84 protein-coding genes (3 of these 84 running past the window's edge) are annotated in these 115,343 nt (G+C 71.6%); 47 read left to right on the top strand and 37 right to left on the bottom strand.

The features are described from left to right. On the bottom strand, positions 1-3 hold the start of the coding sequence (locus OV090_RS45515; RefSeq protein WP_267711262.1) for a hypothetical protein. 504 nt of this gene lie to the left of the window's left edge; only the first 3 of its 507 coding nucleotides appear in the window; it begins with the start codon at positions 1-3; its stop codon lies off the left edge, out of view. Continuing rightward, positions 1-199, bottom strand: the 5' portion of a protein-coding gene (locus OV090_RS45520; protein WP_267711263.1) for a hypothetical protein. Its footprint begins 14 nt before the window's first position; only the first 199 of its 213 coding nucleotides appear in the window; its start codon is at positions 197-199; its stop codon lies beyond the left edge, outside the window. Before OV090_RS45520 ends, OV090_RS45515 begins: the two co-directional genes overlap by 17 nt. 21 nt (positions 200-220) lie before the next feature. Continuing rightward, a complete protein-coding gene (gene pdxH, locus OV090_RS45525; RefSeq protein ID WP_267711264.1) occupies positions 221-823 on the bottom strand; it encodes a pyridoxamine 5'-phosphate oxidase in 603 nt (200 codons plus the stop codon). Positions 824-886: 63 nt separating this feature from the next. Then, positions 887-2,221 carry a trypsin-like serine protease gene (locus OV090_RS45530; protein ID WP_267711265.1) on the bottom strand — a complete coding sequence of 445 codons (1,335 nt, stop codon included), beginning with the start codon at positions 2,219-2,221 and terminating at the stop codon, positions 887-889. Positions 2,222-2,356: 135 nt separating this feature from the next. Between OV090_RS45530 and OV090_RS45535 the strand changes: the two genes are divergently transcribed. Continuing rightward, positions 2,357-3,955, top strand: a complete 1,599-nt coding sequence (locus OV090_RS45535) for a PEGA domain-containing protein (protein ID WP_267711266.1) — start codon at positions 2,357-2,359, stop codon at positions 3,953-3,955. A gap of 74 nt (positions 3,956-4,029) precedes the next feature. Further along, positions 4,030-5,349 carry a pectin acetylesterase-family hydrolase gene (locus OV090_RS45540; RefSeq protein WP_267711267.1) on the top strand — a complete coding sequence of 440 codons (1,320 nt, stop codon included), beginning with the start codon at positions 4,030-4,032 and terminating at the stop codon, positions 5,347-5,349. An 88-nt stretch (positions 5,350-5,437) separates the two neighbouring features. Here the strand turns inward: OV090_RS45540 and OV090_RS45545 are convergent, their stop codons facing one another. Next, positions 5,438-6,937, bottom strand: coding sequence for a carboxylesterase family protein (locus OV090_RS45545; protein WP_267711268.1), 1,500 nt, complete (start codon positions 6,935-6,937; stop codon positions 5,438-5,440). Between the two features lie 941 nt (positions 6,938-7,878). Here OV090_RS45545 and OV090_RS45550 point away from each other — a divergent pair. Continuing rightward, a complete protein-coding gene (locus OV090_RS45550; protein ID WP_267711269.1) occupies positions 7,879-8,889 on the top strand; it encodes a hypothetical protein in 1,011 nt (336 codons plus the stop codon). A gap of 89 nt (positions 8,890-8,978) precedes the next feature. On the opposite strand, the gene OV090_RS45555 is transcribed toward OV090_RS45550, so the two are convergent. Then, the gene (locus OV090_RS45555; RefSeq protein ID WP_267711270.1) at positions 8,979-9,443 is read right to left on the bottom strand and encodes a hypothetical protein; all 465 of its coding nucleotides are present in this window, start codon (positions 9,441-9,443) and stop codon (positions 8,979-8,981) included. Positions 9,444-9,518: 75 nt separating this feature from the next. Here OV090_RS45555 and OV090_RS45560 point away from each other — a divergent pair, with 75 nt between their 5' ends. Then, positions 9,519-10,439, top strand: coding sequence for an alpha/beta hydrolase (locus OV090_RS45560; protein ID WP_267711271.1), 921 nt, complete (start codon positions 9,519-9,521; stop codon positions 10,437-10,439). A 237-nt stretch (positions 10,440-10,676) separates the two neighbouring features. After that, on the top strand, positions 10,677-10,976 hold the full coding sequence (locus tag OV090_RS45565) for a DUF3892 domain-containing protein (RefSeq protein WP_267711273.1): 300 nt from the start codon (positions 10,677-10,679) through the stop codon (positions 10,974-10,976). Between the two features lie 61 nt (positions 10,977-11,037). On the opposite strand, the gene OV090_RS45570 is transcribed toward OV090_RS45565, so the two are convergent. Both OV090_RS45570 and OV090_RS45575 read right to left on the bottom strand, forming a co-directional pair. Beyond that, complete coding sequence (locus OV090_RS45570) at positions 11,038-11,475, bottom strand: hypothetical protein (protein WP_267711276.1); 438 nt, start codon at positions 11,473-11,475, stop codon at positions 11,038-11,040. Positions 11,476-11,647: 172 nt separating this feature from the next. Continuing rightward, complete coding sequence (locus tag OV090_RS45575; RefSeq protein ID WP_267711278.1) at positions 11,648-14,467, bottom strand: tetratricopeptide repeat protein; 2,820 nt, start codon at positions 14,465-14,467, stop codon at positions 11,648-11,650. Positions 14,468-14,519: 52 nt separating this feature from the next. Here OV090_RS45575 and OV090_RS45580 point away from each other — a divergent pair, with 52 nt between their 5' ends. Together OV090_RS45580 and OV090_RS45585 are read left to right on the top strand one after the other, a co-directional pair. Next, a complete protein-coding gene (locus tag OV090_RS45580) occupies positions 14,520-15,404 on the top strand; it encodes a transcriptional regulator (RefSeq protein WP_267711280.1) in 885 nt (294 codons plus the stop codon). Between the two features lie 253 nt (positions 15,405-15,657). Then, positions 15,658-16,371: a hypothetical protein gene (locus OV090_RS45585; protein ID WP_267711282.1), complete on the top strand. Its 714-nt coding sequence runs from the start codon at positions 15,658-15,660 to the stop codon at positions 16,369-16,371. Between the two features lie 138 nt (positions 16,372-16,509). Here the strand turns inward: OV090_RS45585 and OV090_RS45590 are convergent, their stop codons facing one another. Together OV090_RS45590 and OV090_RS51335 are read right to left on the bottom strand one after the other, a co-directional pair. Next, positions 16,510-17,670 (bottom strand): dienelactone hydrolase family protein, encoded by a 1,161-nt coding sequence (locus OV090_RS45590; protein WP_267711283.1) that lies wholly within the window; start codon positions 17,668-17,670, stop codon positions 16,510-16,512. A gap of 641 nt (positions 17,671-18,311) precedes the next feature. After that, positions 18,312-18,578 carry a YdeI/OmpD-associated family protein gene (locus tag OV090_RS51335; RefSeq protein ID WP_346660419.1) on the bottom strand — a complete coding sequence of 89 codons (267 nt, stop codon included), beginning with the start codon at positions 18,576-18,578 and terminating at the stop codon, positions 18,312-18,314. Positions 18,579-18,672: 94 nt separating this feature from the next. Between OV090_RS51335 and OV090_RS45595 the strand changes: the two genes are divergently transcribed. Continuing rightward, positions 18,673-20,043, top strand: a complete 1,371-nt coding sequence (locus OV090_RS45595; RefSeq protein WP_267711284.1) for a hypothetical protein — start codon at positions 18,673-18,675, stop codon at positions 20,041-20,043. 215 nt (positions 20,044-20,258) lie between these two features. Continuing rightward, entirely contained in the window at positions 20,259-22,019 is a 1,761-nt protein-coding gene (locus OV090_RS45600) for an FG-GAP-like repeat-containing protein (RefSeq protein WP_267711286.1), read from the top strand. Between the two features lie 176 nt (positions 22,020-22,195). On the opposite strand, the gene OV090_RS45605 is transcribed toward OV090_RS45600, so the two are convergent. The 5 genes from OV090_RS45605 to OV090_RS45625 form a co-directional block, all read right to left on the bottom strand. Next, complete coding sequence (locus OV090_RS45605) at positions 22,196-22,561, bottom strand: hypothetical protein (RefSeq protein WP_267711288.1); 366 nt, start codon at positions 22,559-22,561, stop codon at positions 22,196-22,198. A 319-nt stretch (positions 22,562-22,880) separates the two neighbouring features. Beyond that, positions 22,881-23,903 (bottom strand): hypothetical protein, encoded by a 1,023-nt coding sequence (locus OV090_RS45610; RefSeq protein ID WP_267711289.1) that lies wholly within the window; start codon positions 23,901-23,903, stop codon positions 22,881-22,883. 458 nt (positions 23,904-24,361) lie between these two features. Then, a complete protein-coding gene (locus OV090_RS45615; RefSeq protein ID WP_267711290.1) occupies positions 24,362-25,699 on the bottom strand; it encodes a DUF1501 domain-containing protein in 1,338 nt (445 codons plus the stop codon). A gap of 31 nt (positions 25,700-25,730) precedes the next feature. Next, positions 25,731-28,115, bottom strand: coding sequence for a DUF1588 domain-containing protein (locus OV090_RS45620; protein ID WP_267711292.1), 2,385 nt, complete (start codon positions 28,113-28,115; stop codon positions 25,731-25,733). Between the two features lie 454 nt (positions 28,116-28,569). Then, positions 28,570-29,580, bottom strand: coding sequence for an AraC family transcriptional regulator (locus OV090_RS45625; protein WP_267711293.1), 1,011 nt, complete (start codon positions 29,578-29,580; stop codon positions 28,570-28,572). 48 nt (positions 29,581-29,628) lie between these two features. Here OV090_RS45625 and OV090_RS45630 point away from each other — a divergent pair, with 48 nt between their 5' ends. The 3 genes from OV090_RS45630 to OV090_RS45640 all read left to right on the top strand — a co-directional run bounded on the left by OV090_RS45630 (position 29,629) and on the right by OV090_RS45640 (position 33,439). Then, positions 29,629-30,516, top strand: coding sequence for an NmrA/HSCARG family protein (locus OV090_RS45630; protein ID WP_267711294.1), 888 nt, complete (start codon positions 29,629-29,631; stop codon positions 30,514-30,516). Positions 30,517-30,702: 186 nt separating this feature from the next. Beyond that, positions 30,703-32,061 carry a hypothetical protein gene (locus OV090_RS45635; protein WP_267711296.1) on the top strand — a complete coding sequence of 453 codons (1,359 nt, stop codon included), beginning with the start codon at positions 30,703-30,705 and terminating at the stop codon, positions 32,059-32,061. A 43-nt stretch (positions 32,062-32,104) separates the two neighbouring features. Beyond that, a complete protein-coding gene (locus OV090_RS45640; protein WP_267711297.1) occupies positions 32,105-33,439 on the top strand; it encodes a PQQ-binding-like beta-propeller repeat protein in 1,335 nt (444 codons plus the stop codon). Between the two features lie 315 nt (positions 33,440-33,754). Here the strand turns inward: OV090_RS45640 and OV090_RS45645 are convergent, their stop codons facing one another. Continuing rightward, on the bottom strand, positions 33,755-34,045 hold the full coding sequence (locus OV090_RS45645; RefSeq protein WP_267711298.1) for a hypothetical protein: 291 nt from the start codon (positions 34,043-34,045) through the stop codon (positions 33,755-33,757). A 56-nt stretch (positions 34,046-34,101) separates the two neighbouring features. Next, complete coding sequence (locus tag OV090_RS45650) at positions 34,102-34,884, bottom strand: DNA alkylation repair protein (RefSeq protein WP_267711300.1); 783 nt, start codon at positions 34,882-34,884, stop codon at positions 34,102-34,104. A gap of 57 nt (positions 34,885-34,941) precedes the next feature. Between OV090_RS45650 and OV090_RS45655 the strand changes: the two genes are divergently transcribed. The 6 genes from OV090_RS45655 (at position 34,942) to OV090_RS45680 (ending at position 44,597) form a co-directional block, all read left to right on the top strand. Continuing rightward, positions 34,942-36,309, top strand: a complete 1,368-nt coding sequence (locus tag OV090_RS45655; RefSeq protein ID WP_267711301.1) for a hypothetical protein — start codon at positions 34,942-34,944, stop codon at positions 36,307-36,309. Between the two features lie 343 nt (positions 36,310-36,652). Beyond that, a complete protein-coding gene (locus OV090_RS45660) occupies positions 36,653-37,984 on the top strand; it encodes a sigma-70 family RNA polymerase sigma factor (protein WP_267711302.1) in 1,332 nt (443 codons plus the stop codon). 232 nt (positions 37,985-38,216) lie between these two features. Beyond that, positions 38,217-40,247, top strand: a complete 2,031-nt coding sequence (locus OV090_RS45665) for an HAD-IC family P-type ATPase (RefSeq protein ID WP_267711304.1) — start codon at positions 38,217-38,219, stop codon at positions 40,245-40,247. Positions 40,248-40,276: 29 nt separating this feature from the next. Continuing rightward, positions 40,277-42,988: a sensor histidine kinase KdpD gene (locus OV090_RS45670; protein ID WP_267711305.1), complete on the top strand. Its 2,712-nt coding sequence runs from the start codon at positions 40,277-40,279 to the stop codon at positions 42,986-42,988. Further along, a complete protein-coding gene (locus OV090_RS45675; protein ID WP_096329922.1) occupies positions 42,985-43,704 on the top strand; it encodes a response regulator in 720 nt (239 codons plus the stop codon). The genes OV090_RS45670 and OV090_RS45675 overlap by 4 nt, the downstream gene beginning before the upstream one ends. Further along, positions 43,701-44,597 (top strand): CHASE3 domain-containing protein, encoded by an 897-nt coding sequence (locus tag OV090_RS45680; RefSeq protein WP_267711306.1) that lies wholly within the window; start codon positions 43,701-43,703, stop codon positions 44,595-44,597. Before OV090_RS45675 ends, OV090_RS45680 begins: the two co-directional genes overlap by 4 nt. Before the next feature lie 430 nt (positions 44,598-45,027). On the opposite strand, the gene OV090_RS45685 is transcribed toward OV090_RS45680, so the two are convergent. Both OV090_RS45685 and OV090_RS45690 read right to left on the bottom strand, forming a co-directional pair. After that, entirely contained in the window at positions 45,028-45,507 is a 480-nt protein-coding gene (locus OV090_RS45685) for a hypothetical protein (RefSeq protein WP_267711307.1), read from the bottom strand. A 295-nt stretch (positions 45,508-45,802) separates the two neighbouring features. Further along, positions 45,803-46,177, bottom strand: a complete 375-nt coding sequence (locus tag OV090_RS45690; RefSeq protein WP_267711308.1) for a hypothetical protein — start codon at positions 46,175-46,177, stop codon at positions 45,803-45,805. Positions 46,178-46,421: 244 nt separating this feature from the next. Between OV090_RS45690 and OV090_RS45695 the strand changes: the two genes are divergently transcribed. From OV090_RS45695 to OV090_RS45705, 3 genes are all read left to right on the top strand, one after another. Beyond that, on the top strand, positions 46,422-48,227 hold the full coding sequence (locus tag OV090_RS45695; RefSeq protein WP_267711309.1) for a hypothetical protein: 1,806 nt from the start codon (positions 46,422-46,424) through the stop codon (positions 48,225-48,227). A 225-nt stretch (positions 48,228-48,452) separates the two neighbouring features. After that, the gene (locus OV090_RS45700; protein WP_267711310.1) at positions 48,453-49,610 is read left to right on the top strand and encodes a PepSY-associated TM helix domain-containing protein; all 1,158 of its coding nucleotides are present in this window, start codon (positions 48,453-48,455) and stop codon (positions 49,608-49,610) included. Continuing rightward, on the top strand, positions 49,597-49,755 hold the full coding sequence (locus OV090_RS45705) for a hypothetical protein (protein WP_267711311.1): 159 nt from the start codon (positions 49,597-49,599) through the stop codon (positions 49,753-49,755). Before OV090_RS45700 ends, OV090_RS45705 begins: the two co-directional genes overlap by 14 nt. Positions 49,756-49,919: 164 nt before the next feature. On the opposite strand, the gene OV090_RS45710 is transcribed toward OV090_RS45705, so the two are convergent. The 3 genes from OV090_RS45710 to OV090_RS45720 are packed head-to-tail and all read right to left on the bottom strand — an operon-like array spanning position 49,920 to position 54,993. Further along, entirely contained in the window at positions 49,920-51,338 is a 1,419-nt protein-coding gene (locus tag OV090_RS45710; protein WP_267711312.1) for a phosphotransferase, read from the bottom strand. Further along, positions 51,335-53,002, bottom strand: coding sequence for a maltose alpha-D-glucosyltransferase (gene treS / locus OV090_RS45715; RefSeq protein ID WP_267711316.1), 1,668 nt, complete (start codon positions 53,000-53,002; stop codon positions 51,335-51,337). Before treS ends, OV090_RS45710 begins: the two co-directional genes overlap by 4 nt. Then, a complete protein-coding gene (locus OV090_RS45720; RefSeq protein WP_267711317.1) occupies positions 52,999-54,993 on the bottom strand; it encodes an alpha-1,4-glucan--maltose-1-phosphate maltosyltransferase in 1,995 nt (664 codons plus the stop codon). The genes treS and OV090_RS45720 overlap by 4 nt, the downstream gene beginning before the upstream one ends. Before the next feature lie 55 nt (positions 54,994-55,048). Between OV090_RS45720 and OV090_RS45725 the strand changes: the two genes are divergently transcribed. The 3 genes from OV090_RS45725 (at position 55,049) to OV090_RS45735 (ending at position 60,864) form a co-directional block, all read left to right on the top strand. Beyond that, a complete protein-coding gene (locus OV090_RS45725; protein WP_267711318.1) occupies positions 55,049-57,208 on the top strand; it encodes a bifunctional alpha,alpha-trehalose-phosphate synthase (UDP-forming)/trehalose-phosphatase in 2,160 nt (719 codons plus the stop codon). Between the two features lie 685 nt (positions 57,209-57,893). After that, positions 57,894-60,338: a tetratricopeptide repeat protein gene (locus tag OV090_RS51340; RefSeq protein WP_267711319.1), complete on the top strand. Its 2,445-nt coding sequence runs from the start codon at positions 57,894-57,896 to the stop codon at positions 60,336-60,338. Between the two features lie 61 nt (positions 60,339-60,399). Beyond that, the gene (locus OV090_RS45735) at positions 60,400-60,864 is read left to right on the top strand and encodes a barstar family protein (protein WP_267711320.1); all 465 of its coding nucleotides are present in this window, start codon (positions 60,400-60,402) and stop codon (positions 60,862-60,864) included. Between the two features lie 270 nt (positions 60,865-61,134). Here OV090_RS45735 and OV090_RS45740 read toward each other — a convergent pair whose 3' ends face one another. Together OV090_RS45740 and OV090_RS45745 are read right to left on the bottom strand one after the other, a co-directional pair. Continuing rightward, positions 61,135-63,060, bottom strand: coding sequence for a hypothetical protein (locus tag OV090_RS45740; RefSeq protein WP_267711321.1), 1,926 nt, complete (start codon positions 63,058-63,060; stop codon positions 61,135-61,137). A 195-nt stretch (positions 63,061-63,255) separates the two neighbouring features. Continuing rightward, positions 63,256-64,077, bottom strand: a complete 822-nt coding sequence (locus OV090_RS45745; RefSeq protein ID WP_267711322.1) for an NmrA family NAD(P)-binding protein — start codon at positions 64,075-64,077, stop codon at positions 63,256-63,258. 163 nt (positions 64,078-64,240) lie between these two features. Between OV090_RS45745 and OV090_RS45750 the strand changes: the two genes are divergently transcribed. The 7 genes from OV090_RS45750 (at position 64,241) to OV090_RS45780 (ending at position 76,337) form a co-directional block, all read left to right on the top strand. After that, the gene (locus tag OV090_RS45750; protein WP_267711323.1) at positions 64,241-65,008 is read left to right on the top strand and encodes a TetR/AcrR family transcriptional regulator C-terminal domain-containing protein; all 768 of its coding nucleotides are present in this window, start codon (positions 64,241-64,243) and stop codon (positions 65,006-65,008) included. Between the two features lie 316 nt (positions 65,009-65,324). Next, entirely contained in the window at positions 65,325-66,434 is a 1,110-nt protein-coding gene (locus OV090_RS45755; RefSeq protein ID WP_267711324.1) for an amidohydrolase family protein, read from the top strand. Positions 66,435-66,820: 386 nt separating this feature from the next. Further along, positions 66,821-69,286 carry a VCBS repeat-containing protein gene (locus OV090_RS45760; RefSeq protein WP_267711325.1) on the top strand — a complete coding sequence of 822 codons (2,466 nt, stop codon included), beginning with the start codon at positions 66,821-66,823 and terminating at the stop codon, positions 69,284-69,286. Between the two features lie 401 nt (positions 69,287-69,687). Continuing rightward, positions 69,688-70,725, top strand: coding sequence for a hypothetical protein (locus tag OV090_RS45765; RefSeq protein ID WP_267711326.1), 1,038 nt, complete (start codon positions 69,688-69,690; stop codon positions 70,723-70,725). Positions 70,726-71,934: 1,209 nt separating this feature from the next. Next, the gene (locus tag OV090_RS45770) at positions 71,935-72,804 is read left to right on the top strand and encodes a hypothetical protein (protein ID WP_346660420.1); all 870 of its coding nucleotides are present in this window, start codon (positions 71,935-71,937) and stop codon (positions 72,802-72,804) included. Between the two features lie 177 nt (positions 72,805-72,981). Then, on the top strand, positions 72,982-74,007 hold the full coding sequence (locus OV090_RS45775) for a hypothetical protein (RefSeq protein ID WP_267711329.1): 1,026 nt from the start codon (positions 72,982-72,984) through the stop codon (positions 74,005-74,007). Further along, complete coding sequence (locus OV090_RS45780) at positions 74,004-76,337, top strand: TonB-dependent receptor (RefSeq protein WP_267711330.1); 2,334 nt, start codon at positions 74,004-74,006, stop codon at positions 76,335-76,337. The genes OV090_RS45775 and OV090_RS45780 overlap by 4 nt, the downstream gene beginning before the upstream one ends. Before the next feature lie 10 nt (positions 76,338-76,347). On the opposite strand, the gene OV090_RS45785 is transcribed toward OV090_RS45780, so the two are convergent. Together OV090_RS45785 and OV090_RS45790 are read right to left on the bottom strand one after the other, a co-directional pair. Further along, entirely contained in the window at positions 76,348-76,599 is a 252-nt protein-coding gene (locus tag OV090_RS45785) for a hypothetical protein (RefSeq protein ID WP_267711331.1), read from the bottom strand. Between the two features lie 94 nt (positions 76,600-76,693). Continuing rightward, a complete protein-coding gene (locus OV090_RS45790) occupies positions 76,694-77,086 on the bottom strand; it encodes a hypothetical protein (RefSeq protein WP_267711332.1) in 393 nt (130 codons plus the stop codon). Between the two features lie 317 nt (positions 77,087-77,403). Between OV090_RS45790 and OV090_RS45795 the strand changes: the two genes are divergently transcribed. The 4 genes from OV090_RS45795 (at position 77,404) to OV090_RS45810 (ending at position 81,755) form a co-directional block, all read left to right on the top strand. Further along, positions 77,404-78,636, top strand: a complete 1,233-nt coding sequence (locus tag OV090_RS45795; protein ID WP_267711333.1) for a serine/threonine-protein kinase — start codon at positions 77,404-77,406, stop codon at positions 78,634-78,636. 241 nt (positions 78,637-78,877) lie between these two features. Beyond that, the gene (locus OV090_RS45800) at positions 78,878-80,068 is read left to right on the top strand and encodes a site-2 protease family protein (RefSeq protein WP_267711334.1); all 1,191 of its coding nucleotides are present in this window, start codon (positions 78,878-78,880) and stop codon (positions 80,066-80,068) included. 147 nt (positions 80,069-80,215) lie between these two features. Then, the gene (locus tag OV090_RS45805; RefSeq protein WP_267711335.1) at positions 80,216-80,878 is read left to right on the top strand and encodes a DUF4142 domain-containing protein; all 663 of its coding nucleotides are present in this window, start codon (positions 80,216-80,218) and stop codon (positions 80,876-80,878) included. Positions 80,879-80,885: 7 nt separating this feature from the next. Next, complete coding sequence (locus OV090_RS45810; protein WP_267711336.1) at positions 80,886-81,755, top strand: DUF6600 domain-containing protein; 870 nt, start codon at positions 80,886-80,888, stop codon at positions 81,753-81,755. A 209-nt stretch (positions 81,756-81,964) separates the two neighbouring features. Here the strand turns inward: OV090_RS45810 and OV090_RS45815 are convergent, their stop codons facing one another. From OV090_RS45815 to OV090_RS45825, 3 genes are read right to left on the bottom strand one after another with little or no spacing between them, the layout of a single operon-like run. Then, on the bottom strand, positions 81,965-82,456 hold the full coding sequence (locus tag OV090_RS45815) for a hypothetical protein (RefSeq protein WP_267711337.1): 492 nt from the start codon (positions 82,454-82,456) through the stop codon (positions 81,965-81,967). Between the two features lie 3 nt (positions 82,457-82,459). Continuing rightward, positions 82,460-85,003, bottom strand: a complete 2,544-nt coding sequence (locus OV090_RS45820; RefSeq protein WP_267711338.1) for a cation:proton antiporter — start codon at positions 85,001-85,003, stop codon at positions 82,460-82,462. A 45-nt stretch (positions 85,004-85,048) separates the two neighbouring features. Continuing rightward, positions 85,049-85,606 carry an NUDIX hydrolase gene (locus tag OV090_RS45825; protein WP_267711340.1) on the bottom strand — a complete coding sequence of 186 codons (558 nt, stop codon included), beginning with the start codon at positions 85,604-85,606 and terminating at the stop codon, positions 85,049-85,051. 102 nt (positions 85,607-85,708) lie between these two features. Here OV090_RS45825 and OV090_RS45830 point away from each other — a divergent pair, with 102 nt between their 5' ends. The 3 genes from OV090_RS45830 (at position 85,709) to OV090_RS45840 (ending at position 89,188) form a co-directional block, all read left to right on the top strand. Further along, the gene (locus OV090_RS45830; RefSeq protein ID WP_267711341.1) at positions 85,709-86,776 is read left to right on the top strand and encodes a DUF418 domain-containing transporter; all 1,068 of its coding nucleotides are present in this window, start codon (positions 85,709-85,711) and stop codon (positions 86,774-86,776) included. 40 nt (positions 86,777-86,816) lie between these two features. Then, complete coding sequence (locus tag OV090_RS45835; protein ID WP_267711342.1) at positions 86,817-88,325, top strand: ATP-binding protein; 1,509 nt, start codon at positions 86,817-86,819, stop codon at positions 88,323-88,325. Positions 88,326-88,510: 185 nt separating this feature from the next. Next, the gene (locus OV090_RS45840; RefSeq protein ID WP_267711343.1) at positions 88,511-89,188 is read left to right on the top strand and encodes a Coq4 family protein; all 678 of its coding nucleotides are present in this window, start codon (positions 88,511-88,513) and stop codon (positions 89,186-89,188) included. 81 nt (positions 89,189-89,269) lie between these two features. Here the strand turns inward: OV090_RS45840 and OV090_RS45845 are convergent, their stop codons facing one another. Beyond that, the gene (locus OV090_RS45845) at positions 89,270-93,928 is read right to left on the bottom strand and encodes a hypothetical protein (RefSeq protein ID WP_267711344.1); all 4,659 of its coding nucleotides are present in this window, start codon (positions 93,926-93,928) and stop codon (positions 89,270-89,272) included. A 107-nt stretch (positions 93,929-94,035) separates the two neighbouring features. On the opposite strand from OV090_RS45845, the gene OV090_RS45850 reads away from it, so the two are divergent. Beyond that, positions 94,036-94,476, top strand: coding sequence for a CoA-binding protein (locus OV090_RS45850; protein WP_267711345.1), 441 nt, complete (start codon positions 94,036-94,038; stop codon positions 94,474-94,476). Between the two features lie 76 nt (positions 94,477-94,552). Beyond that, positions 94,553-94,921, top strand: coding sequence for a carboxypeptidase-like regulatory domain-containing protein (locus tag OV090_RS45855; protein ID WP_267711347.1), 369 nt, complete (start codon positions 94,553-94,555; stop codon positions 94,919-94,921). 113 nt (positions 94,922-95,034) lie between these two features. Here the strand turns inward: OV090_RS45855 and OV090_RS45860 are convergent, their stop codons facing one another. From OV090_RS45860 to OV090_RS45870, 3 genes are all read right to left on the bottom strand, one after another. Continuing rightward, complete coding sequence (locus OV090_RS45860) at positions 95,035-96,423, bottom strand: DUF1552 domain-containing protein (protein ID WP_267711348.1); 1,389 nt, start codon at positions 96,421-96,423, stop codon at positions 95,035-95,037. 3 nt (positions 96,424-96,426) lie between these two features. Continuing rightward, positions 96,427-98,121 (bottom strand): DUF1592 domain-containing protein, encoded by a 1,695-nt coding sequence (locus tag OV090_RS45865; RefSeq protein WP_267711349.1) that lies wholly within the window; start codon positions 98,119-98,121, stop codon positions 96,427-96,429. A gap of 233 nt (positions 98,122-98,354) precedes the next feature. Beyond that, entirely contained in the window at positions 98,355-98,729 is a 375-nt protein-coding gene (locus OV090_RS45870; RefSeq protein WP_267711351.1) for a glutaredoxin, read from the bottom strand. Positions 98,730-98,988: 259 nt separating this feature from the next. On the opposite strand from OV090_RS45870, the gene OV090_RS45875 reads away from it, so the two are divergent. The 6 genes from OV090_RS45875 to OV090_RS45900 all read left to right on the top strand — a co-directional run bounded on the left by OV090_RS45875 (position 98,989) and on the right by OV090_RS45900 (position 109,795). After that, positions 98,989-102,411, top strand: a complete 3,423-nt coding sequence (locus OV090_RS45875; protein WP_267711352.1) for a VIT domain-containing protein — start codon at positions 98,989-98,991, stop codon at positions 102,409-102,411. A 207-nt stretch (positions 102,412-102,618) separates the two neighbouring features. Continuing rightward, entirely contained in the window at positions 102,619-104,967 is a 2,349-nt protein-coding gene (locus OV090_RS45880; RefSeq protein WP_267711353.1) for a DUF4215 domain-containing protein, read from the top strand. Between the two features lie 475 nt (positions 104,968-105,442). After that, entirely contained in the window at positions 105,443-106,072 is a 630-nt protein-coding gene (locus OV090_RS45885) for a peptidoglycan-binding protein (protein ID WP_267711355.1), read from the top strand. Between the two features lies 1 nt (position 106,073). Next, positions 106,074-108,044 carry a hypothetical protein gene (locus OV090_RS45890; RefSeq protein ID WP_267711356.1) on the top strand — a complete coding sequence of 657 codons (1,971 nt, stop codon included), beginning with the start codon at positions 106,074-106,076 and terminating at the stop codon, positions 108,042-108,044. A gap of 103 nt (positions 108,045-108,147) precedes the next feature. Next, positions 108,148-109,023, top strand: a complete 876-nt coding sequence (locus OV090_RS45895) for a hypothetical protein (protein ID WP_267711357.1) — start codon at positions 108,148-108,150, stop codon at positions 109,021-109,023. A gap of 85 nt (positions 109,024-109,108) precedes the next feature. Next, positions 109,109-109,795 carry an SMI1/KNR4 family protein gene (locus OV090_RS45900; protein WP_267711358.1) on the top strand — a complete coding sequence of 229 codons (687 nt, stop codon included), beginning with the start codon at positions 109,109-109,111 and terminating at the stop codon, positions 109,793-109,795. Positions 109,796-109,948: 153 nt separating this feature from the next. Here the strand turns inward: OV090_RS45900 and OV090_RS45905 are convergent, their stop codons facing one another. The 4 genes from OV090_RS45905 to OV090_RS45920 form a co-directional block, all read right to left on the bottom strand. Next, entirely contained in the window at positions 109,949-110,074 is a 126-nt protein-coding gene (locus OV090_RS45905; protein ID WP_267711360.1) for a hypothetical protein, read from the bottom strand. 177 nt (positions 110,075-110,251) lie between these two features. Further along, complete coding sequence (locus tag OV090_RS51345; protein WP_267711361.1) at positions 110,252-111,457, bottom strand: adenylate/guanylate cyclase domain-containing protein; 1,206 nt, start codon at positions 111,455-111,457, stop codon at positions 110,252-110,254. After that, entirely contained in the window at positions 111,454-112,692 is a 1,239-nt protein-coding gene (locus tag OV090_RS51350; protein ID WP_267711362.1) for an adenylate/guanylate cyclase domain-containing protein, read from the bottom strand. Before OV090_RS51350 ends, OV090_RS51345 begins: the two co-directional genes overlap by 4 nt. A gap of 184 nt (positions 112,693-112,876) precedes the next feature. Beyond that, positions 112,877-114,457 carry a cellulase family glycosylhydrolase gene (locus tag OV090_RS45920; protein WP_267711363.1) on the bottom strand — a complete coding sequence of 527 codons (1,581 nt, stop codon included), beginning with the start codon at positions 114,455-114,457 and terminating at the stop codon, positions 112,877-112,879. A gap of 478 nt (positions 114,458-114,935) precedes the next feature. Between OV090_RS45920 and OV090_RS45925 the strand changes: the two genes are divergently transcribed. Then, positions 114,936-115,343 carry the start of a hypothetical protein gene (locus tag OV090_RS45925; protein ID WP_267711364.1) on the top strand. 1,254 nt of this gene lie beyond the right edge of the window, so only the first 408 of its 1,662 coding nucleotides appear in the window; its start codon is at positions 114,936-114,938; the stop codon falls past the right edge of the window.

A 115,343-nucleotide genomic window follows, 5' to 3' on the forward strand; every position in this document is an offset into this window, starting at 1 on the left:
CACGGCTCAGTCCTGCGCGCAGCAGCGCGATCGCTTGCTGCGTGCGGTGCTTTTGCAAGATCCGCTGCTCCGGCGTCAGCGCCAGGTTGCGCTCGAGCTCTGCCACGTCGATCCCCAGCTCGATCGCGCGGTCCCAGTCTGGCCCGTAGCTGGGCCAGTGCGCGCGGAAGACCGGGCGGAGGTCGATCGGTGCGTCCACTGCGCCAGAGTAGCACGGCGCTCAGGGCGCCAGCAGGGTGAAGCTCCAGCCCTTGTCGGTGCGGCGGTAGACGAAGCGCTCGTGCAGGCGGCCGTCGTGGCCGACCCAGAACTCCCACGCGTCGGGCTCGACCGCGTAGCCGCCCCAGTGGGCCGGGCGCGGCACCGGGGTGTCGCCGAGCTCGTGGGCGAGGTGCGACACCCCGTCGAGCACCGACTGGAAGTCCTCGATCGGGCGGCTCTGCGGCGAGATGATCGCGCCGAGCTGGCTCAGGCGCGGGCGCGTGGCGAAGTAGGCGTCGGACTCTTCGCCGGGCAGGCGGGAGACCGTCCCCTCGACGCGGACCTGCACGTAGAGCGCCGGCCACCAGAACAGCAGCGCCGCGCGCTGGGTGCGGTCGAGCTCGCCGGCCTTGCGGCTGTCGTAGTTGGTGAAGAAGCGCAGGCGCCCGGCCGGGTCGAAGCCCTTGAGCAGGACCATGCGGGCCGACGGCCGGCCGTGCTCGTCGGCGGTGGCCAGCGTCATCGCCTCGGGCATCGCCATCCCGGTCTTGGCCGCCGCGGCGAACCACTCCTGGAACAGGTCGAGGGGCTGGAGCTCGGGCTCGGGCTTGCGCACGGTCATCGCGCGAGGTTTAGCGCGAAACGCCGGGCCCGGCGGCCGCCCCGGCGGTGAGTCAGCGCTCGTTCATCCGCGCGCGCGTCTTGCTCTTCGGACATGGCCCATCCACCATGTCCCGAAGACCAGCCACAGAAGCCCGCCGCGGCCGTCGCTGCTGCGGCATCCGCAGCCCTCGCCGCCCTCGCCCGCGCCGCCGCCCGAGGCGCTGTCGCCCTCGACCTCGAGCACCACCGGCTCGGAGCGGGTGACGTGGCCGGCCGCGTCCTCGGCGATCGCCACCAGGGTGTGGCTGCCCGGCGCGAACTCGGCGGCGCCGAAGCGCCACTGCGGCTCCTCGTCGCGGGCCTGGACCTCGCCGTCGATCTCGAGCGCGACCTCGGCGACGCCCCAGCCGACGTCCTCGGCCGCGACCACCACCTCGACGACCGCGGTCGGCCCCGGCTGCGGGCCGGGCTCGGGGCTCGTGATCGCCACCGTCGGCGGGGTGTCGTCGGGGCTGGCGTCGAACGCGGGGCCGCAGCTGGTGCCGGCGGGCCCGGCCGGGGCGGCGGCGCAGGAGTCGGTCCAGGCGCCGACGCCCGCGCTGTTCGCCCGCGCGAAATGGTCGCAGCGGAAGTCGGGCCGCCAGCTGCCGTCGCTCGCGTGGCAGGGCGTGAGGTCGAGCTCGGCCTGTTCTTCGAGCCAGGGTATGGCCCGCTCGGCGTAGGCGTAGTGGCCGATCCCGCCGCAGCCGGCCGCGTGGACCGAGGCGACGCCGAACACCCGCCAGGTGTCGTCGACGGCCCTGAGCAGCGCGGGGCCGCCGGAGTCGCCGGCGCACACGCCCGGCTCGCCGAGGCCGCCGACCTCGAAGTAATCGGCGAGCACCAGCCGCACCGGCGCGGCCGCCCAGCGCTTGGGGCCGTCGCCGGTGCCCGACTCGGTCTCGCCGTAGCCGACGATCACCGCCGCGGCCTTGGGCGCCAGCAGCCCCGCCTCGCAGCCGAACGCGATCGGCAGCACCGGCACCGGCGCGGGGTCGGCGAGGCGGCAGAAGGCGAAGTCGACGGCCTCGCTGCCGAGCCCGCCGTAGTCGGGGTGGACGCGGCAGAATTCGGGCTCGACGACCTGCGCGGGGGCCGTGGCCGACTCACCGAAGCCGACCTTCATGCCGGTCGCGCCGCAGTGCGCGGCGTACAGCACGAGGCGCGGATGCACGAGCGCGCCGGTGCAGCGGGTGCTGCCGTCGCTCAGCGAGACCACCCCCGGGAAGGCGCAGATCTCGACCTCCTCGCCGCCGAAGATCGGGCTCGGGGGCGTCGGCGTGGAGGCCCGCGCGCCCGCCGCTCGGGCCTCGCCGGCGAGCGCCACGGCCACGCTCGCCGCCGCCGAACACACCCAGCCTCGTCCCCATCGCAGCATCGCGCGCGAGGATGACACATGAGCTTACCGGGGGGCAGCGCGGCGCGACAATTGCTGACGCTGCGCGACGAGCGAGCGTATCATCGCGCCCCGGCCAGCCGCGGCCGGACGACCCCCCGCCGCTCGGAGATGTCGATGCCCGTCAGCCTCTCGTGGCTCCTCCTGACCCTCGCGACCGCCGCGGCCGCCGAGCCCGCGGCCACGCCCCCGACCTCCGAACCCGCGCCCGCCGCCACGCCCGCGCCCGCCTCCACGCCCGCCCAGGCGCCCGCGACCGCCGTCGAGGCCGACGCGCGCGCCGAGCAGGCGGCGGCGCTGTACGGCCAGAAGAAGTACCTCGAGGCCGCGCAGCTGCTCGAGGACCTGTGGGCCAGCGTGCACGAGCCGCGCGACCTGTTCAACGCCGGTCTGGCCCGCCTCGCCCTGGGTCACCGCGCGCACGCGATCCGCTACTGGGAGATCTACCTCCAGCAGACCGGGATCCCCGAAGACGGCCGCGAGCAGGCCGAGAGCCGCAGCAAGAAGGCCCAGGCGGCGGCGACCGGGGTGCTCGTCCGCATCGCCCCGTCGGCGGTCGCCGAGCTCGGCGCCACGCTGACGCTCACCCGCGTCGACGAGGACAAGGACAAGCGCCCGCCGCTGGTCTTCGAGCTGCCGCCGCGAGCCCCCGAGTTCACCGCCGGCGGCAAGACGCTCTACGTCGACCCCGGCAAGTGGCAGCTCAAGATCAGCGCGCCGACCTACGCCGCGTCGACGCGCGACCTGACCATCAAGCCAGGTGCGCCCGGCTTCGTGCTCGACGTGGCGCTGGCCAGCGACCCGGCGTTCCGCGCCGCGACGTTCCAGGTCGGTCCGAACGAGGCGATCGCGGCCGGGGCGACGGTGTCGCTGAAGAAGATGCAGCTGAACGCCGAGCCGGTGCCCTGCCCGCTCGACGGCCAGGGCCGGTGCGCCGTCCGCATCGAGCCCGGCGACTGGGAGGTCACGGTGCAGGCCCCCGGCTATCAGCGCTACGTCGAGAAGGTCACCCTCGGCGCCCAGCCGACGGCCACCTTCGCGGTCGCCCTGGCGCCCTCGCTGACGCCCGCGCCGGCCCCCACGCCCGCGCCCGCCGAGGCCGCCGCGACGCCCACGCCCGCGCCCGAGGCCGCCCCCGCGCCGCCGCCGGTGCCCGAGCGCGTGCCGAAGAAGACGCGCATGCGCCTGTCGACCGGCCTCATCGTCTCGGGCGTGCCGGTGTTCATCACCGGCCTCGCGCTCGCGGTCCACGGCAGCAACGTCTACGACGAGAAGAAGCTGACGAAGGTCGCCAACGGCGAGCTGTTGCCGGCGATCCGCCTGCGCTCGGCGGGCTCGGGGCTGATGGGCGTGGCGGTGGGCCTGTGGGCCACCGGCCTGACGGCCGAGTACGACGTGAAGCCGTGGGTGTGGTGGACCGAGCTCGGCGTCGGCGCGGTCGCGCTGCTCGCCGGCGGGGTGTGGGGCGGCGTCTCGACCGGGCACTGGAACGCCAACGACACCGCGTCGCTGGTGTGCACCAACAACGAGGGCATCGACTGCTTCACCGCCCATCGCCTCGCCAGCGGCTTCTTCCTCGGCCTCGGCGCCGGCGCGGTCGCAGGCGCGACCACGGGTCTGCTCGTGCAGCGGTTCAGCCTGAAGAAGCAGCGCGTCAGCTTCGCGCCGACCTTCGGCGCCGGCCAGACCGGCTTCGTCCTCCAGGGGCGGTTTTGAACGCTCGCAACGTGTGAGTCTAGGCCGGCGCGAGCAGGCGGTGGTGCGACCCGCCGCTCGGTTAGCATGACGCGATGCTGACTCCCGTTCGTCGCCTCGCCGTTGCACCCCTGTGGATCTGCGCGCTCCTGCCTGCCTGCGGCGACAGCGGCGGAGTCGCCGGCAGCGACAGCGAGACCGCGGGCACCAGCGAGACCACGACCGACGGCGGCACCGACGGCACCGCGACCGACGACCCGACGACCAGCGCCGGCCCGACCACCATCGACGAGCCGAACCCGACCACCGGCGACCCGACCACACCCGGCACCTCGGAGGGCACCACCGACGGCACCACCGCGGGCACCACCGACGGGGCCACCGACGGCACCACCGGCGACCCGCCGCCGCCCTCGCCGTGGGACGGTGAGCCGCTGCCTGACGCGCCGCCCGGCGAGTGGAACTGGATCGACTTCCCCGAGGCCCTGTGCCGCGACGGCAGCAGCACCGGCATCGGCGTCCGCTACGGCACCGGCGACGGCCTCGTGATCTACTTCCAGGGCGGCGGCGCCTGCTTCAACGCCCTCACCTGCGCCCAGAACCCGTCCAGCTTCGACGGCGGCGACTTCGACGGCAGCAACAACGGCATCTTCGACCCCGGCCCGCAGAACCCGGTCGGCGACTGGACCCACATCTTCGTGCCGTACTGCACCGGCGACGTGCACGCCGGCAACCGCCCCGATCAGGACTCGGAGGCCGGCGTGCAGCAGTTCGTCGGCTTCCGCAACGTCGCCGCCTACCTCGAGCGCGTCGTCCCGACCTTCACCGACGTCGGCCACGTGCTCGTCACCGGCGAGAGCGCCGGCGGCTTCGGGGCCGCCTTCAACTACGACCGGATCGCCGACGCCTTCCCCGAGGCCCGCGTCACCCTGCTCGACGACTCCGGCCCGCCGCTCGGCTTCGAGGTCGCGCCGCTGTGCCTGCAGCAGAAGTGGAGCGACCTGTGGGGCTTCGACGACACGATCCCCGCCGGCTGCCAGGACTGCTTCCCCAGCCAGGGCGGCGGCATCATCAACATCGGCGCCTACATCGCCGGGAAGCACGCCGACCAGCGTCTCGCCCTGATCTCGTCGACCGGCGACTCGGTCATCCGCTTCTTCTTCGGCTTCGGCGGCAACGACTGCACCGCCCTGCTGCCCAACACCCCGCAGGCCGCGTTCGAGGCGGCCCTCATCGACGCCCGCGACAATTATTACAACGAGCCCGCCGGCGTGTGGGGCACCTTCTTCGTCGACAACAGCGAGCAGCACACCTTCCTCGGCAGCAGCCTGTACTCGGCGAAGGTCGGCGACACGCCGCTGGTCGACTGGGTCGCCGACCTGATCGCCGGCCAGGCCGTCCACGTCGGGCCGTAATTATTAATGGCTCTCAGGGCATGTCGCTCGCGACATGCCCTCATGGACATTCTTCAAGGGACATGTCGATTTCGACATGTCCCTTTGTTCATGGCGTCAACCCGAGCGCCGCCAGCTCGGCGCAGCGGCCGGCGTCGACGTCGGCGGTCGCCGCCGGGCTCGTCGAGACCTGCATCACCGCGCCGCCGCTCGCGTGGGCCGGCCAGTCGTCGCCTGGCGAGCCCTCGCGGGCGAACCGGCCCCACGCGTCGCGCATGAAGGCCGACACCTGCTCGTCGGCCGCGGTCGGGGCGACGCCCTCGGGCAGCGCGTCGAGGTTGCCGAACACGTAGGGCACCTCGAGCGCGTGGAACGAGCCGAAGGCCCCGGCCTCGCCGGCGAGGGTGTGCGCGAACAGGTACGACCAGCTCGGCTGCGGCGCGGCGGCGGCGAGGGCCAGGGCCGGGCAGACGAAGGTGCGCTCGCCGAGGAGGGCCGCCAGGGCCGGCCCCGGCCCGCCGAAGCTCGCTGGCGGGTAGAGCTCGAGCAAGGCCTCGGCCAGCTCGCCGAACATCAGGCCGAGGATCGCCTTCAGGGCGGCCTCGTCGGCGACCGGCAGCACCGCGGGCAAGGGCCCGAACTCCTGCGCGTTGGCACCGACGAGCAGCGGGACCTCCGGCGCGTCGCCTGCGGCGATCCGCGTCAGCGGCTGCTCGGGCAACAGCGCGTCGCCGACCACGGGGCCGATGCTGACCGGCTCGAGCAGGTCGAACTCGCCGACCGCGGCGACCAGCGCGTCGGCCGGGACCGCGCGCAGGCAGGCGAGCGGATCGGCCTCGCCGGCGCAGCCGACCGCGGCGACGATCTCCGCGCCCGCGGCCGCGGGGTCCCGGTCCGGATCGCCGAGCATCGGCAGGCTGCTCGGGTCGCCGCCGCTCTGCACGATCGCCGCGTGGTAGAGGCCGTCGGCCGCCGGCGAGCCAAGCAGGCAGGTCACCGAGGAGCCGCCCGCCGACTCGCCGAACAGCGTGACGCGCCCCGGATCGCCGCCGAAGCCGGCGATGTTGGCCTTCACCCATCCGAGCGCGGCGATTTGGTCGCGCAGGCCGAAGTTGCCGCTGGCGCCCGCGTCCGCCAGCTCCGGCGCCGCCAGCCAGCCGAGCGCGCCGAGGCGGTAGTTCAGGCTGACGACCACGACCCCCTGCTCGCGCGCCAGGGTCGCGCCGGCGTACAGCGGCTCGCTGGCGGCTCCGCCCACGAAGCCGCCGCCGTGGATCCACACCATCACCGGATGCGCGGCGCCGTCGTCGTCGGGCGCCCAGACGTTGAGGGTGAGGCAGTCCTCCTCGCCGCTCGCCACGCCGTCGACGATCTGCGGGCAGCCGGGGCCGAACTCTAGTGCCTCGCGCGGCCCGTCCCAGCCCGGATGCGGCGCCGGCGGCTCGAACCGCAGCGGCCCCACCGGCGGCGCGGCGTAGGGGATCCCCAAAAAGCTGCGCACGCCGTCCTGGACGCGCCCCTGCACCGCGCCGGCCTCGGTGTCCACCAGCGACGGATCGCCGGCCGGCTCCTCGCCGCCGCCACACCCGACGAGCGCAAAGCCCAACATGAGTCCGCCGATTCGGCGCGCGGTCGCGACATTCGAGGTCGTCATCGCCGCTGAGCCTGCAGCGTCGCCCCGCGTCGCGCAATGTTGCAATCTGCCTCACGGGGTTTTTCCCAAGCACGACGTGGGGGAACTTCTAGGAACTTCTAAAAAGATTTCTCGATACCTGGCCGATCGTTCAGGTCAGAGTGACACCGGCGAGCGCGACCGTGCTCGAGCGGGCCGACGACGCCTCGGACGGCTCGTCGTCTGCACGCGAGTTCGCCGCCATCGTTCACGCCGCGAACCACGCCCTCGATGATTTTTGTCGAGAGTGCACCGAGGCCCGCCGTCGCCGGCTCGGCGAGTCGACCGCTCCGCGCCACTCCCATGATTGCCCAGAGCGCACCGAGGTCGAGCTGTTCGTCCGCGTCCGACCCTGTCGTTCGCGTCGCGACCCGCGGCCGAATCGGCCATGATCATGATTTTTCCAAAGAGTGCACCGAGGCCGCTGTTCGCGGCGCGTCCGGGTCCGTCGTTCCATCGCGAGCCGCTGCCTGCTAGGCGAGCCGACCGCTCCGCGCCACCTTCCATGATTGCCGGAAGCGCACCGAGGTCGAGCTGTTCGTCCGCGTCCTCACGCGGCAGACGAGGTCGCGCCTCTTCGATCGCGGCTCCCGGCGAGCGAATCCGCCGACGAGCTTGCGACCCTCCAGACCGAGGGCCGTCGCGCGCTTCGGACCCCGCTCGGACCTGACCGCGTCTCCGTGCCCGCGCGGCCCGGTTCTTCGCGCAACCCACGGGCAGGAGGGCCAGCGCCTGTCAGCGCCGGCGTCGGCGCGGGCAAGCCCGATTCGAAGGGGACACCTCCGTCCCCGCGCCGCGGCGCTCGACATGCCTCTTCGGGCATGCCCGAAGGGCCATGTGCTCACCGCGGCGCCTGCACTGCCACGAAGGAATCACCCATGCTCCGCGCCCTCCTCGTCCTCCCGCTCCTCAGCCTGCTCGCCTGCCCCGCCGCCGAGAACGACACGACCGCGAGCGACGGCAGCAGCGGCTCCGACCCCTCTCCCGCCAGCGGCGCCGACCCGACCGCGGCCATGTTCGACAGCTCCGGCCCCACCAGCACCACCAGCACCACCAGCACCGCGAGCACCACCAGCACCAGCGAAACCTCGGCGAGCGCGACCTCCGAGGACGGCCCCGAAGCGACCGGCGAAGCGAGCGGGACGAACCCCGACTCGCTCGGCACCAGCGCCACCGCGACGACCGCCGAGGACACCACCTCGACCACCACCGCCGACGTCCCGGTCGCGTGCGACCCCTGGCTCGAGGACTGTCCCGAGGGCCAGAAGTGCGCCGCCTACGACGAGGACGGCGCCGGCCTGACCTGGACCGGCTACCAGTGCGTGCCGCTCGCCCCGCAGCCGGCGCAGCTCGGCCAGCCGTGCACCGTCACCGCCCCCGTGACCTCCGGCCTCGACACCTGCGACGAGCACCTGATGTGCTGGGACCTCGACGACCAGCTCGCGGGGCACTGCGTGGCGATGTGCGAGGGCACGCCGGAGTCACCGAGCTGCGCCGCGCCGGACACCTACTGCGCGCAGGCCGACAACGATGTGCTGATCCTCTGCCTCCCCGGCTGCGATCCGCTGGTGCAGGACTGCCCCGTCGGCGAGGCCTGCTACCCGCACCACGCGCAGCAGGGCGTGTTCGCCTGCTACCCCGACGCCGGCGGCCGCGAGGGTCAGGTCTTCGACGCCTGCGAATTCCTCAACGTCTGCGACCCCGGCCTCCTGTGCCTGTTCCCCGCCGTGGCCGTCGAGTGCGACCAGGACGCGGCGGGCTGCTGCATGCCCTACTGCGACCTCGGCAAGCCCAACACCTGCCCGGGCGCGGGCCAGGAGTGCCTGCCCCTGCTCGAGGAGCCGACGCCGAAGTACGGGGACCTCGGCGCGTGCTCGGTCTGGGAGTGAGCGCCGCGGAAACCATATGACCCATCGGACATGTCCGTCACGACATGTCGAGGGATTCGCGACCCACCCGGCGCGCGCCTCGCGGGGCCCTACTTCGGCAGCCGGCACACCCCGTAGTCGGCCCACATCGGCGGCACCTCTTCGCCGTCGAACACCGGCGCGCAGACCTCGGACGAGCTGCCGCACTGGGCGCTGGTGTCGCTCACCTCGCACAGCGAGCTGCAGCAGGACGAGCCGTCGCAGCTGCCGAGCACGACCGAGGACAGGCACACGAGGCCCGGGCCGCACTCGCCGGCGGCCTGGCACGGGTCGCCGGGCGCGCCGTCGACGAACACCTCGATGCACACGAAGTCGTCGCCGCTCAGCGAGCACGCCTGTCCGTCGGGGCAGTCCTGGCTGAGCGGGTCGCACTCGACCGTCGGCGGCGGCTTCTCGTCCTCGCCGGTGGTAGTGCCGGGCGAGCCGGCGCCGTCGGTGGTCGACCCGTGCTCGAACTGAATGCAGCCGCCGGCGAGGGACAGCGCGAGAACTGCGACGAGGCGCGGTTTGGCCATGGCGGCGAGGGTAACGCGAGCAGGGCCGCCGCGGGCAGACGGTGATCCGACCTCGAGGCGTGGTAGTGTGCGCGCGTGAAGCACGACACAGAAGCCCTCTCCGGCGACGGCGTGACCACCCACGTCCACGTGTGGACCCCCGACGGCCAGCCGGTGCGCGGCCTGGTCCAGGTGCTGCACGGCCTGGCCGAGCACGCCGGGCGCTACGAGGGCCTCGCGGCCGGCCTGTGCGGCGCCGGCCTGGCGGTCGTGGCTCACGATCACCGCGGCCACGGCCACACGGCTCCCGGCCCCGACGAGCTCGGCTTCTTCGGCGACAGCGGCTGGGCCGGCGTGCTCGCCGACTCCGCGCGCGTGCGCGCCCACGCCCGCACGCGCTTCGGCGAGGTCCCGTGGGCGTTGCTCGGCCACAGCATGGGCTCGGTGATCGCGCTGCACGACCTCGCCACCAGCGGGGCGCGGCCGGCCGCGGTGGTGCTGTCGGGCGCGACCGGCAAGGTCGGCGCGCTGCTGCGGATCGGTCAAGGCCTCATCCAGGTCGAGCTGCGCCGGATCGGCGTGCGCGGCCGCAGCAAGCTGCTCAACGCCACCGCCTTCGGCACTTACAACCGGGCGTTCCGCCCCAACCGCACCGAGTTCGACTGGCTGTCGCGCGACCCGGCCCAGGTCGACGCCTACGTCGACGACCCACTGTGCGGCTTCTTGCCGACCACCTCGCTGTGGCGCGACCTCGTCGGCGGCCAGGCCCACCTGCAGACCGCCGAGTTCCTGACCCGCCTGCCGCGCGTGCCCTACTCGGTGGTCGGCGGCGACCTCGACCCGGTCGGCGGCAAGGGCCGCCAGGTCCAGGCCCTGGTGGCCATGATGCGCAAGCTCGGCCTCCAGGTCGACCTGCACTTGTGGCCAGGCGGCCGCCACGAGATGTTCCACGAGACGAACCGCGACGACGTGGTCGCCGACACGACGCGGTGGATCGCCGGCAAGCTCGCGGACTGAGCCGCAGATCTTTCAGACATGTCCCGAGAGACATGTCCGCCACCGCTCGCCGCGGACCGCGTCATCGTCCGGGCGCCCCCGCCGGGAATCGCATGACCCTGGCGCGCCGCCTCGACGCCGCTCGGCGGGCCGCATCGACTTCATTCGGGACGGCATCCTCGACCTGTCCCCGCCCGTGAGCCCCATCACCTCGCACCCTGTTACCGGTCTGCCCCGGCGACGGCACTTCCTCATCAAATGGCAGATGTACGAGTCTATTTTGTCACCAAGGAGCCCCGTACGGACCGGTATTCGGGGATCACGTTTTTGGGCGGGTCGAACTGGAAGTGGAGCGTCAGCCGGGTGATCCGGTCGATCGAAGCCGGGACCGATACCTTCTACACGCTCGATGGCACGCATCGCGCGGAGGTCGGCGTGGTCAAAGGCGAACACGGAAAGCACGTGCAGACGCACGCGAATGGCCACTGGAACGACAACCTCCTGGCCTTGCCGGATTTCCCCCCGGAGCTCCGTCACCGGGGTGAATTTCCGCTCTAGGCAGAGCACGGCGATTCGCGGCCGAGCACGCCGGTCTGCGATGAAAGCCACCCTCCCGGCGTCATCCGACCAGCCGGGAGTCGGTCCGCAGGCGGACCTGGTGCTCCGGCATCTCCTGTATCTCGGGACAGGCGAACGGGCCGCCGAACAGCACCCCGCCGGCGATCCATAGACCGACCATCTGGAACGCGACAAATCCTGACTCTGCCGCGAAGCGCTCCGGTTCCCACGCCGCGACGGCCTCGGCGCCGAGCGCGACGGCGATCAGCGGCGCGGCCAGCAGCACCGCGCCCGCGCCGAGGAGCGGGCGCGGCGGCACGACAGTGCCGCGCCGGGCGTAATGGACCGCCGAGCCGAGCAAGAGCGCGAGCGTACCGATACAAGAGACCTCGGCCGCAGCATCGAAGGACACGCGGCCGAGAGCGGCGACGACCAGCCCGATCGCCGCCGCGATCTTGAGCACCGCGACACACGCGACCAGGCCGAAAAATACCCTCACGCGAGCCAAGATACCGCCGCTGCGCTGCAGTTCAAGCCCGTCGCCGCGTCGACCGGAGAAACAGAGTTCACCGGGCTCCTCGACGCCCGCGGCCGCTCGCCTGGCTCCGGAGCGTGGGCAGATGACATGTCTTTGAGGACCTTACATTTAAGACATGTCTCTCAGGACAGCCTCACCCACGCCGCGCCGGCAACGAATGCGCGGCCAGCCAGGTCTCGACCTCGGCGAGCATGCGTTCGCTGCCGCTCGACTCGCGGAAGGTCGCGGCGGCTTGCTCGGCCAGGCTGCGGGCGCGGGCCTTGTCGCCGCCGCCGTCCCACAGCGCGCGGGCCAGCTCGTTGCGGGCGGCGGCCAGGTAGCGGGCGTCTCGCGGGCGGCGCTCGAACAGCGCCACCGCCTGCTCGAGCGGCGCGACCGCCTCGGCCGGGCGTTTGAGCTCGGTGAACGCGATGCCCACGCCGGTGAGGTAAGCGCCGGTGTCGGGGTGGTCCTCGCCGAGGGTCGCGCGCTGCAGCTGCAGCGCCCATTGCAGCTGCGTCAGCGCCTCGGCCGGGCGCTGGCTGTTGATCAGCAGCGACGAGAAGTTGTAGGCGACCTTGGCGGCGTCGGGGTGCGGCTTGGCCTGGCGCGTGTAGATCTGCAGGGTCGCGCGGTAGGCCTGCTCGGCCCGCGCGAAGTCGCCGCGGACCATTTCGAAGTTGGCGAGGTTGCCGAACGCCGCCGCGGTGCTGAGGTGGAGCGGGCCGTGGACGCGCAGGTCGATCGCCAGGGCGCGGCGCAGCGCCGCCTCGGCGCCGGCGACGTCGCGCAGGTCGAGCAGCGAGGTCCCGAGGTTGTTGGCCAGGTCGGCCACCGCCGGGTGGTCGGCGCCGAGGTGCTGCTCGGCCAGCGCCAGGGCGCGGCGGTACTCGGCGACCGCGGCCTCGTGCTCGCCGAGGTCGAAGAAGCTGCGGCCGTACTGGCGCAGGGCGGTGAGCAGGCGCGGGTCGGCGGGCTCGGCGTGCTGCGTCAGCGCGGCCACGGCCTCGCGCAGGCGGGCGTTGGCGCCCTGGAAGTCGCCGGAGCTGCGCTCGGCGAGCGCCGCGGCCAGCTCGAGCTCGGCGCCGAGGAGCGCATCGTCGCCGACGCGGGCGAACGCGGCGCGGGCGTGGGCCACGGCGCGGCGGGCCTCGTCGGGGCGGGCCAGGTCGTCGGCCAGCAGGGCGGCGAGGCCGAGCCACGCGCGCGTGGCCGCCCGGTCGTCGCGCGCGGCCTCGGCCGCCCACAGCGACTGGTACCAGGCCTCCTCGGCCCTGGCGGCGTCGGCCAGGCCCTGGCGCGCCTCGCCGACCACGCGCTGGGCCGCGGCGGCCAGGCCGTGCCAGCCGCGGACGCGCGCCGTCGCGCCGGCGCTCTCGGCCGCGGTCTGGGCGGCGGCGAACCGCCCGGCCTGCACGAGCGCGGCCGCGCGGTCGACCTCGGCGCGGCCGCGGCGGGCGTCGTCGTCGTCGCCGTCGCCGGCCTGCGCCAGCGCGGCCGGGTCGCGGCAGGCCGCCGGCTCGGGCAAGTCGTGGGCGATGGCGACCGCCGCCTCGACCACGTCGCGCTCGCCGGTCTGCAGCAGGCGCACGCGCTCGCGCAGGGCCGCGCGGCGGTCGTCGAGGCAGGCGGTCCGCCGCGCCAGCTCGGCCTCGGTCTGGTGGCCGTAGACGCGGGTCGCCTCGCAGGCGGCCCGCCGCTCGCCGTGCCAGCGCGCGGCCCAGGCGTCGAGCGCAGCCACGGTGGTCGCGGCGACGGTGGTCGCGAACGGCAGGTTGCTGGCGTGGAAGCCCTGCCGCAGCGCCCGCGCGGCCTCGCCGTCCCACACTCCGGCCAGCAGCGACGGGTCGTCGCGGCACAGCTGCGGCGGCGGCGGCTCGCCGCGGGTCCACAGCAGCGCCAGGGCGACCGCCAGCGCCACGCCGCCGGCCGCCAGCAGGGTGCCGCGGCGGCGGTGCAGGCCGCGCTCGCAGGCGTCGATCAGCGCCGACATGGCGGGGAAGCGCGCCGCCGGCTCGTCGGCCAGGCCGCGCAGCAGCACCTGCCGCAGCCACCGCGGGAACGCCCGCCCGCCGGTCGGCGCCGGCGCCGGCTCGGGCGCCGGCGCCCCGCGCCAGGTGGTGTCCGGCAGGCGGTACGGCGCGCCGGCGAGCGCCTCCCACAGCGCGGCGCAGAAGCTGTACTGGTCGGAGCGGGCGTCGACCGGCGCGCCGCGCCACTGCTCGGGGGCCATGTACGCCGGCGTCCCGACCAGCGCCCCGGTGGCGGTCAGCGACGCCGACGCGGCCCGCTCCGGCGCCTCGACGGGGCTCGCCTCGCCGGCGACCGCGAGACCGAAGTCGACCACGCGCACCCGCCCGTCGGGCCCGACCAGCGCGTTGCCGGGCTTGAAGTCGCGGTGCACCACCCCGGCCGCGTGGGCGTGCGCGAGCCCGCGGGCGGCCTGCAGGTACATGTCGACGATCGCCCGCCACGGCCGCGGCTGCTCGGTCTGCCAGCGCGCCAGGGTCGGCCCGGGCACCAGCTCCATGGCGATGAACACCTCGCCGTCGGCCTCGCCGACGTCGTAGATCGGCACGACGTTGGGGTGGGAGATCCGCGCCAGCACCCGCGCCTCGCGGGCCAGCCGCTCGCGCAGGTGCGCCGCCCCGCCGAACGCCTGCGGCCGCACCAGCTTGAGCGCGACCTTGCGGTCGAGCTCGGGATCGTACGCGGTGTGCACGACGCCCATGCCGCCGGCTCCGCGCACGTCGAGGACGAGGTAGCGCCCGCACGTGCTGCCGCGCGCGCGCAATCGCGGCGCCGGGCTCTCGGGCGCGTCCGCGGCCGCCGGGGCGATCACGCGAGCCAGGGCCGCCAGGGCCTCGCGGCAGGCGTCGCAGCCGTCGAGGTGGGCCTCGAAGCCGGCCGCCGCCGCCCCGGTCAGCGCGCCCTCGAGATAGGCGGCGAAGGTGCTGTCGTCAGGGCAATCCACGCCCGCCGCGCTTATACCCCGCCGCCCGGGCGGCGTGTAGCATCCGCCTCCCATGTCCCGGGTCCTCGACCAGTTGGTCGCGCGCTGGAGCGAAGTGCCGCCGCCGCTGCGCGAGCGCACCGACGCGGCCGCGCTGGCGAGCGCGTGGCAGGCGGTCGAGGCGGCCTGGCCCGAGTTCGCCGACGACCCGCCCGGCTTCTTCGCCCGCGTGGCCCCGCGGCTGGCCCCCGAGGTCGACCTCGCCGCGGTCGCCTGGGCCGACCTCGCCCTCGCCGACGCCTGCCTGCGCACGCTCCCGGGCGCCCTGGCGGCCTTCGAGGCGGCCCACGGCGAGGCCCTCGACGCGGCGCTGCAGGCGGTGGGGGTCGGCGCCGACGAGCGGGCCGAGGCGCGCCAGCGGCTGCGCCTGCGCCTCCTGGTCCGAGAGACAGGCGAGGCCCCGCGCCTGGCCGGCTACTCCGGCCGCGGCCCGCTGCGCGCGTGGCTGCGGGTGGCGACCGTGCGCGAGGCGCTGATGCTGGTCCGCTCGGCCAAGCGCCGCGCCGCCCACGAGGTCGAGGACGACGGCGAGCTGCTCGAGCAGGCGGCCGTGGCCGACGACCCGGAGATCGTCCTGCTGCGCGAGCGCTGCCGCGACGAGCTGCGGGCCGCCCTGCGCGCCGCAGTGGCCGCGCTCGACAGCCGCGAGCGCACCCTGCTGCGCCTGTCCCTGCGCGACCGCCTGACCGTGGACCAGCTCGGCGCGCTGTTCCACGTCCACCGCTCGACCGCGGCCCGCTGGCTCAAGGCGTTGCAAGCCAAGCTGCACGCCGACACCCGCGCCCAGCTGGCCCGCACCCTCCGCCTCGAAGGCGCCGAGATCGAGTCGCTGATCCGCGCGATCGGCAGCCGCATCGACATGAGCCTGGCCGGCTCGCTCGAGCCGACAGTTCAATAATTTAAAAGAGCGAATGGACATGCCCCGAAGAGCATGTCCAAAGAGTCAGCTCTGTGATAGGCGAGCTCGGCGAGCGGCCATCGGTGCGTCATCCTCCGCTCCACCTTCATGATCCTCGCCCGGCGCCGTGGCGGGCTCGCACGCGCTCGCTCCCGTGCACGCCCGCGCATGCAATCGGCGCCCGAACGCTGGTCGCTACCTCGGAGGCGCCGCGCCGTTGAAGATCGCGCATTGTCGGGTTAGGTTTGCCGACATGATCTTCGCTTATTCCTCGCGCGCGTCCGTCCTCGTCCTCGCCCTCGCCGCCTGCGTCCCCGGCCCCAAGGGCGGCGACACCGACACCACCACGACGACCGGCTCGACCTCCGGCCCCGCGCCGGGCACCGACGGCATGTCGTCGACCGACACCCCGACCGGGCCGACCACCGATAGCCCGGCCACCAGCGCCACCGACGGCGTCTTCACCACCACCGGCGAGCCGCTGACCACCACCATCGATCCCGGCAGCACCAGCGAGCCCAACACCACCACTCTCGGGCCCGGCACCACCACCGACTCGACCACCGGCGTGCTCGTGTGCGACCTGGTCCAGATCACCACCGACAGGGCCCACGTGCTCGGCGGCACGGTCCAGGACTGCGGGGTCGTCGATCCGTGGAACAACAACACCGCCGAGTGGCAGGCCGCCCGCGACTGCGCGCTCGCTGCGGCCGCCGCCGAGCAGCAATTCCAGCTGGTGATCTGGCTGCAGGGCATCGACAGCAGCGTCGGCCGCGGCTACGCGGGGACCGCCGCCCGCTCGTTCGCGCTCGAGGAGCTCCACTTCGACTCGCTGGGCTCGCCGATCGTGTTCTCGCGGCCGTGCGCCGGCCTCGCCGCGGTCGACGGCTGCACCGTCGCCCCCGGCGAGGCCTGCATCGAGTGCGTCGAGCCCGGCGTCGCCGGGACCGTCTGCGACGTCCCGTGAACGCCGGCCGACCGCACCCGATGAAAAAGATGACGCCTGCTCGACGGCATGGCTGGACCGTCGAACAGGCGTCATCGACCTGTCCCTGAGGACATTCAGCGGATCGAAAATCATCCACGCCGGCGCGCCGGCGGAGCGTCACTCGCCCAGGGCCAGCACGATCTGCTTCAGCGCGACCTTCAGCGCCGCATCCTTGGCGGCCAGGTTGCCCGCCGGCGTCCCGCCGTCGGCCTTGTCGCCGGCGCTGTCGAACGAGTGGCCGGCGTTCGGGTAGACCGTGATGCCGTAGAGGTTCGGCACCTTGGTCTTGGCTGCGACCTGGCCGGCCTGGACCTCCCGCGAACCGGTGCCGTACTTGGTGCTGCAGTGCTCGACCAGCGAATCCTCGCTGCCGTGGAGGACGAACAGCGGCGCGGTCGGCAGGTACTTGTTCTCGACGGCCGCGTTGGTGCTGGTCGACAGCGGCACCGCCCCGTCGAAGCCGCAGCCGGGGTAGTAGGCGATCCCGACCTGGAACTCCGGCCGCCCGGGCTTCAGGTCCGGCACCTGGACGTCCACGGTGCCGCCCTTGGTCTGGCGGAAGTACTGGATCGCGTGCTCGAGCTGCCAGTGGACGCCGAGCATCGTCATCGTCCCGCCCTGCGAGAAGCCGAGCAGGCCCATGCTCTCGCAGTCGACCTCGGGGCGCTGGCACAAATAGCGCGAGGCGGCGTCGAGGTCGTAGATCCGGCCGATGATCTGCTCGGTGTTGGTGTCGAAGGTCTTGGGCATCTTGGAGGCCTGGCTGTGCTTGTCGCAGAAGCCGCGGGCCGAGTAGCTCGAGGGCAGCAGCACGGTGTAGCCCATCTTGGCCAGGCGATCCGACCAGGTGGCAAACTGCGACTCCATCTGGTCGCTGCACGGGGCGTCCTTGGTCTTGCCGTCCTTCAGCAGGCCGCCGGAGCCGTGCAGCACCATCATCGCCGGCCGCTTGCCGACCGCCTTCGACCACTTCGGGCGCACCAGCTTGGCCGGGATGTCCAGCGCTTGCCCGTGCAGCGACTTCGGGATCGTGACATTGAGGGTCTCGACCCCCACCACCGTCGCGCCGTCGAGGCCGGCCTCCCCCTCTTTTCCCCCGGTGTCGCCGCCGGTGTCGCTGTCGCCGCCGGTGTCGCCGCCGCTGTCAGCCGCAGCGAGGTTCAGGTGATGCCATTCGTGGGACTCCTCCTCGTCCGGCCCATATGTTTCGTTGACACAGCCGACAGCGAGCACAGCCACGCACATCGTCGTCTTCGCCAGGGTCCTTGCGAGAATCATCGAGACACCTCCTCGGCCCACCATCTCGCCGGCTCAAGAAAGCGTCAATGATGCGTGTCCTCCGCGCTCGCATTTGCGCGCGCGGCGGTGATTGCACATATGTCTTTTTGAACATGCCCTTACAGACATGTCAATAAACGGCCATTGGCCGTGACACATGTCTCCACGGACATGCGCGGCGGCGGTCGCCGCGCAAGCGGACGCGCAGTCCTCCTAGGCAGGACCCGCGATTCGCCTCATTACAGTGAGAAAGCGCAATCAGAGGTCCGAGCGTTCACCGGTCTGATCTTGGAATGGCGCATCGAACGCCACACCAGATCCTCGCGCCGGGGGTCCTCCGTGGGCTTCTATAGGCCTTCCGGCGCCTACAACGCGCTTAACATCGTCCAGGGGGCTGAGAACCCCGGGAACGTTGGTTGTTTTGTTGGACCCAGGAAAGGGGCGCCACGACTTGACAGCTTCTGAAATATCGTCGACCGGGCTCACGCGTCGAGTAGGCGGCGACCGGAGTATCCACATTCGCCGGCGTGCCGGCGACGCCGATCCCGGACCCTATCCATACCAACTTGCGCTGCGGCTCGCGCCCATTCTCCGCGGGGGCGACATTCGAGGCACCCTCGTCGCGGGCAGAGGGCGGAGGCTCACCCACCCGTTCGCTCGCGGTGCTTGCACCCCGGCCAGCAGCAGGGCCGGCGCTGGCCTTCTTCCAGCTCATCTCGGGTCCTGCGAATGCGGCGCTCTCGCGTCATCGCTTGCTTCGCGTCCTCGACCCAGCAGATGAACTCGTTGCGTGCCAAGGGTGTGATGTCCCTCCAGGCAGCGAGCGCCGCGGAGCTCGCGAGCAGCGCCTCACGAAGGTCTACAGGGAGCTTGTGTACCACCCCACCGGGCACGCGCTTGCTGGTCACGGAGAAGAGTAGGAGCGCAAGGGCCATCGACGGTCAAGCCGTTCGCGCGATCGCCACTTGCCGCCGCGCCGGATTCGTCGATACCTTGCCGACCATGCTCCAACAGCCCTGGCCCCGCGAGCTCGCCGCGCGACAGCTGCTCCGCGATGACGTCGCCGTGGAGTCGCGTCTGTCCGTGGTGGGTCTCGTTCGACTCGACGAAGTCCTGGCCGGCCGCATGGCTCGCGGCATCGAGAGGGAAGTCGCCGCGTCCTGGATCGACCTCCATCGCGCCTGGATCCACGAGCGTTTCGGGTCCGAGGACCTGGTGCCCGCGTTCACTCGGTGCTCTCGGCTACGGGCCATCTCCGAGCTGCGCATCGACTGCAACTGGCTCGGTGCCACGGGGGTCGCCGAGGTGCTCGCGTCGCCGTTCCTGCACCACCTGGACGAGCTCGAGCTGGCCGTCGGGCTCCACACGTTCGAGGCATACGCGCCGCTGGCTCGGCGCAAGATGACCAACTTGCGCCGCTTCGGCCTCGCTATGCCCGACGCTCAGGATGGTGACATCCCCGTGGGTGATGATCTGGCCGACCTCCTCGCCGGTGCCGGTCTCGAGCGGCTGGAGAGCCTCGCGCTCCCCCGCGTCGGCATCGGCCCGGCGGGGCTGAGTCGTCTGTTCGACCTGCCCGCGTTAGCCTACTTGGACCTCGCACGTTCCGCGATCGGCGAAGAGGGCTGTCACGCCCTGGCCCGGGCCCGGGGCCTGTCTCGCCTTCGTGGGCTCGATCTCGAGGGCTGCCTCGGCTTCGACGGTGACGGCGATTCGGCCGTGCCTGGCCCCGGCTTCTCGGCGCTCATCACGTCGCCGCGCCTGGCCGTCGCGCATCTCGGTCTGGGCGACGTCTCGGGAGCCGCTGCGATCGTCGCCGGCTCGGCACGCATGACGACCGTCGAGCACCTCGTCCTCTCGCGGGTCGAGGATGACGAGCTCGCGTCCCTCGTCGCGTCTCCCTACCTGACCGCTCTCCGCCACCTGCGCCTACGGAGCTGCAATCTCTCGAGCGCGGCCCTCACCGGGTTTGGACGGTCTCGACTTCTTGCCGCACTCGAGTCTCTGACCCTGAGCAACGATCTCGCGGCGTCGCAGCGAGGTCTCGTCGCTCGGCGACTGCCGCGCCTGCGCGAGCTCCGTCTGGAGGTCAACCACACGACCGCGGACAGCCTCGGCCGCGCCGACTTGCCCAACCTCACCGAGCTACACCTCGACTTCGACGCAACGGCACTGAGTCAGGATGAGGAGGTCGAGGGAACCGATCTGGATGCTGTCATCGCTGCGCTCGTGAGCGCGAAGGGCATGCCGCGTTTGACAGGAGTCGTCGCGTCACCCGTTTCGCCTGAACACATGGCCAAGCTCGCCGGCCGCTTCGGTGCGGGATTCCGGACCCAGGATGACTCGCGGACTGCCTCGCTCCGGGAGCGTTGAATCGTGAGTGGGCGACGAACCGCATCGTGACGCGGTGGCCGCGGCCTACACCGGCGGGGCCAAGCAAGCCCCGCCTGAATCACTTCCCTCGTGGAGCCAGAGCCAGCCCACCCGCGCGAAAATATTCGCCTGTCTCCTCCAATTTTTTCCGCGGCGGCGGCAACTACAACTGAGGATGTCCAGAGCTCGCAGCGCGAGAGAGGCATGGTGAAGTGATGAGGAGCCGCAGACCGTTCACCGACAGCCGCGCGACCCGTAGCGGAGGGCTGCACGGGCGCTTTCCTGGTGGCCGTGCGTCGCGCATCCTCGGCGCGCTGAAGTCGTCCGTCGCCGTCGTCGCTGCCTGCGTCGGTCCCGCGTCGCTCGCGCTCGCGGCGCTCGGATGCAACGACTCGATCGCCTGCAAGGAGGGCCCGTTCGACGCGCCCGGGGCGTGGGAATGGACGGAGCGCGAGGTGCTGTCGCTGCCGCTCGTCGCCGACGTCGACGGCGACGGTTTCACCGACGTGGTGGTCAACGCCGGTCCGTGGAGCAGCAAGGCCGGCGAGATCGTCCTGCTCGACGGGGCGACCGGCAGCGAAAAATGGCACATCGCGCACGACCCGGCCCAGGGCCGCTTCGGCTCGAATGCTCGCGCCACGCTCGCCCTCGCCGACGTCTCGGGCGACCAGGTGCCCGACATCATTTACGTCGGACGAGTCGAGGGGCCCGGCTCGCTGGCGCCGATCCACGCGGTCGACGGCACGGGCAAGCCGCTGTGGACGGCGCACCTGTCCGAAGGCGAGATCGCCCGGTTCCGCTTCGACAACGGCGCGCCGGCGGTGGCCAACCTCGACGACGATCCGGAGGCGGAGATCGTTCTCGGCGCGGCGATCCTCGATCACGACGGCCTGGTGGTGTGGAACGAGCCGGGGTTCGGCGCGGAGGCCGGCGTGCCGGAGAAGGACGGGCTGGCGCTTTACCCCGGCGGCCTGGCGACCGTGGTGGACCTCGACGGCGACGGCACGCCGGAGATCGTGAGCGGGCGCGAGGCGTGGCGCGTGACGTGGGTGCCCGGCGACCCGCCGCAGGTGACGCTGTCGCTGATGTGGCAGAACACGAGCGGTCGCGGCAACGACGGGTTTCCGGCGGTGGCGGACCTCGACGGCAACGGCACGCCGGAGGTGGTGCTGACCGCGTGGCCCGACATCCGCGTGATCGACGGCGCGACCGGGAAGCTGTGGTGCGGCGTCGATCCGTCCGGCGAGGCGTGCGCGGAGGACGACGGCAAGCGCACCCAGCCGATCCCGATCAAGGGCGGCAACCTCGGCGGCCCGGCCACCATCGCCGACTTCGACGGCGACGGCCGGCTCGAGGTCGGCGTCAGCGGTGGCATGGCCTACGCGGTCTACGACTTCGCGCGCCCGGACGAGGAGATCGTGAACTCCGACGTCATCGAGCCCGCGCCCGGGGCGATGTTCGCCCGCTGGGTGCTCAGGACGCAGGACATGTCGTCGGCGAGCAACGCCGCGTCGGTGTTCGACTTCGACGGCGACGGCCGGCTCGAGGTGGCACACCAGGACGAGTGCGCGTTCCGACTGATCGACGGCGCCGACGGGACGGTGCGCACGACCATCCGCAACTCGAGCGGGACGAGCCACGAATACCCCGTGATCGCCGACATCGACGGCGACGCGCTGGCGGAGGTGCTGGTGATCGCCAACCTGAGCGACGAGCGGAACAACACCGGCTGCCTCGCGGCCGACCCCGAATTCGTGCCGCGCCAGGGCGTGTACACGTACCGCCCCGGGCGCGGCCCGGACTCGCCGGGGGCCCGCTCGGTGTGGACGCAGTACACCCATCACGGCACGGACGTCGACGACGCCGGCAACGTGCCTCTGCAAGAAGAGCCGGCGTGGAAGACCGGGGCGACCGGGAGCTTCCGCCAGAGCATCGCGCAAGAGCGCGCAGGCGAGCCCGGGGACGGCTGTCAGTGAAGACTGGGCGCCGCGCCGCTCGCCGTCCTGGCCGCGCCGCCGTCTACCTGTCCTTTGGAGCAGCTAGAAGGCCGCTCGCGGCGACGGCGGCCCCGTGAGGCCCCGCCGACGCCGATGACCTGGATGCCGCCCTTGGCCCGCCGGCGGACGCGCCGCGCGAGGCCTCCAGTGCCGGATCAGCTCGGCCGAATGGGTCGTGCGAGTGAGCAGCAGACGCGCGGCAGACAGTCGCGGGCGCTTGAACGGATCCGGTCGAGCGCGCTGGACACGACCGGGGAGCGGCGAATAATCAGGGTTGTTGAACAGGAGAACGAGCCATGCGCGTCCACCGGACCGGCGGCCCGGAAGTGCTTCGCTTCGAACCGCACGCCGGGCCAGAAGGGGCTCACGCAGCGCGCCGCCTGACTGGCGATGCCGCGACGCATCCGGACGACCTCGCTCTCGAGGGCGGAGGTGACCATCATCGACGCCGATATCGAGGGCACGCCGAAGGTGCCGCGGATCTTCGCCTGAGTCGTCTTTACGCTGACCTTCGGGCTCATGCTCTCCGATCATATGTCCCGGCAGGTGCTCAATGCCGCGACTCGCCGCCCGCTTGTACTCGGTGCATGGTTGAGCCTCCTCTCCGATGGGCTCGCTGGCGAGCTCCGGCGATCGGCAATCGTGACAGCGCGCCGCCGGCGTCGCCCCTGCCGACGCCGCCCAGGGATGTCGCTGGCGCCCCGAATGACAAGCGGACTCGGGCTCGCCGGCCTGCACCTGGCGGGACCGTCGCCGCGACGCAGAGCAGCAGCGGTCGAGCGTCGGTCTTCCGGGCCGTTCGCACATCGGCGGCCGGGGGCGTTGGCCGCCGAGCTCGCGTCATCGACGTCGCCGACGGCGCGAGAATACCAGGAGCAGGACCGTCGAGACCAAGAGTGGCCCGCTCGCGCCCCGTTCTTGCGCGACGCAACCGCAGCCGGAATCGTCCTCGCAGATCGACTCTCCCCACACCGAGGACTCTTCCTTCAACGCGGCGATGCACTGGGCGTCGCTCTCCGCGAGCAGGCCGGCGATCGCCGCCTCCTTCGCCAGCGGCGGCACCTCCGAGCTGCAGGCGGCGACGAACTGATCATCGAGCTCGAGGCTGATGAGGGTGTTGAAGTCACCCGCCTGAGCGACCAGCACGGGGTGGCCGATCGGGGTCTCGCCGCCGCGATGGACGACGTCGGCCGTGACCATGTCCCCGACCTTCGCTGTCGTCGTGCCGTGGACCGCGTCGACACGGACCCCGACCTCTTCGGGGCTCGGCCCCTCGACGACGACGCCCTCGAGCACCGCCTGGGTACCCTCAGAGCCCAGCTGGTTGCAAAAGCAGTCCTCGGCCTTCGTGAGGAAGCAGTACTCCGGCTGGATCCGCCCGGCCTCCGCCGCCGTGAGCCCGAATTCGTCGAGCCACGCCTGCAGCGCCGCATCGCCCTCCAGCTCGCGGACTAGCGCGAAGTTGCGGTGCGTCGCCACTCGGGCCACCAGCGCCGCGTGCCCGGTCGACTCAATCAACCGCGCCATCGCGCAACGCGTGCCGTGCGGGTCGATGAAGATCGGGAGCGGCTCGCGCGACACGTAGTTGCGTGGGAAGCGGCCCTCGCGAGCGTAACGCGCGAGCTCCTCGATCAGGCGCTCACGCGCCGCCCGCTGCGGCGCGCCGAGGTGCGTGACATCGCGCCCGCGCAGCTCGGCCAGAACCTCGTGGAAGTGGGCCTGCAGGCGGGCATGCTCGCGCCCGAGGCGCTCTCGGAGCCGGCCGAGGCCCTCGCCACGCTGCGGGCGACGATCACGGCGACGTGGCGAGCACGAGGGAGGGCCGAATGACCTAGTGGGGGTAACAAGTGAAGCGCCGAGCATAAGTAGATCCTGCGACTTTCCCGGCATGCACGAAGACGAGGTCCGAATCGGGCTCGAACGACGCCGCAGCGCTGCCTCGGGCTGAAGTAGCCGGAGCGGTCACAAAAATTGTCCGCTCGCTGCAGTTCGTGCACGAGGGTCACGGCTCCGAGTGCCAGTACCGCGCCGGTCGCGCTGCCGCTGTCGGTCGATCGCGGTCCAGCATGACCGCAGGAACCTGCCGATGATGTTCCAGGGGCCGATCGCCGACCTCGAAGACGGTGCCGCGGCGGAGGTGCGGGTGATCGCCGATCCCGAGCGAGGACCGGAGCGACGCCGGCGCTGCCGCAGGCGACCCGGAATTGGCGAGGTCGATGCAGATGTCCTTCAAGACATGTGCCGTCAGGCGCTGCTCGCGACGACGGCGGCACCGGGGCGCCGCCGTCGCATTCATCTGCCCATTCGGACAGCTCCGCCGCTCAGCCGAACAGCGGCAGCATGTCGGTGATGATGCCGAACTTCTTGGCCGCGGGGCTCTCGGCCACCCCGGCGAGCTGGCGCAGGGCCAGGTGGACGTGGGGGGCGGTGAGGACGATGCCGTCCTCGGACTCGTCGAGCTCGAGGGTGTCGGGGTCGATGCCGATCGGCAGCTGCTCGGCCTCGGTGGTCGCGCCGATGACCCGGCCGCCGCCGCCGATCAGGCCCGGGTTGCCGCTGAGGAACATGGCCGAAGAGACAGGCCAGTGGTCCTTGCCCGAGCCCCCGTCCATGCCGTTGTAGCCCTTGCCGCGGCCGAAGTCGGAGCCGACCATGACGATCAGGTTGGAGTCGATGCCGGCCATCGCGGCCTGCGACATCACGTAGTCGATGCCCCAGTTCAGCTTGGCCAGCTGGCGCACCTGCACGGTGTCGTGATTGGCGTGGGTGTCGAAGCCGCCGATCTCGAGGTTCACGCCGACGGCCAGGCCGGCGGTGAACGCCGCCATCGCCAACTGCGTCTGCTGGGCCATGCGCTCGAGGTCGCCCATCTCGTTGGGCAGGTCGATGAGCGTGTCCGGCAGGGCCACCGACGACAGCAGGTCGAGGTTGCCGCGCGCGAGGTACAGCTGGCCGGCGGCGGCCTCGATCTTCGGCAGGTTCTGCTTGGCCTTGAACGCGGCCAGGCGCTCCTGCTGCGCCTGAGCGATGCGGTCGAACGTGTCCTGGTGGAGGTACGTCGTCGTGTTGTTCGGGTCGGCCGGGTTGACGCGGTTGGGCTCGGCCAGCTTGCGGAACGAGGCCACCGAGTTGAGGCGGGTGACCGGGATCAGGTTGCCCGTGCCCGAGTAGCCGCCGCCGGAGATGAACGCCAGCGGGTGCTCGGGCGCCCGCGTCGCGGCCACCAGCGCGGCGAAGTTGGGGTAGTTGCCGTCGCCGCGACCCGACCAGATCGTCACGACCCCGCGGTCGTGGTTGTTGGTCGCCATGTTGAGGCCGTTGATCACCACCATCTTGCTGGCGTACTTGGCGAAGAAGTCGGCGTTCTTCATCATGTACGGCAGCGACAGCGGGTCGGTCACCAGGTTGGCGGGGACCGGGATGTCGGCGTAGCGGATGTCACCGATGGCCGTCGGGTCGGCCGGGTCGTAGTCGTAGTGGCGGTTGAACGTGCCCTTGGGCTTGGGGTCGCACAGGTACACGGGGTCCCAGCCGCCGCGTGCGCTGATCATCACGTAGAACGGCCCCTTGTAGGGCGGCAGCGCGGCGCGGGCGTGGCGCGGCAGGGCGACGGCGAGTCCGGTCCCGGCGGCGATCTTGAGGAAGCTGCGGCGATCCATGGTCGTAACTCTCCGATCTCGCTGGGTTGACTCACTCGTACAGGAAGGCGAAGTCCGACAGCATGTAGGCGATGACGGCCTGCCAGGCGCGGATGGTGTAGGCGTCGTCGTTCGTCAGCTTCTGCTCGTCGGGCAGGGCAGTGCCGGTGTTCGGGTCCTTGGTCGCCCCGCACGGCCCGAGGCCCTTGCCCTCGATCGTGTCGGCGATGTTCTGCGCGCCGGCCAGCCACGTCTCGCGGTAGAGGTCGTAGGTCCGCTCGATCTCCGGGTCGTCGATCGCCAGGTCCTCGCCCAGCATGCGCAGGTGCAGGTGCTGGATGTTGGCCTTGATCTCCGCCTCCTGGAAGTCGGGCGAGTGAGTCGCCTCGACCAGCGGGAACAGCAGGCGCTCCGCGGCCGGCTTGGTGAAGTCGAACGCGGTCGCGCTGCACGACACCTCGACCGCCATGCGCTGGGCCACGCTCGCCATCAGCTGGTTGATGCTCGTCAGCCGCTGGGTGATCGCGTTGGAGTCGATGCCGCCGTAGAGCAGCTTGTACTCGCCGTTGAGCAGGTCGCCGGTGCCGCCCCAGCGCACGCCGGTGGTCGCCATCACCTTCTTCGCCAGCAGCTCCGGGGTCGACAGCCGGCCGGTGCCGACGTGCGCGAGCTCGGCCTTGTGCTCCTCGCTCGGCTCGTTGGCGACCTGCACGCCGCGGTAGTACGGGCTCAGGATCAGCTTGACGATGATCGTCTTGAGGTTGTGGTTGTCGGCCACGAACTCGGCCGCGACCGCGCGCATGAAGGTGTCCTGGGTCTCCCACGCGGCCAGCTGCTGCATGTAGTCGGGGGCGGCGGCGTTCGTCGGGTAGCGCGCCGGCTCCTCGCCGGTCAGCGCCTGGTACATCTTGTACGTCGCCGACAGGGCGAAGCGCGGGTCGTTCGCCACCTTCTGCGCCAGCCACTGCACGCCGGTGGCGGACTGGTCGGTCGGCATCAGCTCGAACTGGTAGCCGGGCGCGAACATCTCGGGGAACCAGGTCGGCTTCTCGAGCAGGAACTCCTGGTTGTTCTTGTCGAACATCTGGAACGCCCCGGCGATCGGGTCGATCGTGATGTGACACTGGGCGCAGGTCGCGTCGTCGCGCGTCGGGTTGGCGAACGCGGCCCCGGCGTCGGGGTCGATCGCCTGGCTGGCCAGCGCCAGCACGTCGGTCGCCAGGAACTGGTCGTAGACCTTGCGCGCGCGGTGGCGGTTGCGGTTCGTCGGCGTGGTCGGGAAGCGGTTGAGCCACATCGGCGAGGTCAGGACGCCGGCGTGCGGGTAGGTCATCTCCTTGCCGTTGCGGGTGACCTTGAGGACGCCGGGCCTGAGCTCCGTCGGATCGTTCGGGTCCTCGAAGCGGGCCGCGACGCCGTAGATGAAGGCCGAGTCGGGCGTGAAGACGGTGTAGTCGGCCGTGAGGATCTCGGTGAAGGGCCGGTCGTTGCGGACGATGTAGTTGATCAGGTCGAGCGGCTCGCGCGCGACGGCGCGGTGGATCCGCTGCTTCTGATCGTCCGGCATCGGGTTCATCTTGTCGAAGTACTTGGCGACGTTCGGCCAGTCGGGCGTGCCCGCGTTGATGTTGTTCAGCGAGCCGCCGCCGTAGTACATGTCCGTCAGGAACGTGTCGTTGAAGACGTCGGTGAGGCGGGCGTAGAACGCCTCCTCCGTCATCATGTCCTCGAGGACAGCCGCGAGGCCGGGCTCGCCGTCGGCCTCGACCGCGGCGATCTCGTCCTCCAGCGGCAGGCGGCCGACCAGGTGCAGCGAGGCCTTGCGCAGCGTCTCCACCGGGTCCAGCAGGATTACGTCCGGGAAGCTCTCGCCGGCGGTCGGCGGCGGACACTCGATCGGGTCCTCGAGCTGCTCGAGCAGCGCCTCGATGTTCTCATAGAGCTCGCTCTCGGCCGGCAGCACCGCGCCGCCGCCGTGCTCGACGACGCCGCTCGGCTTGGCGAGGATCAGCGGGGTGTCCTCGAACTCGTAGCCGGCCAGGCCCTGGATGTTGGCCAGGTTGGCCTCGATGAAGCCGGGGTACACGGGCGTGAGCAGGCGGAACTTGGCGCCCTTCGCCGCCGCCGAGCCGGTCGGCTCGTGACACTGCACGCACAGCGTGCCCATGCCCTTCGCCCACACCTTGTCGGCGAAGAAGTCGCGCGTCGAATAACAGTCGCCGTTCGGCTCGCCGGTGGTGCCGGTGCCGGCGGTGCTCGTCGGCGCGTCCGTGGTCGGCGTCTCGCCGTCCGTGGTGGTCGACGTGCCCTCGGACCCGGTCGTCGCGGGGCCCTCGGTGTCGACCTGGGCGTCCGGGGCATAACACCCGAACGCGAAGAGAGCTGCCCCAAGGGGCAGGTAGACGATTCGCCGGCTCAGCCGCGTGTTCTCGACCATCGCGTTCGCGCCTCCACCCGTGCGTCGCAAGGTACGCCGCCGAGCTCGCCGCAGACAAGCCGCGTGACCCCGACCGGACCTCGGGAGCGGGGACGGCCGCGGATGCAGGTATGCATGCGATCGCGCGCTCGCGCCTCGGGGCCGCGCCGCCCTGGCGGGTCAGGGCGGTCGATCCGCGGTCGTCCGCGGGCTCGGAACAACCCGCGAGGTTCGGCGACCCCGAGGAATCGCTGCGCGAGCAGATCGCACCGATCTCCGTGACGCCCGCGTCACGCCCCGCCCGCGCGATCGTCGTCGCGTCACACCCCTGCCATTGACCGTCGACAATCACGACACGGACGAATGCGCGGATTCGTGGGCCGAAAACCGCCGATCCGCCGACGTCGACGCAGGCCGGCGGGCCGCCGCCGCGACAGCCGCAGCCGACTTCGCCGATCGGACGGCCGCGACACGATCAGGCCTCCCGCATAGCGGGGCGAGATCGACGGGGCGCGGGCTCGCCGGCTGCGACTGCGCGTCGGAACGCCGCGGGCGTGACGCCGTGGACCCGCTGGAACGCCCGGTTCAGGGCGCCGACCGACTCGTAACCGACCAGCGCCGCCGCGTCGGCCACGCTGGCGGTCCCGCCGCGCAGCTCGCAGCCCACCTTGTACATGCGCCAGCGGGTCAAGTACTCGAGCGGGGGCGCCCCGACGAGCTCCTTGAAGCGGAGGGCGAAGGCGGAGCGCGACATGCCGGCCACGCCGGCCAGCGCCTCGACCGACCACGGGTGGGCGACGTCGCGGTGCATGGCGCGGAGCGCCGCACCGATCTGCGGGTTCTTGATCGCAGACAGCCAGCCCACCGCGTCGGCCGCCCCCGAGGCATGATAGGCGCGGATCGTCTGGACCAGCAGGATGTCGGCGAGGCGGCTGACGACGATCGGCGAGCCGATCGCGGCCGTGCTGGTCTCGGCGGCCAGCAGGTCGAGCGTCCCCTGCAGCGCGGCCGCCTGCGCGCCGTCGGTCTGCACGCACAGGAGGCGCGGCAGCAGCTCGATCAGCGGCGCGCTGCTCCACGCGTCGAAGGTGAACCACCCGCAGATCACCACGGTCTGCGCCCCGCCGCCGCCGTGGTGGACGATGCCCGCCTCGATCGACTGCGCGAGCTCCCGGCACAGCACCGTGCTGCTGCGCAGGTTGTCGCGCAGCACGAACTCCGAGCCGTCGGAGACGACGAAGCAATCGCCCGCGCGCAGCGCGATCGGCCCCGGCTCGCCCTTGACCGTCAGCCAGCAGCCACCGCGCGCGACCATCGCGAACTTGGCGTGCGGCACCGCAACGAACCGCACGCCCCACGGCGCGGTCGCCTCGAGGCGGAAGTAGAGCGCGCTGCGGACGTGCATCGCCGCGAGCACGTCCGTCAGCGGGTCCGCGGCGACGCCCAGTTCTGGACGATCGGATCGAAATCTCGGCGATTTGGCCATTTTTCGTCCTGCGATGGAGATCTATGACATCGCCGCGAGGAGGTGTCGATGTCCCGGAGGAATGATTTCATCGTCGTGATCGGCGCGACCGGCCAGCAAGGCGGCGCGACTGCGAAGCATCTGATCGAGGACGGCTGGCGCGTGCGCGCGCTGGTCCGCGACCCGCACGGGCCGAAGGCGCGGGCCCTGGCCGAGGCGGGGCTGGAGCTCGTGCACGGTGACCTGAACGACCGCGCGTCGCTCGACGCGGCGCTGCGCGGGGCCCACGGGGTGTTCAGCGTCCAGCCGAGCGCGGGCCAGGCGCAGTACGGAGTGACGCCGGAGGACGAGGTCCGCCAGGGCAAGAGCGTGGCGGACGCGGCGAAGGCGGCCGGCGTGGCGCACCTGGTGTACACGTCGGTCGACGGCGCGGACGATGCGGGCGACGTCCCGCACCTGGCGAGCAAGTGGGAGATCGAGGCGCACATCCGGGCGATCGGTCAACGATCTACGATCCTGCGGCCGGCGTCGTTCATGGAGAACTTCGTGACGGAGGGGCTCGGCTTCTCGCGCGGCAAGGTCGCGTACTTCGGCCGGCCGAACGACCCGGTCCCGCTGATCGCGGCCGACGACATCGGCAAGTTCGCGGCGATCGCCTTCGCCGATCCGCAGACGCACGCGGGCACGGTGCTGCCTCTGGTCGGGGACGTGCGCACCGGCGAGGAATTGGCCGCGGCGCTCGGCCGGGCCGCGGGCCGGACGATCGCGTACGAGCGATGCCCGCCCGAGGTCGTCCAGCACAACCCCGCCCTGAGGCGGGTGATGGCATTCATCGAGCGCTACCGGACCCGCGCCGACATCCCCGCGCTCCGCCGCCTGCACCCGGGCCTGCTCGACTTCGCGGGCTGGCTGGCGACCCGCGGCGAGCCGAAGCTCGCGTCGCTGTCGCGCGCGTGAGGCCTGCGGGCGCAGCCCCGCGCGCGGGGGCTCGCGTCCTCGGCGTGGCCGGGGTCGTCGAATGGATATATGTCTAAAAAGACATGTCCTATGATTCCATGGCGAGCGGCGATCGCGGGGTTCGGCGCTGCTTCGAGCGGCGTACGAGGTTGCACAGCGCCGGCCATCTTGGCTACCGTCGGCCGCATGCACCCTGCCCTCGCTTCCTGTCGCTCCTTGCAGCTCGCCTTCGGTCTCACCGTGGCCGCGGCGCTCTCCGCCTGTCCGGACGGAGGTTCCGGCGGGACCACGGAGTCGACCGGGGGCCCGACGGGAGGCGACCCGACCGGCAGCAGCGAGGCCACGGGCGGCACGAGCTCGGGCGGGCCGACCGCGCCGACGACGGGCGACGGGACCACCAACGGCGAGACGACCAGCGTCGAGCCGACCACCGCAGATCCGTCCGCCACCACCGCGAGCACGACGGGCCCGGACGAGACCACCGGCCCCGACGAGACCACCGGCGATCCGCCCGTCGATCCGGGCTGGAGCGAGCGCGACCACGCCCGCGTGTTCCTGTCGGGGCACAGCCTCACCGACAACCCGCTGGCCGACTTCATGCTCGAGATCGCGGCCGGCCTCGGCGACGATTTTAATTATAATCAGCAGATCGGCATCGGCTCGCCGATCCGCGTGCGCACGCTCGGCAACAGCTGGGACAACCTCGACTGGCCCGGCTACCGGACCGGCAAGAACCGCGACGGCAGCGACATGGACGTCATCGCCGAGCTCAAGGCGCCGCAGACCCTCGGCCCCGGCGAGCTTTACGACACTCTGGTGATTACCGAGCGGCACGACATCCTCGGCACGATCCAGTGGGAGGACACGACCGGCCTCTTGCGCCACTACCACGACCGCCTGATCGACGGCAACCCGGCGGGCCAGACGCTCCTCTATCACAGCTGGCTGAGCATGAACAAAGCGGACCCGGAGCCGTGGATCGCCCACGAGAAGAACGCGCTGTTCGCCTGGGAGTGCGTGGCGGCCAAGGTCAATCACACGCTCGAGGCGGAGGGCCGACCCGACCGCGTGACGACGCTGCCAGTCGGGGCGGCGCTGGTCCACCTGGTCGAGGCGGCGCTCGCCGGCGAGGTCGCTGGCATCGAGGGTGCGGTGAACGAGAAGCTGGACCAGCTGTTCAGCGACGACGTCCACCTGACGCCGCTCGGGGCCTACTACGCGGCGCTGGTCACCCACGCCGCGGTGTTCCGCAGCTCGCCGATCGGCGCCCCGGTGCCGCAGGGCGTGCCCGCGGAGCCGGCCGCCGACCTGCAGGCGCTCGCGTGGGAGTTCGTGCGCGCTTATTACACGAACCCCGAGAGCGGCCAGCACACGATGGAGGAGTGCCGGGCGTTCATCGCCGATCAGGTGTGCGGGTCGTTCTGGACGCTGCTGAACGAGCCCGGCAACATCAATGGCTGCAGCGGTCATTTTTCCGACGCGGACGCCGAGGGCAACCCGTTCCGCTGGCCTGACCCGCAGCTGATGACCTGGCCGGCGCCCTGAGGCCCGCGCATCCGGATCGCCGTCGTGATAGCTTCGCGGCTCGATGCCGAAGCACTCGTCGGGCCTTCACTCCCTCGCCAGGCTGACCGCCGCGCTGCACACGCCCCGCGTCGTCGATGCGGGCGCGGTCTACTGGTCGAGCGATGATTTCCGGTTCGCGGCGGCGTCGCTCGCGGGCGAGCCGCTGTGGGACGTCGAGGTCGAGGACGGGAGCCGGTTCGTCGGCATTTTCGACGGGCACCCGGTGGTCCTGACGCGCAGGCTCGACCCGCCGTTCGCGGTCGCGCTGGTGTTCCTCGACCCTGCCAGCGGCCGCGAGGTCCGCCGCGTGGCCGCCCCGGCGGAGGCGGCGGAGGCGGCGTATTGCGACGGGGTGTTCGCGTTCCTGACGGCGTCGAAGCGGCTCGGCGCGACCAACCGGCTGGTGCTGGCCGACGCGGCGACGGGGAAGTTTAAAAAAATCGTCGAGGGCGGTCTCGCCACCGGGCTGACGGCGATCGCCGGCGGCTTTTTGTGCACGCTCGATTTCGTGGTGCGAGCCTATGACCTGAAGGGCAGGTCCCTGTGGACGACCGACAATGTGGTGTCGGTGTTCGGGGAGACGGTGCTGGCGACCAACCTCGGCGGCAAGCTGGCGCGGCTGCGACCGGCCGACGGGAAACCGCTGTGGAGCTTCACGTTCAAGGGGGCGGAGGCGCAGAGCCTGGTGCAGGTGCACGCGGGGGCGGACGTGGTCGCGGTGCTCGAGCCGCGGCTCGGCGAGCTGGCGCTGCTCGACCTCGCGACCGGCAAGCTGCGCTGGCGGACGAAGCGCGTGGCCGCGACGTCGTTCGCGCCGCCGCTCGTCACCCCCGACGCGGTGGTGACGCTGTCGGCGAGGAAGGCCGGCGGGACCTGGCAGGCGCTGGCCGCCTTCTCGCTGGCCGACGGCTCGCTCCGCGCAGAGCTGGCGAATCGCCACGGGTTCAATATGACCGACGCGCGGGTCGCCGGGGAGGTGTGCGTGCTCGGGCAGGAGGACGGGACGGCGCTGCACGTGGTGCGCGTGCCAGCGTCAAACGCCGCGAGCACCGGGAGCGCACCCGAGCGTGTCGCGACGCAGACGGTGGCGACCACGGCGAAGAAGCGTCCGACGAGCGCTGCTTCGGCGAAGAAGACCGTGACGAAGAACCAGGCCACCGCTTCAGCGAAGAAGACCGCAGCGAAGAAGTCTACGGCCACCGCTGCTTCGGCGAAGAAGACCGCAGCGAGAAAGACTCCGGCCACCGCATCGGCGAAGAAGACCGCAGCACGGAAGACGCCGGCGAGCGCCGCTTCGACGAAGAAAAAGCCCGCGACGAAGAAGAGCCCGCGAGCGGGGCGCATCAAGCGACCCTGAGTCGTTCGCCCCGGCCGGCCTTGCTGGCCGGCAGCGCCAGCGCGAGTGGCGAGAGCTGCGCGACGTCAGGCGAGCGGGCGCGGCAGGGCCCTCGCTGCCATGGGCATGAATGCGCGGCTCCGGCCCGGTGCGCTGCCCGATTGACCCGTCGTCCGGCCAGGCCTGCGTCGCTCCGGACGGCCCTGTTCATATCGCAAGAGTACGGCGATCGCTCGGGGGAATGGTATGTCCTGCGCCTGCCTGGACCCATTCGCTGCCGAGCGGCCGCACGCATTCTCGGCAGGCTGTACTGAATCCTTCCATCGTCACTCGCGGTCAGCGCTCGAAGTCCTCGTCGCTGCCCGGCGGTCCGTCGATCCGCGTCTCTGCCCGCGCGCGGCAGACGTCGCAGATCGTCTCTTCCCAGCCGTCGATGCAGTGGTGATACCCCGCGCCGCCGCAGACACCACAAAGGGTCGCGCTCTGCGCCGCGATCTCGACGATGAATTTTTCGAAATCTTCGTCGTAGTCGGAGAGGTCGAAGCGCAGCTCGGCCCATTTTTGATAGACCTGCTTGACCTGCAGTCCGGGCGGGAGGCGGTCGAAGACCTGGTCGACCAGGCTCACCCAGCCGGGATAGCCGCACCGCGAGATCCAGCTGCGAGCTGCTTCTCTGTCCATGATCACTCCGCCGCGCCAGCTCTTCGCGTCTTCGCCGTCGCCTTCTTTGCGGTCGCCTTCTTCGCCGGCGCCGGCTTCGCGACGGCCTTTCCGCCGTGCTTCGCCTCCATCTTCGCGCGGTGCTCGCGGGCCTTGGCGATGTACGACACCGCGTCGGGGGTCTTGCAGTCGGTGTCGCCGTGATCGACCTCGACCGGGCCGATCCTGCGGGCCGCGGCGGTGGCGAGGCGGGCCAGCGCGTCGCTGCGGGCGCCGATGGCGATCAAGGCCCGGTTCATCGCCTCGCGGGTGCGGTTGGGGGCCTCGTGGATCTCGCGCTCGATGCGGGGCAGCAAATCTGAAAAGAAGCTGTCTTCGAGGTCAGGTGACTCTTGGGTCAGGTGCGTCACCAGCACCCAGCCGGCGCGCCGCTGCGACTCGCCCGTAGCGTCGAGCCAGGCCGCGACCGCCGACGGCGCCGCCGGCAGACGCGCGCCGACGTGACCGATCAGGGCGTCGGTCTGCCCGTGGCACGTCGCCTCGGCCTGCCAGCGGGCGAGGGTCTCGAGGTCGAAGGCGGCGGGGTCGGCGATCATCGCGGCCAGCACGCGGGCGTCGTGGTTTTTGCTCTGCCACAGCGCCCGCGCCAGCGCCTGGTCGCGGCCGAGGCGCTTGCGCAGTTTTTCGAGGTCGCCGAACTTGACCCCGAACATCGGCTCGGTCACGCCGTGGCGGCGGTAGGTCTTGCAGGTCTGCTCGCTGCCGAGGGCCTCGAGCTCGCGGAGGACGTCTTGAGCTGCGGTCACGCGCGACTCATGGTCGCAATTGCGCCCGGCGGGCGTCAAGTCGGTATACTCGCGGCGATGTCGACGCCCGCTCCCTCGGCCCACGCGGCCCGCACCGGCGCCTGGGCGCTGCTCGTCGTCCTGGCCACCGACCTCGTGTACGAGGTGGCGCGGCGGCTCATGCCGCTGCTGGGGCTCCATCTCGACCGGTCCGCGGGCGACTTCGACTGGTTCCTCTGGCTGCAATGGTTCGACCGGGCCGACCTGCCGCTGCGCGCGCTGCTGACGGGGATCGCCGTGGTCGGCCTGCTGCGCCTGCGCCGGGGCACCGCCGATGCTGGCGCGAGGGCCATGTTCCTCGGGTCAGCTGTGTCGATGGTGCTGGGGGCCGCGGTGCTGCTCTGGTACCAGCGGCTCGTGGCGAACGACCTGCAGGCAGGCGCCGCGCTGGCGAGCACCTTCCTGCCGCTGGCGCTCGCGGCGGAGCGGCTGGCCGCGGGCCTGCTGCTGGCGGCGCTGTGGCGGGCGCGGCGGGCCTGGGGGCTCGGGGTCGGGATGGCGTGGTGTTTCGCGGCGCTGCTGTACGGGCTGCGCCTGGCGCTGATCGTCGGGGCCAACGTGCTGGGGCCGGAGCAGGTCGACTCCGACGACTTCGTGCGCCGCGGCTTGATGCTCCTCGCGTTCTACGTCACCGACATCGGCGCGTTGATGGCGACGCTGCTGGCATTCGCCCGCGTCGCCCCGGGCGAGCCTGCCGCCGATCGTCTGACCGCCGCCGCGGCGGGCCTCGACCTCTACTTCCGCGCGCTGGTCACCCGCGTCACGGTGTTGGTGGTCGGCGTCGTCGTCACTCTGGCGTTCGGCCTGACCTCGCCGGCGACCCGCGGCAAGCTGTTGTTCGCGGTGCTGGTCGTGCCGCTGCCGACGCTTATCGCCCAGGTCGCGGGGCTGACTCGCTACGCCGACGCGCCGGTGGCCGGGCGCGGCGCGCTGGGGCTCGCGCTGGTGACGATGGGCCTCGGCGCGGCGATCGAGGTCTTGACGCTGGTGCTGTACGCGTGGATGGTGTGGCCCGAGGACTCGTCGGCCTCGCGCGCGGAGACGCTGGCGTACGCGGACATGCTGAAGTACGCCGGGGCCGGCGGTCAGGTCGTCGCGCTGGTCGGCGCGCTGGCGCTGCTGCTCTCGCTGCGCCGCGCGGCGATCGGCCTCGAGGCCCCGGCGCTGCAGCAGCGGGCCACGGCGCTGCTCACCGCGCTGGTCGGCGTGGCCGCCGGGGCCTTCGTCCTGCTGCGATTGTTCGCGCAGACCCTCGTGCGCACGCCGGCGGCGCTGCTCGGCCTCGGCCTCGTGGCGCTCGTCGTCGGCGTGACGGTGTTCGTGTCGTGGTTGCGGCTCGTCGAGGGCGTCGCGCAGGAGCTGCGCGCGCGGGCCAAGAAAGCGTGAAAGTCTTTCGCGACTGGTGCGATAGGACCCGAGGCGAGCGCCGATGCCGACGCGCAACGCGTAAAGACAGCGCGCGCGATGTCGCTGCGTCGCCGTGGTCGCGATCACCGTGGAATGTGCATCACGGGCACGCAGCCGGCGTTCTGCGAGCATAACGCCGATATTGATAGGTTCTTGAGGTCAGGTCTCGAAGTCCTGATACCCACTTGATCATCGCTGCCCTTAGGCTTGAAGGCGTCGAGTTCGCCGTCGGCCGATTATTTTCGGCCGGCACTTCGGGTCCCAACCGCGACACCGCAAATGTGGCCCGGACCACCCTCTCTTTCAAGGAAATGCTGCGCCCATGAATCGACACGCTTCGACCGTCGCATTTGCCCGACCCACCGCCACTCGCCGGCGTCGCAGCGCGGCTGCCGCCGAGGAGCCGACGCGCCCGGCCGAGCTCGAAGAGACCGTCTTGCCGACGATCCCCGTCGACGTGAGCGACGCTCAGGGTCTGCTCGCCGCTTATTTCCGCGGGCTATCGGCAGTCGAGGTGATGAACAAGGACGAGGAGCTGGCCGCCGCGGTGCGCATCGCCAGCCTGCGCGCCACCTTTTGGCGCTCCATCCTGAATTATCCGCCCTTCATCGACGGTATCTGTGACCTCGCCCGCGAGGTGCTGCCCGCGGAGGTATCTCCGGTCGAGGCGCTCGATACGATGAAGCGCACCTCCCGGGCGCTGCGCGACCGCGACCTGCTCAGCCATCAAAAGGCGTTCGAGGCGGCTCGTGAGGCGCTGTCGGAGAAGATGGGCCTCGCCGACGTCGACAGCCTGGTGTCCGACCGTATCCTCGCCGACCTCGCCAACGTCGAGCAGGGCAACAACGACGGCCTGAGCATGCGCGTCAAGCTGCCGCGCAAGGGCAGCGTGCCCTTCCTGCAATACCTCAACACCGTGCGCGCCAACCACGTGGCGCTGGTCGCCGCCAAGAACGCGTTCGTCAAGGCCAACCTGCGCCTGGTGGTGACGATCGCCCGCCGCTTCAACCACGGCTCGATGCCGCTGCAGGACCTCATCCAGGAGGGCAACATCGGCCTGATGAAGGCGGTCGATCGCTTCGATCACCGCAAGGGCTTCCGCTTCTCGACCTACGGGTCGTGGTGGATCCGCCACGCCATCAGCCGCTCGATCACCGACAAGGCTCGCAGCGTGCGCCTGCCGGTCCACATGACCGACGCGTACAACAAGGTGAAGCGGGCCCGCCGCGAGTTCGAGGCGCTGCACGGCCGCCGCCCGACCGACGAGGAGATCGCGACGCTCACCGGCGTCAGCGTCGAGCGGATCCGCCGCATGCGCTGGGCCCTGGTGGAAGCGCCGATCAGCCTCGACCAACCGCTGTCCGACGAGTCGGGCCTGACGATCCTCGATACCATCGAAGACGACAATCAGGTGCTGCCGTCGGAGCAGATCGACAGCGCCCTGCTGATGGAAGGCCTGCAGGAGGCGTTCGCGACCCTGGCGCCGATCGAGGCCGACATCCTGCGCAAGCGCGTCGGCATGGACGACGAGCCGGAGATGACGCTGAAGGAGATCGGCGAGCGCTACTCGCTGTCGCGCGAGCGGATCCGTCAGCTGCAGGAGCAAGCGCTGAGCAAGTTGCGCAGCGAGTTCGAAAAGCGTGCCCTGCTCTGAATCGCCGGCCGCGGGTGAGCGAGCCGCGCAGGCCTTCGGCCGCGACTCGGAACATTGATACTCTCGCGTCTGGGCCGACACGCCGCCGCATGTGCGGGGCTATCGCCGGCCCGGGCCGGGTGTGGACCCCCCTGGCCCGCTCCCCCGAGTCTGCGGCAAGATCGGACGACTTCGCGTATTCCTGAACTACGCCGTCGCTCGCGTCCGGCGATGGCGTCGTGTCCGAGGACCCGTGACCACCCGCAACCAATCTCCCGCGCGCCGCCTCTTCGTCCGCCAGGCGATCCTCGACGCATTGCGCGAGCTCGACCCGCGCCTGACCGTGCGCCGGCCGCTGTTGCTCGGGGTGGCGCTCGCGGCCGCGCTGGCGACGGTGCTGGCGATCCTCCGCCCCGATGGCTTCACCATCGCGACGTCGGTGTGGATCTGGCTGATGCTGCTGGTGCTCGCGGTCGCGGGCGTCCTCGTACGAATGGGGGCCAGCACCCTCACGATTCGTCTACAACACGAGGGCGACCTGATGGCGCGGCGCCTGCGAGAGCTGCGGCGCGACGCGCAAGCCGAGGTGATTCCGGCGTCGCGCCTGCGCCGCGGCGATCTGGTGCTCGTGCCCGCGGGCGACAACATCCCCGCCGACGGTGTGGTGGTGGCCGGCAGCGCGGTGATTCGCAGCACCCTGAGCGGGCGCTCGGTGCCGCTGGTGCGCGAGAGCGGGGCCGACCGCCGCGCGCTGGTGGCCGGCTCGGCGGTCCTCACCGGCTGGCTGATCGTCGACGTGTGGAGCAACCCCGGCGAGGACTTCCGCCAGCGGCTGCTGGCGCTGGCCGAGCGGGCCCGCCTGGTCGCGCGCCAGGAGCCGCAGGGCCTGGGCGTGCTGCTGCTGGCGCTGACCGCGATCGGCCTGGCCGCCGGGGCGGCGCTGCAGCCGTGGGCGACTCTGGTGCTGGCCGGCGATCCGGCGCCGCTGGTCAACCTGCTGGCGCTGCTGGCCTGCGCGGTGCCGGCGAGCTTCGCCGGGCTGCAGGCGGCGCTCGACGTGGCGACCTTCCGCCGCCTGCTGAAGCACAACGTGGTGACCGGCGCGGCCTCGGTGGTGCGCGCGCTCGGCCAGGTCGACGTGCTGCTGCTCGAGCGCGCGAGCGTGGCGGTCCGCGGCAACTGCGAGGCCGACGAGCTGATCCCGATGCCCGGGGTCGCGGTCGAGGAGCTGGCGGGCGCGGCGTTCCTCGCCAGCCTGGCCGACGAGACACCCGAGGGCCGCAGCATCGTCGCGCTGGCCGAGCGTCGCTACGGCCTGGTGCCGTCGGGGCTGCAGCAGGCGCGCTTTCTGCCCGGCACGGGGCCGGGGCGGCTGACCGGCGTCGACCTGCCGGGCCGGCACCTGCGCAAGGGCGACGCCGACGCGATCCGTCAATTCGTGCGCGAGCACAGCAGCGTCGAGCCGCCGGACGAGTTCCGCGCCGCGGTGCAGGCGGTCGCCGGCGAGGGCGGGGTGGCGATCGGCGTGGCCGACGGCCCGCGCATGCTCGGGGTGGTGCGACTGCGCTGCCGCGTGCGCGAGGCGCTGGCGCGGCTGCGCCGCTGCGGGGTGTTCACCGTGGTGTCGACGGCCGACACGCCGGCGGCGGCGGCGTCGCTGGCGGCCGAGGCGGGCGTCGACGACTTTTTGGCCGAGGCCACGCCGGAGGGCAAGCTGGCGCTGATCCGCCGCCATCAGGCCGCGGGCCGGCGGGTGGCGATGGTCGGCGACGGCAACCACGACGGCCCGGCGATGGCCCAGGCCGACGTGGCGGTGGCGATCAACGCCGGGCCGCTGGCGGCGCGCGAGGCCGGCGGCCTCGTCGACCTCGACGGCGATCCGACCAAGCTGGTCGAGGCCGTCGAGCTCGGCCGCCGCCAGCGCGACGTCGGCCGCATGGTGGCCGCCTGGTGCCTCGCCAGCGACCTCGCGCTGGCGCTGGTGCTGGTGCCGCTCGTCATCTCCGAGGCGCTGGTCCGCGGCGCCGAGCGCATGTCCTTCGCGACATGTTCCGAAGGACTGTCGCTGCTCGACCCGCTGGCGCTGCACTCGCCGCGCAGCGCGGTGCTCGCCGGCCTCGTCGTCCACACCCTCACCCTCGCCTGCGTGGCGCCCCTGGCGCTGCGCTGGCGGGGCCCCGCGCGCAGCCGCCTGGGCGCCGCCCTCGTCGGCGTCGTCGTCACCCTCGCGGCCGTCAAGCTGCTCGATCTGTTGCTGTTCGCCGTGTTCGCGCCAGACCTATGAGCCTGATTTACCCCATCGAGGAGAGGAGCGTGTCCGACTCGCGGCGCGGGCGGCTGACGCTGTACTTCGGGGCGGCGCCCGGAGTCGGCAAGACCTACGCCATGCTCGAGGCGGCCCAGCGCCTGCGCCGGCAGGGCGTCGACATCGTGCTCGGCGCGGTCGACACCCACGGCCGGCCGGAGGTCGCCGAGCTGCTGCTCGGGCTCGAGCGCCTGCCGCCGCGCACCGTCGAGATCCGCAACAAGGTCATCGAGGAGTTCCACCTCGACGCGGCGCTGGTGCGCCGGCCGAGCCTCGTGGTCGTCGACGACCTCGGGCACGTCAACGCGACCGGCTCGCGCCACAGCCAGCGTTGGCACGACGTCGTCGACCTGCTGGCGGCCGGCGTCGACGTGATGTCGACGCTGTGCGTGCAGCAGCTCGAGAGCCAGCACGACGTGGTCCAGCAGATCACGTCGATGCGGGTCCGCGAGCCGGTGCCCGACGCGATGTTCGAGCGCGCCGACCACGTCGAGTTCATCGACCCGCCGGCCAAGGAGATCCTGGCGCGCCTGCAGGACGGCAAGGTCTACATCCCCGAGCAGGACGCCCGCGCGGCGGCGGCGATGTACCGCAAGAACAGCCTGCTGGCGCTGCGCGAGCTGGCGCTGCGGCGCATGTCCCAACGGACAGGTCGTGAGAACCTGATCTACCGCAGCGCCCCGCGGCTCGGCGCCGGGCCGGTGTCGGAGCGGATCCTCGTGTGCGTCGACCCGAGCCCGCTGGGGCCGCGGCTCATCCGCGCGGCCTTCCGCATGGCCACCGGCCTGCGCGCCGAGTGGCTGGCGCTGTACGTCGAGACGCCGCGGCTGGCGCTGGCCGGCGAGTCGGCGCGGGCCCAGGTCGGCGAGACCTTGCGGCTGGCCGAGCAGCTCGGGGCCGAGGTCGTCCACATCAGCGGCGCCCGCATCGACCGCGAGATCCTCGGCTTCGCCCGCGCCCGCGGCGCGACCCGCCTCATCATCGGCAAGCCGATGCAGCACCGCTGGCGCGACCTGCTGCGCGGCTCGCTGGTCGACGCCCTGGTGCGCGGCTCGGGCGACCTCGACGTCCACGTGATCGCCGGCGACGTCGCCCCGCACGAGGTCTCGCCGGTGCCCGCGCTGCGCTCGCCGCTCCGCATCGCCGCCTACTTCTGGGCCGCGCTGACGGTGGCCAGCATCGCCGCGACGCGGCTGCTGCACCTGCCGCTGTTCTACGTGATCGTGCTGCTGCTGGTCGGCATCGCGCTGGTCGGCTCGCGCCTCGGCCGCGGGCCGGCGCTCGGGGCGGCGCTGCTCAGCATCCTCGCGGTCGAGACGTCGCTGCGGCAGGGCCCCGACGTGAACCACATCGACGACCTGCAGCGGGCGGCGATCTACCTCGGCATGCTGGTGCTGGCGCTGTGGGTCTCGGGCCTGACCGAGCTCAGCCGCCGCCAGGCCGAGGCCGCGCGCATCGACGAGCGGCGGCTGACCGCGCTGTACCTGCTGAGCCGCGAGCTGTCGCAGCTGCGCAGCGAGGTCGACCTCGCCGAGTGCGCGATCCGACATGTCAAAAAGACCATGTCCGCACGGACAGTCATCCTCCTGCCCGGGCACGACGGCGAGCTGGCGCCGATGGCCGGGACCGACGTCGAGCTGACCACCGACGCGCGCGAAGAAGGCGTGGCGCGCTGGGCGTTCGAACACGGGCCGGCCGGGCGCGGGACCGAGACGCTGAAGGCCGCGCAGGCGCTGTACCTGCCGCTGACGGCCGCGGGCCGCACGATCGGGGTCCTCGGCGTCGCCCCCGACGACCCCGACAAGCTGGCCAGCCCGGCCGAGCGCCAGCTGCTCGACGCCATGACCGGGCCGGTGGCGCTGGCGCTGCAGCGCGTCCGCCTGGCCGAGGAGGCCCAGATCGCGGAGGTCCGCGCGCGCGAGGAGGAGCTGCGCGGCTCGCTGCTGTCGTCCGTCAGCCACGACCTGCGCACGCCGCTCGCCTCGATCACCGGGGCCGCCAGCGCGATGATGGACAGCGGCGACGCGATCGCGCCGGAGACGCGGCGCGACCTGCTGCAGACCATCTACGAGGAGGCCGAGCGGCTCGGGCGGCTGGTCGGCAACCTGCTCGACATGACCCGCCTCGAGGCCGGCGCCGTGGCCCTGCGGACCGACTGGGTCGCGCTCGAGGACCCGATCGGCTCGGCCCTGTCGCGCCTCGACCGCCGACTGGCGGGGCGCGAGGTGCAGGTCACGCTGCAGCCCGAGCTGCCGCTCTTGCCGCTCGACGAGGTGCTGTTCGAGCAGCTCATCCTCAACCTGCTCGAGAACGCGTGCAAGCACACGCCCGCGGGCAGCCCCGTGCGGATGGTGGCACGAGTGCAGGCCGGGCGGGTGCTGGTCGAGGTCGCGGACCGCGGGCCGGGGCTGCCGGCCGGCGAGGAGGAGACGATCTTCGAGAAGTTCGTGCGCGGCAGCAAGGCCAACACCCAGGGCTTCGGGCTCGGCCTGGCGATCTGTCGGGCGATCGCCGCGGCCCACGGCGGCGAGATCACGGCCGAAAACCGCGCCGGTGGCGGCGCGGTGTTCCGGATCAGCCTGCCCATCGGCACCCCCCCGCCGGAACCCGGCCCCGACACCTCGCTCGCGTCGATGAGCGGCCCCCAGGGCGTGCTACACAACACGGCGAAGATCCTGCTCCACCAGGCGTCGGGTCTGGAGGCGGAGACGACGACATGAGCGAACAGGGCCCATTGGTACTCATCGTCGAGGACGAAGCGCCGCTGCGGCGGTTCCTGCGGGCGGCGCTGGTCGCCCAGAACTACCGCCTGGTCGAGGCCGAGACGGCCGCCGAGGGGCTGCAGCGAGCGACCGAGCACAACCCGGACATCGTCCTGCTCGACCTCGGCCTGCCGGACGGCGACGGGCTCGACGTCACCTCGCGGCTGCGCGAGTGGACGCGGGTGCCGATCATCGTGCTGTCGGCGCGCGGGCAGGAGCGCGACAAGGTGCAGGCGCTCGACGCCGGCGCCGACGATTACCTGACCAAGCCGTTCGGCACCAGCGAGCTGCTGGCGCGGATCCGGGTGGCCCTGCGGCGGGTCGCCGAGCGCACGCCGACCGAGGAGCCGATCGTGTCGCTCGGCGAGGTCACGGTCGACCTGGCGCGCCGCCTCGTCACTCGCGCGGGCAAGCCGGTCCACCTGACGCCGCACGAGTACAAGCTGCTCACCACCCTGCTCAAATACGCCGGCAAGGTCGTGACCCACAAGCAGCTGCTCAAGGAAGTCTGGGGCCCGCAGGCGGTCAGCCAGACCCACTACCTCCGCGTCTACATGGCCCAGCTGCGCCAGAAGCTCGAGGGCGACCCGGCCCGCCCGCGCTACCTGACGACCGAGCCGGGCGTCGGTTATCGCCTGCGCTCCGAAGACGACATCGCCGGAGGCGCCTCATGACCGCTCGCTCCGCCGCGCGCGACCTGCACGCCTCGCTGTTCGACACGACGCAGGCGCTGCCCGCCGTGGCCGACGAGCTGCCGGTGCCGCGCCTGCGCCGGCTGATGCTGAAGGCGCTGGTCCTGCCGCTCGCGGTGATGCTGCTGCTGTGCGCCCTGCTGGCCTTCAAGCTGGTGGCCGCGGCCGAAGACGGGGCCGAGGCGGCCCGCGCCCGCACCGTCATCGCCGAGGCCAACCGCGTCCAGCGGCTCGTCATCGACCAGGAGGCCGCGCTGCGCGGCTACGTGATCGATCATGAGGACATGTTCCTTCCGCCCTTGCACTTGGGACATGTGATGGTCCCGCCGGCGCTGCGCCGCCTGGCCGAGCTGACCGCCGGCGACCCCGAGCAGGAGGCCCGCGCCGCCGCGCTGGCGGCCGCCTACGGGCGCTGGGCCGGAGCCACCGGGCTGGCGCCGACTGCGACCCGCTCGGGCGGCCCGCTGGTGCGGCCCGGCGAGGCGTCGCGGCTGCAGCTGGCCGCGCGCGAGGCCCAGCTCGACGCGGTGCGTCAGCTGGTGCGCCAGCTCGTCGACGCCGAGGACCAGCGGCTGCGCGACGGCGAGGCGGCCGGCGGCTGGTCGCTCGGCGCCACGGTGCTCGGCGGGGCGATCGCCCTGGCCCTGATCGGCTTCACCACCTCGGTGCTGCGGCGATCGATCCGCCGCATGGAGGGCATCTACGCCAAGGCGCTGGCGCTGCGCCGCCACAGCGAGGCCAACGAGCGCGCGGCCAGGCAGTCGGCCGAAGCCCTGGCCGCCGAGGTCACGGCCCAGAGCCGCGAGCTGCAGACCCGCTTCCGGGCGATGCGCGGCGAGCTCGAGCTGGCGCGGGTGCACCTGCGAACCGGCTGACTCCTCGGACAGATTTTCATTGATGTGTCCTTCGGGACATGATGTCTTTTTGGGCATGTCAGCGCAGGATTGAGATGGATATCTCGCGCCGGCAGACGGGCGCACGAGCTCACGAGTCGGCGGTCGAGCGGACGGCCGGCGGTCGCCCGCTCGACTGGAGCGCCTCGGGCCGCTGTCGCTATTCTGTGTGACTTCCAGTGAAGCGAATTGGACCTCGTTCGCCGCCACGCCCCGGCGGTTGAGCAGCAGCGGGCGTCCAGCGGTGGACCCCGTTCGCCGCCACGCTGGGCGGCCGAGCGCATGTGGGCGTCTCGCGGTGGACCTCGTTCGCCGCCACCCCCGGTGATCGAGCAGGCCTCCGACGATCGACCCCGTTCCCCGCCACGCCCCGGCGATCGAGCAGACCTCCGACGATCGACCCCGTTCGCCGCTACGCCCGCGCGGCCGGGCGTCGGCGGGTCGTCTTCTTCGCGGCGGTCTTGCTCGTGCGTCGCTCGCGGCTCTCGCTCTGCACCGATTCGGGGGCGCGGGCCCGGACGCGCGGGGCCGAGGTGATTTCCTGCTCCTGCGCCTTGCCGCGGGCCCGGGCGACCTTCTTGACCGGCTTGGCCCGGGAGCTCGCCGCTTTCTTCGCGGCGGTCTTCGAGGCCCGCTTCGCGGGCGGCGGCAGCTCGGCGGCCTTGCGCGCCCGGACCTTCGGGCTCGCGGCCTTCTGCGCCGCGACCGTCTTCTTGGCGCTCTTCTTGCCGGTCCCGGCCTGCTTGCCCGTGGGCTTCTTGCTGGCCGCCTTGCCGGCCGCTTGCTTGCGCTTGCCCGGTCCGGCCGCGGTCTTCTCGTCGGCCCGCTTCGGCTTCTGCTTCGACGCGTCGTCCGACGATCGCCTGTCCCTTCTGGTGGTGCGAGTTGGCATGGCTCTCTCTCCTGAGAGTGCTGTACATGCAAGCGAGCGCGAGGCTACACGCGTCACGCCAAGGGGACGGCGGTCTCCCGGCATGGCGAATCGGACAGGTCGGCCGGGCCTGCCTCGCCGCCAGAGTGGATGTGCGCGGGAGCCGCGTCACCGCGCCCGAGCGGCCGCCCCGGAGGATGTCGTTCGCCACGACGCGGGATGCAGGCCCACGCAGGGGAAGCGCAGCCGTCGAGCGACGGGCGTGTGCACGCCGGAAAGCCCGAGAGGACGCACTGCCGATCGCTCGCGCTCGAGGTCAGACGTCGGCGACCCCGGCGAAGGCGCGCCTGTACAGCCAGGTCTTGACGTCCTCCTGGCTCATGCACCAAAGCAAGTAAGCGCCGAACACGAACGGCACCGCCAGTTGCAGCTGCAAGGTCAGCGGCAGGTAGGAGATGAGCGCGCCGACCTGAAACACGCCGAGCAGGCCGACCAGGAGGTTGAGCACGCCGACCACCACGGCCAGCGTCCGCGCGCTCTCGCTGCCTCGCACGAGGCCGACCACGAGGAACAGCTTGAGCGCGAGGTTGACGTAATTGGGGATCGTGTCATTCCCGTCGGCGATGTGCATGACCTGCATCAACGTGGCGAGGGCGAGGAGGACGAGGGCGACGATCAGCTTGACGGGCATGGGGGGGTGACCGGACGAGAACGCATCCGCACAGCCAGGTCAAGCGGATTGTCGGGCGCTGTGCGCCGGGGCGGAGACCCCGAGCATTCGCCGGGGGCGCTCTCTTTGCACCTTGTAGCATTGCCGACCCCGATCGGACGCGGCGCGAGATCGCCCACACTCGTCGGATTCGTCGTGATACGCTGCGTCGCTCGGATAGACTGCTCGCCACGCTGCCGCCGTGCCTCGCGGCAATCGACATATCATGCTTCATAACCGCATTCCCTCGCTCCTGACCGTCGCGCTCGCCTTACAATCCGCCGGTTGCGGCGACGACTCCGGCGATTTCGCCGACTCCGCCAGCTCCAGCAGCTCCACGAGCGCCACCGGCGACACCACCGTCGACCCGCCCCCGCCGATCGGTAGCACCAGCCTCGACGAGTCTGCCAGCGGCACCGCGAGCGAGTCCGGCGCGACCGACGGCGTGACGTCGACCACCGGCACCAGCGAACCGCCCCCGCTGTCCACCGGCGAACCCGACACCATGACCTCCGGCGAACCCGGTACCACGACCACGACCTCCGGCGAACCCGATTCCACCACCACGACCTCCGGCGAACCCGATTCCACGACCACGACCACCGGCGAACCCGACACCACCACCACTACCGGCGACACAACCACCACCACCACTACTGGCGACACCACCACCACCACCGGCGAGCCCGACACCACCACCACTGAAAGCACCACCGGCGAGGTGATCGACTGTTCGGACGGGGTCGCCTGGACCCGCAACATCCTCACCAACGCCGGCTCGACGATGTTCGACGACATCCTGGCCGACCCGGACGGCAACCTGCTCGTCGCCGGTCGGTTATGGTCGGTCGCCGACTTCGGCGACGGCCCGGTGCAGTCCAGCGGGCCCGAGGACGCGTTCATCGCCAAGTACGGGCCCACGGGCGATCTGCTGTGGGTCCGCACCTACGGCAACGAATACGAACAGCGCGCCCGCGGCCTCGCGCTCGCGCCGAACGGCGACATCCTGGTGACCGGCAGCTTCCGCGGGCAGATCGATCTCGGCGGCGGTCCTTTCGTCAGCGCCGGCTACGAGGACGTGTTTCTGGCCAGGCTGACGTCCGCCGGCGAACACGTGTGGAGCCACGCGTTCGGCAGTCAGGGCCTCGACCACGGCCTGCGCGTCGCCAGCGACGGCGCCGGCGACGTGATCCTGGCGGTCCAGGCCGACGCCGGTATCGACTTCGGCGACGGCGTGCCGGGCCCTGACGACTCGGTGCATCTGGCCAAATTCAGCTCGGCCGGCGCGCTCCTGTGGCGCCGCACGTACACCGCCAAGGGCCTGCTCGGGCGCAGCGTGGCCGTCGACCCGGCCGACGAGGTCGTGTTCGTCGGCGAGTTCAACAAGCCCGTCGACTTCGGCGGCGGCCTCGACTCTCCCCTCGCCGGCAACAACGTCTTCGTCCTGAAGCTCGACGCCGACGGGCAATTCATCTGGCTGCGCCAGAACGCCGGCACGCCGAGCGGCGGCAAGCCGTTCGTCACCGGCGTCGACATCGACGCCGCCGGCGCCATCCACCTCGCCGGCTGGTACTGGGGCAGCATCGGCTTCGGCGGCCCGCTTCTCTTCTCCCAGGGCGGATTCGACGGGTGGATCGCCGCGCTCTCGCCCGCCGGCGATCACCTCACCAGCAGCGTCCACGGCAGCGGCCCGACCCACTGGCAGTTCGCCAGCGACATCGCCACCAACAGCGCCGGCGTGACCGCCGTGGCCGGCAACTTCGTCGGGCCGATGAGCTTCGGCGACACGTTGCTCGCCACCGTCGACAACGACAGCTACGACGCCTGGGTCACCCGCCAGGCCCCCGACGCCTCGTTCGAGCTGGTGCGCGGCTTCGGCGGCCTAGGCTCCCAGTACGGCGACGTGGTGGACCTCGGCGAGGACGGCAGCGTCTGGCTCGGCGGGGTCTACAGTCATCCGTTCCCCGCCGGCGACGACGTCCTGACGCCCGCGGAGGGCTGGAGCGCCTACCTGCTGCGCCTGTGCCCGTGAGCGGCGAGTTTTAAAATGTCCATGAGGACATGCTCGATAGGGCATGACCTCAGGGACATCCGATGGCAGCGCGATCCGTGGACCCAACGGGACGCCGGCCCTGGGTGCCGGCCTCGAGGCGGTGGTCGAGCCGTGTTCGCCGACAGACCGTGGTCCGTGACTCAGAACAACGTTCTGCCCGTTGATCACCGCCCATTTTTCTGATATTGATTGTCAAAATCACCCGTGACCGCTCCCGTCTCACGCTGGTTCCGCTTCAACCTCCGGCTCCACCGCTGGACCAGCGTCATCGCCACCTTGCCGCTCCTGGTGCTGTGTTTGACGGGCACCGTCCTGATCTTCCGCGAGGAGATCGACGCTGCGCTGGGGGTCGTGCCGGGCGGCACCGGCGAGGGCGAGCAGCGGGTCGCCGAGTGCCTGGCCACGCTCGAGCGCAGCTTCCCGGACCAGCGGGTGCTCAGCGTCGGCTTCGACCCTCTGAACCACCCGGGCGTCATGCTCGGGGTGGTCGCCGCGCCCGAGGACACCGGCTTCGACCGCGCGCGCCTGGCCTACTTCGACCTCGCCAGCGGGCGGATGATCGGCGACGAGGACCCGGCAGAGAGCTTCACCGGCGTGCTGTTCGAGCTGCACGCCGAGTGGTTCCTCGGGCCCGTCGGGCGGCTCCTCGGCGCGTTGATCGGCCTCCTGGTGGTCGTCTCGCTGGTCTCGGGGCTCGTGATCTACGCCCCCTACGTGCGGCGGATCGCCTACGGCTTCATCCGCGTCGGCCGCGGCGCCCGCTTGAAGCAGCTCGACCTCCACAACTTCGTCGGCGCGGTCGTGCTCGGCTGGGCCTTCGTCGTCAGCGTGTCCGGCTTCCTGCTCGGCTTCAGCACCATCGCCCTCGGCGTGTGGCAGGTGACCGACCTCGCCGCCATCCGCGCGGAGTACCAGGGCGCCGCGCCGGTCGACGTCCTGCGCCCGCCCGTGTCGGCCCTGCGGGTCATCGAGGTCGCCACGGCGCACGCGCAGCCGGGCTGGGGCGTCCGCTCCGTCCTCTACCCCGGCATGGACCTCACCACGCCGGCCCACTACGCGGTGCTGCTCGGCGGCTCGGAGGGGCTCGACGCGCGCATGATCGACGCGGTGATGATCGACGCCCACACCGGCGAGGTCGCCCGCGACGTCGCCCTGCCGAATTACCTGCACGCGATGTTCCTGTCCGAGCCGCTGCACTTCGGCGACTACGGCGGCCTGCCGCTCAAGCTGCTGTGGAGCGCCTGCAACCTGCTGACCCTGTTCATCACCGCCAACGGCGCGTGGCTGTTCTTCGACCGCCGCCGGGCCCAGCGCCTGCGGCCCGGCCGCGCCGCGGAGGGAGTCGGCGATGAAGAACCGTGAGCCGTGGCTCGGCCTGCTGACCGTCGCCGGCCTGACTGCGATGCTGCTCGGCGAGGGCCTCGTCGACGTCGCCGGCCTCGCCGTCGCGGTGGTGCCGCTGGCGTACGGCGGGCTGGCCTGGCGGCGGGCGCGGCGGCCGTCCTGAGAGCATGTCCTTCAGGACATGCTCCTAGAGACATATCATCATGTCACGCCGAGGCGCGGATACCGGACGCGGCACCGACGCGTCCTGTCCATCGGGACATGCGCTTCGGGACAGGCTCGAACGCCCGGAGCATGTCCTTCAGGACATGCCCCGGGGACAATTAATTAAAATTGCGACGCGCGCGGCCAGGCGGGCAGCGTCGACGCCTCGCTGAGGGCCACCAGCGACTGCAGCGGGACCCACGCGAAGTCGGGGCGGTAGTCGAGCTCGTAGGCCAGCTCGTGGTAGCTGCGCTCGATCACGCAGGCGCGCAGCAGCGGCGACGCCTGGGCGGCGGGCAGCTGCGAGCCGGGCACCGCCGCCGCGTCGTAGCCGGCCAGGAACGCCGCCGACGTCGCCTCCTCCCAGGCCCGGCCGCCCTTGCCGACCATGCCGGCGTAGGCGAACGAGCGCAGCATGCCGGCGACGTCGCGCTGCGGCAGCTGTCGCAGGCTGCGCTCGGCCAGCGGTCGGGTCGGCTCGCCCTCGAAGTCGAGGATCGCCCACTGGCCAGCCGCCGGATCGTAGAGGCACTGGCCGAGGTGGTAGTCGCCGTGGATACGGATCTGCACGCCCGCGGCGGTGCGCAGGCGCTCCTCGGCGTCGGCCAGCAGGGCCTCGCTGCGCGACGCGGCGACCTCGGCGAGCGCGCGGAGCTCGGTCGGCAGGCCGCGGTAGCGGTTGGCCAGGCGCCCGAGCGCCGACGCGGCGGTCTGGCGCAGGCCGGCCACCCAGCGGGCCCGGTCGGCGGCCACCACCGCGCGGGTCGCCATCCCGCTCGCCTCGTCGTCGGTGGCCAGCGCCTCGTGCAGCGCCCGCGTGGCGGCCCCGAGCGCGCGCGCCGGCCCGGTCATGTCGGCGCAGCCGAGCGCGTAGGTCCAGCCGTCGACGCGCCCGGGCAAGAACGCGTGAAGCACCCCGGCCGCGGCCACGCCCTCGCCGGTGTCGACCGTCAGCTCGGCCAGCAGCGGCGGCGCGTACGGGAAGTTGCGCGACGCGAGGAAGCGGCCGAGCTCGATCTCCGGGTGGCGGCCGACCTCGATGCGACGGAACAGTTTGAACACGCCGGCCTCGCCGAGCACCGCCGCGGTGTTGCTCTGCTCGCCGCCGATCAGGCGCACGCCGGTCAGCGGGCCCACCTCGCCCAGGCCCGCGCTGGCGCGCGCGGACCACTGGGCGCCCTGGCCGGGGAAGCCGGCGCCGGCGCGCAGGGCCGCCGCCAGGACCTCCAGCACCTCGGGCGCGTCGCTGGCATCGACCAGGACGACCCGGCCGCCCTTGGACCGCAGTTCGATGCTGTGCTTCGGGACATGTCCTTCAGAACCTGTCCCCTCGACCTTCTGCGCGCGCAGCAGCACCTGGGTGATCCACGGCCGCTCGGCCTCGGCGGCGAGCAGGCACAGGGCCGCGTCTTCGCCGACCTTCGCGGCGCCGACCAGCTTGACGGCGCGGGCGCCGGCGGGGAACCACCGGCGCCCGGCGAGGAACGCCAGCCATGTCTCGGAGGACAGGTCGGCGAGGGCCGTCAAGTCGAGCGCGGTCACGTTGCCTCCGGGCGCCGGTCGGGCGCCTGCAGCGAGAACCAGAAGAACGCGTGCGGCGACATCGTCAGCAGGTACGGCAGCTGGCCGATGCGGGGGAACGGCCGGTCGCTCCACAGCTCGACCGGGGTCCAGCCGTCGAGGGCGCGCAGGTCGAGCTCGGCGAACTGGGCGAAGCGCGACAGGTTGTGCACGCACAGCAGCAGCTCGTCGCCGTGGCGGCGGAAGAACGCCAGGACCGCGCGGTTCTCCGGGTAGAGCGCCTCGAAGCTGCCGCCGCCGAACGCCTGGAAGCGCCGGCGCACGCGGACCAGCCGGCGCATCCAGCGGAGCAGCGAGGTGCCGGTCCGCTCCTGGGCGTCGACGTTGATGTCGGAGAAGCTGTAGGGCGGGTCGACCAGCACCGGCGCGAACAGGGCGGCGCTGTCGGCCCGCGAGAACCCGGCGTTGCGGTCGGCGCTCCACTGCATCGGCGTGCGCACCCCGTTGCGGTCGCCGAGGAAGATGTTGTCGCCCATCCCGAGCTCGTCGCCGTAGTAGATGATCGGCGTGCCCGGCATCGCCATCAGCAGCGCCGACATCAGCTCGATCTGCCGCCGGCCGTTGTCCATCAGCGGCGCCAGCCGGCGGCGGATGCCGATGTTGATGCGCATCCGCGGGTCCCTGGCGTACTCGCGGTACATGTAGTCGCGCTCCTCGTCGGTCACCATCTCGAGCGTCAGCTCGTCGTGGTTGCGCAGGAACATCGCCCACTGCGAGTTATCCGGGATCGCCGGCGTGCGCGCCAGGATCTCGACGATCGGGGTGCGGTCCTCGCGGCGCAGCGCCATGTACATGCGCGGCATCAGCGGGAAGTGGAACGCCATGTGGCACTCCGGCTCGGTCTCGCTGCCGAAGTACGGCAGCACGTCCTCGGGCCACTGGTTGGCCTCGGCGAGGAACACCCGCCCGGGGAACTCGGCGTCGAGCGCGGCCCGCATCTCGCGCAGCACCGCGTGCGTCTCCGGCAGGTTCTCGCAGCTCGTGCCCTCGCGCTCGCACAGGTACGGCACCGCGTCGAGGCGCAGGCCGTCGACGCCGAGCGCCAACCAGAAGCGCATGACGTCGAGCACCAGCTTGCGCACCGTCGGGTTGTCGAAGTTGAGGTCGGGCTGGTGGCTGAAGAAGCGGTGCCAGTAGAACTGGCCGGCCAGCGGGTCCCAGGCCCAGTTCGAGTTCTCGGTGTCGGTGAAGATGATGCGCGCCCCGGCGTAGCGGGTCGGGTCGTCGCTCCACACGTAGAGGTCGCGCTCGGGCGAGCCCTTCGGCGCCCGCCGGGCCCGCTGGAACCACGGGTGCTGGTCCGAGGTGTGGTTGATGACGAGCTCGGTGATGACCTTGAGCCCGCGCAGGTGCGCCTCGGCGAGGAAGCGCTTGAAGTCGTCCATCGTCCCGTAGCGAGGGTTTATCGACTCGTAGTCGGCGATGTCGTAGCCGTCGTCCTTGAGCGGCGACGGGTAGAACGGCAGCAGCCACAAGCACGTGACCCCGAGCTCGGCCAAATAGTCGAGTTTGGCGGTCAGCCCCGGGAAGTCACCGTATCCGTCGCCGTCGCTGTCGTGGAACGACTTGACGTGGAGCTGGTAGATGATGGCGTGCTTGTACCAGAGCGGTTCGTTTTCGCTCATGTGACCTCGACATCGATGTAATTGCGCACCAGTCGGAACAAGTGCCCGGGCTGAGCGGCAGGATCCAGCCGAACGTAGTTCCGGCTGCCTCTCCACTCGTATCGCGCGCCGGTGACCAGGTCCTCGACGACGTAGAGCTCGTCGGCGCCGATCCCGAGCGCCTCGAGGGGTACCTCGACCCACCCCTCCTGCTCCTTCGACCAGTCGCAGCTCACCGTGACCAGCACGTCACCGACTGGCCCGGCCGCGCGCTTGAGGTAGAACAGGATGTTCGGGTTGTCGCAGGGGTAAAACGTCAGGTTGTCGTAGCGCTGCAGCGCCGGGTGCTCGCGGCGCAGACGGTTGAGCTGGGTGATCTCGGCGGCCAGGCTGTCCTTGACGCTGTAGTCGCGGTGACGCAGCTCGTACTTCTCCGAGTCGAGGTACTCCTCCGAGCCGGCGCGCAGCGGCGTGTTCTCGCCGAGCTCGTAGCCGCTGTAGATGCCGTAGGTCGGCGCCAGAGTGGTCGCCAGCAGCAGGCGGATGCGGAACGCCGGCAGCCCGCCCTTCTGCAGGTGCTCGGGCAGGATGTCCGGCGTGTTGATGAAGAAGTTGCCGCGGTAGTACTCCTTCATCGGCCCCTGCGTCAGCTCGGTGAAGTACTCCTTGATCTCCTCCGCCGTCGTGCGCCACGTGAAGTACGTGTACGACTGCGTGAAGCCGGCCTTGGCCAGCCAGCGCATGCGCTTGGGCCGGGTGAACGCCTCGGCCAGGAACAGCACCTCGGGGTGCTGCTGCTGCACCTCGGCGATCAGCCACTCCCAGAACGCCAGCGCCTTGGTGTGCGGGTTGTCGACGCGGAAGATCGTCACCCCGTGCGCGACCCAGAACAGCACGATGTCCTTGCACGCCTGCCACAGCGCCTCGCGGTCGTCGCACCAGAAGTCCAGCGGATAGATGTCCTGGTACTTCTTCGGCGGGTTCTCGGCGTACTTGATGGTGCCGTCGGGGCGGACGAAGAACCACTCGGGGTGCTCCTTCAGCCACGGGTGATCGGGCGAGCACTGCAGCGCGTAGTCGAGGGCGATCTCGAGGCCGAGGCTCTTCGCGGTGCGGGCGAAGCGGTCCCACTCGGCCAGAGTGCCGAGCTCCGGCGCGACCGCGGTGTGGCCCCCGGCCTCGCCGCCGATCGCCCACGGGCTGCCGACGTCGCCCGCCTCGGCGGTGAGGCTGTTGTTCTTGCCCTTGCGCGAGGTCCGGCCGATCGGGTGGATCGGCGGCAGGTAGACCACGTCGAAGCCCATCGCGGCGATGCGGTAGAGCGCCCGCTCGGCGTCGACGAAGCGGCCGTGGACCCCGGGCTCGCCGCACGAGCGCGGGAAGAACTCGTACCAGCTGCCGAAGCGGGCGCGCGCGCGGTCGACCCGGACCGGCAACACGCGCGGGTGCTCGGTGCGGTCGTCCGGCGCGTGGTGCAGCGCCATCAGCGCTCGCAGCTCCGCGTTCTGCGCCGTGACCGCCCGCTCGGCCGGTCCGCGATCGGGGTCGCGTAATTCGTCGGCGAGCCGCATGAGCAAGCTCCTGTCGTCACCGTCAGCGGCGCGCGCGGCGGCGTCCACCATGACTGCCCCTTCGAGCAGCTCGGAGTGGATCGCCTGACCCGCGGCGAACTTCTTCTCGAGCTCGACTCGCCACGTGGTGAAGCGGTCGGTCCACGCCTCGACGGTGAACGACCACGTGCCGGCGCGGTCGAGCGGGACACGGGCGAACCAGCGGTCGCTGTCGTAGTCGTAGCGCAGCGGCATGGTCTGCCAAACGCCGTCAGGCCCGCACCAGCGCGCCTGTGCGGCCAGACGGTCGTGGCCGTCCTTGAAGATGTCGGCCTCGACCACCAGCTCGTCGCCGATGATGCGCTTGATCGCGTGACGACCGTCGTCGAGGGCCGGCGACACGGCCTCGATGATGATCCGTTCAGGGGTTCGGGAGAGGGAGCGGACGGCGTTCGGTGGCACGGCGGAGGTCGGGAGGCGAGTTGCCCGCCGGGGATGTAAGCGCAAACTCGGGACCATGTCACGCCTGCTCGTCGTCTCCAACCGCTTGCCCGTCACCGTGAGCGCCGCGCAGGGCGAGGCGATCGTGACCCCGAGTATGGGCGGCCTTTCGACGGGGCTCCGCGGACCCTTCGAGCGCTCGCAAGGGCTGTGGATCGGCTGGCCCGGGGACCTGTCCAAGCTCGGCGACGCAGCTCGCGCATCGGCCCTGAAGGAGCTGCAGGCCCTGCGCACGCTGCCGGTCGAGCTGACCGCCGACGAGCTCCGCCAGTACTACGAAGAATTCGCCAACGGCGTGCTGTGGCCGGTCTTCCACTACTTGCTCGACCGCATCCCGGTGCACTCCGGCGGCTGGGAGATGTACCGCCGCGTCAACGCCAAGTTCGCCGCCGCGGTCGCCGCGCAGTACCGCCCCGGCGACACCATCTGGGTTCACGACTACCAGCTCCTGCTCCTCCCCGGCATGCTGCGCGAACAGCTGCCCGACGCGCGGATCGGCTTCTTCCTCCACATCCCGTTCCCCGCCTCCGAGGTGTTCCGCATGCTGCCGTGGCGTGAAGATGTCCTTCGGGGCATGCTCGGCGCCGACCTCATCGGCTTTCACACGCCCTCGTACGCGCGCAACTTCGCCTCCGCGGTGGTGCGCCTGCTCGGCCACGAGCCGGTCGTCGACGAGCTCAGCGTCGCCGGGCGCAAGGTCCGCTTCCGGGCCTTCCCGATGGGCATCGACACCGAGACCTTCACCGCCGACGTCGAGCCGAGCGACGAGTCATTCCGGCCGCGACCCGGCGAGCACCTGCTGCTCGGCGTCGACCGCCTCGACTACACCAAGGGCATCCGCCGGCGCCTGTCGGCCGTCGAGCGCGTGCTGCAGCGCCGGCCCGACCTGCGCGGCAAGCTGCGGATGCTGCAGATCGCCGTGCCCTCGCGCGAGAAGGTCACCGCCTACCAGGACTACCGCCGCCGCGTCGAGGAGATGGTCGGCGCCATCAACGGCCGCTGCTCCTCCCTCACCGACGCGCCGATCCACTACATGTACCGCGGCTTCCCGCAGGAGCAGCTGATCGAGCTCTACCGCGCCGCCTCGGTCATGCTGGTCACCCCGACGCGCGACGGCATGAACCTGGTCGCCAAGGAGTTCGCGGCCGCGCGGACCGACGGCGACGGCGTGCTGGTGCTGAGCGAGTTCGCCGGGGCCGCCGAGGAGATGCCCGAGGCGCTGCAGGTCAACCCGTTCGACGTCGACGGGATGGCGCAGGCGATCGAGCAGGCGATCGACATGGCGGAGGGCGAGCGGCGCAGCCGCATGGCGGGCCTGCGCGCCCGCGTGCTCCGCTTCGACGTCCACCGCTGGACCGAGGACTTCCTGGCCGCGCTGGCCGACACCGAGCTCGGCTCGCCCGCCCTGCCCGCGCCGCCGCTGGCCGCCGGGGCGGTCGCCGAGGCCGCCCGCGCCGCCGCGCTGGCCGGTCGCCGCGTCGTCCTCCTGCTCGACTACGACGGCACCCTGGTCCCGATCGCCCCCCGCCCCGAGCTCGCCGCCCCCGACCGCGAGCTGCTGCGGCTGCTCGAGAAGCTGTCTTCAAAGTCATGTCTCTCGGTGCATGTCCTCTCGGGCAGGCCGTACCCCGACGTCGAGCGCTGGCTCGGCGGGCTGCGCATCAACCTCCACGCCGAGCACGGCATGTACTCGCGGGTCGACGGCGGCTGGCGGGCCCGCGGCGCGGTGCCGGAGGACCTGCGCGAGAAGGTCCTGGCGACGCTCGAGCGGGTGGCCGCCAACACCCCGGGCAGCCACGTCGAGCTCAAGGCGGCCGGCCTGGCCTGGCACTACCGCCTGGCCGAGCGCGAGCAGGGCGCCCACCAGGCCCGCGAGCTGCGGCTGCACCTGCGCGAGCTGCTGGTCGGCACGCCGCTCGAGGTCCTGCTCGGCGACAAGGTCGTCGAGGTCCGCCCGCGCGGGGTCCACAAGGGCCTCATCACCCGCGAGGTGGTCCGCCCCGGCGACCTGGTGATCGTCGTCGGCGACGACCGCACCGACGAGGACATGTTCAACGCCGCCCCCGAGGGCGCCTTCACCGTCAAGGTCGGCCCCGGCGCCACCGCGGCCAGGAGCCGCGTCCAGGACGTCGCCGGCACCCGCGGCCTCCTGCGCGCGCTCGCCGAGCAGCTGTGAACCATGTGACTCGAAGGCCATGTCCAGGAGGACATGGCTGGAGGCGTTCAGGCCGGGTCCGCTCGACGGTCCCCGGTCGACGGATATCCGTCGTGGACCCGCCCGGCCCGCCGTCGCAGGCTCCCGCGGCGAGACCGACACCCGCGGCCCGGCAGACCTCGGTCCGGAAAGGCCGACGGCGGCCGTCCCGCAGCCCACCCATGGCGCACTGCGCGGTCCGCCGCGCTCGAGCGATCACCTCGCTGCAGTGACGGCCCCGAGCTGACACCGTCGTCATCGCTTGCTCGCGCCCGGGAGCGCCGCTCGCCTGACGCTCGACCTAGCGACGGCGACCCCCTCTCCGAGCGATCGCCTCGCCGAGCTCGAGCTGACACACCGTGAGACACGCCCCACGAGCGATCGCCTCGTCGAGCCCCGGCCCAGAGCCCATCATCGTCCCATTCCCCGCGAGGAAGCGAGACGGAACCTGTTCCGCGGTCCTCGGCCCCTGCCCACCGTGCGCCGCGGCGATCTCTGCGGCGCACCGTCGAGGTCCTCCCCGCCGCCGTCGCTCGTCCCGCGGCGAGCTCGGCCGCGATCCTCGTTGCGCGGCGGCCGACCTGTCGCGAATGGAATGCCAGCGCAAGGAGCTCCGCGTCTGCGACGCTCGCGCTCGCTCGGCGGGTGCGCTAAAACCCGCTCGCTCGTGACCTCGCGCGACCTCCCCGCGCCTGCGCGCCCGCGGTTGTTGCAGCCGCCGCCTCCGCCGCCGCGGATCCCCTGGCTATGGGTGATCTTGTTCGCCATCGGCCTCGGCGTCGGCGCGCGCTGGTACGTCGACCGCGGCCAGGCCGCCAGCCTCGACGCCGCCCAGGTCCTCATCGCTCGCGGCGGCCTCACCGACTTGCACGCCGCCGCGGATGGCTTTGCGGACATGTCCTCGAGGACACCCTGCCGCCTCACCGCCGAGGCGCTGGTGCGGGCCCAGGCCGCCGCCGAGTACGACGACGATCGCGACGGCGCCCGCGCGGCGATCGCCCGCGCCGAGCCCGAGCGGGCTCCATGCAGCGACCTCGCGATCGCCGACAGCCTGCTCGCCCTCGCCGACGGCGACCTCGACGCCGCCGCGGCCGCCGTCGCTCTGCCCACCACCTCGCTCACGCGTCCGGCCCGGGCCTGGCTGCAGGGCACTCTGGCGCTGGCGGGTCGGGGCGAGCTCGCGGCCGCGATCGCGGAGATCGAGGCCACCATCGCCGCGCAGCCGGCGGCGATCGCCCCGCGACGGGCGCTCGTGTGGCTGTACTTCGAGACAGGTGACTTCGGCGCCGCGCTGCAGACCCTCGCCCGCGCGCGCACGGCCGGCCTCGCCCACCTCGGCCTCGCCGCCGACGAGGCGCTGCTGCACGCATTGCTGCGGCGCGAGCTCAGCGGCGTGGCCGACCTCGCCGATCAGCTGCTCGCGCTCGACCCCGCCGCGCTCGGCCCGCGCGACCTGGCCCACGCCGCGCTCGCGCGGGCGCTGGTCCACGTCCACGCCGGCGAGCCCGCGGCCGGACTCGGGCGCGCCGCCGCGGCCTGGCCCGCTCTGGCCCCGTGGGACGCCCACGCCCGCCGGCTCGCGCTCGAGCTGTCCCTCGAGGCAGGTGACGCCGAACGCGCGCGCGAGCTGCTGGCCCAGCTCGGCGTCCCCGAGCCCGAGGCCTCGATCGTGCGCGCCTGGTCCTTGCTGGCCGAGGGCGACGTCATGGCCAGCCTCGTCGCGCTGTCTGCCTGTCCGCAGGACCACCCGCGCGTCGCCTACTTGCAGGGCCTCGCGCTCGTCGAGCAGCGGCGGTTCGCCGAGGCCGAGCCGTGGCTCGAGCGGGCCGATCGATTGCTGCCGGGCCGGGTCGAGATCGAGGTCGCGCGCGCCCGCGTGGTCGTGCACACCGGCGACGCCGCGACCGCAGTGCGCAAGCTCGAGGGCATCGCCGCCGCCGAGCACTACGCCCCGCGCGCCTACACCGGCCTCGGCGAGGCCTACCTGGCTCTCGGGGCAGACTCCAAAGATCTGCGCCAGGCCCAGCGCGCCCTGACCCGCGCCGTCGAGAAGGAGCCGCGCCCCGCCGAGGCCATGCTGCTGCTCGGCGACGTGTGGCAGCGGCGCCGGCTCAAGGTCCCCGAGGCCGAGCGCAACGCCCTCGCCTGGTACGAGCAGGCGGCCGCCGCCGGGCTCCGCCTGCCGCGCTACCGCGAGGCCCTGGCCCGCTACCTCGTCGACCTCGGCGAGGGCGCGCGCGCCGAGGCGATGCTGCGCGACCTGTCCAAAGAGCCAGGCATCGATCCCACCACCCCGCTGGCGCTGCTCGGCCTGGCGCTGGCGCGCGCCGACGCCCAGGGCGCCGCGATCCCGGCCGAGGCCGACGACTGGCTGGCCGCCGCGGTCACGCTCGGGGCCGACGCCGACGCCCTGACTCGCGCCCGCGCCCGTCTCAACCTGGCCCGAGGGACAGGCCTCGGCCGCTCCGCCGGCGACCTCGACAAGCTGCTGCGCAAGCGCCCGTGGGACATCGAGGCGCGGATCCTCGCGGCCCGCGTCCTGGTCGCCCAGCGCGACCTCGAGGCCGCCGAGACCCTGGTGCGCCAGGGCTTCTACGCCGCCGAGCCGGGCCGCGACGAGGTCGCCACCGGCCGCCTCTTCATCGCCTGGGGCGAGATCGCCATGAAGCAGCGCAAGCGCAAGCAGGCCGCCTTGCACGCCCGCGCCGGCTTCCACCGCCTGATCGGCGAGCAGCGCCCCACCGTCGAGCTGCTGGCCGCGGTCGAGTTCGCCACAGACATCTTCCTCCGCACCGACCAGCACAAGATCGCCCTCGGCATGACCCGCGAGCTCACCGAGGCCCTGCCGTTCCACGGCGACGCCTGGCGCCTGCACGCCCGCGCCCTGTTCGACGCCGGCGAGAGCCCCAAGGCCGCCACCCGCGCGATCAACAAGGCGCTCGAGCTCGACCCCGACAACGTCCGCGCCCTCGAGCTGCGCGCCCACGTGGCCGCCCGCGCCGGCGACCGCAAGACCGCCCGCGAGGTCCTCGCCCGCGCCCTCGAGCTCGAGACCCGCGAGCCCGACCGCCAGCGCATGCGCGAGTTCCACCGCCGTCACCTCGGCGAGTGACTTCCTCTCCATCCTTCACGCAGGAGCCCACCGCGACATGACCGCGAAACCTCGGCCGCCCATGCGCGCGACCATCGACGGCAGCGACCTCTCGAGCTTCCAGAGCTTCGCCGACGCGGTCGCCCGGGCGCTCGCCGCCCAGACCGGCGAACCGGCCTACTTCGGGTGGCACCTCACCTCCTTCGAGGATTGCCTGTGCGGCGGGTTCATCGGCCGGCCGCCCTACGAGATCGTCGTCGACAACGCCGAGGCGATGCTCCTCCAATTCGGCCACGCAGGCCTGGTCCGCTACTGCGACGAGACGATGGAGCGCGAGTATCCGCCGACGGTGAAGATCACCGACCCGACAGACCTCGAATTCAGGGACTGGTACGTCACGACCAGGCAAGCGGCCGAAGCCGGATCTGGCCCGACCTTGCTGGACTACATCTTTAAAGTCGTCGAACCCCTGGGCTCGAGCCTCACCTTGCGCGCCCGGGACGGCCGCGTCCTCCGCTCGAACGCCGGCGCAGGCTCGGTCCCCTGAATCACCCGGCTCGCACGAGGCTGCGATGATTCCATCTTAGGGTATGTCCAATCAGACATGTCTCAAAGATAAGTCACATGAGTCTTGCGAGACAGCCTAGCGACCCCGACCGCCGCATCGCGTACGGCACGTAGCTCGGCACCAGATCGTCCGCGATCCCGAGCAACCGCCCGACGTAGCGCTCCACCTCGGCTCCTATCAGGAAAAGCTCGTGGAACGCCGGTTCAATTGCGAACCTGCCGTCACCAACCGGAACCGTGATTCGCCGGTCTATTTCAACGGTGTACTCGGCACGAAAGCGGTCGAGTTCTCCGTCCCATGAATCGCCGCGAGTGGAGGTCGGACGGGCACGGGCGAGAGCGAGGATGCACCGTTCCCCACGCCCGAGCTGCCGTAAAGGTTGTTCCCCCAGCAGGTCACGGCTCCGCCTCCGAGGAGCGCGCACGTCCGGGCCATGACGGCGGAGACCTGGACGACGTTCTCCACGCCCGGAACGCGCAGCGGGGTCGCACTGCCGCGCTCCTCGGTCCCCTGACCGAGCTGGAACCACGAATTGTCACCCCAGCAGTGGACCCGTCCGTGGCTGTCGAGCGCACAGATGTGTTCGGAGCCGGCGCTCAGCTCGACGACATCGACGAGATCCATCGATCTGGCAGGCGCCAGGACGTCGTGCTCGAGTCGATCCGCACACACCACGGTCCCTCGGATGTCGACCGCGCACACCTGGTGGTAGCTCACGGCGAGCCCAGTGACGAGGAAGGACGCGGAGAACCAATCTCGGTCTCCGGAGCGCCAATGCTCCCGGATTTGCCAGTACCCCGGGCGGGTCACCCCGTAAGCGATCGCCCCGAGGGCGTCCACCGCCAGCAGCTCCGTCCGCGGCAGCCGAAGCGATGCGGGGCCGAAGCCGCCCTGGTCTACGCCGAATGTACAAGTGGCGGCGCGATCGAGCGAGCGAAGACAAACGAGCGGGCGCATCGCGTTGCCGAGGATCTCCGTGATCGCCGTGTTCGGGCGCCGGATGTCCGCCCCGGGCTGCTCGCCCCAACAGCGTATGTCGCCCCCTCGGAGCTCGGCACACATGGTGCGGTTTCCGAACGGAAACAGGCGGAGCGCGGGTGGTAGCTCCGCGCGGACGGAGGGCGTCGCGTGCCATTGCCCCTCGGTTGAATCGTAATCCCGACCCCAACACGCGATCCGTCCCCCCGCCAGCAGCGCACAGGTACTGGTGAGGTTCCCGGCCAGCGCCACGGCATCGTCGAGCTCAGGGATCGCTGTCGGTTCCGCGAGCTCGTCGAGGACCTCGTACTGCCCGAGTTGCCCGGATGAGTTGTCGCCCCAACACCAGACCTGGCCGTCGACGTCGCGGATGCAAGCGTGGCCTTCGCCGACGGCCACGCTGGTGGCATGCGTCGTTCCCGGGATCGATCGCGGTCGCCCCGGCCGGCCCTTCTCATCCAGAGACCAGCAGGTGACCCCGCCGCGGCTCCGCAGCGCGCAGGCGAGTCCCTGACCCACGGCGACCGAAGTGGCATCCTCGACGTCCTCGACGCGCGACTCGGCCCACACGTCGCTGCAGGACTCCGGCGCGCGCCAGCAGGTGACGGAACCATCTCGGCGCGCCGCGCACAGGTGGTGGTCGCCCGCCAGCGCGACGACATCCTGCATCACGACGTGCGGCGCGATGGGACACTTCGGTGTCCAGCAGACGACGGCGCCAGCGCCGGTGAGGACACACGGACTTGCGAACGGGGGCTCGCCGCCGACGACGATCTGTCGGGCGTCCGGTACGACCTGCGGCGATCCCGTCAACTCCGCGCGGTCCCCGAGATCCCAGCGCCAGCAGGCCACGAGCCCGAGGATGCCCAGCATGCATCCGCCCTCCGACGTGAGCGCGAAATCCTGGAGCGGACGCTCGTCGGGGTTGTCGACGCGCAGACCCGTGGGGTCACCGGGGGTATCGCAGCGCAGCCCCGCCCCCCCCGCCAGGGCGCAGCGACGATGCCCCTTGAGGGCCCACTTGCGGAGGTCGGGGTCATCGGTGACGCCGGCCCCGTACAGGAACTCGTGCTCACCCCAACAACGCGTGGTCGCGCCCTCGCGCGCACAGGCGGTTCGGCCTTCGGCGACGAGCGGGGCGCCGACGAGGTGTTCGACGAGAAGCACCAAGATGCCCGGGCTCGGCGACGCCACCACGCGCCGAGGATACACCTCCGCGGGTCTCGTGCAGAACACTCCGCGCTCCCCGGAGACTGCGGGTCGGGCGAGCGCGAGCGCGACGCGAGCCGTGGCCGGCGCCACCTGTCCAGGCCGCGACGCGAATGCCCGCTCGCGTCGGCCGACCGTCGCATACTCCGAAAACATGCCCCAATGGACATGTCCCAAAGAACCCTACGCAAACACCTCCGCGTGCTCGCGCACCCACGCCGCGAACGTCCGCGCCGGCCGGCCCGTCACCTGCTCGACCGTCGGCAGCACCGTGTACCCCGCCTCCGGCGGCTCCGTGCGCATCTTTAAAAACCAATCGACGTCGCTGTCGGCGAAGCCTGCCACGCGCCAGTTTGCGATCACCTCGTCGCGGCTCAGCTCGACGAACTGCAGCGGCCGGCCGAGCACTTCGCTCAAGATCTGCACCCGCTCCGGTGGTGTCAGCGCCTCGGGCCCCGTCAGCAAGTATTCCTGCCCCGCGTGTCCGTCGGTCGTCAACGCCGTCGCTGCCACCGCCGCGATGTCGGCCTCGTGGATCAGCGCGCTCTTCATCGCCGCGAAGCCCTCGCGGACGATCCCGTCCGTCCGGATCGCCTCCGCCCACTCGAGAGTGTTGGCCATGAACTCGACCGGCGCGAGGAAGGTCCACTCGAGCTCGCTCCTCGCCACCGCCTGCTCGAGCGGGCTGCGGCTCACGTCGCCCTTCAGCACCGTCACTCGCCGCACCCCGGCTTGCCGCGCCAGCGCCACGATCTCCTCCCCGTTGGTGAGCGGCGCGAACTCGTCGCCGTGGAACGTGATCAGGTGCAGCGCCTCGGCCCCGGCGAACACCCCTTGAAGACTGTCGCTCGCTCCGAGGTCCCCGCTCACCACCTCGACTCCGGCCGGCAGTCGGGCCCGCCGCGGATCGCGGGTCAGCGCACGGACGCGGTGGCCCGCCGCCAGCAGCGCCTCCACCAGAGGACGGCCGACCTTGCCGGTCGCGCCGGTCACGACGATGTGCATTCAAACCTCCCCAAGCGCGAACGCGGGCCCGCACCCGGCGGCATCGGCTACGATGACCGCCGCGGGGCAACTCGCCGTTCGTCGTACAAAGTTTTTATTCTTAAACTCCGTCCACCGCAAATAGTTTTTTCCCATTTAATAATCAGCCCCGACTCGAGAGCCCATGAGCGACGACATCTCCGGCCGCGGCGACCCGCGCAAGACCCTCGAGCTGCTGTGGGGCCGGGCGCCTCGCTCCTCGCGCGGGCCCAAGGCCCGGCTCACCGTCGCCGACGTGGTCGCCGCCGCGATCGCCCTGGTCGACGCCGAGGGGCTCGCTGCGCTGACGACCCGGCGGGTGGCCGAGGACCTCGGCGTGTCGCCGATGTCGCTCTACACCTACGTGCCCGGCAAGCCCGAGCTGATCGACCTGATGCTGGACGCGCTGATGGGGGAGATCCGCGCGCCCACCGGCACGACCTGGCGCGAGCGAGTGAGCGACGTGGCGCGCCAGAACTGGGCCCTCGTCCTGCGCCACCCGTGGATGGTCGAGGTCGTCACGCACCGCCCCGTCCTCGGCCCCAACTCGATCGCCAAGTACCACCTCGAGCTGTCCGCCCTCGAGGGCATCGGCCTCGACGACCTCGAGATGGACCGCGCCCTCACCCTCGTCCTCGACTACGTCGCCGGCGCCGTGCGCGGGGCCGCCCGCGAGCGCACCGTCAAGGAGCGCACCGGTATGACCGACCGCGAGTGGTGGGCCCAGGTCGGCCCCTTCCTCGCCGAGGTCTTCGACACCGAGCGCTTCCCGATCGCCGCCCGCGTCGGCCAGGTCGCCGGCGAGACCTACGGCGCCCACGACCCCGCCGGCGCCTTCGCCTTCGGCCTCGAGCGCGTCCTCGATGGCCTCGAGCTGCTGGTCACCCGCAAGTCCCGCCGCCCCGCCTCGTGATCCCGCCAGCTGTCCCGAGAGACAGCCGCCGCGACACCCTCGGCGAGGATCGCGGCGACCGCCGAACCACCAGGGCCGACGAACATCGCCGCCGCCGATCCCCCGGACCTGCGCACGGCGATCGCCGCCGAGCTCGCCGCCCGCGCCCCGGAGCATCACCCGCGGCGAGCGCCGGGCCTGGCCTGCGACGCCCCGCGCACGCGCCCCCCGCATCGCCCGCCGATGCGACCGCCACCCCGCTGCGGCCCTGGGGATACGGCCGCGCGCGCATCGCCTCGACGGGCCAGGCGCCTCCTGGCATAGTCCCCGGCGCGCCATGGCTCCCACTTACGACCTCCTCGTGCGCGGCGGGACCTGCGCGCTCCACGGCGTCACCACCTCCTGCGACCTGGGGATCACCGGGGGCCGGATCGCCGCGATCGGCGACCTCGCCGGGGCCGAGGCCGAGCGCGAGATCGACGCGCGCCACCTCCACGTCCTGCCCGGCGTGCTCGACACCGGTGGCTACCTGCGCGACGAGGGCGGCAGCGCCCAGCTGCTCGCCGGCGTCACCGCCGTGTTCGACGCTCACCCGCACCCGACCACCGCCGCCGGCCTCGAGGACAAGCTCTCGCGCGCGCGCGGCCGCGCCCACTGCGACTACGCCTTCTTCATCGCCGCCGCCACCGACCACCTCGACGACCTCGACCGGCTCGAGCGGCTGCCGGGCTGCAGCGGCGTCGTCCTCTCGCTCGGCACCGACGACGAGCCGCTGCACCGGGCCCTCTTCTGCGGCCAGCGGCGGGTCACCGTCTCGTGCGAGCCCGACCCGCACCCCGAGCCGGTCGCCGCCGGCGCCGCCGTCGACCTCTACCGCGACGAGGGCGACGCCGCGCGCGCCCTCCAGCGCTTCCTCAACATGGCCAAACGGGCAGGTCGGCGCGTCCACGCCTCCAACGTCGACGGCGACGAGGCCCTCGCCCTGCTGATGCAGCACCGCGAGCTCGCCACCGTCGGCCTCGCCGCCGCCGACCTCGACCTCACCGGTCCCGGCGCGGGCGCGCTGTGGCGGGCGCTCGCCGGCGGCCTCGTCGACGCCCTCGGCTCCGGCCCCGAGCCCGGGCCCGGCGGCCCGCTCCTGCCGACCATGCTCGGCCACGTCCACGCCGGCCGCCTCGGCCTCCCGCAGCTCGTCGAGCTGCTGTCCTCCGGGCCAGCCCGGATCTACAACGTCGCTCGCAAGGGCCGGATCGCGCTCGGCTACGACGCCGACCTCGTGCTCGTCGACCTCGACGCCGAGCACACCCACGCCGGCGTCCGCTACCACGGCTGGCCGATCGCCACCGTCCTGCGCGGCGAGCTCGTGGCCCGCGACGGCCGCGTCGTCGCCACCCCCGGCGGCGCGCCCGTGCGCTTCTCCGACACCCTGCGCATGGTCGTCCTGTAGCGACCTGTCCCGCGGGACAGCCTGTCCTCCGGGCCATGTGCGCCGCCGCGCCGCGACCCGCCGCGCTCGCCGCTCCGTCTCCCCTCGCCGGCCTTCGCAGATGTCCCGAAGGACACGCGCGCCGCCGCGCTCCCTCGCGTCGCGCGCGACCTGCCCCGAAGTACAGGTCATCGCCGTCGCCGCACGCACCTGTCTGCAAAGACAGCCAGTGATTCTTCCGGAAGACGTCGCCACGGCCTGCGAGCTCGCGGGTCGGGGCTGCCACGAGCAGCCGCCTTCGCACCATCCGCGTCGATCGCCCGGCCGCGCGCCGGCGAGCCCGCGGCTGCAGGGCTTTGCTGTAGAGTCCCGCAGATATGCGGACACGGCGACTGACTTGGGTGGGGATGTGGAGCATCGCGGCGGCGGCTGCCGCCGGCTGCAGCGACGACGGCACGGCTGCGACGGACAACACGACGGGAGGCATCCTCCCGACCGCGTCGACGACCGACGGGGCGACCGACGGCACCGCGAGCACCACCGCGACGCCGCCCACGAGCACCACCGAGGGCGGCAGCGACAGCGACAACGACAGCGAGTCGACCGTCGCGCCGACCAGCACCACGGCGACCTCGAGCACCACCGACCCGGTCGTCACCAGCACCACCGTCGACACCGAGACCACCGACGGCTGCGACTGTCCGGCCAACTTCAAGTGCAAGTACGACACCTGCATCCCGGACCTCGGCACCTGCACCACCCACGACGACTGCCCGGGTGACTCCTACTGCGACCCCGACGGCGAGTGCATCCCGTACGGCGTGCCGGCCGACGTCATCAACGACCCCGAGTGTCAGAAGGACAACATCCCCGAGGGCATCACCCCGGTGGTGCAGTGCGAGTGGAGCGCGGTCGCCGACCCGGCCAACGACCCGACCAAGAACTCGACGTACATCTACACCACGCCGATGGTCGCCGACCTCAACCTCGACAACGACCCGGACAAGCTGCAGCCCTCGATCATCGTCAACACCTTCGCCACGATCGGCAACATGGGCCGGATCGGCACCCTGCGGATCTTCGACGGCCGCACCTGCGAGCTGCAGCTGCAGGCCGGCGGCGCCGACGAGCCCGACGACTCCAACCGCCCCGGCTACTCGGCGCACTGGGCCATCGCCGACCTCGACAACGACGTCCCGCAGGGCGGCCGGCCGGAGCTCATCGGCTACCACCGCGTCACCAGCAACAACGACAGCGGCCCGCTCAACCTCTACGCCTTCCGCATCGTCGACGACGGCGACACGCCCAAGCTCGAGCGCATGTGGTACGGCCGCAACTGCGAGACCGACACGCTCCTCACCTTCTCGGGCGCCGGCTCCACCAACGGCCCGAGCGTGCACGACCTCGACGGCGACGAGTTCCCCGAGATCATCGTCGGCGACCAGGTGTTCGACCGCGACGGCTGCATCCTCACCACCTGGAACGCCAGCGGCGCCAACCACATGCCGGTGATCGCCGACGTCGACCTCGACGGTCAGATGGACTTCGTCAACCACCGCCGCGTCGCCGGCTGGGACCCCATGACCGGCGAGTGGGTCGACAAGCCGTGGTTCATGCCCGCCAACCAGCCCGGCGGCTTCCTCGCGGTCGCCAACGTCGGCCTCTACTCGGTGGTCGACGGCGTCGACTTCGAGCAGGTCCCCGAGGTCGTCGTGCTGTCGGTCAGCAACAGCATCGGCCGCCTGCGGATCCAGAGCCTCACCGGCGAGACGAAGTGGGGCCCGATCCAGCTGTACGCCAAGGCGAACGAGACGATCGGCCAGGGCGGCCCGGTCACGATCAGCGACTTCGACGGCGACGGCCAGGTCGAGTTCGCCACCGCCGCGGCCACCTACTACGCCGTCTACGACCCCGACTGCGTCGCCGCGCTCAACGGTGACAGCCCGACCGAGCGCCCCGGGGGCAAGTGCGAGCGCTCGCCGGCGCAGCAGGCCAAGAACCTGCCCGACGGCGTGCTGTGGGTCCAGCCCTCGCAGGACCTGTCGTCGAACATCACCGGCTCGTCGATCTTCGACTTCAACGGCGACGGCGCGGCCGAGGCCGTCTACCGCGACGAGTGTTACCTGCGCGTCTACGACGGCAAGAGCGGCGACGTCCTGTTCAGCGCCCCGGCCTCGTCGGGCACCGGCAACGAGTACCCGGTGATCGCCGACGTCGACGGCGACTTCGCCACCGAGATCGTCGTCCCGCGCACCAGCTTCAACAGCTGCCCGGCGATGGACCCGCTGTTCCCGATGGCGCCGAAGTTCGTGTCGCGCCCCGGCTTCGTCGTCTACCGCGACCCGCTCGACCGCTGGGCCAACTCGCGGCCGATCTGGAACCAGTATCAGTACTCGATCACCCACGTCACCGACGACGCCCGCGTCCCGCCCGCCGGCACCTTCGTCAACAACTGGCAGACGGAGGGCCTCAACAACTTCCGCCAGAACGACCAGGGCAGCACCGGCAAGCTCAACATCGCCGACCTCACCGTCGAGCTGACCGACCTCGGCACCCTGTGCCAGAACCAGGGCGGCACCATCGACCTCCAGGCCGAGGTGTGCAACCGCGGCACCAATCCGGTCCAGGACGGCGTGGTCGTCCAGTTCCTCGAGACCACCGACCCCAACCAGCCCGTCGACCAGGCCGCCGTCGTCTGCGAGGCCGTCACCACCAAGCTGCTCGCCCCCGGCGAGTGCGAGACCGTGACGTGCACCGCCGACCTCCAGGGCGGCGGCACCGTCTACGTCGACGTCGACCCGGCCGACAAGATCGCCGACTGCCACCCCGGCAACAACCTCGGCGCCGACGCCCTCGACATCTGCCCGGGCTGATCCGCTGATTCTCTAAAAAAGAAAATCACCTGTCCGAGGGGCCACGCCGGCGCGCCGGCGCGGCTCCTCGTCGCGAGGCCGTCATGGACGCGGATCACCTGCCCCGAAGGACATCCCACCAGGCGCCCTCCGGGCATTGAAAACATGTCCCGAAGGACATCCATCGCAACGCGGCCGCCTGCCGTCCACCTCTCACCTGCCCCGGGCGACATCTCTGCATACACCGCAGCGGCCCGCCCCACACCGCCCCGGCGCTGCGCGCCCGCCATGACCTGTCCTCCGAGACATCCTGCGCAAACCGCCCGCGAACCCGCTCACAGGTGTATCTCACGCGTGGTGCGCAAACGAGCGCACAGGCCGACGTGGCTCCGACGTGACCGCTGCAGTATCCTCAGGCCCGCATGCGAAGCCGGCTCGTCGGCGTATCCGCGGTCCTGCTCGCCGCCTGTCTGCCGGTCGAGCCCGAGTATTTGATCACCGCCCCACGGTTCCGCGCCGTCCGCGTCGAGGTCGTCGAGCCGGGCGGCTATGCCTCGCTGCTCAACGTCCCCGAGGGCCGGCGGCGGGCCACCCCGCTCCCGCTCGACACCGTCGAGCTCACGGCAATCTTCGCGGCCCCGCCGGACGTGACCGTCCAGCCGCCGATCTGGCTCGTCTGCGGGCTCGCTTGCTACGAGAACGGCCCGCTGGCGGCGCTCGCGGGCGACCTCGCGGAGTGCCCCACCCCGCTGCCGCTCGACCTGTTCGACCCGTGTCGGCTCGCCGAGGGCCTGCAGGTCCGCGTCGGCCTCGCCGGCGTCTACACGCTCGCCCGCGGCCGGATCGAGCTGATCCTGATCGGCAGCCGCGACGACGACCTCACGCCCGCCACCTGCCTCGAGCGCGTGACCCGGCGGCCGCACACCGACCTCGAGCCGTGCATCGTCAGCCAGTGGTCCCTCGACCTGGGGCCGCTGTGGGCCGTGCTCCCGTTCGAGCCCGACGCCGGCGACGTCCCGCCCGAGATCCTCGCGCAAGAGGTCGACACCAACCCCGACGTCGCCGAGTTCCGCGTCACGCGCGAGCGCGGCGGGGACCACAGCGAGCAGCGCGTCGCCCCTGGCGGCAGCGTGGGCGTGCGCCGCGGCGACCGCATCAGCGTCGAGCCGATCTTCACCGCGGACTCGCTGCAGACGTTCTGGTACACCGTCGGCGACGAGCAGGACAAACCCTGGTCGGGCGAGCTGCGCAGCAACGAGGAGTGGATGAAGATCCGCGGCTGGCTCGACGCCCCGGCCCTCGATTTCAGTCGAGGATCCGTCCCGCGATGGGGCCCCGCTCCGATCACCTGGATCGTCCCCCACGACGTCGTGCCCACGCGCCTCTTCCTCGACGTCCGCGACAACCGTGACGGCCGCGGCGCCGCCGAGTTGTTGTTCGTCGCCGACGACGCCCCATGATCGCCCTCGGCCTGTACGCCGCCCTCGCGGCCGCCGATCCGGCCCCCGTCGAACGCCCCGCGCGCGACCGCGTGCAGGGCACCTTGCGCAGCGCCGGCGAGCGCCAGCCCGTCGTCGGCGCGCGAGTGTTCGCCACCCCGGGCCGCGGCCCCGCGTGGACGCGCGAGGCCGTGTCCGACCGCGACGGCCGGTTCGTCCTCGCCGACCTGCCGGCCCGTGACTTCGTGCTCACCGTCGTCGCCGCCGGCCACCAGCGATTCGAGCAGCCGACCACTGCCGCCTATTGGTCGCGCCGCAAGCCGCCGACGATCTACCTCCAGCCGCACGGCGCGGGCGGTTATCGCACGATCGTCGAGCAGCAGCGGATCACCCGGCCGAGCACCGTCAGCACCAAGTTGCAGCCGGAGGAGATCACCAACCTCCCCGGCAGCCAGGGCGACCCGCTGCGCGCCTTGCAAAACCTGCCCGGCGTCGCGCGGGTCCCCGGCGGCCTCGGCCTCATCGTCCTGCGCGGCGCGGCCCCCAATCAATCGCAGGTGTTCTTCGGCGAGCACCCGCTCCCGCGCGCCTTCCACGTCCCGGGCCTCGCCAGCGTCGTCCAGACCGGCGTCCTGCAGGGCCTCGAATACGTGCCCGGCAACTTCTCCGCCCATTACGGCAACGCCGTCGGCGGCCTCGTCCACCTCACCCCGCGGGTCGGCCGGCGCGACGGCCTGCACGGTCACGCCAAGCTCGACATCACCTCGGTCGGCGCCCTGCTCGAGGGCCCGTTCGGCAAGGGCGGCTCGTTCCTGCTCGCGGCCCAGCGCGGCTACCTCGACCTCGTCTACAAGGCCCTGCCCGAGGACGTGACCTACGGCGACGTCGTCCAGCCGCGCTACCACGATTATCAATTCATCTTCGACCACCCCGCCGGCCGCGGCGGCACCCTCACAGTGCGGTTCATCGGCGCCTCGGACGACCTGCGGATCGCCTCGAGCGGCCTCCCGACCTTCCGCATGCGCGCCGCGTTCGACCGCGTCGACCTCGCCTATCGCAAGCGTCACGGCCGCTGGGACTTCTTGCTCGCCCCGGCGGTCCGGTTCGACCGCTCGTTCTACGACGCCTTCGGCGTCAACAACCGGCGCGGCGACGTCGATCGTCGCCGGCGCCCGCGTCAACGCCTTCACCGCCGCCGACAACGCCGAGTTCACCGTCGACCCGCGCCTGTTGCTGCGCTACAGCCCGCACGAGCGGGTCCGCTTCCAGCTCGGCGCCGGCATGTACTCGCAGCCGAGCCTGCGCAAGGCTCTGGAGACGACCGGCCTCATCTACCAGACGACGCCGGACGGCCCCTCGTTCGGCCTCGGCTACGTCGTCCTGCCCGGCGCCGCCCGCTACCTCGACCCGCAGCTCGAGTTTCAACCCGGCCGCCGCGTCGGCGCCAGCCAGGCCGCGCAGTACAGCGCCAACGTCCATGTCGACCTCACGGCCGCGCTCGGCCTCGACGCCACGATCTTCTACCGCCGCGTCCGCGACCATCTCCCGCCCGACCCCGAGTACCCCGAGCTGCCCGACACGGCCTCCGCCACCCACGGCGTCGAGCTCATGCTGCGTCACGACCTCACCGCGCGCCTGTTCGGCTGGGTCGCCTACACCTGGATGCGCTCCGACGCCCGCCGCCTCTACCCCGACGGCACCGTCATGCGCACCCCGGCCGACTTCGATCAGCGCCACAACCTCGTCATGCTGGTCGGCTACAAGCTCCCGCGCCGCTGGTCGATCGCCGCCCGCTTCCGCCTCGTCACCGGCCTGCCGTTCACCCCATTCGTCGGCGGCCTCGACCACATGGGCGACGGCGCCTACCCGATCGCCGGCCCCGTCAACAGCGCCCGCATGCCGGTGTTCCACCAGCTCGACCTCCGCCTCGACCGCACGTGGATCTTGCACCGCTGCGTCGTCGGGGCCTACCTCGACGTGCAGAACGTGTACAACCGCGCCAACGCCGAGGGCGTGATGTACTCGGCCGACTACGCCAGCACCCGCGCCGTCGTCGGCGTCCCGATCTTGCCGGTGCTCGGCGTCAAGGTCAGCTACTGAACATGAACTTTATGACATGACCCGAAAGACACGTCCACATGCCCTCACCCGACCATACGGGCTGACATGACCTCGGGGACATCTCTCCCATTCCCGCCCGTCGCCCCGGCCCGGCGAGAAGAACCGCACGGAGATTCGACTGGCCGCCGCAGCCGCACCGCGCTAGCGTGCTCAGCGATGAAGCGGTGGCTGCTCGCGCTCGGCCCCCTCGTATCGGCCGCCTGCGTCCCGACCGAGTACGACTGGCTGGTCGTCGACGCGACCTTCCGCGGCCTGCTCGTCGAGGTCGTCGAGCCCGGCGGCTACGGCTCCTTATTAAATGTTCCGCCGGACCGGCGTCGGGCCTTCGTCCTCCCGCTCGACACCGTCGAGCTCGAGTGGAAGGTCGCCGTCCCGCCCGGCCAGGAGCTGCAGCCGCCGATCTGGATCGCCTGCGCGTCGCAGTGCCGGGATTCGTTGTGGAGCGGGATCAGTCTCCTCGAGCTGGCCGACTGCCCCGATCCGATGCCGATCGGCATCCCCGACTCATGCCGGCTCGGCGAGGACCACCGGATCCGCGTCCACCTGGGCGGCGCGTATGCCCCCGATCCGGGGTTCGTGCTCCTGCTCGTCGGCAGCCGCCGCCCGGAGCTCACGCCCCAGGCCTGTCTCGAACGGCTGAGCGCATCGCCGCGCCCCGATCTGGGCCCGTGCTTCGTCGTCCTGCGCGAGCCGCCGTTCAGCGAAACGCCGCTCGGCCTGCCGTTCTTGCCGGGGTCCGTCGAGGCTCCGCCCGAGGTCCTCGCGGAGGAGGCCGACACCAACCCCACCGTGCTGGGATTCACCGTCACGCGCGAGCGCAGCGGCGTCCGCGAGGACCTCCTCGTCGACCTCGGCGTCGCCGTCCCGGTCCGCCGCGGCGATCGCATCGTCGTCGAGCCGCGCTTCGCCGCCGACGCTGCGCAGGAGTACTGGACCTCCTACTACGAATCATGGTCGGGCCCGCTCGAGCAACACACCGAAGTGTTCGGGTACCAGCTGTTGTTCAGCGAGCCCGTCGTCTTCGACGGTCCCGACCGACAACCGGTCGGCGCCGAGCTCGTGCCCCCGACCTTCGTCGTCCCGCATGACGTCGTGCCCACCACCCTCTGGCTCGACATCGTCGACGATCGCCGGGGCAAGGCCTTCGTCGAGCTGCAGTTCGTCCCCGAAGACGACGCATGATCGCCCTCGCCTTCTTCGCCTGCCTCCTCGCCGCCGCCCCGGCGTCCGGCCAGCCAGCGGCCCGGGCCGCCGTGCAGGGCACCCTGCGCAGCGCCGGCGAGCGCCTGCCGGTCGCCGGCGCCCGCGTCTTCGCCCGCGCGCGCAAGGGCCCCGCGTGGACGCGCGAGGCAGTGTCCACCGGCGACGGCCGCTTCCTCCTCACCGACCTGCCCTCCCGCGACTTCGTCCTCATCGTCGTCGCCTCCGGCCACCAGCGCTTCGAGCAGCCCACTCCTGCGGCCTACTGGTCGCGCCGCAGGCCGCCGACGATCTACCTCCAGCCCCAGGGCGCGGGCGGCTATCGCACGATCGTCGAGCAGGAGCGCGTCAGCAAGCCGAGCCCCGTCAGCACCAAGCTGCAGCCCGAGGAGATCGCCAACCTCCCCGGCAGCCAGGGCGACCCGCTGCGCGCCTTGCAGAACCTGCCCGGCGTGGCCCGCGTCCCCGGCGGCCTCGGCCTCCTCATCTTGCGCGGCGCGGCGCCCAATCAATCGCAGGTGTTCTTCGGCGAGCACCCGCTCCCGCGCGCCTTTCACATCCCCGGCCTCGCCAGCATCGTCCCGGCCGGCGTGCTGCAGGGCATCGAATACGTGCCCGGCAACTTCTCCGCGCATTACGGCAACGCCGCCGGCGGCATCATCCATCTCACCCCGCGGGTCGGCCGGCGCGACGGCGTCCACGGTCAGGTCAAGCTCGACATCATCTCGGCCGGCGCCCGGCTCGAGGGCCCGTTCGGCAGGGGTGGCTCGTTCATCCTCGCGGCTCAGCGCGGCTACCTCGACCTCGCCCTGCGCGCCCTGCCCGACGACGCCACCCGCGGCCTGCCCGCCATCACCCCGCGCTATCACGATTATCAATTCATCTTCGACCACCCGGCCGGTCGTGGAGGCACCGTCACGATGCGGTTCCTCGGCGCAGCCGACACGTTCAAGTTCCGTGCGGCCTACAGCCCCGGCGAGGGCATGAGCATGCAAAACGGCTTCCACCGGGTCGACCTCGCCTACCGCAAGCGCCACGGCCGCTGGGACTTCCTGCTCGCCCCCGCGGTGCGAATCGACCGCACCGACTACGACGGCGGCTGGGAATTCATGCGGCGGCGCAACGACATCGTCGGCCTCCTGCGCGCCGAGGCCAGCGTCCGCCCGTGGCGACCGCTTCGGCTCACCCTCGGCGTCGACACCCAGCTCGACCACTACCGCTCGTTCCGCCGCGCCCGAGGGGGGGACAAGAACCTCCTCATCGACACGCGCACACGGGGCTTCCTCACCAGCACCGGCGTCTACCTGCACTCCCAGCTCGAGCTCGGGCGCTACGCGATCATCGCCGGCGCCCGCTTCAACGCGTTCACCGGCGCGCTCAATGCGGCGCACACCGTCGATCCGCGGCTACTGCTGCGCTACACCCCTCACGAGCGGGTCCGGATCCAGCTCGCCGCCGGCACGTACTCGCAGGCCAGCTATCGCCGCAGCAGCACCAGCGCCGGCGTCTTCAGCCAGTGGGGCGGCCCCAATCTGCCGCTCGGCGGGCCCACCGTCTACTCCGGCGATTACCTGACCGTATTCCCCGCCGCCATTCGCTACCTCGATCCTCAGCTGGAGTTCGATCCGGAGGGACGGATCGGCGCCAGTCGGGCCGTCCAGTACAGCGCCAACCTCCACGTCGACCTCTCCGACAGCATCGAGCTCGACACCACCCTGTTTTATCGCAAGTTCCGCGCCAACACCCCGCCGGATCCCGGCGTCCCGGATATGCCCGACGTCCGCTCTACCACCACCGGCGTCGAGATCATGCTGCGCCACGACCTCACCGCCCGGATGTTCGGGTGGATCGCCTACACCTGGATGCGCTCGACGACCACGATCTCGTTCGCCGAGATGTACGAGACGCAAAAGGTCCCGAGCGACTTCGATCAGCGCCACAACCTCGTCATGCTGGTCGGTTACAAGCTCCCGCGCCGCTGGTCGATCGCCGGCCGGTTCCGCCTCGTCACCGGTCTGCCCTACACCCCGTTCATCGGCGCGATCGACAGCGAGAATTATTACGCCGGCGACCTCGCGCCGCTGTTCGGCGCGCCCAACAGCGCGCGCATGCCGGTGTTCCACCAGCTCGACCTCCGCGTCGACCGCACGTGGATCTTGCAACGCTGCGTGGTCGGGGCCTACCTCGACGTGATGAACGTGTACAACCACCAGAACGCCGAGGGTATCACCTATTCGCAGGACTACGCCCGCACCCGCGCGGCCGTCGGCCTGCCGATCCTGCCCGTCCTCGGCGTGCAGGTCACCTACTGATTCGTCTCGCTCACGCCCCGAGCATCAACGCGACGATCGCCAGCGCCGCGAACACCAGACCCAGATAGGTGTACTTGTCACGCCGCAGCGCGATCGCCAGGAGCGCACAGACCACCGCGGGCGCGGTGTACAGCATCATCTGCTCCCATCCGACGCGGTGCCCCTTCATGCCCGCCTCCACGAACGCGACCGCCCCCATCGACATCGCCACGTACGCGAGGAACGTCGGCACGAAGCTCTTCTTCTGCGGTGTCTCGGCCATGGCGAAGGGCTAACCGATCGCCGCCGCTCTGTCGATCACGAAGCGCCGCCGGAATTCGCATCCCGGCCAGCCGCCTTCGCACGAACGCAAGCCCTCAGCCCTCGCGGTCGCGCCCGGCCGCCAGCAGCAGCAGCGCCGCACAGCCGGCGCTGACGCCCGCGTTGACGTGCAGGTCCGCGGACGCGAGCCCGACCCTGTCGCCCCAGTAGAGCCACTGCGTCGCCGCGTCCCAGCCATAAAAACCCGCGTTGGCCAGCAAGATCGCCCGCCGGTCGGCCGCCCGGCCGATCCGCAGCGTCAGCAACACCACCGCCGCCATGAACACGTGGAAGCTGGCGATGCTGAACCACTGGAACTCGCGCGTCGGCGTCATCGCCCCGCCGCGGTACTGGGCGTCGAGCGGCCCCGGGTCGAACATCAGCGTGCACGCGATCAGCAGGTTGAACAGCGCGTAGACGACGACGATGCACTTGCTGGAGCGCGGCACGAGATTCTCTCCTTCTATAAAAACGTACTACGGATCGTTCATCACCCGCGAAGCTGTCCCAAAAGACATCCCGTACCTCATCCTCGCCGGACCCTCTTCCCCTTTTAAAGAATGTGTGAGGAGCGAGGGACGTGCATCGGCCTTCGCGCGGGCGACTCGCACGTGCACCGACGCAGACGTCGCACCCGGGCAGTTCGCCACGGCAGGCCGTGAGCGCGCGGCCTCGCGCCGCGGATCGTCACGTTCGGCCGCGTCAGGCGCCGGGGCTCGCCGCGTATACTTGGCGCCGACCTGTCCCCGCAGACAGGAGGAGTCCCATGGAAGCAGCAGTCAGCAACCAAGCGACCCTCGCGTGGTCGCGCATGGAGACCCAGTTCCCGGCCGAGCTGGCCTCGACCATGGCCGGGGCCTCCGCGGCCTCGCGGGTCACGCGCATCGATCCGAGCCGGCGCAGCCTCTCGGTGTTGCCGCAGATCGAGACGGACGTCGGCGGTCAGGTGCGCCTCGTCCACGACCCGCGCGACCGTTACCGCTCGCTGGGCGTCGTCGGCGAGGGCGGCATGGGCGTGGTGGAGCGGGCCGAGGACGTGGACATCGGCCGGCCGGTGGCGATCAAGCGTCTGCTGCCCGAGGCCTCGCACCCGCTCGGCGTGGCCCGCTTCGTCGGCGAGGTGCGGATCGTCGGCAGCCTCGAGCACCCCAACGTCGTGCCGATCCACGACGTCGGCCTCGACGCCGAGGGCCGCTACTTCTTCGTCATGAAGTACGTCGAGGGTCAGACCCTCGGCGAGGTCATCGAACGCCTGCGCCGCGGCGACCCCGAAGCGCACCGCCAGTGGCCGTTCGAGCGCCGGGCCGAGATCATCATCTCCGTGCTGCGCGCGCTGGCCTACGCCCACGAGCGCGGCATCGTCCACCGCGACATCAAGCCCGACAACATCATGATCGGCCGCTTCGGCGAGGTGTGGCTGATGGACTGGGGCATCGCCAAGAAGATCGACGAGCCCGACCCCGGGGTGCCCACCGAGCGCGGCGAGGACCCGACCGCCGGCCTCATCGGCACACCCGCGTACATGTCGCCGGAGCAGGTCCGCTGCGAGCCGCTCGACGCCCGCAGCGACCTCTACGCGGTCGCGGTGGTGCTCCACGAGTTCATCGGCCTCGAGCACTACCTGAACCACCGGGCCGACAACCTCCTCGGCCTGCTCGAGGCCATCGAGCGCGAGAGCCCGACGCTGCGCGGCCCCGGCGCCTACGACAGCCCGCACCAGAGCTCGCCGCCCGTCGAGCTGCAGATCGTCGTGGCCCACGGCGTCGCCAAGGACCCGGCCCAGCGCTACCAGTCCGCCGCCGAGATGCTGGCCGGCATCCGCGGCTACCTCGAGGGCCGCGGCGAGGTCCGCTGCATGTACTCGTTCACCAAGCGAGCCATGCGCGAGAGCGGCCGCATGATCGACCGCTACCCCCGCCTCGGCGTCGCCCTCTACTTCGCCCTCGTCGTCCTGGCCCTCGTCGGCCTCGCCGCGCTCGTCATGCTGTCGCTCGGCTAGGCGCATCGACCTGTCCCGAGAGACAGGCGCCGCGCCCTCCGTGAATGCGAGCCGAGCCGCGGCGCTCCGCCGGCGGGACCGACAGCCTCGGCCGGCCCCGCGGCAGCGGCAGGAGCACACTGCCGCGGCGAGCCGCAGCCGATCGCCGAGGCAGCGCCGATTCGCTCGACTGCCAGCATTTCCTCGCCCGGCGACCGCCGCGCCGTTGCCACGCGGCGCGGCCCGGCCCAGAGATCGGCGCATGGGCGGTCTGAATCTCGGAAGAGTCTTCGGCGTGCGGATCGCGGCCGATTGGAGCCTGTTCGTCGCCCTGTGGCTGGTCGCGGTCAGCCTCGCGCTGGGCTCGTTCCCGGTCTGGCACCCCGAGTGGGGCGACGGCCTGCGCTGGGCCATCGCCTGCGTCGCCGCGGTGCTGCTGTTCGCCTCGGTGCTGGTCCACGAGCTGTCGCACGCCCTGGTCGCGCGCAGCTACGGCCTCGAGGTGCGCAGCATCCATTTGTTCGTGTTCGGCGGCGTCGCCAACATCGAGCGCGAGCCCGAGACCCCGCGCGCCGAGCTCGCAATGGCCATCGTCGGCCCGCTGACGAGCATCGGCCTCGGCGTGGTGTTCTTGGCGCTCGGGGGCTGGCTCGCCCGCCTCGGCGGCGACCCCGAGCGATTGATGCGAGACCTCGGCCCGACCGCGACCCTGCTGTTCTGGCTCGGCCCGCTCAACCTCTTCCTCGGCCTGTTCAACCTGCTGCCGGGCTTCCCGCTCGACGGCGGCCGGGTCCTGCGCGCGCTGCTGTGGCGCGCCACCGGCGACCTGCAGGCGGCCACCCGCTGGGCCTCGCTGTCGGGGCAGGCGATCGGCTTCGTGCTGGTGTTCGCCGGCATGGCGATGATCTTCGGCGCGCGCCTGCCGTGGTTCGGCACCGGCGTCGTCTCGGGGCTGTGGATCAGCGTGATCGGGTGGTTCCTCGCCAGCGCCGCGGCCATGAGCTACCGCCAGCTCGTGATCATGCATTTGGTCGAGGGCGTGCCGGTGCGGCGATTGATGCGCCGCGACGTCGCCGCGGTCCCGCCGACCCTGCCGGTGGCTCGCCTGGTCGACGATTACCTGATGCGCAGCGATCAGCGGGCCTTCCCGGTGATCTCCGGCGACCGGCTGGCCGGCATCGTCTGCCTCGAGGACGTGCGGGTGGTCGAGCGCGACGTGTGGAACGACATCGAGGTCGGCACGATCATGACCCCGGCGGCCGCGCTCGAGACGGTCAGCGTCGACGACGAGCTCACCGTGGCGATGCGGGCCTTCAGCCGCAAGGACGTCGAGCAATTGCCGGTCGTCGACGGCGAGCGGCTGGTCGGCGTGCTGCGCCGGCGCGACATCCTCAAATGGCTCGAGTTGCAGGCGCCTCGCGGCGAGCGGCCGGTGCAGCCGCGACCGGCCTGAACCGCCGAGGGGCGCGCGAGCCGGCGGCGGGTGGCCGGCGCGCACCCGGACAAGCCCTGATCGGGACACCCGCGAATCGCCCCCGCGACGGGTCCCCGCGGCGCCGCGGTGGTGGCATTCGCTGGGAAGACGTCCAACGCTGCGGGCATGTCATTCACCAGGACCACCCTCCCCCTCACCGTCGCCCTCGCTCTGGCGCTGCCGGGCGTCGCCGCCGCCGACCAGCCCGGTCCGACGCAGCCGTCGACCCCGACCTCGGGCGCTCCCACCAATCCGAATCCGCCGACCAGCCCGACGAACAACACCGACCAGAACCCGACCAATGTGCAGACGCCGACCGACGAGCTCTCCGACGAGGAGATCCTCATGGTCATGCAGACGATCAACGACACCAGCGCCGAGCACAACCGCCGGGCCCAGAAGTCGGCCAAGAACCGCCGCGTCAAGAAGTACGCCGAGAACCGGGTCAAGCACGCCAAGGCGGCCAAGAAGCGGCAGACTGCCATGCACTCCCGGCACAAGCTGAAGCCGAAGACCGGCGCGACCGACGTCGCCTACCGGGCCTCGATCACCGAGACCTACAAGGACCTCGACACCGCGACCCGGGGCAACGAGTTCGACACCACGTACATCGACGACGAGATCCAGGCGCTCACCAACGTCCTCGACGCGATCGACCGCAAGTTCATGCCCAACGTCGACCTGCCCGAGCTGCGCGACGAACTCAACACGGTCCGCGCCCAGGTCGACAGCGACCTCAAGGAGGCCGAGACGATCCGCGACGCCCTCCGCGCCGTGCCGGCCGCCTGAGCCTGCCATGCGCGTCGCCCGACACCTCGCGGCCGCGGCGACCCTGGTCGTCGTCGCCGGCCTCGACTGCCATCAGACCGACACCGCCGCGCCGGTCCCCCGGGTCGCCCCCACCGGGCCGAGCGCGCGCTTCTACGGGGCCCTGGCGCCCTACGGCACGTGGCTCGACGACGCCGCCTACGGCTGGGTCTGGCTGCCCTCGCCGGCGATCGTCGGCGCCGACTTCTTTCCGTACATGACGGGCGGCCGGTGGCTCTACACCGACGCCGGCTGGATGTTCGACAGCAGCTATTCGTGGGGCTGGGCGCCGTTTCACTACGGCCGCTGGGCCTTCGACGCCGGCGTCGGCTGGATGTGGGTGCCGGGCGACGCGTGGGGCCCCGCCTGGGTGGATTGGCGGTGGAACGCCGGCTACGTCGGCTGGGCCCCGCTGCCGCCGCGAATGGTGGGAGTGCGCGAGGAGCCGCGCTCGCACTGGCTCGTCGTCGCCGCCGGGGACCTCACGCGGCCGCAGCTCGCCGGCCACATCCAGCCGAACGAGCTCGGCCAGGTCGTGTTCGCCGACAACGCCGCCCACCCCGCGGCCCACCCCGGCGGGCGCTCCGGTCCGCCCGCCGACGTCGTCGGCCGGCCGCAGCCCCCCGTCCACCTGCCGCCGCCCCCGCAGAGCGGCGAGCTGGTCCGCTCGCACGTCGCCGGCGACACCGTCGAACACACGCCCTTCGTCGAGTCCAAGCAAGCCCCCGCCGCGACGGCGTTCCCGCACAACCCGCCCGAATTCCCGCTCCACACGATGCGGCCCCACACCACGCACGCGCCGGTGTTCGACGTCCCCCACGGCGGCGGCGGCCACTCACGCGGCGGACGACGGCGGTGATTCGCGGACAATCATGTCCCCGAGGCCATGTCCTCGAGGACATGGAATTATCGTGACCATCGGCGACCTCGCCATGAAGTCGTCATGCGAGAGTCGGACCGGGGCTCTGCCGCCCCCCTGGCCCCGCCGCGTCTCGGCGCGTCCGCGTGCTGACTAAAAAGCGCCGAACCGCCAACGCCCGGGCGCTCGCGCCCCGCTGGCGCTCCGCCTCAATCCTCCCACGCGACCAGCACCTTGCGCTGCTGCCACCATTGCTCGAGAGTGCGGTTCGGGTCGGCGGCGCACGCGATCGTCAGCGGGCTGAGTCGCACGCTGATCGGGTGCGACGCCTTGCCGTCCCAGGTGCCGATGTCGACCACCTCCGCGCCGGGGAGCCGCAGCCCGTGGCGCCGCAGGTAATCGCCGATCGCAGGCACCTGCAGGTCGACCCCCGTGGTCGCCTCTGCGTGCGGGTTGCGCAGCGTCTTGGCCAGCGCGATCAGCTCGGCCAGGTCTTCGGGGTGGGCCGCGAAGTGCTCCTCGTAGCTTTTATAATAGACCGACTCGAGCGCGTCCTCCTGGCGCACGAACTCGCCGTCCACCTCGTAGCCGATCGCCCACCGGTCCTCGCCGTACTTGCGGTCCCATTCGCGCTGCCGCGCCGTGCGCTGCTTGACGCCGCCGGCCTTGCCCAGCCGGCGCTCGACCACCCGCCACCCCATCGCTCAGCCCTCTTTCGTCCCGCCCTCGCCTGTATCTTTCACCAGATTTTTTAAGACATGTCCGGAGGGCAAGATGGCCTCGCCGACCAGCTCGAGCAGCGGCGGATCTGTGGCCACCGCGGGCTTCGGCGGCTCCGGCGTCGCGGGCTCGGTGAACGTCACCGCGACCTCCAGCCCGGCCACTCCCGGCGCCCCCGGCTCGACCTGGACTGCCGGCTCCACCGCGGGAGCTTCCTCGCGCGCCGCTCGAGTCACCGGCAGCTCCGCGACGGGCGTCTCCGCTGCGACCTCGCGCGTCGCAATCGTCGGCATGGCGCTCGCGGGCGCCCCCCCGGCCGACTCCGACGACGTCGCCCCTCTCGACTCGACATTCACCATTCGCCCCGACGAAGCCGCCCCGCCCGACTCGACATTCACCGTCCGCACCGGCAGCCCCGCCGCGACTGCCCCGCTCGACTCGACATTCGCCGTCCGCACCGGCAGCCCCGATTCGCGCCCCGACGCCTCCGTCGTCCGCGGCTGCACCACGCTCGTCTCGCGCGTCACCGTCGTCCCGGCCGGAGAGCTGATGAACACGTGCCGCACCAGCTCCGGCGCGCCGGGTCCCGAGCCGCGCAGCACAGTGCGCTCCGAGCTGCGGGACCCCGGCGGCGCGAACCTCGGCACGTCCGCCGAGCGCATCCCCGGCGAGGACTCGCCCGGCAACAGCGTGCGTGAGCCTGCCAGCGGCTCGCCCGGCACCAGCGTCCGCCCCGTCGGCGGCATGTCGATCGCGAACAGCCCGCGCCGCTCGCCCCCGCTCGCGTCCGACAGCAACGTCTTCCCGCCGAGCACCGCTTCCTCCGGCGGCAGCGTCTTCCCGCCGAGCCCCGGCCCTTCGGGCACCACCGTCCTTCCGCTCACCACCGCCTCCTCGGGCGCCAGCGTCTTCCCGCTCGCGGCAGCCTGCGCCGATCCAGCCGCCAGCGACGTCGACACCTCGTCCAGCAGCGTGCGAGTCACCCCCGGCTCGCCCGCGACCGCGGTCTCTCCCGCCAGCGTCTCGCGAGCCAGCGCCGCAGACCCCCCGAGGCTCCCCGCCTCGCCGGTCCCTCCCGCCGCCGGAGACCCGCCGAGGCCCTCGCCGCCGGCCTCTCCCGGCACCCCACCACGGACCTCGTGCGTCGTCAGCACCGCGCCCGGGCTCGCCGGCCCTTCCGCGCTCGCAGCAGGCGCGCCCGCCTTGCCCATCACCTCGTCGACCGTCGCCGCCGGCGCCACCGCCCGGACCGATCCTGTCCCTCCGGACATGGCCCCAGGAGCATGCCCCGAAGGACCTTTCCCCTGAGACATGTCGCCAGAGACATGCGCATGCCCCAGCGGCGACACCGCCACGCCGAACGCCACGCACGTCGTCGCTACCGCCGCGAACACCAGCGTCGTCAGCGACTCCGTCCCGGGCACCGCCGCCGCGTGGGGCAGCGCCGCCAGGCCGGCGACCAGCATCCCGCGCGGCCAGCCGAGGGCCAGCGCCGAGAACGTGCGCTCGTCGACCCCGCGCAGCACCAGGCGGGCCGCCAGCAGGCGCAGCACCACCAGCAGCAGGCCGAGCACGATCCCCATCGCCAGCAGGCCCCACGGCGGCCCGAGGTTCATCCCGAGGTACGTAAACAGCAGCACCCGCGTGATCTCGACCGTGCGCGCGTGGTCGTCGAGCGCGGCGCGGAAGTCCTCGTCGGCGGCCTCGACGACCGTGCCGCCGCGCGGGCGGAACAGGGCGCCGACCAGCGGCCCCGCGTTGCTGACGACCGCGCCGAACACCAGCACCGCCAGCGCCCCGATCCCGCCGAGCGTGTCGGTCACCACGTAGAGCGCCAGGATCGCCGCCAGAGTGTACGGATACACCCCGCGACCGGGCCCGACCCGGCGGATCGCGGAGATCCACAGCAGCCCGGCGAACGCCCCGAACGCCAGCGCCAGGCCGAAGCCGGCGGCGATCGCCGCGTACGCCTTGCCCACCGGCACGCGCAGGCTCAGCAGGTCGATGCAGAACGCAGTCGCCGCGATCGCCAGCGCCCCGGTCAACGCCGCCTCGCGCTCGAGCGCGGCCACCAGGCCCGGGTGGGCCCGCCGGTACAGCGTCGGCGCGAACACCTCCGGCGCGGTGCACAGCATCAGCGCCCCGAGCATGAACGCGTGCGTCCAGCTCCACACCGGCAGCAGGTGCAGCCCCGACAGCGCCTGGCTGAACAGCGCCACCAGCGGCACCACCAGCGCCGCGCCGGCCAGCGCCAGCTTGCGCGCGCGCACGACCTGGTCGCTGGCTGCCCCGAAGACCATGTCGCGACCGGCCTCGAACAGCACGATGATCAGCGCCACCGCGGCGAAGAACGGCGCCAGCGCGGCGATCGTCGCCGGCGGCACGATCCCGGTGGTCCGCAGCACCACGCCGAGCGCGATCAGCCACACCGCCTCGGGCACGTTCGTCCGCAGCGCCAGCGGGCGCACCGCCGCCGCGGCGGCCAGCAGACAGGCGATGGCGACGAGGAAGACGGTGACGGGCGCCATGGGGGACCGTCAGTGTGCCACAGCGCCCGCGCCCGCGGCCGCCTTCTACTTGTGCCTGGCCAGCTGGCGCGCGAAGTAGAGCCCCGCGTAGACCTTGAGGTCGACGTGCGCGCCGCGAGCGATGCGCTCGCCCAGCCAGGCCTCGACCTCGGCGAGCGGCACCTCGAACACGGTGATCTGCTCGTTGCCGTCGCCGCCCCCGGGCCCGACCTTGCGCAGGCCGGTGGCCACGAAGATGCTGATGCACTCGCTCGTCAGCCCGGGCGAGCTCGGGCCGTGGGCGACCTGCTCGATGCGGCTGGCCTCGTAACCTGTCTCTTCGACCAGCTCACGATTGGCCGCCGTCGCGGCCTCCTCCGACTCGTCGCCCGGCGTGTCGCCGACCAGGCCGGCCGGCAGCTCGACCGCCACCCCGCCGAGGGCGGGCCGCGGCTGCTCGATGAGCACCAGCCGCCCGTCGTCGGTCACGGCCACGATCGCCGCGGCGCCGCGGGCCCCGAGGCGCTCCACGTACTCCCACTTCCCGCGGCGTACGAGGCGCAAAAAGCGCCCGTCGCCGATCGTCTCGGTGGCCGGATGGGTCGCGTCGGACAGGCTCGACATCCCCCCGACTATCGCAGCCGCGCCGCCCTTTGGCCAGGGCTGCCGGTCACGCGCCGACCCCGACCTTCACCCGCCGCGCGCGTCCGGGTAGCCTCAAGCGACGTGACGTCCGCCCGCCTGCTCAGCCTCGACGCCCTGCGCGGCCTCGCCGTCGTGCTGATGATGGAGCAGCACATGGCGGTGTGGCTGTGGCGCTCGGACCCGGGCGTCTCGGCGATCGCGCAGGCGCCGGTGCTCATGGCCCTGAACGGCCTGGGGGGCCTGGCCGCGCCGACCTTCATCACCCTCGCCGGCGCCGGCACCAGCTTCCTCGCCCGAAGTCGCACCACCGGCCTCGACGCGATCCTCGTCCGCCGCGGCCTCGTCGTCATGGGCTTCGGCTGGCTGCTCAACCTGCTCACCCCGAGCTGGTTCTCCGCCGGCTCGTGGTTCGTCCTCCACCTCATGGGCCTGGGCATGCTCACCGCCCCGCTGTGGCGGCGCCTGTCCGATCGGTCATTGCTCATCGGACAGGCGCTCCTGCTGCTCGCCGCCCCGCTCGTGCAGCACTGGCTCGCCACCCCGGAGCTGCTCCTCAACGACCGCATGCGCCGCCTCGACCTCGCGGGCGGCCCGCTGCGCCTCGCCTTCGCCGAGGGCCAATTCCCGATCGTCCCGTGGCTCGGCCTGTTCCTCGGCGGCATCGTCGTCGGTCGATGGTTGCAGCAGCGCCGCACCGCGCCGATCCTGCGCATGGCGAGTGTGCTGCTCGTCACCGGTGTCGCCCTCGCCGCCGTCGGCCTGCGGCTCGGGCCCCACGAGGGCGTGTGGCACCGGCTGTTCCAGATCCGCCTGAGCTTCTACCCGGCCACGCCGGCGATCGTCATGTTGCTCCAGTCGGGCACGCTCCTCCTCTTGCTCGGCGCGCTGGCCCTCGAGCGACGCGGACGCATCGACGAACGCGGTTGGCTGGTCCCGCTCGGCCGCGCCTCGCTCACGCTGCTGCTCGTGCACGTCGTCGTCTTTCGCGAGCTGACACGACCGCTCGGCGCGTGGCAGGCGTTCAGCTCCGAAGTCGCGCTCGGCATCGTCGCGATCTGGATGATCGTGTGCGCGCTCGCTGCGCGCCTGTGGCAGCGTGTGGGCTACCGTTACGGCGCAGAGTGGCTGCTCCGGATCTTCGGCGGTTAAACCGCTGACGGCGATGCCGGCGCATGCTCTGGTCGCGCCTATGCAACCGGCTCACGTGCTCGCCGCCGCCGCGTCCGCCGGGGAATCCTCGGTGCGACGCAAGTCGCGGTTCACCACCCTGCCGCCCCAGGTCCTCGACTTCGCGCTGTCGCTCGCGTCGCAGGGCCGCGCCATCGTGCTCGTCAGCGTCGTGCTCGCCGCCGTCGTGGTCGTCGCCGCCGACCCCAGCGCGGCCGCGGTCCTCGGCTGCAGCGCCTTCGTGCTGGTGCAGGCGGTCTCCTTCTTCAATCCGGTGTCGTTCGACCGCGCGCGCACCCGCACCCGCGACCTCGTCCGTTACGCCGCGCTCGCCTGCCTGCTGTTGGTGCTGCCCGGCCTGCTCGCCGCCGACGCGCCGGTGATGCTACTCGGCCTCGCCGCCGCGTGCGCCGCCCCGCTGTCGTTCGCCCCGCGCCTCGCCGGCGCCTGCGTCGCCGGCCTCAGTCTCGCCTGCGCTCTCGGCGTGATGATCGCCGGCGGCCCGACCTCGCAGGCGCTGATCGCCGCGCTGACCGTGTCGGCCGCCGGAGTGCCGCTGACTCTGGTGCTGGCGCATCACGGCCGCAGCGGGGAGATCTTGCGCACCGCTCTGGGCCGGCTCGAGCGCGAGATGGAGAACCGGCAGCAGATCGAGGACCAGCTGCGCCGCACCCACGACGAGCTCGAGCGGCGCGTGGAGGAGCGGACGATCGCGCTGACCCGCGCCAACCGCAAGATGGAGTCGGAGATCCGCGTGCGCCGCCAGGCCGAGGAGCAAGCGCTCGAGGCCAATCGCATCAAGAGCTCGTTCCTCGCCAACATGAGCCACGAGCTGCGGACCCCGCTCAACGCGATCATCGGCTACAGCGAGATCTTGCTCGAGGACACCGCGCGCCCGGACCTGCGCGAGCTGCACGAAGACCTCGGCAAGATCCACGGCAGCGCCGGGCACCTGCTCGCCCTGATCAGCGACATCCTCGACCTGTCGAAGATCGAGTCGGGCAAGATGGACATCAACCTCGAGGCGTTCCAGCTCGACGACGTGCTCGGCAGCGTGATGTCGCACCTGGCCCCGCTGGCCGAGCGCAACGGCGACACCCTCAAGCTCCGCTGCGCCCGCGACCTCGGCGAGATCAAGACCGACCGCACCAAGCTGCACCAGATCCTGAGCAACCTGCTCAGCAACGCCTGCAAGTTCACCCACAACGGCCGCATCGAGCTGTCGATCCGGATCCAGGCCGAGGGCGGCCGCTCGTGGTACCGCTTCGAGGTCAGCGACACCGGCATCGGCATCGCCCCCGACGTGCTCGAGCGCCTGTTCGCCCCGTTCGTCCAGGCCGACTCCTCGACCACCCGCAAGTTCGGCGGCACCGGCCTCGGCCTCGCCATCAGTCGCCACTACGCGCGCATGCTCGGCGGCGACATCACCGTCCGCAGCCGCCCCGGCGTCGGCTCGGTGTTCACCCTCCGCCTGCCGCAGGAAGCCGTCGACCCCCGCAAGGCCGGCGTGATCCTCGTGTCTCACTTCTGAGGCTGCGCGCGCAAGCGCGCGAGCGAACCTGCACGGCGGCGACGGCCCTTACGGGCCTGAGTCGCGCGTACGCGGCCCCGTGCGGATCCACGCCGGGATGAAGTGGACACGACTGTCCGTTTCTCGCACACTCCTTCGTCCGCGGGCCGCCTCCGGAGCCGCTCGCGGCCGAAGGAGTGCTCCTCATGAACCAGCCAGCGTTTCCGACCCTGCCCCCGAACGCGTCGCTCTTCACCCGCGTCCGCCTCAGCCTGCACGCGCTCAAGGTCCTGACGGACGACCCCGGCAACACGTACTACGGCCCGCTGGTCAACGCCTGCCTCGACAGCGAGACGTACACCAAGCTGGCCCGTCACTGGCGCACCAGCGACGACGGCCGGCGCATGCTCGACGACCGGCCGACCCTGCAGGGCCGCGAGCTCGACCTCGAGGCGCTGGAGAAGCTGCCGGAGGGCACCCTCGGCCGCGAGTTCGTCCGCTACTTCCAGGACAACGGCATCCAGCCGTTCGAGACCACCTTCCCGGTCGAGACCGACGTCGACTACCTCAGCAAGCGCTACCGCGAGACCCACGACCTGTTCCACCTGATCACCGGCTACGGCACCGACGAGCACGGCGAGATGCTGCTGCAGGCGTTCGTGCTCGGGAACCTCGGCGTCCGCCAGGCGGTGCTGATCCTCGCCTACTCGGTCCCGCGCCGGGTCAAGGTCGCCGGCTGGAAGGACCTGGGGCCCTACCTCGGCCGCCTGCGCGCCGCCTACCGCCGCGGCAAGCGCTCACGCGAGCTGCTCAGCGTGAACTACGAAAAGCTGTGGGAGCAGCCGGTGTCGTCGCTGTCCCGCCTGCTGTGCGCCCCGGCGTGATGTTGCTTTAAGAATGTTCGGACATGCCCTGAAGGGCATGTCCGAACATTCTCATCAGCCTGACCTTTCAGACCCTCGCCATCACGGCGGCGGCGTGTCGTCGTCCTCGCCGCTGACGATCGGCGGCAGCGGGCGCTTGCCGGGCGGCGGCGGCGGCGGGGCTGCGCGCGGGCGGCCCGGTGCGGGCGGCGTGATCTCCTCCGCCACCGGCCGCACCGGCTGCGGGCCGCTCGCGTTGTGGCGGGCCACCGTCGGGCGCGGCGCGTCGAGCTCGACGTCCAGCGGGGGCGGCGGCGCCTCCATCGTGTCGGTCATGCGGAACTTCGACGCGCGCGGGCGCGGCGTCGTGTCCTCGTGCTCCAGGCCGCCGCTGTCGGTCGACTGGCTCATGAAGATCGCCTCCGACACCCCTGACTGGGCCGCGCGCGGCGTCACCGTCGTCTGCATCACCGGCTGCTGCGCCACCGGCCCCGACTGGCGCGTCGGCGGCGGCGGTGTCTTCGGCGGCGACGGGCGCCACAGCGGCCGCCACAGCCCGCCCTGCGACGCGCTCTGCCAGCCCCACGGCAGCCAGCGGATCATCGACCACGCCAGCCACAGCGCCCACGCCAGCATCAGGCCGCGGTACCACCACAGCGACACCGACAGCACCCACGGGCGCGGCATCAGTCCGCCGACGCCCTCGACGTACTCGACGCGGTCCTGATACCAGCGCAGCGAGCTCGCCCACGAGCCGTTGCCTTCGATCTGCATGTCGGGCTGGCCGAGCAACCCCGCGTGCACCGCGGTGACCAGGGCCGAGCAGGCCACCAGCGTCCAGAACGCGATCGTCAGCTGGCGCAGCGCGAACCACCCCGGCGCCAGGTCGACCCGGCGGCGGCGCCAGCCGAGCAGCAGGAACCACCCGATCACCACCATCGCCTCGAACACAGTCACGGTCGACAGTCCGAGCCCGAGCAGGAACCACTGATGGGCGCGCAGCGGCGACACGGCCAAACGACCGAGCACCGCCGACGCCAGCAGCAGCACCACGATGTAGCTCCAGAACAGCACCGCCGGCCCGAGCCGCGGCCCGCCGAGCAGCAAGATCCACCGGCTCGGCGGGAACTCGACGTGGACCTCGGCGTTGACCGCCGCCGCCCCGAGGTCGACCACCGGCGCGGTGTAGCGCTGGCCGAGCGCCGCCGTCTCGCGCCACTCGAGCTGGACCCGCTGCACGCCCGGCGCGATCGGCAGGCGGACCTGCTGGCCCTCCTGGCCGATCGGCTGCTGCGAACCGTTGATCAGCACCTTCTGCAGCTGGGCCTCGGCCGGCAGCGCGACCGTGTGGTGGCCGCCGCGAGACGAGCGCAGCTCGAGCTGCAGCTCGGCGTCGACCGCCCGCATACCTGGCCGAAGGGTCAGGCGCGCGAAGTCGAGGGTCAGCGTCTCGCCGGGCACGCCGGCGGGGCGCGAGATGTCCAAAACGACCTGTTCTCCGGGCCAGGGCATCCAGACCTGCAGGCCCTCGGCGCCGCGGCGGATCGGCGGGATCCCGCCGGCCTCGACGTGCCACACCGGCCCGACCATCACCTCCCAGACCTCGCTCCACGGCGCCCCGGTGGCCGCCGCCAGCACGATCTGCGGCGAGATCGGCAGCACGCTGGTCCACTCGGCCACGTCCTCGTCGGGGCGGATGTTGACCAGCACCGCCCCGGCCTCGACCCGCTGCTCCGCGGTCGTCACCGACTCGCCCGACAGCAGCGGCACCTTGAGCACCACCGCCGAGCCGCGCGGCGTGGCGCGGATGACCCGGGTCGTCACCTCCCACGACAGCCCCAGCGTCAGCGCCCGCTCGACGCGGACGAACGGCGGCAGCGTGCCGACCTCGAGAGTGTCCGGCTGGGCCGCGTCCTGCTTGCTGATCCGCGTCAGCTGCAGCACCTCGTCGGCGAGCCCGTCCTCGTGCAGCCCGGCGACCGTCCAGCCCTCGGCCTTGGCGGTCACGCGGTGCGGTCCGACCGGCAGGCGCAGCTGGATCGTCTCGCGGTTGGGCAGCGGGCCCTCGAGCACCACCTCGTGGCGACCCGGCTCGAGCGCGATGCGCAGGCTCCCGTCGCCGATGCGCACCAGGCCGCCGGTCGCCGGCGAGCCGTCGACGCTGACTTGCGTCGGCAACCAGTGCTCGGCCGAGCCTGGCAGCGGCGCCTCGACCTGGGCCGCCGCGTGGATCTCGACCACCAGGCGCAGCGCCGACCCGCTGGCCTCGAGGCGCATGCGCGGGCTCGTCACGCAGTCGGGCAGGCAGCTCGGCGGCTCGGTCAGGCGCGCGCGCAGCTGCTCGAGCGTGGCGGTGTCGGGCACCTGCGCCGCCGCCGACGACGGCAGCAGCAGCGCCGCCGCCAGCGCGCCCATCATCGTCGCGCCGACGGCCGGGTTGGGCCGCGTCGGCGGGAGCACGCGGCGCTTGCGGAACACCCCGAACACCGCCATCACCAGCGCCACCAGGAACAGCACGCGCACCCCGGCGAGCGCCAGGTTCACGTGCGGCGGCACCAGCAAGAAGCTCACCTTCTGCGTGCGGTCGACCGGTCCGCTCCAGCGCAGCGGCACCGAGCGCCACGACCAGCGCGGCACGCCGGGGCCCGTCTGCACCACAGTGCCGGCGTCGTACTCGCGCAGCTTCTTCTGCTGGCGCTGGCGGTACTCGCCGCTCAGGCTGGCCCGCGTCGACTGCACCATCGACGACGCGGACTGCTCCTGCTGCAGCTCCTCGAACTCCCCGTCGAACGCCTCGTTCTTCTTCGGCCGGCCCATGCGGCCCTCTTCGCCGGGCCGGCGCTCACCGCCCGCGCCGTCGAAGTCGACCTCCGACTGGTCCAGCGACCCCGGCGCGAAATCGGGGACGGCGGTGGCCGGGACGTCCTGCGCCGGCGCGGCCTCCATCGGCGCCAGCTGAGCTGTCGCAAGGACCAGGTCGAAGTCGTCGCGCCCGCGCTCCTCGAGCGCCGGGTACAGGCCCTGGCGGATCTGCTGCACCGCGAACACCGAGCAGATGCCGGCCAGAGTCACCAGCGCGCCGAGGCGGTAGCCGCGGACCGCCGTGCGCAGCCAGCTGTCGGGCAGCGCGCGGTGCAGCGCCTCGCCGACCAGCACGAAGATCCACACCGTCCGCGGCGCCATCCACTCGGGGAACACCAGCGCCAGGGTCACCATCGCCAGCACGCCCCAGGCCCAGCCGTACAGCCTGGCGATCGCGATCGCGATCACCAGCACCATGAACAGGTCGAGCAGCGTCCAGCGGCCGAGCCAGGTGTCGTCGACCTGGTCGACCCCGGTCGCGTGCAGCACCTTCCAGCCGGGCGGCAGGTGCAGCGTGCCCGACACCGAGGCGAAGTCGTGGTCCCAGTCGACCGCCGAGATCGACGGGTGCAGGCCCTCGGCCGGCACGCGCAGGTCGGCGGTGAGCGCCACGTTGGGGTCGCGCAGCTCGACGCCGGCCCTGTTCGGGTCGTCGCGGGCCGTGATGAATTGCGGCAGGCCGCTGACCGCCACCGCGCCGAGGCGGGCCGAGCCCTGCATCTCGAGCCGGCGCGTGCCCTGGACCTGGCCGGCGATGCGGTCCTTGACCGTGAAGCCGCGGCCGTCGAAGTCGAGCCACCAGTCGCGGGCGAGCGACAGTTGGTCGGGCCCGCGATCGGCCTCGCCGCGCTGCGTCACAGTCAGCTGCAGCGCCTCGCCCGGGCGGGCGCGGAACGCCGGGAACGAGCGCCACGCGTCGGGCAGCTGCGTCTGTTGCGGGTCGACCGACACCAGCCCCGCGAACTCGACGCGGCGCAGCTCGGGCCCTGGCTCGAACACCCACACCTCCTCGCTCGCCCACGGCCCCTCGTTGCTGGCCAGGGCGATGCTCTGCAGGTCGCCGGGGTGACGGGACTCCACGCGGATCGTCCACGCTCCGGGGCGCACCTGCACGCGCACGCGGCCGTCGGGCTCGAGCCGCGCCGGCAGCTCGCTCGCCACCTCCATCGCCACGAAGTCGGGCAGGAGCGCCTTGCCGAGCAGCTCCTCGCGGCTCTTGCCGGCCACGTGCAGCGAGATCTCCGTCGTCATCCGCAGCGGGATCGCGTCGGTCAGCTTGCGGTGCACCACCACGTCGAGCAGGTTCTGCTCGCTCGCCGCCTCCACCTTCTTCTGCAGCCACAGCGTCCCGTCGTTGTCGCGGCGCGGGAACGACTCCGGCTTGCCGCGCAGCTTGAGCGTCAGGAGCCCCGTCTCGGCCGGCACGCTGAGCTTCTCCGGCATGCTGTCCCACAGGAACGCGCCGGTGATCCGGTGCGCGCCCGGGCCGAGCTCGACCGCCGGCAGGCCGCCCTGGTTCACCACCACCGCCGGCTGGCCGTCGACCTCGACGTCCTGCGGCCAGCGGCGCGGATCACCGGGCAGCGGCACCACTCCCTTGGCGTACAGCTGCCAGCGCTGGGCGAACGACCCGCGCTCGTCGGTCAGCTCGAGCTCGAGCTGCGACGGCCACGCGCAGCGGCGCTCGCTGCTGCTCGCATGTACGTACGGACATGCCCGATCGGACAGGGGCTGCAGCACCCACGGGATCCACGGCCGCAGCGCCTCGGGGACGTCGGCGGGCGTCTGCGCGGCCGGCTCGGCCGGGTCGCGTGGGGGGGCCGCCGTCGCCGCGGAGGCGAACAGCAGCATCGTCAGCGCGAGGACCCAGTGCAGCGGCCGAGGCGTGGAGCGAGTCATGAGGGGGACCCAAGGGTACAGCGAGCCCATGCGACCCGGACAGGGCGACCCGCCCGAGGGGCGAACCGGACCTCGCCCACACGGCCCGACCGTGGCACCCTGGCTGCGTGTCTTCGCCCACCGACTCCGAGCTGCGCGAGATCCTCGCGCGCACGCGCACGATCGCCGTGCTCGGCGCGCACACCGACCCCAACAAACCCGCGTGCTACGTCCCCGACTACCTGCACGACGCGGGGTACATCGTCCACGCCGTCAATCCCGTGTTCGCCGGCCGTCGCATGTGGGACGCGACCTGCGTCGGCGCGCTGACCGACCTCGGGCTCGCCCCCGGTGAGCTCGACCTGCTCGACGTGTTCCGCCGCCCCGAATTCCTCTTGGGCCATGTCCCGGAGATCCTGGCGGTCAAGCCCAGCGTCGTGTGGCTGCAGCTCGGCATCCGCCACGCCGAATTCGCGCGGACCCTCCGCGACGCCGGGATCGTCGTCGTCGAAGATCGCTGCACCCTCGCCGAGCACCGCCGCCTCGGTCTCCCGCGCCGCGACGATTGATTCGGCGCGTTTTCGCCCATCGGACTCGAAGCGGACCTGACGGCCCCGCCAGGCCCGTCGGCGGCATCCTCGAGCCGTGGGCCGAAGCTTCGCCGTCGTGCTGCAGCTCGCCGCGTGCGCGCCGTACGTCGCCCTCGCCGACGGCGTCGAGGCAGTCGACCCCTCGCGCGACGACGTGGAGATCCGCGGCCACGTCCTCGACGCCGAGACCCGCGAGCCGATCACGGGCGCGCTGATCCTCGTTCAGTGCGACTGCCTCGCCGGGCGGCGCGAGGTGATGACCACCGACGGCCGCTATCACTTCCGCGGCCTGCGGCCCGGCCGCTACACCGTGCAGATGCTCCACGGCAACAACAACGTCCAGAAGCGCCTCGAGGCGAAGCCGGGCCACCGGTGGCACGTCGGCTTCAGCGCCGCGCCGCGGCCGCGCTACGGCTGCCACTGACGCTGCGGCCCGCCATCGGCAACCTGTCGCTTCAAACATGGCCTTCAGAGCATAAACGAAGAGACCTGCGAGGCGAACCTCGCAGGTCTCTCACGCGCCGGGCGGCGCTGCGCTCACGCGATCATCGCGTCGATGACGCCGGGCTCGAGCTCGGGGTCGCCGAAGTCTTCGACCAGCTCGCCGGTGACCGCGCTGAGGATCGTGTTGTGGAACTGGTTGTGCGTCACCCCGCCGGCGTCGATGTACTGGCCGGTCTTGAGGTAGCCGCCGCAGCTGCCGGCGCACACCCACGGGATGTTGTTGTAGGTGTGGCTGACGCCGGCGCCGAGGTCGTTACACCAGATCGCCACGGTGTCGTCGAGCAGCGTGCCGACGTCGGTCTGCAGCGCCGCCAGGCGGTCGAGCAGGTGCTTGAACAGCTTGGCGTGCTCGCGGTCGATCACGTGGTGCTTCGACTGCGCGTCGGGGATCGGGTCGCCCTCCGAGCCGTCGGCGTAGATGCGGTGGGAGATCTGGTGGAAGCGGGGCAGCTGGACGCCGTCGATCCAGTACTGCGTGCCGTCGTTGCCGTCGCCGATCTGCAGCGTCGCCGCGCGCGTGTAGTCGCACGAGAACGCGAACGCGATCAGGTTCATCTGCATGCGCGTGACCGTCTGGATCAGCTCGTCGGCGCCGTCGTAGTCCTGCTGCGCCTCCATCTCCATGATCTCGGCGTCGCTGGGCAGCTCGCACAGCAGCTCGATCTCGAGGTCGCGGATCGCGTCGAAGTGGATCTGCAGGCGGTCGCGGTCGGCCTTGCTCATGTCTTGCTTGGACATGAGCGCCTGCATCTGCTCGCGGACCAGGTCGTTGACGCTGGTGCGGCGGGCCTTGATCTTCATCGCCACTTCTTGCGGCAGCGCCGTGATGCCGACGATCTTGGTGTACACGCTCCACGGGTTGCGGTCGGCCGCGCGCAGGTCCTTGGGCCCGCGGTAGCTCAGCACCTCGTTGATGTAGCCCGCCATGCGGCCGGCGTAGAGCGTCAGCGGGTCGGGGTTCGACGCCGGGTTGAGCTCGCGGGCGATGCGGTTGTCGACCGACTCGCCCATCGACAGCGACAGGTTGCCCGACGGGTCGTCGGACACCCTGGCCGCCGTGAGGCACTGGTTGCCGCCGCCGGAGTGGCCGCAGCCGTTGCCGGGGAAGCCGAAGCGGGTGCCGCGGACCAGCAGCAGCTTGTCGGCGTAGTCGGCGAGCTCGTTGACGGCCCGCTCGGCGTCGACGGTCGACAGGCTCTCGGTGGTGACCGGGCCGAGCTCGTTGGGCCAGAAGCGCTCCGGCTCGCCGTTGTCGGCCTGGGCGCAGCCGTTGGCCTGGCGCACGTACACGCAGTAGCGCGGGCGCTCGGTGGCCGCCTTGACGTCGCGGGGGAACAGGCTCGGGAGGAACGGCAACGCGACGGTGGCGCCGCCGATGCCGGTGATGAAGGCGCGTCGGGACAGGTTGCTGGGAAGTCGCATGGCTTACTCCTTCACCGGGGCGCGGAAGCGGAACGCGTCGCTCGTCGTCAGCTCGACGATGAGCTCCTTGATCGAGTACATGCCGTCGCGCGAGCCCTCGGCGAGGCGCTTGATCTCGGCGTTGTCTTGCAGCTTCGGCACGCGGCCGTAGCCGTACTCGAGCAGGTGCGACACGTAGCAGCGGTGGGCCTCGTCGCTGCTGGCGATGATCTTCGCCAGCTCGGCGCCGCCGTTGAAGCTCTGCTTGCCCTGCACGAAGTTGAACGAGCCCGTCGCGTCGACCGGCTTGCCGGCGTCCATCGTCTGCCAGCGGCCGAGCGGGTCGTACTGCTCCATCGCGAACCCGAGCGGGTTGATCAGGTAGCCGTGGCACGCCTCGCCGCAGGTGCCGATGCCGGTGTGGCGGTCGATCAGCTCGCGCAGCGACTCGCCCTCCATCGCCGGCGGCGGCGGCGGCACGTTGTTGGGCGGCGGCGGCAGCCCGGTGCACAGGATCTGCAGGTTGAGGAACACGCCGCGGTGGATCGGGTCGTTCTGGGTCGAGCTCGCGTTGGCCGCCAGGAACCCGAGCTGCGTCAGCACGCCGGCGCGCTGGCTGGGGTCGAGGTCGGCCTTGACGAGCTGGTCGGTGAACTGCCCCTGCGCCCCGTAGAGCGCCGCCGTCGTCGCGTTGACGAAGCTGTACGGCGCCGCCAGCAGCGTCGCCAGGTCGCCGAGCTCGTGCGAGAACACCACGTCGTCGACGAACATCATGGTCTCCTGGACCATCATGTCGCGCATCGACTCAGCGAACTCGGGGAACTTGTCGGCGCTCTTGTTGATCTTCGAGTAGCTGTCGACCTTGAGCGTCTGGAAGTGGAACGACGCCACCATGTCGTGCGCGCGCTGGTCGTCGAGCATGCGCGCGGCCTGGGCCTCGATGCCGGCGACCGAGTCGAGCGAGCCGTTCTTCGCGGCGTCGAACAGCTCCTCGTCGGGCATCGTGTCCCACAGCATGTACGACAGCTTCGACGCCACCTCGTAGCTGTTCAGCGGGATGTTGCCGTCAGGGTCGGCGACGTCGCTGAACTCGACGCGGTACAGGAAGTACGGCGACTGCAGGAACGTCTGCATCACCACGCGCACGCCCTCGAGCACCGGGTCGCCGCCGCCGAGGGCCACGCCCTCGTGGAACACCTGCATGTGGCGATCGATCTCCTCCGGCGTCAGCGGGCGGCGATACGCCCGCGGCCCGAACGACTCGATGAAGCCGCGCCCGCGCGCGTCGCTGTCGCCCTCGCTCGGGACCAGCAGCGCCACCAGCTCGGCGTCGCCGATCACCTGCTCGGCGATCTCCTCGGCCGCGCGCTGGTAGTCGGTCCACAGCGTCGCCGACACCACCAGCTTCTCGCTGTTGTTGTCGTAGCCGCCGCTGATCGGGTCGCCGATGAACAGCGACGACTTGCCGATGGTCTGGTCGAGCAGCAGCAGGTCGCGGATCGAGTTCTCCCACTGCCGATGCGACAGCCGCGGCACCCGCGACGACTCCGGCAGCTCGCCCAGCTCCGTGCCGCCGGTGTCGGTGTCGGAGTCGGGGCCGCCGTCGGTCGGCTGGTTGTTCGTCGTCGCAGCCGTGTCGCTGTTGCCACCGCCTTCGGTCGCACCACCTGGGCCGCCGGATCCCTCGGTGGGATCACCGTCGGTCTGTTGCCCCGACACGCCGGAGTAACACCCGACTGACAGGCAAAGTCCCAAGGGCCAGGCCGCCATGGACCGCCACCAAAGCGCTCGTCGTCGCTGAGCCATACGGACGCAATGTCCCGGCAGCAGCCGGCGATGTCAACCGTGGGCGATCCCCGATGGACTGGTAGCGACGCTACGGGGGCCGACGGCCCCGCGATCTGCGAGTGCAGCCGCGCCGAGGGGCGCGGTTACGACCGACGAAATTCGTGTCAGTGCGTGTCTCGCAGCCTCTGCAAGCTGCCGTCGGCGAGCATGCGCTCGACGTCCGTGAAGCCGCCGATCAGCGTGCCGCGCACGAACACCTGCGGGAACGTCGAGAAGCCCGACCACAGCTTGATCGCCAGGCGCTCCTTCCACTGGCTCAGATAGCTGCCGTACTCGAGGTACGTGAACGGCACGCCTGCGGCCTCGAGCGCCCGGCGGGCCTTCTTCACGAACGGGTTCTGGGCCATGCCGACGACCACCACTGGGTCGCGGGCGATCGCCGCAGTGACCGCGTCGACGACGTTGCGGTGGAAGCTCTGGATCTGCTCGCGCACGTGCGGCGCGAGCGAGGACTCGGGAAGAAGCGGGCGGGACGACATGGGCGCGAAAGGTGAGCGCCGGATCCGCCCGTGGCAAGCATCCGCGCGCGTGCGCCCGCTCGCACACCCGCGTGAGCGATCTGCCCGAAGGGCCCTGTAAGCGGCGGCGGCGGTCCGGCGCGCGCCGACGAGTCCGCGCGAGAACAGCATTCATCGCCCTCGTGCACGCCGGTCTCGGGCGTGTGCGCGGGAAGACCCGCGGCGCCGACGATCGCGTTGCAGGCCGGCGAACGATACCCTCGCCATCACCGGAGAGATCATGCGCCGTCACATCCCGCTCGTCGTCTGCCTCGGCCTCGCCGGCCTCGTCGCCTGCACCGGCCGCCCGGGCCCTTCGGACTCCGCCAACACCTCGCAATCGCCGGCGAAAGACGAGTGCAAGCTCGAGTGGCGCGCCCCCGATCCTCAGCCGAGCGCCGGCGTCGCCCCCTTCTCGCTCACCACCCAGGACGGCACCGGCCTCAAGCTCCTCAGCGTCAAGAGCCGCGCCGTCGTCGAGGACCCGCTCGCCTTCACCGAGCTCCACCTCGCCTTCCAGAACCCCAACGATCGCGTGATCGAGGGCCGCTTCGAGATCAACCTCCCGCCGAACTCGGCGATCTCGCGGTTCGCGATGTTGATCGACGGTCGCTGGCAGGAGGCCGAGGTCGTCGAGCTCCAGGCCGCGCGTCAGGCCTACGAGGACTTCCTCCACCGCCGCCAAGATCCGGCCCTGCTCGAGAAGAGCGCCGGCAACCGCTTCAGCGCGCGCGTGTTCCCGATCCCCGCGCGCGGCGTCAAGGAGATCATCGTCTCCTACTCCGAGGAGCTGACCTCGAGCAGCGAGCCGTACCGCGTCTACCTGCGCGGCCTGCCCCAGCTGCAGGACCTCGACGTCGAGGTCGTCGTGCCCAAGGGCGGCGGCGTGCACGAGAAGACCCGGATCCACGAGACCAACTTCATGCCGCAGCAGGACCTCGAGCTCGCCACCAGCCGGCGCGCCCCCGAGGTCGGCCTCCGCTACGACCGCCTCGCGGTCGCCCGCATCACCCCCGACGTCAAGCTGCCCCAGGTCCCCGTCACCGGCGTCACCCTGCTGTTCGACACCAGCGCCTCGCGGGCCCTCGACTTCAAGGGTCAGGTCGCGCGCCTCGGCCAGCTCGTCGCCGAGCTGCGCGGCGCCGCCGGCGTCGACTTCCCGCTCACCGTCGCCTGCTTCGACCAGGGCGTCGAGCAGGTCTTCTCCGGCACCGCCAGCAGCTTCAGCGCCGACGCCCAGAACGCGATCTTGAAGCGCGGGGCCCTCGGCGCCTCCGACCTCGCCGGCGCGCTGCGCTGGGCCGCCAACCAGTCGAAGGTCCACGACCGCGTCATCCTCGTCGGCGACGGCGTCGCCACCGCCGGCGCCCTCGAGCGCGACGGCCTGCGCACCGCAGTGCAGGAGCTCGGCCGCGCCGGCGTGCATCGCCTCGACGCCGTCGTCGACGGCGGCCTGCGCGACGAGGCCGCGCTGCGCCAGCTCACCACCGCCGGCCTGCAGAACGCCGGCATCCTCGTCGACGCCCGCCTGCCCGCCCCTCTGGTCGCCTCGCGGCTCGTGCGGGCCACCCAGGCCGGTGTCAAGGTACATGTCCCTGGGGCCACGTGGGTGTGGCCGCAGACGCTCGCCGCGGTGCAGCCCGGCGATCAGTTCCTCGTGTTCGCCGACCTCCCCGTCGACAAGCCGATGCGCGTCGAGCTCGGCGAGCGCGGCGAGGATGTCCGCGACGTCAAGCTCGGCACCGGCGAGCGCCCGCTGCTCGAGCGCGCGTGGATCCGGGCCAGCATCGACCGCCTCACCGCCATGATGGGCCACGAGGCCGCCGGCGACGCCAAGGCCAAGGCCGACCTCAAGCAGCAGATCATCGGCCTCTCGACCCGCTACCGCGTGCTGTCCGACTACACCGCGCTGCTCGTGCTCGAGACCGACTGGGACTACCAGCGCTTCGGCATCGATCGCACCGCGCTGGCGGAGATCCTCACCGTCGGCCCGGACGGCGTCGCCGTCGTCGACCGCACGCGCTTGCCCGACAAGCCCGTCGTCGCCCAGCCGATCGCAGCCGAGGAGCCCGTCGCGCGCAACCGCGGCGACGGCGAGGCCCAGGAAGACGGCCCGCTCGGGTGGTTCTTCGGCGGCGAGAAGAGCAAGGCCAAGAAAGAATCCGCGGCCACCGCCACCGCCGCCAACTTCGAGTCGACCGCCGATACCAAGCGCGACGCGATGCCGCTGCCCAAGCCGGCCGACGCTCTGGCCGACGGCGATCGCGGCGGCAACTTGGAGCTCGAGGAGGAGCGGGCGATCGGCGGCAGCGCCGCGCCCGGCGGAGCGCCCGAGGCTGACGCTCGCGATCCCTTCGCTGCGGCTCCGCGTGACGAAGCGGCGAACGACGGTCCCTCACACGCGGCTCCGCCGCCGCCCCCCGAGCCGATGCCCATGGCCGAGCCCGCCGCGCCCGCCCGCGTCGTCGCCAGCGAGGCCTCGCCCGACCCGGTCATGCGCGAGGTCGCAGAGGACGCCCGCCGCCCGGCATCGACCCGCGCCGCCTCCCGGCGACCCCCGCACCCCGACCACTTCCACGAGGCTCCGCCCTGGAACCCGACGCCGCAGCCCACCTTCGAGCAGCCCAAGCCGGCCGACGCCTGGGAGGGACGTTTCGCCGACGTCATGGTCGAGGTTCGCGCCGGCCGCGCCGCCGACGGACTGGCCAAGGCCTGGGCCTGGCGCGACAGCAATCCTGGCGACGAGCTCGCGCTGCTCGGCCTCGGCGAGGCGGCGGAGGCGGTCGGCGACCGCGCCCTCGCGGCCCGCGCCTACGGCTCGCTGATCGACCTGTTCCCCGGGCGGACGGACATCCGACGCATGGCCGGCGAGCGGCTCGAGGCGCTCGGCGACGTCGGTCTGCAACTTGCGATCGACACCTATGCGCAGGCCGTGTCACAGCGGCCCGACCATCCTGCCAGTCACCGGCTCTACGCCTTTGCGCTGCTCAAGGCCGGCCGGCACGCCGAGGCCTTCGCGGCCGCGCTCGCCGGCGCCCGTCGCAGCTACCCCAGCGGCCGCTTCGCGGGCGTGCAGCAGATCCTCGAGGAGGACCTCGCCCTGATCGCGGCCGCCTGGCTCGCCGCCCGCCCGGGTGACGCCGCCGCGCAGTCGGCGATCGCCGCTGCCGGGGTCACCCCCGACCGCAGCCCCTCGCTCCGCTTCGTTCTCAATTGGGAGACCGACGCCAACGACGTCGACTTCCACATCTACGACGGCAAGGGCGGCCACGCCTTCTTCAGCCAGAAGCAGCTGCCCACGGGTGGCCGCCTGTACGCCGACGTGACCACGGGTTACGGCCCTGAATGCTTCACGATCCCCGGCAACGCCGCGGCCTTCCCGTACGTGCTCCAGGCGCATTATTACAGCCGCGGGCCGATGGGCTACGGCATGGGCAAGCTGCAGGCCGTGCAGCACGACGGCAAGGGCGGCCTCGCCTTCATGGAACACCCGTTCGTCATCATGAAGGACCGCGCGTACGTCGATCTGGGCCGCGTCGACCGGCCGCTGTCGGAGCTGCAAGTCGTCGTTCCGCGCCTGCCCTCGGGCCCCGACCCCAAGGGCCAGCCTTACGCACCGTACACGCCGCCGCCGCCTGCTCCGCCGCCGCCTTCGCGCTATTAAAAAACTCGCGCGCGTGACGGCCTCGCGCCCGACGTGCGCGTGCGATTTTGCTCCGTGACGACGCCGTGCCCGTTCTCGGGTACGGTTTCGTAATTCCGACGATCCAGACGGATCCACCGCGTCGCTACCACTGCTGCCCATGGGCCTTTTGTCCCGGGCCGCTACGAACCACCTGGTTTCTTCATCACTCGTCCAATCGAGGCTCGCATGTCCCGCTCTCGTGCTTTCTTGTTGAAGCTCGTCGCTCCCCTCTGTCTGTCCGCCGTCGGTCTCGTGGCCTGCGGCGACAACAGCAACAGCTCCAATTCCAACAGCGCGTCGAACTCCGGCACCGGCACCGACGTGACGTCTGGAAGCATGACCGAGCCGACCGTCGGCAGCGCGAGCATGTCGGCCAGCGAGGCGACCGACGGCACCGCGGGCATCTCCGAATCGAACTCGGGCGTGCCGACCACCAGCGGCATGGGCATCTCCGACTCGAACTCGAGCGACACGATGCCTGACGACACGACCACGGGCATCGGCGGCGGCGGCTGCGGCGACGGCATCCTCGACCCGGGCGAGGAATGTGACAGCGGCCCGAACAACGGCAGCGGCAACGAGTGCAAGCTCGGCTGCATGCTCAACTTCTGCGGCGACACGTACATCGGCCCGGGGGAGGAGTGCGACAACGGGGCCGAGAACGGCGACATGAACTCGTGCAAGCCCGACTGCACGAAGGCGTTCTGCGGCGACGGCAAGGTCGGCCCCGGCGAGGGCTGCGACGACGGCAACCAGAACGACGCCGACACCTGCACCAACGTCTGCGCCCTGGCCAGCTGCGGCGACGGCATCATCTCCGCCCAGGAGCAGTGCGACGACGGCAACCAGAGCAACGACGACGAGTGCACCAACAATTGCACCGCGGCCAAGTGCGGCGACAACTTCGTCCAGAACAGCAACGGCGAGCAGTGCGACCAGGGCGCCAACAACTCGAACACCGGCGACTGCACGCTCACCTGCCAGCCCGCGGTGTGCGGCGACGGCCACCTCCACAACACCGGCAGCGGCGACGAGGAGTGTGACCTCGGCGCGGGCAACGGCCCGGGCCAGCAGTGCAACGCCCAGTGCAAGCAGAACACCTGCGGCGACGGCGACAAGAGCCCGACCGAGCAGTGCGACGACGGCAACAACCAGGGCGGCGACGGCTGCACCTCGCTGTGCAAGCTCGAGGAGTGCGGCAATGACGTCGTGGACCCGGGCGAGCAGTGCGACGACGGCAAGAACGGCAACCAGGACGACGGCTGCACCGACGCCTGCGCCCTGCCGAAGTGCGGCGACGCGATCGTCCAGCCGAGCCTCGACGAGCAGTGCGACCTCGGCCCCGGCAACAACAACGCCGGGGCGTGCACCCTCGTCTGCACCGCCGCCAAGTGCGGCGACGGCCTGATCTGGCAGAACCACGAGGAGTGCGACGACGGCGTCAACAACTCCAACAGCGGCACCTGCAAGGCCGACTGCACCAAGCAGTTCTGCGGCGACGGCCACGTCGGCCCCGGCGAGGCCTGCGACGACGGCAACCAGAACAACAACGACTCCTGCACCAACGTGTGCAAGATGGCCAAGTGCGGCGACGGCTTCATCCAGCCGGGCGAGCAGTGCGACAACGGCGGCCTCAACAGCAACACCGGCACCTGCACCACCGCCTGCCTGACCCCGAAGTGCGGCGACGGCTTCATCCAGCCGAGCAACAACGAGACCTGCGACGACGGCCTCAACAACGGCGACAGCAAGGCGTGCCTGTCGACCTGCGTGCCGGCCAAGTGCGGCGACGGCAAGACGTGGGTCGGCCAGGAGGAGTGCGACGACGGCAACAACGTCAACTCCGACCTCTGCACCAACACGTGCAAGGCGGCCAAGTGCGGCGACGGCATCACCCAGCCGCAGGCCGGCGAGACCTGTGACGACGGCAACGTCGACAACACCGACCTCTGCACCGTCTTCTGCGTCCCCGCCAAGTGCGGCGACGGCTACAAGCAGCCGCAGAACCAGGAGCAGTGCGACGACGGCAACAACGTCAACGACGACGCCTGCAGCAACGCCTGCAAGACCCCGACCTGCGGCGACAGCATCGTCCAGCCGGGCGCGCCCTACAACGAGCAGTGCGACAACGGGGCCAACAACGCCAACGACAAGGCGTGCAACGCCACCTGCAAGAAGACCACCTGCGGCGACGGCGTCAAGCAGACCCCCAACGGCAACAACCAAAACGAGGTGTGCGACGACGGCAACCAGTCGAACGCCGACGCCTGCACCACCACCTGCGCCAAGACCACCTGCGGCGACGGCATCGTCCAGGCCCCCAACGGCAACGGCCAGGCCGAGGAGTGCGACGACGCCGACCAGTCCAACGCCGACGAGTGCAGCACCGCCTGCAAGCGGACCTTCTGCGGCGATGGCATCATCCAGAACGACCCCAAGAACGGCGGCGGCGTGACCGAGATGTGCGACCAGGGCGCCCAGAACGGCACCCAGGGCTCGTTCTGCAGCAGCACCTGCCAGATCAAGCCGGCCTGAACCCAGCGCCCCTGACCGGGCCCCCGCGCGCCGCGACCGGCATGTCCGCACGGACATCCGCTCGCGGCGCGCCGCGTTCATGCACATGTCCCGAAGGTGATGTCGCGCCAGGGACGCCGACGTGAGGCGAGCTCGTCGGGCCAGCGCGCACCGATCCTCGATGAGCTCCCCGCGCAGGTCGCCGCGCGCCCTCAGCGACCGCCCACGCCGGCGAGCGTGGCGAGCATGAAGGCGAGAACTCCGACAGAGGCGCCCCGCGGAGACACTCCCCCGAGAACCCCGACGAATCGAAGGTCGGTCGGCCGACATTGTTGGCATATGTCTTTAAGGACATCTCGTTCGATCACGAGGGCGCGCTCGTCCGCCCCCTGTCGCCGCGAGGGCGCGCGCACCGAAGCGACGCCATGAGCCGCTGCGACGGAGGCGGCCCGCAGGCCGGCCTTGACGTGGCTCGCGCCGCTGATATCGTGCCGCCATGTCTCGACGGCATCGCGTGCGCCCGGGCGATTGCGTGGCGTCGCTCGCCGAGGAGCACGGGCTCGCGCCCGAGACGCTGTGGGACCACCCCGACAACCGCGAGCTGCGGCAGCGTCGCGACGACGGCCAGGTGCTCGCGCCGGGCGACGTGCTGACGATCCCCGCGCCGCGAGCCAAGGCGGTCGAATGCGTGACCGACCGGCAACACCGGTTCAAGCGCCGCGGCGTGCCGATCGCCCTGCGCCTGCGCCTGCTGGACGACGGCGAGCCGCGAGCACACACGCGCTACCGCCTCGGCCTCGGCGCGAGGGAGTTCGCCGGCGAGACCGACGCGAACGGCGACCTACACGTCTGGCTGCCGCGGGGCGCCGCCGAGGGGACGCTCACGATCGAGTCCGATGACGCCGTCGAGGTCTACGCGCTGCAGCTCGGCGAACTCCAGCCTGCCTCGGAGCTCGAGGGCGTGCGGCAGCGGCTCGAGAACCTCGAGTACCTCTGGCCGACGGAGTCGGAGCCGGAGCAGCTCCACCGCGCCTTGAAGAGCTTCCAGCTCGACCATGGGCTCGCGCCGACGGGCGAGGCCGATCCGCCGACCCGCGCGCGCCTCGTCGCGGCCCACGGGAGCTGACATGGCCCAATACGCGCTGCAGGAGCCGATCTCGCTCCCCGACGGGCGCGAGCTCCCGGTCGGCAGCCAGGTGACGCTGGTCTCGGCCGGCGAGCACACGTTCACGATCGTCCACGACGACACCGGCCTCGAGCTCGAGATCCGCTACGCGGACGCCCGCGGGATGCTGGCGAGCGTCGGCTCCAGCAGCGGCGGCAAGCCGGCCATCAGCCAGCGGCGCGTCGACGCGGCGATCGCAGGCGTCCTCCCCACGCGCCGTCAGGCGGCGGTCAGCCGAGAGCGGCAAAACAAGCTCGAGCGCGAGCCGGTGCGCTGGCGCGAGCGGAGCGAGGCGCGCCAGTTCGAGGTCGATCCGAGGCAGCATCACCACAACATCGGCGTGGAGATCGAGGTCGCGAATTACTTCGTCGAGGTGCGGCAGGGCGACGAGTGGCACCCGCTGCGCGGCACGCACGACGTGGTGGTCAAGGACGACGGGTACTACGAGCTGCAGGCCGAGCTCAGCGGAAAGCTCGAGTTCGTGACGGACCCGCCGCACGCCGTGAAGGAGGACGCCCCCGGCAATTTGCAGCGAGCCGTCCGCGAATTGTCCGCCCTGGCGATCGAGCTGCGCGCCGCGATCGACGCCGGCGGGGCGTGCTCGCGGCTGACGGCGCTGGCCCAGCTCGAGCATGCGGGGGACCTCGTCACCGACGCGAAATACGCGATCGGCTACCGCGAGGTCGGGGCGCCGAACCTCGAGTTCCGCGGCACCTTTCAGGCGACGCTCGGGGTCCCGCTGGCGGCGATCCCCAAGCTGTTCTCCACCTGCGCCGCCATCGGGACCACGAACGTGACCAGCGCGACGATCACCGCCGTAGGCCGCTGGGTCGAGCAGGTCGTGACGACGCACCTGGGAGACTTCGGAGACAGCCCGCACGGCTGCATCAGCCCCGAGCTCGCGGGCTTCCTGTTCGTGCTGCGGTACTACCTCTACGTCGGCAAGGGCGGGGTCGACGACACCGTACGCACGAACCTCCACCCGCCCAAGGGACAGCTCGATCTCATGGCGCGGACCAACTTCGCCCGCATGTTCAAGCTCGTCCCCGAGCGCGCCTGGCTGACGAAGGAGCAGTTCTGCGAGCTCGCCCTCGGCGACATGGACCCGGCGCCGTGGGTGTTCAACCAGATCTTCGACGCGCGCCCGCTGCCGAACGGCGAGGAGCTCGACCTCTTCGGGCTCGGCTGGCCGCGCGAGCTCCGCCCCGAAGAAGACACCGGGCCCGTGACCGCGCTGTTCGACGACTGGGACTGGGAGCGCGAGCCCAAGATCGACGCCGCGTACGCGTTCTACATCGAAGGGAAGTCGAGCCTCTTGACCCGCAAGCGGCGGAAGCGCCTCGCGCGCTTCGACGCCGGCCTCCGTGTCCTGCAGGCTCGCTTCTCGAACCGCATGAGCCGCGAACACTTCACGCACGCGTTGGAGAGGCTGCACCGCGCCGGCAAGCCGCTCGAGTTCCTGGCCTTTCACCCGAACCACCGCACCACCGTGCCGGTCACGCGCGGCGCCTGGCTCGCGGCGATCTTCGACGGGCGTGACCTGCTGACCCAGGCGGAGACCGCGGTGCCCATCCTCAAGACGATGGGCGAGCTCGACAAGACCGACGATCTCGGCGAGCAGGACCCCTGCGACCGCGGCGTGATCTTCGAGCTGCGCGCGTTCTCGGGCGAGGTCGCGCCCGAGGCTTGGAGCCCGTTCGTCGACCGGATCATCCGCTACGTCGGCCAGGTCAACGCCAAGATGACCGAGCGCGACCGCAAGATGGCGCTCCGCGAGCTCTCGGACCTCCACCGCCGCGCCCAGACCCTGCAGAGCAAGCGCTGCATCGAGGCCCTGCGCGCCGCGGTCACCCAGTGCAAGTTCCGTGAACAGGGCTGGGCGCTGGTGCGCCGCGCCGAGGCCCTCGTCCGCGCCGACGCCAAGGAGAGCTGAGCCCGCGGAGGTAGCACCGTTCGTCCTTCCGTCCGACCTGGTCGTTTGCACAGAGGAAACACAAAGCCGTTGCGGGCGTGGACGAGCCCGGTATCATCCGCCGATGTTGACATGCCTGCAGCGAGCGAGCGCATCGCTCGTCGTCCTCACCCTGTTTTTCGCCAGTCTGCCCGCCCACGCCCAGCCCGTGGAGGTCGTCTCCACGTCCGCGGAGCAGCCCGCCGACCGCGTCCACCTGGTCAACGGCGGCATGGTCCAGGGCTCGATCCTCGAGGTCTTACCGAATGATTCGTTGACGATCGTCTCGGCCGCGACCGGCGACCGCAAGACTTTTGCCTGGTCGGATATCGCCGCCTACGAGCAGGGCGGCCAGCGCACCGAGATCGGCGCAGTCGCGGCCCCTGCCCCGGCCCCGCGCGAGGAGCCAGCGCCGGTCTACGGTCCGCGCCTCCATATCGAGTCCACCAAGCCCGCCTCGGTCCATCTTTACGAGATCACCGGCGAGATGGTCGCCCACGGCGCCAACGTCACCGTCCACGGCATCCATTACCGCCCCGTGTGCGCGGCCCCGTGCGGCAAGGTCATCGACACGAGCGGCGGCAGCTCGTACTTCTTCGGCGGCGAGGGCCTCACCACCTCGAACCGGTTCAACCTCACGGACGCGCGCGGCGACGTCACCGCGGTCGTCAAGCCGGGCCGCAGGGGCCTGCGGACCGGCGGAATCATCACGATGAGCGTCGGCCTCGCCCTCATGGCGCTGGGCGGCGGGCTCTTCGTCCTCTCCAAGAGCCGGGCCGATCGCGACGAGATCCTCGGCGAAGGGCCGGCCGAACCGCCGAAGTACGGGGCGCCGATCGGCCTGCTCGTCGGTGGCGCCGCCGCCCTCGCCGGCGGCATCGTCATGCTGGTCCTCGGCAAGACGCGCTACAAGCTGAAGACCGGCGGCCTCGGCCTGCTCCGCCCGCTCCGCTTCGGCTGACCCTTCGGACAGGCCACCGCGCTCCGCTTCGGCTGCCCCTCGGGCGCCCGCAGGCTCCGATCGCTCTCCAGGCCAGTCCACGACCATGAAGCCCGCGACCATGAAGCCCGCGACCATGAAGCCCGCGACCATGAAGCCCGCGGTCAAGCAGGCCTCCACCAGGAGGTCCCGGGAAATGCAAGTCACGGAAACGACGGACGCGAGCCGGAGCGCTCGTGCCGAACGAATGAGGACAGCCCTCGGACGGATCAAAGCGTGGCTGCGCTCCAACAACGCGGAGGGCATTGTCGACAACCTCGCACCCCCCACGTCCGTCGAAGAAATTGCTGCGTGCGCGAAAGTCCTCGGTTTAGCGATACCCGATGACTTACGTGAGCTCTGGTTGCTCCACGGGGGTCAGAACGTGGAGAAGACGCATCCCTTTCTGGGATCTCACGACCTTCTCAGCCCTGCGACGGCGGCGAGCGTGAGCCACGATTTCTTGTCGACGCTCCCGATGCTCCGTGATGCACCCGACGACCTCGTCGAGGTGACGGAAGAGGAGCTCGCGTCGGACGAATGGTTGACGATCGGCAAGAGCGGCCGATGGGACGTGTGGGTGATTTGTGCCGCTACGGGACGTCTCTTCGGCTCGAGCCCCGACTACCCGCAGCTGTATGCAATCTCAGGCTCGCTGCTCGACTGGCTCGAGACCTTCGCCGAGGGGGCGGAGAACGGCGAGTACGAGGTGATCCGATTGGGTGAGTCGTGCTTTGTGTCCCCGATCCTTTGATAGCGCGCGACCCTCTCCTCGAATTGTCGAGGCGTCACGGTCGGCGGCAGCTCGCGGCGGTGGACCTCGATCGCCTCCTCGACTCGACGGAAGCAGTCCCGACAGCTCAGCAAGACCCCCTCGAGCGCCCACCCGACGGCCCACAGTCTCGGCTCATTCGCGGAGTGCCCGACGAACACGCTCCGACAGGGTGGTCTGCGCGGCGGGGCTCGCCGTCCAGTCGAGGCCTTCGAGCGCAGGTACGTCGGCGATGGAGATGGCCTGGGTGACGATCAGCAACTGCTCGATCCACGCTGCATCGGGAACGACGTAACGCCGAGCGGGACAGGTGCTGGCGATCCTGTAGAGTAATATTTGCTGGGCAGGCGAGGCCTGCTCTACGCGTAGTCTGATTCTCGTCGCGGCCTTTTACGGCCCCTGTTCGCTCGACTCCGGCTCACTCCCTCAATTAAAATTTCAAGCCGGCACCGCGGCGGTCGCCGGGCTGCGATAGCCCTCGGGTTCGCCGCGGATCACCGCTGCGCGCTCCTCGGCAGTCAGCTCGGCCCAGGTCGCCGCGTCGACCACGATCTGCTCGGGGGCAGCGCGCTCTTCCATGGCGAACGCCGCCTCGATCGCCGCGCCCCACATGTCATAGGCCAGCTTGTTGGTGCCGACCACGCCGGCGATCACCTCGCCGGTGCCGACGCCGATGCGCACGCGGATCTCCCGCGCCTGGCAGGCCTCGACGCGCTCGACCGCGGCGCGCATGCGCAGCGCCAGGTCGACGGCAGCGCGGGCCGGCGGCGCCCCGTCCGTCAGGCCGACCGCCGCCACGTAGGCGTCGCCGACCGTCTTCACCTTGTCGGCGCCGCGCTCCTCGCATACCGCATCGAACGCGCCGAAGGTCGCGTTGAGCACGCGGACGATGTCCTCCGCGGCTGCCTCTTCGGCCAGGTGAGTGAAACCGGCGATGTCGCACACCACCACGCTGACCGGCGCGTGACGGCGGCCGACCCCCTCGCCGCCCTCGCGCAGCGTCGCCACGAATTCGGCCGGCAGCACCGTCCCGAGCAGCGCGTCGGTGCGCTGCCGCAGCGCCCGCAGCTCGTCGCGGGTCCGCGCGGTCACTCGCTGCGCGTAGTACGTCGCCACCGCCGTCGCCACCGCCACCAGCGAGATGTTGATCTGGAAGTTGCTGCGCATGTCCTCGGGCGCCAGCACCATCGCCGGGATGACCTCGAACGCGAGGCAGAAGCCGAGGAACGCAGCCGCGTTGAGGCCCGCCACCACCAGCGCAGTCCGCCGGCGCGCGCTCGGGAACAGCATGAACGTCAGCACGATCACCGGCATGTACCAGTATTGCAGCCCGTAGCTCGGCCCGAACAGCGACGCCGCGCCCGCCGTCGACAGCAGCGTGTAGAGCGTGAAGATCACCGCCCCCGGCGCGTGGTGTCCGCGCGCCGACAGCGACAGCGACAGCGCCGGCGGCACGATCCCCGCCGACAGCGCGTAGGCCACCGCGCCTGGCGACGTCGCCCCGTAGGTGACGCTCAGCAGCACCGTGATCATCGTGAAGCCGATCGCCAGCAGGCACAGCCCGTGGAGGAACACCACGTGCTGGCGCTCCAGCGGGGCGGCCTGCGGCGCGAGCCCCAATCGCAGCAGTCGACCGATCGTCACGGCGAGCGCCCTGCCTTGCGCGCCCCGCGGACGAAGTACGTCTTCATCGCTCCCTTGCCCTTGATCTCCACGCTCTCGCGGCCGCTGCACTCGAAGCGGTGGTTGACCTTGGCGAACGTCAGCGGCGAGACGTGGACCTCGCCGGCGAGCCCGTGCATCTCCATGCGCTGGGCCGTGTTGACGGTGTCGCCCCACAGGTCGTAGATCGGGCGCACCTGGCCGATCACCCCGGCCACCACCGGCCCCGAGTTGACCCCGATGCGCACCGCGATCCCCGGCGTCGCCGCGAACTCTTCGCGCAGCGCCAGGGCCAGCGCCACCAGCACCTCCGCGTGGTCGGGGCGGTACACCGGCAGCCCGGCCGCGGCGACGAAGCTGGTCCCCGTGGTCTTGATCTTCTCGGCCCCGAACTCGGCGCAGCGGCGGTCGATCGCGGCGATCACCGCGTGCAGCCGCGCCAGGTAGGCCTCCGATGACTGGCCCTCGGCAGGGCGGTCGAGCCCGATCACCCGGCAGAACAGCACCGACGCGTCGCCGTGGCGCTCCGCGATCTCCTGCTCGCCCGCCTGCAAGCGGCGCCCGATCTCCTCCGGAAACACGCTGCGGAGCAGCCGCTCCGACTTGGCCCGCTCGAGCTCGAGGTCGTCCTCGGCCAGCGCGTTGAACGAGCGCGAGCCGTAGCCGACCAGCAGGATCACCGCCACCAGCATCGCCTGATGCAGATACTGATAAGGCCCGTACAGCGCCACACGGCGGGCCAGGTCGCCGTCGAGGTCCCAGCCGTAGACCAGCACCGCCAGGCAGATCGACGCCGCCAACGCCGTGCCCAGCGCCGCCGTCTGCTCGCGGGTGGGGAACAGCAGGAACGGCAGCGCCGCCCCGAGGATCAGCAAAAAGAAGTTGCCGTAGTCGAGCCCGATGGTCCACGAGCCCATCAGGATCGACGTCATGAGCGTCCCGTGGAACGCCAGCGCCGCGTCGCGCGGGCGGCCGCGGACGTGCAGGGCGAACACTGCCGCGAGGCCGCCGACGGTGACGGTCAGGTGGACCAGCAATTCGGGGTCGAGCGGCCTGCCGGTGCCGACGTGGCCGACGCAGCTCATCACGATCCCGAGCAGCGCCAGCGCGTTCTGCAGGCGGATCCGCCGCCCGTCTTCGCGGGAGGTGTCCTCGCGGACACCGGCCCGGACGGCCCGCGACAACGCCGCTCGCACCCGCAGGACCGCGTTCGTCACGTCGATCCCACCTTACCGGAAACACCCGCGAGCGTCCCGCCGAGCCCGGCGCCGCCGCGGCTCGAAAACGAACCGAACGCGCGGGGCGACCCGACCCCGCTCGTGGTCACGACATTCCCCTGAGAACATGTCCCGAAGGTCATGCGGACAATTGTTCGCCGACCCGCGAAACCAGTCGCACCGCTCAATCGGCGACCGTCACGCGCACCTCGACCTGGGCTCCGTCCGGGGCCTGGACGCGCAGCTCGCCGCGGCTCGGGTCGAGCGTCCAGCAAGCGCCCTCCGGTCCGGCCGTCGTGGTCAGTTCGATGTCGAGCGAGGCCGCGTCGAAGCGCCGCGTCGGCAGGGCGATCTCGCTGACTCCGCCGTCGCCGGTCCAGCTCGCCGTGGCCGTCTTTTGGTCCCAGGCGAACGCGCTGTCCGTGCCGGCGACCGCGCGCAGGTACGGGCGGACGAACACGTCGAGAGTGTCGCGCTCGCTGCCGTCGGCTTCGAGCACCGACAGGTCCTCCGCGTTCCACTCGACCTCGTTCTGCGAACACTCCCACAGCGTGGCCGACAATCGCCGCGCGTCCATATGGGCGAGGGCGCGGGCGAGCCACTCCTCGGCGCCGACCGCCCCGTGGCCGTAGCCGAATTCACCGATGAGCACGCCCAGCCCCTCCGCCGCCGCGAAATCGGCGATGCTATCGAGGAACGGCTCCGGCATCAGCCCGACCGCCGGCAAACCCTTGACGAGCCCGGGGTCGTACATGTGCGCGGCGTACACGAGCCCCGAGCCCTCGGGCCGCACGTGCTCGATCGGCTGGAAGCCGACCGCGTCGGTCCCCGGGTTGTTGAAGAGGATGAGCAGCTCGTCGCCGGCCAGCGCTCGCAGCTGCGCCACCGCCTCGGTGTGGAACGGGTTCAGCGTCTCGTGCTTCCACCCCGCGACGTCGCCCGCGGTGCCCGAGCCGGGCTCGTTGAGGATCTCGAGCCCCACCACGCCGGGGTGGTCGCCCACCCGCGCGATCATCTGTCCCCACATGGCGAAGAACTTCGCGTGCAGCCCGTCCTCGTCGGCCCAGAAGCGGTCGAACGCGGCGCGCACGTCGCCGTCGAGGACGTACTTGAGCCCCCAGTCGGCGTCCGGACAGGTGTGCGGCTCGGGCGGCGGATCTTGCGGCAAGGTCCACGGCGGGAAGCCGTCACCACAGTACGTCGAGGTGTAGATGTCCTGGTGGAAGTCGACGACCACGCGCAGGCCGTGCGACCACGCGACATCGACCATGGCCGCGTAGCGGTCGAGGTAGCGCGCGTCGTACTGCCCCGGCGTCGGCTCGAGCGCCTCCCACGAGAAGAGCAGCCGCACCACGTTGACGCCCCAGCCCGACAGGCGGGCGAAGAACTGCTCCGCCTCGGCCGTGAACGCCGCCTGCTCCGCCTCGGCGTCGATCGGGAATGGCACGAACGGCGCCCACTTCGAACGCCCGCCCGTGTTGACCCCGCGCAGCAGCACGTCGCGCCCGTGCTCGTCGTGCATCCGCCCCTCGGCGTCGAGGCTGACCCGCGCGCTGGTCAAAAGGACAGGTTCGATCGGGCTCTCGCACTCGCCCGGGGCCAGCGGCGCCCCCGTGGTCGTCGGCGCCGCCGTCGACGAGCTCGTCGGCCCCGTGGTCGCCGGCCCGTCCGTCGTCGCCGTGGTCGTCTCGCTCGCCCCGGTGCTCGAAGACGGATCTCCGCCGCAACCGATCGCCGCCGTCAACAATACAAGCGCCCTGCGCATGCCCGGGATAGTAGGCGGTCGGCGCGCCGCCCGTCCACGCCGATGTGACCCTGGCAGGGAATCGGGGACGGTCGACGGCGTCCCGTCTGCCGGCAGTAGTGAGTCTGCTTTCGCTCGCCACGATGCGATCTATCCAAGAAGTCTGATCGCGCCGGTGGATGAGCTGTCCGTCAGGACAGGTCTGCGACGGGCGTGCGAAGCACCGAGGAGCTCGCGAGCGACAGTGTGTCGCCGACGCAGATCGCTCGTTCGACCGCGGTGGCCGAGTGGCTGCCGTCAACCACGGAATCACTCCGGCTGAACGCGCCGCGGTCTACGAGGCCAACGACCGCGTCTCGACAGGACCGCGAAGGCCGCGGGCATTGCCGGAGGTGTAATCCTGCTTACGAGTTTGGCTGTACTGCTCATCCCGCCTTGCCGACGCTCACGCGCGCGGCTTCGCGCCAGCGCGGCGCGGGCTCATATACTCGCTTTGACCATGACCCGCCGACCAGTCCCCGTCGCTCTCCTGGCCATCGCGCTCCTGTCGTGCTCAGATGCCCCGAGCTACGCGGCCTTCGTGGCCTACGACAACGCCCACATGTCCGCAGGGACAGGCAGTGACGCCGGGCCCGTCACCGGCGAGGGCAGCACCGGCGCGGAGACGGGCGCGGAGGCCGACGCCGACACCGGGACGAGCGAGGCGACGGGCACCGGGGGGACGAGCGACGGCGAGGGCAGCACGGTCGGCGACGCCGAGCTGGTGCCGCCGCGGATCCTCGCGGTCGACGTGCCGGCGACGATACACCTGGCCGGCCCCGTCCCCCTGACCGTGACTGCCGACCACGCGACGGCGATCCGGGGCACGCTCGACGGCGTCGAGCTGGAGCTGTTCGAGGACCAGGGC

This window comes from Nannocystis sp. RBIL2 (genome assembly GCF_026626745.1).
GTDB lineage: Bacteria > Myxococcota_A > Polyangia > Nannocystales > Nannocystaceae > Nannocystis.

What these genes read in the sequence shown, in the direction of transcription:
- OV090_RS45800 (WP_267711334.1), top strand. Translation starts at nt 78,878, where the DNA reads ATGGGCGGTCTGAATCTCGGAAGAGTCTTCGGCGTGCGGATCGCGGCC.
- OV090_RS45760 (WP_267711325.1), top strand. Translation starts at nt 66,821, where the DNA reads ATGTGGAGCATCGCGGCGGCGGCTGCCGCCGGCTGCAGCGACGACGGC.
- OV090_RS45810 (WP_267711336.1), top strand. Translation starts at nt 80,886, where the DNA reads ATGCGCGTCGCCCGACACCTCGCGGCCGCGGCGACCCTGGTCGTCGTC.
- OV090_RS45640 (WP_267711297.1), top strand. Translation starts at nt 32,105, where the DNA reads ATGCCGAAGCACTCGTCGGGCCTTCACTCCCTCGCCAGGCTGACCGCC.
- OV090_RS45795 (WP_267711333.1), top strand. Translation starts at nt 77,404, where the DNA reads ATGGAAGCAGCAGTCAGCAACCAAGCGACCCTCGCGTGGTCGCGCATG.
- OV090_RS45590 (WP_267711283.1), bottom strand. Translation starts at nt 17,670, where the DNA reads ATGATTCTCGCAAGGACCCTGGCGAAGACGACGATGTGCGTGGCTGTG.
- OV090_RS45735 (WP_267711320.1), top strand. Translation starts at nt 60,400, where the DNA reads ATGCGCGCGACCATCGACGGCAGCGACCTCTCGAGCTTCCAGAGCTTC.
- OV090_RS45605 (WP_267711288.1), bottom strand. Translation starts at nt 22,561, where the DNA reads ATGAGCCCGAAGGTCAGCGTAAAGACGACTCAGGCGAAGATCCGCGGC.
- OV090_RS45535 (WP_267711266.1), top strand. Translation starts at nt 2,357, where the DNA reads ATGCCCGTCAGCCTCTCGTGGCTCCTCCTGACCCTCGCGACCGCCGCG.
- OV090_RS45765 (WP_267711326.1), top strand. Translation starts at nt 69,688, where the DNA reads ATGCGAAGCCGGCTCGTCGGCGTATCCGCGGTCCTGCTCGCCGCCTGT.
- OV090_RS45625 (WP_267711293.1), bottom strand. Translation starts at nt 29,580, where the DNA reads ATGGCCAAATCGCCGAGATTTCGATCCGATCGTCCAGAACTGGGCGTC.
- OV090_RS45610 (WP_267711289.1), bottom strand. Translation starts at nt 23,903, where the DNA reads ATGCTCGGCGCTTCACTTGTTACCCCCACTAGGTCATTCGGCCCTCCC.
- OV090_RS45695 (WP_267711309.1), top strand. Translation starts at nt 46,422, where the DNA reads ATGCTTCATAACCGCATTCCCTCGCTCCTGACCGTCGCGCTCGCCTTA.
- OV090_RS45580 (WP_267711280.1), top strand. Translation starts at nt 14,520, where the DNA reads ATGTCCCGGGTCCTCGACCAGTTGGTCGCGCGCTGGAGCGAAGTGCCG.
- OV090_RS45815 (WP_267711337.1), bottom strand. Translation starts at nt 82,456, where the DNA reads ATGGGGTGGCGGGTGGTCGAGCGCCGGCTGGGCAAGGCCGGCGGCGTC.
- OV090_RS45820 (WP_267711338.1), bottom strand. Translation starts at nt 85,003, where the DNA reads ATGGCGCCCGTCACCGTCTTCCTCGTCGCCATCGCCTGTCTGCTGGCC.
- OV090_RS45885 (WP_267711355.1), top strand. Translation starts at nt 105,443, where the DNA reads ATGTCTCGACGGCATCGCGTGCGCCCGGGCGATTGCGTGGCGTCGCTC.
- OV090_RS45825 (WP_267711340.1), bottom strand. Translation starts at nt 85,606, where the DNA reads ATGTCGAGCCTGTCCGACGCGACCCATCCGGCCACCGAGACGATCGGC.
- OV090_RS45690 (WP_267711308.1), bottom strand. Translation starts at nt 46,177, where the DNA reads ATGCCCGTCAAGCTGATCGTCGCCCTCGTCCTCCTCGCCCTCGCCACG.
- OV090_RS45880 (WP_267711353.1), top strand. Translation starts at nt 102,619, where the DNA reads ATGTCCCGCTCTCGTGCTTTCTTGTTGAAGCTCGTCGCTCCCCTCTGT.
- OV090_RS45540 (WP_267711267.1), top strand. Translation starts at nt 4,030, where the DNA reads ATGCTGACTCCCGTTCGTCGCCTCGCCGTTGCACCCCTGTGGATCTGC.
- OV090_RS45595 (WP_267711284.1), top strand. Translation starts at nt 18,673, where the DNA reads ATGCTCCAACAGCCCTGGCCCCGCGAGCTCGCCGCGCGACAGCTGCTC.
- OV090_RS45620 (WP_267711292.1), bottom strand. Translation starts at nt 28,115, where the DNA reads ATGGTCGAGAACACGCGGCTGAGCCGGCGAATCGTCTACCTGCCCCTT.
- OV090_RS45555 (WP_267711270.1), bottom strand. Translation starts at nt 9,443, where the DNA reads ATGGCCAAACCGCGCCTCGTCGCAGTTCTCGCGCTGTCCCTCGCCGGC.
- OV090_RS45895 (WP_267711357.1), top strand. Translation starts at nt 108,148, where the DNA reads ATGTTGACATGCCTGCAGCGAGCGAGCGCATCGCTCGTCGTCCTCACC.
- OV090_RS45675 (WP_096329922.1), top strand. Translation starts at nt 42,985, where the DNA reads ATGAGCGAACAGGGCCCATTGGTACTCATCGTCGAGGACGAAGCGCCG.
- OV090_RS45835 (WP_267711342.1), top strand. Translation starts at nt 86,817, where the DNA reads ATGCAACCGGCTCACGTGCTCGCCGCCGCCGCGTCCGCCGGGGAATCC.
- OV090_RS45875 (WP_267711352.1), top strand. Translation starts at nt 98,989, where the DNA reads ATGCGCCGTCACATCCCGCTCGTCGTCTGCCTCGGCCTCGCCGGCCTC.
- OV090_RS45860 (WP_267711348.1), bottom strand. Translation starts at nt 96,423, where the DNA reads ATGCGACTTCCCAGCAACCTGTCCCGACGCGCCTTCATCACCGGCATC.
- OV090_RS45890 (WP_267711356.1), top strand. Translation starts at nt 106,074, where the DNA reads ATGGCCCAATACGCGCTGCAGGAGCCGATCTCGCTCCCCGACGGGCGC.
- pdxH (WP_267711264.1), bottom strand. Translation starts at nt 823, where the DNA reads ATGACCGTGCGCAAGCCCGAGCCCGAGCTCCAGCCCCTCGACCTGTTC.
- OV090_RS45600 (WP_267711286.1), top strand. Translation starts at nt 20,259, where the DNA reads ATGAGGAGCCGCAGACCGTTCACCGACAGCCGCGCGACCCGTAGCGGA.
- OV090_RS45745 (WP_267711322.1), bottom strand. Translation starts at nt 64,077, where the DNA reads ATGCACATCGTCGTGACCGGCGCGACCGGCAAGGTCGGCCGTCCTCTG.
- OV090_RS45660 (WP_267711302.1), top strand. Translation starts at nt 36,653, where the DNA reads ATGAATCGACACGCTTCGACCGTCGCATTTGCCCGACCCACCGCCACT.
- OV090_RS45680 (WP_267711306.1), top strand. Translation starts at nt 43,701, where the DNA reads ATGACCGCTCGCTCCGCCGCGCGCGACCTGCACGCCTCGCTGTTCGAC.
- OV090_RS45630 (WP_267711294.1), top strand. Translation starts at nt 29,629, where the DNA reads ATGTCCCGGAGGAATGATTTCATCGTCGTGATCGGCGCGACCGGCCAG.
- OV090_RS45725 (WP_267711318.1), top strand. Translation starts at nt 55,049, where the DNA reads ATGTCACGCCTGCTCGTCGTCTCCAACCGCTTGCCCGTCACCGTGAGC.
- OV090_RS45780 (WP_267711330.1), top strand. Translation starts at nt 74,004, where the DNA reads ATGATCGCCCTCGCCTTCTTCGCCTGCCTCCTCGCCGCCGCCCCGGCG.
- OV090_RS45840 (WP_267711343.1), top strand. Translation starts at nt 88,511, where the DNA reads ATGAACCAGCCAGCGTTTCCGACCCTGCCCCCGAACGCGTCGCTCTTC.
- OV090_RS45550 (WP_267711269.1), top strand. Translation starts at nt 7,879, where the DNA reads ATGCTCCGCGCCCTCCTCGTCCTCCCGCTCCTCAGCCTGCTCGCCTGC.
- OV090_RS45585 (WP_267711282.1), top strand. Translation starts at nt 15,658, where the DNA reads ATGATCTTCGCTTATTCCTCGCGCGCGTCCGTCCTCGTCCTCGCCCTC.
- OV090_RS45775 (WP_267711329.1), top strand. Translation starts at nt 72,982, where the DNA reads ATGAAGCGGTGGCTGCTCGCGCTCGGCCCCCTCGTATCGGCCGCCTGC.
- OV090_RS45705 (WP_267711311.1), top strand. Translation starts at nt 49,597, where the DNA reads ATGAAGAACCGTGAGCCGTGGCTCGGCCTGCTGACCGTCGCCGGCCTG.
- OV090_RS45805 (WP_267711335.1), top strand. Translation starts at nt 80,216, where the DNA reads ATGTCATTCACCAGGACCACCCTCCCCCTCACCGTCGCCCTCGCTCTG.
- OV090_RS45785 (WP_267711331.1), bottom strand. Translation starts at nt 76,599, where the DNA reads ATGGCCGAGACACCGCAGAAGAAGAGCTTCGTGCCGACGTTCCTCGCG.
- treS (WP_267711316.1), bottom strand. Translation starts at nt 53,002, where the DNA reads ATGAGCGAAAACGAACCGCTCTGGTACAAGCACGCCATCATCTACCAG.
- OV090_RS45685 (WP_267711307.1), bottom strand. Translation starts at nt 45,507, where the DNA reads ATGCCAACTCGCACCACCAGAAGGGACAGGCGATCGTCGGACGACGCG.
- OV090_RS45900 (WP_267711358.1), top strand. Translation starts at nt 109,109, where the DNA reads ATGAAGCCCGCGACCATGAAGCCCGCGACCATGAAGCCCGCGACCATG.
- OV090_RS45655 (WP_267711301.1), top strand. Translation starts at nt 34,942, where the DNA reads ATGTCGACGCCCGCTCCCTCGGCCCACGCGGCCCGCACCGGCGCCTGG.
- OV090_RS45750 (WP_267711323.1), top strand. Translation starts at nt 64,241, where the DNA reads ATGAGCGACGACATCTCCGGCCGCGGCGACCCGCGCAAGACCCTCGAG.
- OV090_RS45870 (WP_267711351.1), bottom strand. Translation starts at nt 98,729, where the DNA reads ATGTCGTCCCGCCCGCTTCTTCCCGAGTCCTCGCTCGCGCCGCACGTG.
- OV090_RS45635 (WP_267711296.1), top strand. Translation starts at nt 30,703, where the DNA reads ATGCACCCTGCCCTCGCTTCCTGTCGCTCCTTGCAGCTCGCCTTCGGT.
- OV090_RS45755 (WP_267711324.1), top strand. Translation starts at nt 65,325, where the DNA reads ATGGCTCCCACTTACGACCTCCTCGTGCGCGGCGGGACCTGCGCGCTC.
- OV090_RS45565 (WP_267711273.1), top strand. Translation starts at nt 10,677, where the DNA reads ATGGCAGATGTACGAGTCTATTTTGTCACCAAGGAGCCCCGTACGGAC.
- OV090_RS45530 (WP_267711265.1), bottom strand. Translation starts at nt 2,221, where the DNA reads ATGCTGCGATGGGGACGAGGCTGGGTGTGTTCGGCGGCGGCGAGCGTG.
- OV090_RS45545 (WP_267711268.1), bottom strand. Translation starts at nt 6,937, where the DNA reads ATGTTGGGCTTTGCGCTCGTCGGGTGTGGCGGCGGCGAGGAGCCGGCC.
- OV090_RS45845 (WP_267711344.1), bottom strand. Translation starts at nt 93,928, where the DNA reads ATGACTCGCTCCACGCCTCGGCCGCTGCACTGGGTCCTCGCGCTGACG.
- OV090_RS45615 (WP_267711290.1), bottom strand. Translation starts at nt 25,699, where the DNA reads ATGGATCGCCGCAGCTTCCTCAAGATCGCCGCCGGGACCGGACTCGCC.
- OV090_RS45920 (WP_267711363.1), bottom strand. Translation starts at nt 114,457, where the DNA reads ATGCGCAGGGCGCTTGTATTGTTGACGGCGGCGATCGGTTGCGGCGGA.